The organism is Pseudomonas sp. TWRC1-2 (genome assembly GCF_049896685.1).
Taxonomy (GTDB): Bacteria; Pseudomonadota; Gammaproteobacteria; order Pseudomonadales; family Pseudomonadaceae; genus Aquipseudomonas.
In genome coordinates, this window is record NZ_JAFCUU010000003.1 from 111,851 (window position 1) to 226,480 (window position 114,630).

Annotated in this window: 97 protein-coding genes (1 of these 97 running past the window's edge); 52 read left to right on the forward strand and 45 right to left on the reverse strand. The window is 60.9% G+C overall.

Annotation, left to right across the window (positions count from 1 at the left end):
- The first annotated feature begins 3 nt into the window (after positions 1 to 3).
- Positions 4 to 729, forward strand: coding sequence for a response regulator transcription factor (locus ACP7B3_RS09400; protein ID WP_242200576.1), 726 nt, complete (start codon positions 4 to 6; stop codon positions 727 to 729).
- A gap of 102 nt (positions 730 to 831) precedes the next feature.
- On the opposite strand, the gene gyrB is transcribed toward ACP7B3_RS09400, so the two are convergent.
- Genes gyrB through dnaA form a run of 4 tightly spaced genes read right to left on the reverse strand, consistent with a single transcriptional unit; the run spans position 832 to position 7,040 of the window.
- Positions 832 to 3,249 carry a DNA topoisomerase (ATP-hydrolyzing) subunit B gene (gene gyrB / locus ACP7B3_RS09405; protein WP_145158421.1) on the reverse strand — a complete coding sequence of 806 codons (2,418 nt, stop codon included), beginning with the start codon at positions 3,247 to 3,249 and terminating at the stop codon, positions 832 to 834.
- Between the two features lie 4 nt (positions 3,250 to 3,253).
- Complete coding sequence (gene recF, locus ACP7B3_RS09410) at positions 3,254 to 4,357, reverse strand: DNA replication/repair protein RecF (protein WP_426178692.1); 1,104 nt, start codon at positions 4,355 to 4,357, stop codon at positions 3,254 to 3,256.
- A 20-nt stretch (positions 4,358 to 4,377) separates the two neighbouring features.
- Positions 4,378 to 5,481, reverse strand: a complete 1,104-nt coding sequence (gene dnaN, locus ACP7B3_RS09415) for a DNA polymerase III subunit beta (protein ID WP_083355987.1) — start codon at positions 5,479 to 5,481, stop codon at positions 4,378 to 4,380.
- Positions 5,482 to 5,519: 38 nt separating this feature from the next.
- Positions 5,520 to 7,040, reverse strand: coding sequence for a chromosomal replication initiator protein DnaA (dnaA, locus tag ACP7B3_RS09420; protein ID WP_416364676.1), 1,521 nt, complete (start codon positions 7,038 to 7,040; stop codon positions 5,520 to 5,522).
- A gap of 585 nt (positions 7,041 to 7,625) precedes the next feature.
- On the opposite strand from dnaA, the gene rpmH reads away from it, so the two are divergent.
- From rpmH to mnmE, 5 genes are all read left to right on the forward strand, one after another.
- The gene (gene rpmH, locus ACP7B3_RS09425; protein WP_003213577.1) at positions 7,626 to 7,760 is read left to right on the forward strand and encodes a 50S ribosomal protein L34; all 135 of its coding nucleotides are present in this window, start codon (positions 7,626 to 7,628) and stop codon (positions 7,758 to 7,760) included.
- A gap of 16 nt (positions 7,761 to 7,776) precedes the next feature.
- Positions 7,777 to 8,181 (forward strand): ribonuclease P protein component, encoded by a 405-nt coding sequence (gene rnpA, locus ACP7B3_RS09430; protein ID WP_218570655.1) that lies wholly within the window; start codon positions 7,777 to 7,779, stop codon positions 8,179 to 8,181.
- A complete protein-coding gene (gene yidD / locus ACP7B3_RS09435) occupies positions 8,174 to 8,419 on the forward strand; it encodes a membrane protein insertion efficiency factor YidD (protein ID WP_073636650.1) in 246 nt (81 codons plus the stop codon). Before rnpA ends, yidD begins: the two co-directional genes overlap by 8 nt.
- Positions 8,420 to 8,421: 2 nt before the next feature.
- Positions 8,422 to 10,104, forward strand: coding sequence for a membrane protein insertase YidC (yidC, locus tag ACP7B3_RS09440; protein ID WP_242200580.1), 1,683 nt, complete (start codon positions 8,422 to 8,424; stop codon positions 10,102 to 10,104).
- A gap of 79 nt (positions 10,105 to 10,183) precedes the next feature.
- On the forward strand, positions 10,184 to 11,554 hold the full coding sequence (gene mnmE / locus ACP7B3_RS09445; RefSeq protein ID WP_106575971.1) for a tRNA uridine-5-carboxymethylaminomethyl(34) synthesis GTPase MnmE: 1,371 nt from the start codon (positions 10,184 to 10,186) through the stop codon (positions 11,552 to 11,554).
- Positions 11,555 to 11,642: 88 nt separating this feature from the next.
- Here the strand turns inward: mnmE and ACP7B3_RS09450 are convergent, their stop codons facing one another.
- From ACP7B3_RS09450 to ACP7B3_RS09460, 3 genes are all read right to left on the reverse strand, one after another.
- Complete coding sequence (locus ACP7B3_RS09450) at positions 11,643 to 14,081, reverse strand: TonB-dependent siderophore receptor (RefSeq protein ID WP_426178693.1); 2,439 nt, start codon at positions 14,079 to 14,081, stop codon at positions 11,643 to 11,645.
- 91 nt (positions 14,082 to 14,172) lie between these two features.
- On the reverse strand, positions 14,173 to 15,117 hold the full coding sequence (locus ACP7B3_RS09455; RefSeq protein ID WP_426178694.1) for a FecR domain-containing protein: 945 nt from the start codon (positions 15,115 to 15,117) through the stop codon (positions 14,173 to 14,175).
- Positions 15,117 to 15,620, reverse strand: a complete 504-nt coding sequence (locus tag ACP7B3_RS09460) for a sigma-70 family RNA polymerase sigma factor (RefSeq protein ID WP_426178695.1) — start codon at positions 15,618 to 15,620, stop codon at positions 15,117 to 15,119. The genes ACP7B3_RS09455 and ACP7B3_RS09460 overlap by 1 nt, the downstream gene beginning before the upstream one ends.
- A 553-nt stretch (positions 15,621 to 16,173) precedes the next feature.
- Between ACP7B3_RS09460 and mnmG the strand changes: the two genes are divergently transcribed.
- The 18 genes from mnmG to ACP7B3_RS09550 all read left to right on the forward strand — a co-directional run bounded on the left by mnmG (position 16,174) and on the right by ACP7B3_RS09550 (position 33,909).
- Positions 16,174 to 18,066: a tRNA uridine-5-carboxymethylaminomethyl(34) synthesis enzyme MnmG gene (mnmG, locus tag ACP7B3_RS09465; RefSeq protein WP_426178696.1), complete on the forward strand. Its 1,893-nt coding sequence runs from the start codon at positions 16,174 to 16,176 to the stop codon at positions 18,064 to 18,066.
- The gene (gene rsmG, locus ACP7B3_RS09470) at positions 18,063 to 18,707 is read left to right on the forward strand and encodes a 16S rRNA (guanine(527)-N(7))-methyltransferase RsmG (RefSeq protein ID WP_145158405.1); all 645 of its coding nucleotides are present in this window, start codon (positions 18,063 to 18,065) and stop codon (positions 18,705 to 18,707) included. Before mnmG ends, rsmG begins: the two co-directional genes overlap by 4 nt.
- Positions 18,708 to 18,725: 18 nt before the next feature.
- Positions 18,726 to 19,523: a ParA family protein gene (locus ACP7B3_RS09475; RefSeq protein WP_017477894.1), complete on the forward strand. Its 798-nt coding sequence runs from the start codon at positions 18,726 to 18,728 to the stop codon at positions 19,521 to 19,523.
- Between the two features lie 9 nt (positions 19,524 to 19,532).
- Positions 19,533 to 20,405 carry a ParB/RepB/Spo0J family partition protein gene (locus tag ACP7B3_RS09480; RefSeq protein ID WP_145158403.1) on the forward strand — a complete coding sequence of 291 codons (873 nt, stop codon included), beginning with the start codon at positions 19,533 to 19,535 and terminating at the stop codon, positions 20,403 to 20,405.
- Between the two features lie 148 nt (positions 20,406 to 20,553).
- Entirely contained in the window at positions 20,554 to 20,961 is a 408-nt protein-coding gene (locus ACP7B3_RS09485; protein WP_010565865.1) for a F0F1 ATP synthase subunit I, read from the forward strand.
- 16 nt (positions 20,962 to 20,977) lie between these two features.
- Entirely contained in the window at positions 20,978 to 21,847 is an 870-nt protein-coding gene (atpB, locus tag ACP7B3_RS09490) for a F0F1 ATP synthase subunit A (RefSeq protein WP_017848936.1), read from the forward strand.
- A gap of 134 nt (positions 21,848 to 21,981) precedes the next feature.
- Positions 21,982 to 22,239, forward strand: a complete 258-nt coding sequence (gene atpE / locus ACP7B3_RS09495) for a F0F1 ATP synthase subunit C (protein ID WP_002555987.1) — start codon at positions 21,982 to 21,984, stop codon at positions 22,237 to 22,239.
- A gap of 58 nt (positions 22,240 to 22,297) precedes the next feature.
- Positions 22,298 to 22,768, forward strand: a complete 471-nt coding sequence (locus ACP7B3_RS09500; protein WP_016970692.1) for a F0F1 ATP synthase subunit B — start codon at positions 22,298 to 22,300, stop codon at positions 22,766 to 22,768.
- 12 nt (positions 22,769 to 22,780) lie between these two features.
- Entirely contained in the window at positions 22,781 to 23,317 is a 537-nt protein-coding gene (locus ACP7B3_RS09505) for a F0F1 ATP synthase subunit delta (protein WP_145158401.1), read from the forward strand.
- Positions 23,318 to 23,338: 21 nt separating this feature from the next.
- Positions 23,339 to 24,883: a F0F1 ATP synthase subunit alpha gene (gene atpA, locus ACP7B3_RS09510; protein ID WP_017135120.1), complete on the forward strand. Its 1,545-nt coding sequence runs from the start codon at positions 23,339 to 23,341 to the stop codon at positions 24,881 to 24,883.
- A 50-nt stretch (positions 24,884 to 24,933) separates the two neighbouring features.
- On the forward strand, positions 24,934 to 25,794 hold the full coding sequence (atpG, locus tag ACP7B3_RS09515; protein ID WP_003233565.1) for a F0F1 ATP synthase subunit gamma: 861 nt from the start codon (positions 24,934 to 24,936) through the stop codon (positions 25,792 to 25,794).
- 27 nt (positions 25,795 to 25,821) lie between these two features.
- Positions 25,822 to 27,198, forward strand: a complete 1,377-nt coding sequence (gene atpD / locus ACP7B3_RS09520; RefSeq protein WP_017135118.1) for a F0F1 ATP synthase subunit beta — start codon at positions 25,822 to 25,824, stop codon at positions 27,196 to 27,198.
- Between the two features lie 44 nt (positions 27,199 to 27,242).
- Positions 27,243 to 27,659 (forward strand): F0F1 ATP synthase subunit epsilon, encoded by a 417-nt coding sequence (locus tag ACP7B3_RS09525; RefSeq protein ID WP_003177061.1) that lies wholly within the window; start codon positions 27,243 to 27,245, stop codon positions 27,657 to 27,659.
- Positions 27,660 to 27,782: 123 nt separating this feature from the next.
- Positions 27,783 to 29,150 (forward strand): bifunctional UDP-N-acetylglucosamine diphosphorylase/glucosamine-1-phosphate N-acetyltransferase GlmU, encoded by a 1,368-nt coding sequence (glmU, locus tag ACP7B3_RS09530; protein WP_426178697.1) that lies wholly within the window; start codon positions 27,783 to 27,785, stop codon positions 29,148 to 29,150.
- Between the two features lie 211 nt (positions 29,151 to 29,361).
- A complete protein-coding gene (locus ACP7B3_RS09535; RefSeq protein WP_145158397.1) occupies positions 29,362 to 30,129 on the forward strand; it encodes a DeoR/GlpR family DNA-binding transcription regulator in 768 nt (255 codons plus the stop codon).
- A gap of 9 nt (positions 30,130 to 30,138) precedes the next feature.
- Positions 30,139 to 31,971, forward strand: a complete 1,833-nt coding sequence (gene glmS, locus ACP7B3_RS09540) for a glutamine--fructose-6-phosphate transaminase (isomerizing) (protein ID WP_369302785.1) — start codon at positions 30,139 to 30,141, stop codon at positions 31,969 to 31,971.
- A 193-nt stretch (positions 31,972 to 32,164) separates the two neighbouring features.
- Positions 32,165 to 32,746: a LemA family protein gene (locus ACP7B3_RS09545; protein WP_262206813.1), complete on the forward strand. Its 582-nt coding sequence runs from the start codon at positions 32,165 to 32,167 to the stop codon at positions 32,744 to 32,746.
- Positions 32,743 to 33,909 (forward strand): hypothetical protein, encoded by a 1,167-nt coding sequence (locus tag ACP7B3_RS09550; RefSeq protein ID WP_426178698.1) that lies wholly within the window; start codon positions 32,743 to 32,745, stop codon positions 33,907 to 33,909. Before ACP7B3_RS09545 ends, ACP7B3_RS09550 begins: the two co-directional genes overlap by 4 nt.
- A 152-nt stretch (positions 33,910 to 34,061) precedes the next feature.
- Here ACP7B3_RS09550 and pbpC read toward each other — a convergent pair whose 3' ends face one another.
- The 3 genes from pbpC to ACP7B3_RS09565 form a co-directional block, all read right to left on the reverse strand.
- On the reverse strand, positions 34,062 to 36,359 hold the full coding sequence (pbpC, locus tag ACP7B3_RS09555) for a penicillin-binding protein 1C (RefSeq protein WP_426178699.1): 2,298 nt from the start codon (positions 36,357 to 36,359) through the stop codon (positions 34,062 to 34,064).
- Positions 36,340 to 42,147 (reverse strand): MG2 domain-containing protein, encoded by a 5,808-nt coding sequence (locus ACP7B3_RS09560; protein ID WP_426178700.1) that lies wholly within the window; start codon positions 42,145 to 42,147, stop codon positions 36,340 to 36,342. The genes pbpC and ACP7B3_RS09560 overlap by 20 nt, the downstream gene beginning before the upstream one ends.
- A gap of 79 nt (positions 42,148 to 42,226) precedes the next feature.
- Positions 42,227 to 42,856, reverse strand: coding sequence for a LysE family translocator (locus tag ACP7B3_RS09565; protein WP_426178701.1), 630 nt, complete (start codon positions 42,854 to 42,856; stop codon positions 42,227 to 42,229).
- A 136-nt stretch (positions 42,857 to 42,992) separates the two neighbouring features.
- Here ACP7B3_RS09565 and ACP7B3_RS09570 point away from each other — a divergent pair, with 136 nt between their 5' ends.
- A complete protein-coding gene (locus ACP7B3_RS09570; RefSeq protein WP_025854407.1) occupies positions 42,993 to 43,466 on the forward strand; it encodes an Lrp/AsnC family transcriptional regulator in 474 nt (157 codons plus the stop codon).
- Positions 43,467 to 43,551: 85 nt separating this feature from the next.
- Here ACP7B3_RS09570 and ACP7B3_RS09575 read toward each other — a convergent pair whose 3' ends face one another.
- Genes ACP7B3_RS09575 through ACP7B3_RS09600 form a run of 6 tightly spaced genes read right to left on the reverse strand, consistent with a single transcriptional unit; the run spans position 43,552 to position 49,232 of the window.
- Positions 43,552 to 44,484 (reverse strand): phosphatidate cytidylyltransferase, encoded by a 933-nt coding sequence (locus tag ACP7B3_RS09575; protein WP_106575956.1) that lies wholly within the window; start codon positions 44,482 to 44,484, stop codon positions 43,552 to 43,554.
- 1 nt (position 44,485) lies between these two features.
- The gene (locus ACP7B3_RS09580; RefSeq protein WP_145158377.1) at positions 44,486 to 45,106 is read right to left on the reverse strand and encodes a lysophospholipid acyltransferase family protein; all 621 of its coding nucleotides are present in this window, start codon (positions 45,104 to 45,106) and stop codon (positions 44,486 to 44,488) included.
- 9 nt (positions 45,107 to 45,115) lie between these two features.
- Entirely contained in the window at positions 45,116 to 45,559 is a 444-nt protein-coding gene (locus ACP7B3_RS09585) for a hypothetical protein (protein ID WP_242201278.1), read from the reverse strand.
- Complete coding sequence (locus tag ACP7B3_RS09590) at positions 45,549 to 46,847, reverse strand: phosphatase PAP2/dual specificity phosphatase family protein (RefSeq protein WP_426178702.1); 1,299 nt, start codon at positions 46,845 to 46,847, stop codon at positions 45,549 to 45,551. The genes ACP7B3_RS09585 and ACP7B3_RS09590 overlap by 11 nt, the downstream gene beginning before the upstream one ends.
- Before the next feature lie 2 nt (positions 46,848 to 46,849).
- Positions 46,850 to 48,604: a bifunctional alpha/beta hydrolase/class I SAM-dependent methyltransferase gene (locus ACP7B3_RS09595; RefSeq protein ID WP_426178703.1), complete on the reverse strand. Its 1,755-nt coding sequence runs from the start codon at positions 48,602 to 48,604 to the stop codon at positions 46,850 to 46,852.
- 10 nt (positions 48,605 to 48,614) lie between these two features.
- Positions 48,615 to 49,232, reverse strand: a complete 618-nt coding sequence (locus tag ACP7B3_RS09600) for a CDP-alcohol phosphatidyltransferase family protein (protein ID WP_145158369.1) — start codon at positions 49,230 to 49,232, stop codon at positions 48,615 to 48,617.
- 318 nt (positions 49,233 to 49,550) lie between these two features.
- Here ACP7B3_RS09600 and hflK (ACP7B3_RS09605) point away from each other — a divergent pair, with 318 nt between their 5' ends.
- The 8 genes from hflK (ACP7B3_RS09605) to cfaB all read left to right on the forward strand — a co-directional run bounded on the left by hflK (ACP7B3_RS09605) (position 49,551) and on the right by cfaB (position 58,723).
- Positions 49,551 to 51,476 carry a protease modulator HflK gene (hflK, locus tag ACP7B3_RS09605; protein ID WP_426178704.1) on the forward strand — a complete coding sequence of 642 codons (1,926 nt, stop codon included), beginning with the start codon at positions 49,551 to 49,553 and terminating at the stop codon, positions 51,474 to 51,476.
- Positions 51,477 to 51,485: 9 nt separating this feature from the next.
- Complete coding sequence (gene hflC / locus ACP7B3_RS09610) at positions 51,486 to 52,475, forward strand: protease modulator HflC (RefSeq protein WP_242201298.1); 990 nt, start codon at positions 51,486 to 51,488, stop codon at positions 52,473 to 52,475.
- Positions 52,472 to 53,506 carry a protease modulator HflK gene (gene hflK / locus ACP7B3_RS09615; protein ID WP_169367886.1) on the forward strand — a complete coding sequence of 345 codons (1,035 nt, stop codon included), beginning with the start codon at positions 52,472 to 52,474 and terminating at the stop codon, positions 53,504 to 53,506. The genes hflC and hflK (ACP7B3_RS09615) overlap by 4 nt, the downstream gene beginning before the upstream one ends.
- On the forward strand, positions 53,503 to 55,389 hold the full coding sequence (locus ACP7B3_RS09620) for a cation-translocating P-type ATPase (protein ID WP_404486064.1): 1,887 nt from the start codon (positions 53,503 to 53,505) through the stop codon (positions 55,387 to 55,389). Before hflK (ACP7B3_RS09615) ends, ACP7B3_RS09620 begins: the two co-directional genes overlap by 4 nt.
- A 116-nt stretch (positions 55,390 to 55,505) precedes the next feature.
- Positions 55,506 to 55,760, forward strand: a complete 255-nt coding sequence (locus ACP7B3_RS09625) for a hypothetical protein (RefSeq protein WP_426178705.1) — start codon at positions 55,506 to 55,508, stop codon at positions 55,758 to 55,760.
- A 66-nt stretch (positions 55,761 to 55,826) separates the two neighbouring features.
- Positions 55,827 to 56,672 (forward strand): DUF692 domain-containing protein, encoded by an 846-nt coding sequence (locus ACP7B3_RS09630; protein WP_242201265.1) that lies wholly within the window; start codon positions 55,827 to 55,829, stop codon positions 56,670 to 56,672.
- Positions 56,663 to 57,451 (forward strand): HvfC/BufC family peptide modification chaperone, encoded by a 789-nt coding sequence (locus ACP7B3_RS09635; RefSeq protein WP_416364707.1) that lies wholly within the window; start codon positions 56,663 to 56,665, stop codon positions 57,449 to 57,451. Before ACP7B3_RS09630 ends, ACP7B3_RS09635 begins: the two co-directional genes overlap by 10 nt.
- An 87-nt stretch (positions 57,452 to 57,538) precedes the next feature.
- Positions 57,539 to 58,723 (forward strand): C17 cyclopropane fatty acid synthase CfaB, encoded by a 1,185-nt coding sequence (gene cfaB / locus ACP7B3_RS09640; RefSeq protein WP_145158346.1) that lies wholly within the window; start codon positions 57,539 to 57,541, stop codon positions 58,721 to 58,723.
- 135 nt (positions 58,724 to 58,858) lie between these two features.
- Here cfaB and cls read toward each other — a convergent pair whose 3' ends face one another.
- Positions 58,859 to 60,298 carry a cardiolipin synthase gene (gene cls / locus ACP7B3_RS09645; protein WP_145158343.1) on the reverse strand — a complete coding sequence of 480 codons (1,440 nt, stop codon included), beginning with the start codon at positions 60,296 to 60,298 and terminating at the stop codon, positions 58,859 to 58,861.
- 131 nt (positions 60,299 to 60,429) lie between these two features.
- Here cls and ACP7B3_RS09650 point away from each other — a divergent pair, with 131 nt between their 5' ends.
- Positions 60,430 to 60,951 (forward strand): DUF3617 domain-containing protein, encoded by a 522-nt coding sequence (locus tag ACP7B3_RS09650; RefSeq protein WP_119741192.1) that lies wholly within the window; start codon positions 60,430 to 60,432, stop codon positions 60,949 to 60,951.
- Here the strand turns inward: ACP7B3_RS09650 and ACP7B3_RS09655 are convergent.
- From ACP7B3_RS09655 to folE2, 7 genes are read right to left on the reverse strand one after another with little or no spacing between them, the layout of a single operon-like run.
- Entirely contained in the window at positions 60,948 to 62,285 is a 1,338-nt protein-coding gene (locus tag ACP7B3_RS09655; RefSeq protein ID WP_426178706.1) for a dihydroorotase, read from the reverse strand. The two genes, ACP7B3_RS09650 and ACP7B3_RS09655, sit on opposite strands and share 4 nt — an antisense overlap.
- A gap of 3 nt (positions 62,286 to 62,288) precedes the next feature.
- Positions 62,289 to 62,849, reverse strand: a complete 561-nt coding sequence (locus ACP7B3_RS09660; RefSeq protein WP_242201254.1) for a DapH/DapD/GlmU-related protein — start codon at positions 62,847 to 62,849, stop codon at positions 62,289 to 62,291.
- Positions 62,846 to 63,274, reverse strand: coding sequence for a phosphoribosyl-AMP cyclohydrolase (hisI, locus tag ACP7B3_RS09665; protein WP_242201252.1), 429 nt, complete (start codon positions 63,272 to 63,274; stop codon positions 62,846 to 62,848). Before hisI ends, ACP7B3_RS09660 begins: the two co-directional genes overlap by 4 nt.
- Entirely contained in the window at positions 63,271 to 64,149 is an 879-nt protein-coding gene (locus tag ACP7B3_RS09670) for a metal ABC transporter substrate-binding protein (RefSeq protein WP_242201250.1), read from the reverse strand. The genes hisI and ACP7B3_RS09670 overlap by 4 nt, the downstream gene beginning before the upstream one ends.
- A gap of 11 nt (positions 64,150 to 64,160) precedes the next feature.
- On the reverse strand, positions 64,161 to 65,027 hold the full coding sequence (locus ACP7B3_RS09675) for a metal ABC transporter permease (protein WP_145158332.1): 867 nt from the start codon (positions 65,025 to 65,027) through the stop codon (positions 64,161 to 64,163).
- Positions 65,027 to 65,695, reverse strand: coding sequence for a metal ABC transporter ATP-binding protein (locus tag ACP7B3_RS09680; protein WP_145158329.1), 669 nt, complete (start codon positions 65,693 to 65,695; stop codon positions 65,027 to 65,029). Before ACP7B3_RS09680 ends, ACP7B3_RS09675 begins: the two co-directional genes overlap by 1 nt.
- Complete coding sequence (gene folE2, locus ACP7B3_RS09685; protein WP_369302804.1) at positions 65,692 to 66,588, reverse strand: GTP cyclohydrolase FolE2; 897 nt, start codon at positions 66,586 to 66,588, stop codon at positions 65,692 to 65,694. Before folE2 ends, ACP7B3_RS09680 begins: the two co-directional genes overlap by 4 nt.
- A 128-nt stretch (positions 66,589 to 66,716) precedes the next feature.
- On the opposite strand from folE2, the gene ACP7B3_RS09690 reads away from it, so the two are divergent.
- On the forward strand, positions 66,717 to 67,928 hold the full coding sequence (locus tag ACP7B3_RS09690; protein ID WP_426178707.1) for an N-acetylmuramoyl-L-alanine amidase: 1,212 nt from the start codon (positions 66,717 to 66,719) through the stop codon (positions 67,926 to 67,928).
- Here ACP7B3_RS09690 and ACP7B3_RS09695 read toward each other — a convergent pair.
- The gene (locus ACP7B3_RS09695) at positions 67,925 to 68,293 is read right to left on the reverse strand and encodes a glutamine synthetase (protein WP_242201239.1); all 369 of its coding nucleotides are present in this window, start codon (positions 68,291 to 68,293) and stop codon (positions 67,925 to 67,927) included. The two genes, ACP7B3_RS09690 and ACP7B3_RS09695, sit on opposite strands and share 4 nt — an antisense overlap.
- A 126-nt stretch (positions 68,294 to 68,419) precedes the next feature.
- Here ACP7B3_RS09695 and dksA point away from each other — a divergent pair, with 126 nt between their 5' ends.
- From dksA to ACP7B3_RS09715, 4 genes are read left to right on the forward strand one after another with little or no spacing between them, the layout of a single operon-like run.
- Complete coding sequence (gene dksA, locus ACP7B3_RS09700; protein ID WP_145158317.1) at positions 68,420 to 68,824, forward strand: RNA polymerase-binding protein DksA; 405 nt, start codon at positions 68,420 to 68,422, stop codon at positions 68,822 to 68,824.
- A gap of 27 nt (positions 68,825 to 68,851) precedes the next feature.
- On the forward strand, positions 68,852 to 70,057 hold the full coding sequence (zigA, locus tag ACP7B3_RS09705; RefSeq protein WP_426178708.1) for a zinc metallochaperone GTPase ZigA: 1,206 nt from the start codon (positions 68,852 to 68,854) through the stop codon (positions 70,055 to 70,057).
- The gene (locus tag ACP7B3_RS09710; RefSeq protein ID WP_426178709.1) at positions 70,057 to 70,701 is read left to right on the forward strand and encodes a DUF1826 domain-containing protein; all 645 of its coding nucleotides are present in this window, start codon (positions 70,057 to 70,059) and stop codon (positions 70,699 to 70,701) included. Before zigA ends, ACP7B3_RS09710 begins: the two co-directional genes overlap by 1 nt.
- Before the next feature lie 44 nt (positions 70,702 to 70,745).
- A complete protein-coding gene (locus tag ACP7B3_RS09715; RefSeq protein ID WP_426178710.1) occupies positions 70,746 to 71,708 on the forward strand; it encodes a CobW family GTP-binding protein in 963 nt (320 codons plus the stop codon).
- On the opposite strand, the gene ACP7B3_RS09720 is transcribed toward ACP7B3_RS09715, so the two are convergent.
- The gene (locus ACP7B3_RS09720) at positions 71,702 to 72,097 is read right to left on the reverse strand and encodes a DUF3301 domain-containing protein (protein WP_145158305.1); all 396 of its coding nucleotides are present in this window, start codon (positions 72,095 to 72,097) and stop codon (positions 71,702 to 71,704) included. The genes ACP7B3_RS09715 and ACP7B3_RS09720 overlap by 7 nt on opposite strands.
- Positions 72,098 to 72,214: 117 nt before the next feature.
- On the opposite strand from ACP7B3_RS09720, the gene pdxY reads away from it, so the two are divergent.
- Positions 72,215 to 73,087: a pyridoxal kinase PdxY gene (gene pdxY, locus ACP7B3_RS09725; RefSeq protein WP_106575928.1), complete on the forward strand. Its 873-nt coding sequence runs from the start codon at positions 72,215 to 72,217 to the stop codon at positions 73,085 to 73,087.
- 69 nt (positions 73,088 to 73,156) lie between these two features.
- On the opposite strand, the gene ACP7B3_RS09730 is transcribed toward pdxY, so the two are convergent.
- Positions 73,157 to 73,642 (reverse strand): acyl-CoA thioesterase, encoded by a 486-nt coding sequence (locus tag ACP7B3_RS09730; RefSeq protein ID WP_076013223.1) that lies wholly within the window; start codon positions 73,640 to 73,642, stop codon positions 73,157 to 73,159.
- Positions 73,643 to 73,934: 292 nt separating this feature from the next.
- On the opposite strand from ACP7B3_RS09730, the gene ACP7B3_RS09735 reads away from it, so the two are divergent.
- Entirely contained in the window at positions 73,935 to 75,698 is a 1,764-nt protein-coding gene (locus tag ACP7B3_RS09735; RefSeq protein ID WP_369302811.1) for a cation:proton antiporter, read from the forward strand.
- Positions 75,699 to 75,860: 162 nt separating this feature from the next.
- Here the strand turns inward: ACP7B3_RS09735 and ACP7B3_RS09740 are convergent, their stop codons facing one another.
- From ACP7B3_RS09740 to uvrD, 3 genes are all read right to left on the reverse strand, one after another.
- Positions 75,861 to 76,268, reverse strand: coding sequence for an SMI1/KNR4 family protein (locus ACP7B3_RS09740; RefSeq protein WP_017135771.1), 408 nt, complete (start codon positions 76,266 to 76,268; stop codon positions 75,861 to 75,863).
- A gap of 135 nt (positions 76,269 to 76,403) precedes the next feature.
- A complete protein-coding gene (locus tag ACP7B3_RS09745) occupies positions 76,404 to 77,273 on the reverse strand; it encodes a Tim44 domain-containing protein (RefSeq protein ID WP_242201229.1) in 870 nt (289 codons plus the stop codon).
- A gap of 225 nt (positions 77,274 to 77,498) precedes the next feature.
- Entirely contained in the window at positions 77,499 to 79,682 is a 2,184-nt protein-coding gene (uvrD, locus tag ACP7B3_RS09750) for a DNA helicase II (RefSeq protein ID WP_242201227.1), read from the reverse strand.
- 279 nt (positions 79,683 to 79,961) lie between these two features.
- Here uvrD and ACP7B3_RS09755 point away from each other — a divergent pair, with 279 nt between their 5' ends.
- The 3 genes from ACP7B3_RS09755 (at position 79,962) to ACP7B3_RS09765 (ending at position 84,280) form a co-directional block, all read left to right on the forward strand.
- On the forward strand, positions 79,962 to 82,835 hold the full coding sequence (locus tag ACP7B3_RS09755; protein WP_242201224.1) for a GGDEF domain-containing phosphodiesterase: 2,874 nt from the start codon (positions 79,962 to 79,964) through the stop codon (positions 82,833 to 82,835).
- Between the two features lie 162 nt (positions 82,836 to 82,997).
- Positions 82,998 to 83,864: a transcriptional regulator HexR gene (gene hexR, locus ACP7B3_RS09760; protein ID WP_010168370.1), complete on the forward strand. Its 867-nt coding sequence runs from the start codon at positions 82,998 to 83,000 to the stop codon at positions 83,862 to 83,864.
- A 221-nt stretch (positions 83,865 to 84,085) separates the two neighbouring features.
- Positions 84,086 to 84,280 (forward strand): PA3496 family putative envelope integrity protein, encoded by a 195-nt coding sequence (locus ACP7B3_RS09765; RefSeq protein ID WP_145158291.1) that lies wholly within the window; start codon positions 84,086 to 84,088, stop codon positions 84,278 to 84,280.
- Here ACP7B3_RS09765 and ACP7B3_RS09770 read toward each other — a convergent pair.
- Positions 84,210 to 85,184 carry a LysR family transcriptional regulator gene (locus tag ACP7B3_RS09770; RefSeq protein ID WP_426178711.1) on the reverse strand — a complete coding sequence of 325 codons (975 nt, stop codon included), beginning with the start codon at positions 85,182 to 85,184 and terminating at the stop codon, positions 84,210 to 84,212. The two genes, ACP7B3_RS09765 and ACP7B3_RS09770, sit on opposite strands and share 71 nt — an antisense overlap.
- 195 nt (positions 85,185 to 85,379) lie before the next feature.
- Here ACP7B3_RS09770 and ACP7B3_RS09775 point away from each other — a divergent pair, with 195 nt between their 5' ends.
- Both ACP7B3_RS09775 and oadA read left to right on the forward strand, forming a co-directional pair.
- A complete protein-coding gene (locus tag ACP7B3_RS09775) occupies positions 85,380 to 86,795 on the forward strand; it encodes an acetyl-CoA carboxylase biotin carboxylase subunit (RefSeq protein ID WP_003213442.1) in 1,416 nt (471 codons plus the stop codon).
- An 11-nt stretch (positions 86,796 to 86,806) separates the two neighbouring features.
- A complete protein-coding gene (oadA, locus tag ACP7B3_RS09780) occupies positions 86,807 to 88,615 on the forward strand; it encodes a sodium-extruding oxaloacetate decarboxylase subunit alpha (RefSeq protein ID WP_369302813.1) in 1,809 nt (602 codons plus the stop codon).
- Between the two features lie 79 nt (positions 88,616 to 88,694).
- Here the strand turns inward: oadA and ACP7B3_RS09785 are convergent, their stop codons facing one another.
- The 5 genes from ACP7B3_RS09785 to ACP7B3_RS09805 form a co-directional block, all read right to left on the reverse strand.
- Complete coding sequence (locus tag ACP7B3_RS09785) at positions 88,695 to 90,008, reverse strand: autotransporter outer membrane beta-barrel domain-containing protein (RefSeq protein ID WP_426178712.1); 1,314 nt, start codon at positions 90,006 to 90,008, stop codon at positions 88,695 to 88,697.
- A gap of 110 nt (positions 90,009 to 90,118) precedes the next feature.
- Positions 90,119 to 93,088, reverse strand: a complete 2,970-nt coding sequence (locus ACP7B3_RS09790; RefSeq protein WP_426178713.1) for an autotransporter outer membrane beta-barrel domain-containing protein — start codon at positions 93,086 to 93,088, stop codon at positions 90,119 to 90,121.
- 153 nt (positions 93,089 to 93,241) lie between these two features.
- Positions 93,242 to 93,913, reverse strand: a complete 672-nt coding sequence (locus ACP7B3_RS09795) for a GNAT family N-acetyltransferase (protein WP_426178714.1) — start codon at positions 93,911 to 93,913, stop codon at positions 93,242 to 93,244.
- Positions 93,914 to 93,923: 10 nt separating this feature from the next.
- Positions 93,924 to 94,370: a GNAT family N-acetyltransferase gene (locus tag ACP7B3_RS09800; RefSeq protein ID WP_426178715.1), complete on the reverse strand. Its 447-nt coding sequence runs from the start codon at positions 94,368 to 94,370 to the stop codon at positions 93,924 to 93,926.
- Positions 94,367 to 95,005, reverse strand: a complete 639-nt coding sequence (locus ACP7B3_RS09805) for an FMN-binding negative transcriptional regulator (RefSeq protein ID WP_145158274.1) — start codon at positions 95,003 to 95,005, stop codon at positions 94,367 to 94,369. Before ACP7B3_RS09805 ends, ACP7B3_RS09800 begins: the two co-directional genes overlap by 4 nt.
- 87 nt (positions 95,006 to 95,092) lie before the next feature.
- On the opposite strand from ACP7B3_RS09805, the gene ACP7B3_RS09810 reads away from it, so the two are divergent.
- Entirely contained in the window at positions 95,093 to 96,685 is a 1,593-nt protein-coding gene (locus ACP7B3_RS09810; RefSeq protein ID WP_426178716.1) for a PLP-dependent aminotransferase family protein, read from the forward strand.
- Here ACP7B3_RS09810 and ACP7B3_RS09815 read toward each other — a convergent pair.
- The 7 genes from ACP7B3_RS09815 to aspA all read right to left on the reverse strand — a co-directional run bounded on the left by ACP7B3_RS09815 (position 96,641) and on the right by aspA (position 109,160).
- Positions 96,641 to 101,233, reverse strand: a complete 4,593-nt coding sequence (locus ACP7B3_RS09815; RefSeq protein ID WP_426178717.1) for a dermonecrotic toxin domain-containing protein — start codon at positions 101,231 to 101,233, stop codon at positions 96,641 to 96,643. The two genes, ACP7B3_RS09810 and ACP7B3_RS09815, sit on opposite strands and share 45 nt — an antisense overlap.
- Before the next feature lie 295 nt (positions 101,234 to 101,528).
- A complete protein-coding gene (locus ACP7B3_RS09820) occupies positions 101,529 to 102,620 on the reverse strand; it encodes a polyamine ABC transporter substrate-binding protein (RefSeq protein WP_262206783.1) in 1,092 nt (363 codons plus the stop codon).
- Complete coding sequence (locus ACP7B3_RS09825) at positions 102,617 to 103,651, reverse strand: histone deacetylase family protein (protein ID WP_404486018.1); 1,035 nt, start codon at positions 103,649 to 103,651, stop codon at positions 102,617 to 102,619. The genes ACP7B3_RS09820 and ACP7B3_RS09825 overlap by 4 nt, the downstream gene beginning before the upstream one ends.
- A gap of 132 nt (positions 103,652 to 103,783) precedes the next feature.
- Positions 103,784 to 104,776, reverse strand: coding sequence for an AraC family transcriptional regulator (locus ACP7B3_RS09830; RefSeq protein WP_426178718.1), 993 nt, complete (start codon positions 104,774 to 104,776; stop codon positions 103,784 to 103,786).
- 50 nt (positions 104,777 to 104,826) lie between these two features.
- A complete protein-coding gene (locus ACP7B3_RS09835) occupies positions 104,827 to 105,804 on the reverse strand; it encodes an asparaginase (RefSeq protein ID WP_242201203.1) in 978 nt (325 codons plus the stop codon).
- Positions 105,805 to 105,890: 86 nt separating this feature from the next.
- A complete protein-coding gene (locus tag ACP7B3_RS09840) occupies positions 105,891 to 107,342 on the reverse strand; it encodes an alanine/glycine:cation symporter family protein (RefSeq protein ID WP_416364726.1) in 1,452 nt (483 codons plus the stop codon).
- Positions 107,343 to 107,735: 393 nt separating this feature from the next.
- Positions 107,736 to 109,160: an aspartate ammonia-lyase gene (aspA, locus tag ACP7B3_RS09845; protein WP_025854459.1), complete on the reverse strand. Its 1,425-nt coding sequence runs from the start codon at positions 109,158 to 109,160 to the stop codon at positions 107,736 to 107,738.
- Between the two features lie 182 nt (positions 109,161 to 109,342).
- Here aspA and ACP7B3_RS09850 point away from each other — a divergent pair, with 182 nt between their 5' ends.
- The 5 genes from ACP7B3_RS09850 (at position 109,343) to ACP7B3_RS09870 (ending at position 113,168) form a co-directional block, all read left to right on the forward strand.
- A complete protein-coding gene (locus tag ACP7B3_RS09850; RefSeq protein WP_106575908.1) occupies positions 109,343 to 110,266 on the forward strand; it encodes a LysR substrate-binding domain-containing protein in 924 nt (307 codons plus the stop codon).
- Between the two features lie 346 nt (positions 110,267 to 110,612).
- Positions 110,613 to 111,104: a 5-(carboxyamino)imidazole ribonucleotide mutase gene (purE, locus tag ACP7B3_RS09855; RefSeq protein ID WP_003195648.1), complete on the forward strand. Its 492-nt coding sequence runs from the start codon at positions 110,613 to 110,615 to the stop codon at positions 111,102 to 111,104.
- Positions 111,105 to 111,116: 12 nt separating this feature from the next.
- Positions 111,117 to 112,202 (forward strand): 5-(carboxyamino)imidazole ribonucleotide synthase, encoded by a 1,086-nt coding sequence (locus ACP7B3_RS09860; protein WP_404486013.1) that lies wholly within the window; start codon positions 111,117 to 111,119, stop codon positions 112,200 to 112,202.
- Positions 112,203 to 112,308: 106 nt separating this feature from the next.
- Complete coding sequence (locus ACP7B3_RS09865) at positions 112,309 to 112,554, forward strand: GlsB/YeaQ/YmgE family stress response membrane protein (RefSeq protein WP_010168336.1); 246 nt, start codon at positions 112,309 to 112,311, stop codon at positions 112,552 to 112,554.
- 77 nt (positions 112,555 to 112,631) lie between these two features.
- Positions 112,632 to 113,168, forward strand: a complete 537-nt coding sequence (locus tag ACP7B3_RS09870; protein ID WP_106575906.1) for a DUF3299 domain-containing protein — start codon at positions 112,632 to 112,634, stop codon at positions 113,166 to 113,168.
- A gap of 117 nt (positions 113,169 to 113,285) precedes the next feature.
- Here ACP7B3_RS09870 and ACP7B3_RS09875 read toward each other — a convergent pair whose 3' ends face one another.
- Entirely contained in the window at positions 113,286 to 114,185 is a 900-nt protein-coding gene (locus tag ACP7B3_RS09875; RefSeq protein WP_262206777.1) for a D-hexose-6-phosphate mutarotase, read from the reverse strand.
- Between the two features lie 57 nt (positions 114,186 to 114,242).
- On the reverse strand, positions 114,243 to 114,630 hold the 3' portion of the coding sequence (locus ACP7B3_RS09880; protein ID WP_003176975.1) for an acyl-CoA thioesterase. Its footprint extends 17 nt past the window's final position; 388 of the gene's 405 nt are visible here — the last part of the coding sequence; the start codon falls outside the window, past its right edge — the gene reads right to left on this strand; it ends in the stop codon at positions 114,243 to 114,245.

Below are 114,630 nucleotides of genomic sequence, written 5' to 3' on the forward strand. Positions count from 1 at the left end.
CCCATGCGTGTCGCAATACTGGATGACGAGCCCGCTGAGTTGCGCCGGGTTGAGCAGACACTGCGACAGATTCCCAGCACCGCGGAACAGCCGTGGTCCGTGCATTGCTTCGAGCGTGGTGAAGACCTGCTACGCCAGCTGCGCCGGGAAACCTTTGACTTGCTGATACTCGACTGGCAACTGCCCGACATCACGGGTATCGCGCTGCTGCGCTGGACCCGCGAGCACATGGAGTCACCGCCCGCCGTGATCATGCTCACCAGTCGGGACGCCGAGAGCGACATCGTCACGGCCCTGAACAGTGGGGCGGATGATTACGTCAGCAAACCCTTCCGGCCCAATGAACTGAAAGCCCGCATCACGGCCGTCCTGCGTCGCCATGGTCTGCAAAAATCGACGGCCCATGAAGTGCAGAGCTTCAACGATCTGACCTTTGACGATGCTGAACTGACCGTCACTCGTGCGGGCAAACCTATCAACCTGACTGAGCGTGAATACCGCTTGGCCAGTTGCTTGTTCGCCAATCTGGCGCGTCCGTTGTCTCGTGAATATCTGTATGAACGGTTCTGGTCTCATGAGGAGATGGTCTCCTCGCGGCCGCTGGATACTCATATCTATCGCCTGCGCAACAAGCTGGGGCTGACCGCCGACCGTGGCTGGCAACTGCTGACAATCTACGGATACGGTTATCGGCTGGAGAGTGTGGCGGCGGTAAACCCGGGCCAATAAGCTCGATGTTCCACGTGGAGCATTATAAAAACTGCTTTTTCAGACCCAATAAAAAAGGCCAACGCTGAGCGTTGGCCTTTTTGTTTTAGCAGGCTGACCTGATCAGAAGTCCAGGTTGGACACTGCCAAGGCATTGCTTTCGATGAAGTCACGGCGAGGTTCGACCGCATCACCCATCAGGGTGTTGAAGATCTGGTCTGCGCCAATGGCGTCTTCGATGGTCACGCGCAACATACGACGCTGAGCTGGGTCCATGGTGGTTTCCCACAGCTGATCCGGGTTCATTTCGCCCAGACCTTTGTATCGCTGAATGGTGTGACGCTTGGTGCTTTCTGCCATCAGCCAATCAAGGGCTTCTTTGAATTCCTTGACCTGCTTCTTGCGTTCGCCGCGCTGAATGTAAGCACCGTCGTCCAGCAGGGTGCTCAATTGCGCGCCGAGGGTAACGACGGTTTTGTAGTCGTTACTGCCGAAGAAGTCGCGGTTGAAGGTGACGTAGTTCGACAGGCCGTGGGAGATCAGTTCGACCTCTGGCAGCCACACGTTACGTTCACGGTCTTCACGCAGGCTGGCTTTGTACACCAGGCCAGACTTCTCGACGGTACGCAGGCGCACTTCGTACTGGGCCAGCCAATCCTGCATCGCTGCATGATCGCCCAACTGCTCCAGGCTGACGGCCGGCAGGTAGATGAAGTGCTCGGTCAGCTCCTGAGGGTACAGGCGCGACAGACGCTTGAGAGTCTTCATGACCATGCGGAAATCGTTAACCAGACGCTCCAGCGACTCACCAGAGATACCCGGAGCTTCGTCGTTCAAGTGCAGGCTGGCATCTTCCAGGGCCGACTGCGTCATGTACTCTTCCATGGCGTCGTCGTCTTTGATGTATTGCTCTTGCTTGCCTTTTTTCACTTTGTACAACGGTGGCTGAGCGATGTAGATATAGCCACGCTCAATCAGCTCCGGCAACTGACGGAAGAAGAAGGTCAGCAGCAGGGTACGGATGTGCGAACCGTCGACGTCAGCATCGGTCATGATGATGATGTTGTGGTAGCGCAGCTTGTCGATGTTGTACTCGTCGCGGCCGATACCGCAGCCCAGGGCTGTGATCAACGTGCCGACTTCCTGAGAGGAAATCATCTTGTCGAAGCGGGCTTTCTCAACGTTGAGGATCTTCCCCTTCAACGGCAGGATCGCCTGGGTGCGACGGTTACGACCCTGCTTGGCGGAACCGCCAGCAGAGTCACCTTCCACCAGGTACAGCTCGGAGAGGGCAGGGTCCTTCTCCTGGCAGTCTGCCAATTTGCCCGGCAGGCCGGCGATATCCAGCGCGCCTTTACGACGGGTCATCTCACGGGCTTTACGCGCCGCTTCACGCGCACGTGCAGCGTCGATCATCTTGCCGACAACCAGCTTGGCTTCGTTCGGGTTCTCCAGCAGGAAGTCGGAGAAGTATTTGCCCATCTCCTGTTCCACAGCGGTCTTCACTTCGGAAGACACCAGCTTGTCTTTGGTCTGGGAGCTGAACTTGGGATCTGGCACTTTCACCGAGATAATCGCAGTCAGGCCTTCACGTGCGTCGTCACCGGTGGTGGCGACTTTGTGCTTCTTGGCCAAGCCTTCGGCTTCGATGTAGGTGTTCAGGTTACGCGTCAACGCCGAACGGAAACCCACCAAGTGAGTGCCGCCATCGCGCTGAGGAATGTTGTTGGTGAAACACAACAGGTTCTCGTTGAAGCTGTCGTTCCACTGCAGGGCGATTTCTACGCCGATGCCATCTTCACGCTGGATGTTGAAGTGGAACACCTGGTTGACCGCAGTCTTGTTGGTGTTCAGGTATTCAACAAACGCACGCAGACCGCCTTCGTACTTGAACAGCTCTTCCTTGCCGCTGCGCTCGTCCTTGAGAACGATGCCCACACCGGAGTTGAGGAAGGAAAGTTCACGAATACGCTTGGCCAGGATGTCCCAGCTGAAGTGGATATTCTTGAAGGTTTCAGCCGATGGCTTGAAGTGGATCTGCGTACCAGTGGATTCGCTGTCACCGACGATTTTCATCGGCTCTTGTGGCACGCCGTGCACGTAAGTCTGTTCCCAGATCTTGCCGCTACGGCGAACGGTCAGAATCAGTTCTTCCGACAAAGCGTTCACTACCGACACACCTACACCGTGCAAACCGCCGGAGACTTTATAGGAGTTGTCGTCGAACTTACCGCCGGCGTGGAGCACGGTCATGATGACCTCTGCCGCCGAAACGCCTTCCTCTTTGTGCACGTCTACCGGAATGCCGCGACCGTTGTCGCGCACGGTGATGGACTCATCCGGGTGGATGATGATGCTGATGTCGTCGCAGTGACCGGCCAACGCTTCGTCGATGGAGTTGTCGACCACCTCGAAGACCATGTGGTGCAGACCGCTACCATCATCGGTGTCGCCAATGTACATACCGGGACGTTTGCGTACGGCATCCAAACCTTTCAGCACTTTAATGCTGGTCGAGTCGTACGTGTTTTCTTCGCTCATGCCTTCACTCCCGATGGTCGTGGGTCTGGGTGATACGGCCTTGTTCCACGTGGAACAAAGCGACTGGCGTTTCCGTCTGCCAGCCTTCCCTCAATAATTCGTGGTCTACACAGGTAATGAATACCTGGCAGCGTAAGTCTTCCAACAAGCGGCATAACGCGCGGCGGTGTTGCTCGTCGAGTTCGGACGGCAAGTCATCCACCAGATAAATACACTGACCGCGTCGGGCTTGGCTAACCAAATGCCCCTGGGCGATACGCAGTGCGCACACCACCAACTTCTGCTGACCGCGGGACAAGATATCCGCGGCATTATGTGCGCCTAATCTAAGACGCAGATCAGCCCGTTGGGGGCCTGCCTGGGTATGGCCAATTTGCTGATCCCGTTGCAAGGACGTGGCGAGCACTGCGCTCAGCTCACGCTCTTTATCCCAACCACGGTAGTAGCTCAGCGTCAGCCCCTCGAGATCCAACAACTCACTCAAGGTCTGCTCAAAGACTGGTTTCAAGGCTTTGATATAGGCGCGGCGGTATTCATCTATTTCGTCGCTGGCCAGGCACAGTTCCCGGTCCCAGGCTGCTTGCGAAGCGGCGTCAAGTGTACCATGCCGCAGCCATGAGTTCCGCTGCCGCAGGGCCTTCTGCAGGCGCTGCCAAGTGGCCATGAAACGCGGTTCCACGTGGAACACTCCCCAATCGAGAAATTGCCTGCGGATCTTCGGTGCACCTTCCAACAGGCGGAAGCTGTCGGGGTTGATCAACTGCAGAGGCAGAATTTCCGCCAACTGGGCAGCGCTGCGAGCATTTTGCCCGTCAATGCGAATTTGAAATTCCCCGCCGCGCTCACGAGATATTCCCAGGCTGCTGTGTCCGCCTTCAGCCAATTCAACTTGGCCAAATACAGTGCATGCCAACTGCTCGTATTGAATCACCGGCAAAAGACGTGCACTGCGAAAAGAACGGGCGAGCCCCAGCAAATGAATGGCTTCCAGCACGCTGGTTTTGCCACTGCCGTTGGCGCCGTGGAGGATATTGATGCGGGGGGAGGGGGAGAAGGTCACCGGGTGCAGATTGCGCACCGCGGTGACCGAGACGCGACTGAGGGACATCTAGCTTCTGCTGAGCATGATTACAGGCGCATCGGCATAACTACGTAAGCCGAGTCGTCGTTATCAGATTCTTGCACCAGGGCGCTGCTGTTGGAGTCCGACAGAATCAGGCGAACCTGTTCGGTGGTCATTACGCCCAGCACGTCCAACAAATAGCTGACGTTGAAGCCGATCTCCAGCGAGCCTCCGTTGTAGTCAACGCCTACTTCTTCTTCCGCTTCTTCCTGCTCAGGGTTATTCGCCTGAATTTTCAACTGACCATTGGCCAGTTGCAGACGGATACCGCGGTACTTCTCGTTCGACAGAATCGCGGTACGGCTGAACGCTTCGCGCAAGGCCTGACGATCGCCGATCACCAGCTTGTCGCCGCCTTTAGGCAGCACGCGCTCGTAATCCGGGAATTTGCCGTCGACCAACTTGGACGTGAAGGTGAATTCACTGGTAGTGGCGCGAATGTGGTGCTGGCCCAGAACGATGCTGACGTTGCCGTCCGGCTCGGTGAGCAGACGCGCCAACTCGAGGATACCTTTACGCGGGACAATCACTTGGTGGCGATCTGGCTGACCAATATCGGCACGCATGGAGCACATCGCCAACCGGTGACCGTCGGTGGCCACGGCGCGGATGATGCCTTCAGAGACTTCCAGCAACATACCGTTGAGGTAGTAGCGAACATCCTGCTGGGCCATGGCGAAGCTGGTGCGCTCGATCAAACGGCGCAGTTTGCTTTGTTCCAGGCTGCAGGTCAGCGAGCCAGGGCCTTCTTCGACGGTCGGGAAGTCATTGGCTGGCAAGGTGGACAGCGTAAAACGACTGCGGCCGGCCTTGACCACCAACTTCTGCTCATCGACTTTAATGTCGATCAGCGCTTCGTTTGGCAAGCTTTTGCAGATATCCATCAGCTTGCGCGCAGGTACGGTGATCTCGCCCGGCTCAGCAGGCTCTTCCAGCTGCACGCGGCCAACCAGCTCGACCTCAAGGTCGGTACCGGTCAAGGACAATTGCTGGCCTTCGACAACCAGCAATACGTTTGAGAGCACCGGCAAGGTCTGTCGGCGCTCGACGACGCCTGCGACCAGTTGCAGGGGTTTCAACAGGGCTTCGCGTTGAATGGTGAAATGCATGGTCTAGTCCCTTGCCTTAATAAGCTGCGCTGGTGTCATCACGTAGTCAGTGTACGCAGCAGGTTCTTGTAGTCCTCGCGAATATCCGCGTCGGATTCCTTAAGTTCGTTGATCTTGCGGCACGCGTGCAAGACCGTGGTGTGGTCGCGACCGCCAAACACATCACCGATTTCCGGCAGGCTGTGGTTGGTCAGCTCTTTGGAGAGCGCCATCGCCACCTGACGCGGACGTGCCACCGAGCGCGAACGGCGCTTGGACAACAGGTCGGAAATCTTGATTTTGTAGTACTCAGCCACCGTGCGCTGGATGTTATCCACACTCACCAGCTTGTCTTGCAGGGCCAGCAAATCTTTCAGGGATTCACGGATCAACTCGATGGTGATATCGCGGCCCATGAAGTGCGAGTGAGCAATGACCCGCTTGAGCGCGCCTTCGAGCTCACGCACGTTGGAGCGAATGCGTTGAGCAATAAAGAAGGCCGCATCGTGTGGCAGATCGACTTTCGCCTGGTCGGCCTTTTTCATCAGGATCGCGACGCGGGTTTCCAGCTCCGGCGGTTCTACCGCAACGGTCAGGCCCCAACCGAAGCGCGACTTCAAACGTTCTTCCAAGCCTTCGATTTCCTTCGGGTAACGGTCGCTGGTCAAGATGACCTGCTGGCCGCCCTCGAGCAGGGCGTTGAAGGTGTGAAAAAACTCTTCCTGAGAACGTTCCTTGCGGGCAAAAAATTGAATGTCATCGATCAGCAACGCATCAACCGAGCGGTAGAACCGCTTGAACTCGTTGATCGCATTGAGCTGCAAGGCCTTGACCATGTCAGCGACGAAGCGCTCCGAGTGCAGGTACACAACCTTGGCATTCGGGTTCTTCTTTAATAGATGGTTACCCACAGCGTGCATCAAATGCGTCTTACCCAAGCCGACGCCACCATAAAGGAAGAGCGGGTTGTAACCATGCTTGGGGTTGTCGGCTACCTGCCAGGCGGCCGCGCGGGCCAGCTGGTTGGATTTACCTTCGACGAAGTTTTCAAAGGTGAACGTACGGTTCAGGTAGCTGGTGTGCTTGAGCGCACCTTCTACCTGCACGGTGCGCTGTTCGGCGCGTACCGGTGCTTGCTGCGAGCTGGCACCGGCCATTGGGTCGAAGCTGTCACGGGACGGCTCTTCATTTATAGGCGCGTTTTTCTGCGCCGATGATTGCGAAGGCGTCTGGGCAACGGGTGCTGGCGAGTTATTAACAGGCGCGGCTGCGGCCTGAGCCTGCGAGGCGCTCGCTGCCAACGGTGCATTCGGCGCGGCACGCGGTGCAGAGCTACGTTTGCTGCCTATTAATAGGGAGAGTACGGGCGCCAGGCCATTGCCGTGCTCATCGAGCAATTCGAGAACGCGGCTCAGGTACTTCTCATTAACCCAATCGAGAACAAAACGATTCGGCGCGTAGACACGCAACTCGTCGCCTTCGGCTTCGACCTGTAGCGGACGGATCCAGGTGTTGAATTGCTGGGCAGGCAGCTCTTCGCGCAAAAGCTCCACGCACTGCTGCCAAAGTTCCACTGACACGGATATCCCCTAAGTTGAAAGCCGGTGAGGCAAAAACAGCCGCCATTGTAGCGGCCAGACGCCCACTTATCCACATGTAGGTTGCTCACAGGGCACCCAAAATCAATGCGTTAAGCGCAGAAAAGCCGACCAATGGTCTGTGTATAAGCTCTGTGGATAAGCGCCCCTAAGCTCGTTGTACAAGTGGGGTCGAAAGTCTGTGGGTAACTGGCCTGTGGATAACAACCCATTCCACGCACAGGTTATCCGACAGCGCAGCACAGGCAGAGCACCGTTTCTCCCCCTAGTTGTCATTCTCTGTACATCAGGTGGAATATGGGCTCAGAGCAGTTATCCACAGAGGATCGCCTCCCTAGCTTTTATAAGCTTTACAGAAAAGCTTTAAATAACTTCCTTCTTTATTTTTATATCTATGGCATTGCTCGTGAAAGCCGGGCGAGCCGAAAAGGCCCAATTGCCTGCAGAGATCTAATTAAAGGAAAAGCTGGTTGGAAATTGACCTAGAGGCTTGCTTTCTCTAGAATCGCCGGTCTCTTAAAACGGGGGCCATTCCGGCCCGTTGTGGACGAACCAGGTAACAACGCCATGAAACGTACTTTCCAACCAAGCACCATCAAACGCGCCCGTACTCACGGCTTCCGTGCTCGCATGGCCACCAAGAACGGCCGTGCTGTTCTGTCGCGTCGCCGCGCCAAAGGTCGTGCGCGTCTGGCAGTTTGATAATCCGGTACTGGTGGTGAGTCAGGACTTCAGTCGGGAAAAGCGTCTGCTAACCCCCCGGCATTTCAAGGCAGTCTTTGACTCCCCCACCGGCAAGGTTCCGGGGAAAAATCTCCTGCTCCTTGCGCGTAACAACGATCTGGATCACCCCCGCCTCGGGTTGGTGATCGGCAAGAAGAGCGTAAAGCTCTCCGTTGAGCGCAATCGCCTCAAGCGTCTGATGCGCGAATCGTTTCGCCTCCACCAGGAAACTCTGGTTGGTTGGGATATTGTTATCGTCGCGCGCAAAGGCTTGGGGGACGTAGAAAACCCCGAATTGATTCAGCATTTCGGCAAGCTCTGGAAACGTTTGGCGCGTACCCACAAGCCAGCACCAGCAGTCAGCACCGAAACTGTAGGGGTAGACAGCACCAATGCGTAAACTGGCCCTCGTTCCGATCCAGTTTTACCGTTATGCCATTAGTCCTCTGATGGCCGACCACTGTCGTTTCTACCCCAGTTGTTCCTGCTACGCGTTAGAGGCCATAGAAAATCATGGTCTTCTGCGCGGTGGCTGGCTGGCCTTTCGTCGTTTAGGCCGCTGTCATCCGTGGAATCCCGGTGGTTTTGACCCGGTTCCACCTATCCCTACCTCCCGTTCTTCTTCGATGGCCGAGTAATCATGGATATTAAACGCACGATCCTGATCGTCGCCCTGGCAATCGTGTCCTACGTCATGGTTCTTAAGTGGAACCAGGACTACGGCCAGGCTGCCCTGCCGACTCAGAATGTTGCTACCAATCAGGCTGCGCCGGCTATTCCGGACACCCCGTTGGGTAACAATGCGTCCGCGAGTGCCGATGTTCCCAGCGCGAATGGCGAGACAAGCGCCCCTCTAGAAACGCCAGTGGTCACCAACAAAGACCTCATCCACGTGAAAACGGATGTGCTCGACCTGGCTATCGACCCACAAGGTGGTGATATCGCGCAGTTGAAACTGCCGCTGTATCCACGTCGCCAAGACCATCCGGATGTGCCGTTCCAACTGTTCGATAACGGTGGTGAACGCACTTATCTGGCGCAAAGTGGCCTGACCGGCACTGACGGTCCGGATGCTCGTGCTACCGGTCGTCCGGTTTATTCGACCGAACAGAAGACTTATCAACTGGCTGATGGCCAGAACCAGCTGAACGTTGACCTGAAATTCAGTCAGGACGGCGTCAACTACATCAAGCGTTTCAGCTTTACCCGCGGTTTGTACGATCTGAAAGTCACCTATCTGATCGACAACGAAAGCGCCAAGCCATGGAGCGGCAACCTGTTTGCCCAGCTCAAGCGTGACAACAGCGCCGATCCTTCTTCCAGCACTGCCACCGGCACCGCGACTTACCTGGGCGCTGCCCTGTGGACAAGTAGCGAGCCGTACAAAAAAGTGTCGATGAAAGATATCGACAAGGGCGCGCTGAAAGAAACCGTACAAGGCGGCTGGGTTGCCTGGTTGCAACACTACTTCGTGACCGCATGGATCCCGAACAAGGGTGAAGCCAACCTGGTTCAAACCCGCAAAGACAGCCAAGGCAACTACATCATTGGTTTTACTGGCCCGGCGTTGACCGTCGCACCAGGCGCCAAGGCTGAAACCAGCGCCACGCTGTACGCCGGCCCGAAAAGCCAGGCCGTGCTGAAAGAGTTGTCCCCAGGTCTGGAACTGACTGTGGATTACGGCATTCTGTGGTTCATTGCCCAGCCAATCTTCTGGCTGCTGCAACATATCCACAGCATTGTAGGTAACTGGGGCTTCTCGATCATCTTGCTGACCATGCTGATCAAGGGGATCTTCTTCCCTCTGTCGGCCGCCAGCTACAAATCGATGGCACGTATGCGTGCCGTGGCCCCGAAACTGGCCGCGCTGAAAGAGCAACATGGCGATGACCGGCAGAAAATGTCGCAAGCCATGATGGAGCTGTACAAGAAAGAGAAGATCAACCCGCTGGGTGGATGCTTGCCGATTCTGGTGCAGATGCCGGTCTTCCTGTCGCTTTACTGGGTACTCCTGGAAAGCGTGGAAATGCGCCAGGCTCCGTTCATGCTGTGGATAACTGACCTGTCGATCAAAGACCCGTTCTTTATCTTGCCGATCATCATGGGCGCGACCATGTTCATCCAGCAGCGCTTGAACCCGACTCCGCCGGATCCGATGCAGGCCAAAGTGATGAAAATGATGCCAATCATCTTCACCTTCTTCTTCCTGTGGTTCCCTGCTGGTCTGGTGCTGTACTGGGTCGTCAACAACTGCCTGTCGATCTCTCAACAGTGGTACATCACACGTAAAATCGAAGCGGCTACCAAAAAAGCTGCGGCGTAATTTACTCTGTGGATAACCACTCAAGACGCCCCCTAGTGGGGCGTTTTGCTTTCCGTCACTTTTGTTCTGGAACCTGCTGATGAGCGCTCCTCGTGAAACCATCGCTGCTGTCGCTACCGCTCAAGGTCGCGGCGGCGTCGGTATCGTTCGAATTTCCGGGCCGCTCGCCGGTTATGCGGCCCAGGCCATCAGCGGCCGCGAGTTGAAACCGCGCTACGCCCACTACGGCCCCTTTCTGGACGCCGATGCGACCGTGCTGGATGAAGGCCTGGCGCTGTATTTTCCCGGGCCCAACTCGTTCACCGGCGAAGACGTGCTTGAATTGCAAGGGCACGGCGGTCCAGTCGTGCTGGATATGCTGCTGCAGCGCTGCCTGCAATTGGGTTGCCGCCTGGCGCGTCCGGGGGAGTTCAGCGAGCGGGCTTTTCTCAATGACAAACTCGATCTGGCCCAGGCTGAAGCCATTGCCGACTTGATCGAGGCGAGTTCTGCACAGGCCGCGCGCAATGCATTGCGTTCGTTGCAGGGTGCATTTTCGTTGCGTGTGCATAACCTGACCGAGCAATTGATCAGCTTGCGCATCTACGTCGAGGCAGCGATTGATTTTCCGGAGGAGGAAATCGACTTCCTCGCCGATGGGCACGTCCTGGCCATGCTCGACAAAGTCCGCGATGAGTTATCCACAGTGCTGCGCGAAGCCGGGCAGGGGGCTCTACTGCGCGATGGCATGACCGTGGTGATCGCGGGACGGCCAAATGCCGGCAAGTCGAGTCTGCTCAATGCCCTGGCAGGTCGCGAGGCGGCCATCGTTACCGAGATCGCCGGCACCACCCGGGATATCTTGCGCGAACATATCCACATCGACGGTATGCCGCTGCACGTGGTCGACACTGCAGGTCTGCGCGATACCGACGACCAGGTCGAAAAGATTGGCGTAGAGCGCGCACTCAAGGCCATCGGCGAAGCGGACCGGGTGTTGTTGGTGGTGGACGCCACCGCGCCAGAGGCTGTGGATCCTTTTGCCTTGTGGCCGGAATTTCTCGAGCAACGGCCGGACCCGGCCAAGGTCACCTTGATTCGCAACAAGGCCGACCTGACCGGCGAAGCTATTGCCATGGAAACCAGCGAGGATGGCCATGTCACCATCAGCCTGAGTGCGAAGTCGGCCGGCGATGGCCTGGAACTGCTGCGCGACCACCTCAAAGCCTGCATGGGCTATGAGCAAACCTCGGAAAGCAGCTTCAGTGCACGTCGCAGGCACCTGGAGGCGCTGCGCCACGCCAGCGCGGCGCTGGAGCACGGTCGGGCGCAACTGACCTTGGCGGGGGCAGGGGAGCTGCTGGCTGAGGATTTACGTCAGGCACAGCAGCTGCTGGGCGAGATCACCGGTGCATTCAGTTCGGATGATTTGCTGGGACGGATTTTTTCAAGCTTCTGCATCGGCAAATAGCCCAGTTATCCACATATCCTGTGGGAGCCGGCTTGCCGGCAAAAACGCCCTGAAGAACGCCTGAGTTCTTCAGGGCTACTGTGCGCCTTTACCAGTTATAGGAAACCGTCCCAAGCAGCGTCCGACTGTCGCCCCAGTAGCAGCGACCTGCATCGTTGCAACCGGATACATATTCCTTGTCGAACAGATTCTTCGCGTTCAGATCCACCGACCAGTGTTTGTCGAGCTGATAACCGATCGCCGCATCCACCAACGTCACGCTTCCGGCATCCAATTTCCCATACAGCGTCGGCGCGGTGTAGGAGAAAGTGCTATCGAAGTAGCGCACTCCGCCACCCAGGGACAAGCCCTTGAGCTGGCCATCCAGAAAGCGGTACTTGCCCCACACCGACGCCTGGTTACGTGGCACCCCGGTCATCTGATGCCCTTCGACCAGTGAAGTGGCGGAATCCTTGGTAATTCTTGCATCGGTATAGGTGTAGGCCGCGGTGACATTCAAGTTCGGCGTAAGGTTGCTGTTGATTTCCACCTCCGCCCCTTTGGCGCGGCTTTCGCCCACTTGGCGATAGCTGTTGGTGGTGGCATCGAGGTAGGTGTCATCCTGCTTGCGCAGGTCATACACCGACAGCGTCATGGCGGTGTCCCAGCCAATCGGCTCGTACTTCACACCCACTTCGTACTGGCTGCTGGTGATCGGCTTTAACGGTGAACCCGCGTTGGAAATCTGCTGCACCGGGACGAAGGCGGTGGAGTAGCTGACATACGGCGTCACGCCGTTGTCGAACTGGTACATCACTCCGCCCTGGTACGTAAACTTCTTGTCGTCAGAACCTGTGTTGCTGGCCTTGTTCACCTTGTCGCGAAAATCACTCTCGACCCAATCCTGGCGATCGCCGAGCAGGAACAGCCAGTGGTCGTATTTGCTTTGGACCTGTGCATAAACGCCTTTCATCTGCTGTTCGAGCAGGGTGTTCTGTACCGCGATCGGGGTGAGCGGGTCGCGCAGGTACACCGGGTTATACACATTGATGGTGCCGGCGAAGCCCGCATCCCAGTCCTGATTGAACGAGGTGCGGTCGTAGCTGGCGCCAACCAGCAGGGTGTTTTCCAGGTCACCGACCTGGAATTTGCCTTCGAGCTGGTTATCCAGGGAATACACCATCGACTTGTTGTAGCGGTCGTAGGCGGTCATGTTCAACTGGGTGCCGAAGCCGCGATTGTTCAGCGCGCCGGGCCAGGTTTCATGGCGGTTGATGCGCGACTGCATGTAGCGCGAGTTCTGGCGGAACTGCCAATCGTCATTGAAGCTGTGGCTGAACTCGTACCCGGCGCTCCAGGCTTCGCGCTCGAACGTGTTCCAGTCCGGGTCGCCGAGCATGGTGTGTTTGGACAGCTTGCCGTTCGGGTTTTTCAGTAAAGTGCCGGCCGCGGGTAGGCCCAGTTCCAGATTGGTGTGGTCCTTCTGGTAGTTGGTCAGCAGAGTGAGGGTGTTGTAGTCATCAATGTTCAGGGTCAGGGAGGGCGCGATGTACAGGCGATCATCGGGCACGTGGTCGGTCTGGGTGTCGGATTTTCGACCGAGCATGACCACGCGGCCCAGGACGTTGCCACTGTCATTGAGTGGCCCCGAGATATCCACACCCAGCTGGCGCCGATTGTTGGAGCCGTAACCCAATTGCACTTCGCCTTGGGGCGTGGCGGTGGGGTGTTTGCTGACCAGGTTGACCAACCCGCCCGGCGCGTTTTCCCCATAGAGCAGAGAAGAAGGGCCGCGGAAAATCTCTACGCGCTCCAGGCCGTAGGGTTCACTGGTGGTGTCATACCGATTGCCCTGCACACGAAGGCCATCGCGCAGCAGGCCGTAGCCATAATCCGTGGCATTGAAACCACGAATGAAAAACAGGTCGCCCGCGAGGCTATCACCGGCAGCAAACGGTGGCGCGAAGATCCCCGGTACATACCCCAGCACCTCCGTCAGCGTCTGCGACTTCTGGTCCTTGATGCGTTGGCCTGTGACCACCGATACCGAGCGCGGGGTTTCCGACAGCGCAGTGCTGGTTTTGGTACCGACGCGGCTGTTTTGCGCCTTGTAGCCAACATCACCGGCAATGTCCTGATTGAAACCGGCCTGTTGATAAGTGCTGACGGTGGTGGGGGCGAGCGTCAATGGCCCATCTTGCGAGGCCTGGAGTACATAGCTCCCGGGCGCCTGGGTTACGGCTTGCAACCCCGAGTTTTGCAGCAATAACGCAAAGCCTTGATCCACCGAATAGTCACCTTCCAGCCCCGGCGTATTCAAGCGCGCGGTCTGCTGGGGTGAGAAGGACAGAATCACGTTAGCCTTGGCGGCAAATTGGCTCAACGCTGCGTCAAGGGGCCCGGCGGCAATGGTGTAATGCTGCGCAGCACTGGCTGCCAGGGCGCTTGTGGACAAAAAGACACCGGCGGTGGCGGCCGTGGACAGCAGTAAACCGTAGGTCATGCCGTGGTAAGAGAGTTGCTGGCGGAGTTTGGCGGGAAGGCGCATAGGTGGATAAGCCCTGAAGGTAGCGTCGTGATTACCCGTAGGGCCGGGCCAGGTAAAAAAAAGATAACCCCTCTGTGGATTATTTTTTCGCTCAACCCACGCGCGTCACCGAAACCCAATAGCGAGTGAAATATTTCACCTGGATCGGCAGAGTAGCTTGCAGGTTAGCCAGTACTGCATCGGTGGAGTCGAGGCGGAACGTGCCGGAAACCCGCAGAGGCGCCGAGGCCGGATCGCACTGCAGAACACCTGAGCGATAGCGTGCCAGGTCGTCGATCAGATCCCCAAGTCGCGCATCCAGGACGATCACTTGGCCATCGACCCAAGCCGCCTGGGTCCGGCGATAGGCGTGGTTGGGGCCGACATTTTCCCTGTCGAAGTCAGCGCTTTCACCGGCAGCCAGCAGCCGAGTGCGATCGGGTTGGTCTGCAGGCGAGATGCTCACTCGGTCTTCCAGCACCCCCACTCGCGTCGAATCCGCCAGTTGGCGCACGGTAAACCTCGTTCCCAATGCCTGAACTCGGCCCTGGCGGGTTTCAACATAAAAGGGCGCCTGCCCACCCAGTTTTCCGGTGTGGATAAGCACTTCACCTTCGCGCAAGCGGATCAAACGCTGGCGCCCATCAAACACCACATCAATGGCGGTACTGGTGTTGAGGTCTATTCGAGTGCCATCGGCCAGTTCGATCCTTCGCCGTTCGCCGACGCGTGTGCGGTAGTCCGCCCACACATTGCCCAGGGAAGGCGCGTGTTGAACATTCCAGCCCAGGTAGCCGGTGCCGCCCAGCACCAGCATCCACTTGAGCACCTGCCGCCGTTGCTGCGTGGCCGATAAGGCGCGACGGGTGAAATCCTGAGGCAGGGCACCCAGGCTGCGTTGCAGCTGCTCCATCTGGTTCCACGCTGCCAGGTGTGCCGGGTCGCCATTGAGCCATTGTTGCCAGGCATAGTGCTCAGCCGGCGTTGGAGGTTGCGACTGAAACTGCACATACCAAGTGGCAGCGGCTTCGAAGACCTTTCGATCCGGGGCAACCATTACAGGCTGGCCATGATCAGTGAACACTCGGTAAGCGCGCGGATCATGTGTTTCTTCACGGTGGTCAGGGACACCTGCAACTGATCGGCGATCTGTTGATAAGTCAGGCCTTCGATCTGCGACAGCATGAAAATTCGCCGGGCCCGATCGCCCAGGTCAGCCAGGGCCTTATCCACAGCTACCAGCGTTTCAATGATGATGGCCTTGTCTTCTTCACTGATGGCGACAGCTTCAGGGCGCTCAGCCAACGACTGTTGATACGCGCGTTCAATCGCATGCCGGCGATAACGATCAATGACCAAGCCCCTGGCAATGGTTGCCAGGTAGTCCCTGGGTTCAAGGATCTGCGCCGCATCGCGCCCGCCCAAGATACGCACGAAAGTATCGTGTGCCACATCGGCTGCATCGCAAGCGTTATGCAATTTACCTTTGAGCCATCCCTGCAGCCACGAATGGTGATGCTCATAGATGTGCTGGACTGCAGCCGTGTGTGAAGGAGGCATAGGGCGCGTTAAGGCAGGTTAATGATAATCGCTATTATTAACTGCGCCGTCGACTTCTCACAATAGCTCTCTTTTTGCAGCATTCCTCACTGAGTTCAAAAAACGCGGTGGCTTCGTCATGGGTGAAATACACGATATCTGTGGATTAAGCCCTGTGAATAACCGCCCCTGTGCCCAGTTGATAACAGGGCTTGAAACCTGAGTAAAAACCCCTCTGTGGATAACCACCTGTTTAATCCACAGGCTTAAAGCACTTATCCAAGGGCCTCATTGGCACATGACCACAGACTTTTGAATCGCTGTACACAAAGTAAATAAAGGCCTGTAGAGATCTATCCACAGAAAGTAGGCTCAGTAGAAATAAACATAAAAACAAAGATCTTATAAACTTCTCTCTTTTAATTTCTATTGTCTGTGATTCATCCACAGCTGGTTAAATTTTGTGCAAAGGGTTCTTTAGGAAGGGCTAAGTCCCTATACTTGCCGCCAAAGCTCTAAAACTCTTTCAACAATCAATTCCTGATTACCTACATAAGAAGGCACGAGGTGCGTGGTGGATTTCCCTTCCCGTTTTGAAGTGATCGTCATCGGCGGCGGTCATGCCGGTACCGAGGCAGCACTGGCCTCAGCACGCATGGGCGTAAAAACCCTGTTGCTGACGCACAACGTGGAAACCCTCGGTGCCATGAGTTGCAACCCCGCCATTGGTGGGATCGGCAAAAGCCATCTGGTCAAGGAAATCGATGCCCTTGGCGGTGTGATGGCCATGGCTACCGACAAAGGTGGCATTCAATTTCGCGTGCTCAACAGCCGCAAAGGCCCAGCCGTTAGGGCTACCCGGGCTCAAGCTGACCGCATTCTCTACAAGGCCGCGGTACGTGAAACCCTGGAAAACCAGCCGAACCTGTGGATATTTCAGCAAGCAGCGGATGACCTGATCGTCGAACAAGACCAGGTACGCGGTGTTGTCACCCAAATGGGCCTGCGTTTCTTCGCAGAATCCGTGGTGCTGACCACCGGTACCTTCCTCGGCGGACTTATCCACATTGGCATGCAGAATTATTCGGGCGGCCGCGCCGGTGATCCGCCGTCGATTGCCCTGGCAAAACGCCTGCGTGAATTGCCGTTGCGTGTCGGCCGCTTGAAAACCGGGACCCCGCCGCGTATCGACGGGCGTTCTGTGGATTTCTCGGTGATGACCGAACAAGCCGGCGATACGCCAATCCCAGTGATGTCGTTCATGGGCTCCAAAGAACAGCACCCGAAACAGGTCAGCTGCTGGATTACCCACACCAACGCCCGCACCCACGAAATCATTGCCGCGAATCTCGACCGTTCGCCGATGTATTCCGGTGTGATCGAAGGCATTGGCCCGCGTTATTGCCCATCTATTGAAGACAAGATTCACCGCTTTGCCGACAAGGAAAGCCACCAGGTCTTCATCGAGCCCGAAGGCTTGACCACCCACGAGCTGTACCCGAACGGGATTTCCACATCTTTGCCGTTCGACGTGCAAATCCAGATCGTGCAATCGATTCGCGGCATGGAAAACGCGCACATCGTGCGTCCGGGCTACGCCATCGAGTACGACTACTTCGACCCGCGTGACCTGAAATACAGCCTCGAAACCAAAGTGATCGGCGGCCTGTTCTTCGCCGGGCAAATCAACGGCACCACCGGTTACGAAGAGGCCGGCGCCCAAGGTTTGCTGGCCGGAACCAACGCGGCACTGCGCGCGCAAGGCAAAGACAGCTGGTGCCCGCGCCGCGATGAGGCGTACATCGGTGTGTTGGTCGATGACCTGATTACTCTCGGGACTCAGGAACCGTACCGGATGTTTACGTCCCGGGCCGAATACCGCCTGATCCTGCGCGAAGACAACGCCGACCTGCGCCTGACCGAAAAAGGCCGCGAGCTGGGCTTGGTCGATGACGCACGCTGGGCCACCTTCTGCAAAAAACGCGAAAGCATCACGTTGGAAGAGCAGCGCCTGAAAAGTACCTGGGTTCGCCCCGGCACCGAGCAAGGCGACGCGATTGCCGAAAAATTCGGCACGCCGCTGACCCACGAATACAACTTGCTGAACCTGCTGTCCCGTCCGGAAATCGACTACGCTGGTCTGGTCGAAGTGACAGGCCACGGTGCAGAAGACCCACAGGTTGCCGAACAGGTTGAAATCAAGACCAAATACGCCGGTTACATTGATCGCCAACAGGACGAGATCGCTCGCCTGCGCGCCAGTGAAGACACCAAACTGCCTGTGGACATCGACTACACCGGGATTTCCGGGTTGTCGAAAGAAATCCAAAGCAAGCTGGGGATAACTCGGCCGGAGACACTGGGCCAGGCTTCACGTATCCCTGGTGTTACCCCGGCAGCCATTTCGCTGTTGATGATTCATTTGAAAAAACGCGGCGCGGGCCGTCAGTTGGAGCAAAGCGCTTGAGTTCGTTGGTTACCTCGCAACACGCCGAAGAGTTATCCACAGGTGCACGCCAGTTGGGCGTGGACCTGACCGATGCACAGCACGACTTGCTGCTGGGCTATCTGGCCCTGTTGATCAAATGGAACAAGGCTTACAACCTCACAGCGGTGCGCGACCCGGACGAAATGGTCTCGCGCCACCTGCTCGACAGCCTGAGCGTGATGCCCTTTATCGAAAACGGCCGTTGGTTGGACGTTGGCAGCGGCGGCGGCATGCCTGGCATTCCGCTGGCCATCCTGTTTCCAGAGTCGCAAGTGACGTGCCTGGACAGCAACGGCAAGAAAACCCGCTTCCTGACCCAGGTCAAACTCGAACTCAAGCTGGATAACCTGAATGTTATCCACAGTCGCGTCGAAGCCTTCGTGCCTGAACAGCCTTTCAACGGGATTGTTTCCCGGGCATTCAGCAGCATGGAGAACTTCAGCAACTGGACCCGCCATTTAGGCGACCGCGACACCCGTTGGCTGGCAATGAAGGGCGTTCATCCAAGCGACGAGCTGTTAGCATTGCCGGCAGACTTCCACCTCGATAGCGAACACGCCTTGGCCGTACCCGGTTGCCAAGGCCAACGCCATCTGCTGATACTGCGCCGCACGGCATGATTGGGAACACAAGCAAGAATGGCTAAGGTATTCGCGATAGCGAACCAGAAAGGTGGCGTGGGCAAAACCACCACCTGCATCAACCTCGCAGCATCCCTGGTCGCTACCAAGCGCCGGGTGCTGTTGATCGATCTCGATCCACAGGGCAACGCCACCATGGGTAGCGGTGTGGATAAACACGGCCTGGAGAACTCGGTCTACGACTTGCTGATTGGCGAGTGCGACCTGGCCCAGGCCATGCACTATTCCGAGCACGGCGGTTATCAACTGCTGCCGGCCAACCGCGATTTGACCGCGGCCGAAGTGGTGCTGCTGGAAATGCAGATGAAAGAAAGCCGTCTGCGCAGCGCCCTGGCGCCGATCCGCGAGAATTACGACTACATTTTGATCGACTGCCCGCCGTCGCTGTCGATGCTGACGTTGAACGCGCTGGTGGCTGCCGATGGGGTGATTATCCCCATGCAGTGCGAGTACTTCGCGCTCGAAGGCTTGAGTGACCTTGTGGATAACATCAAGCGTATCGCAGAGTTGCTTAACCCGAACCTGCAAATCGAAGGCCTGTTGCGGACCATGTACGATCCGCGCCTGAGCTTGATGAATGATGTGTCGGCCCAGCTCAAGGAACACTTTGGCGATCAGCTTTACGACACGGTGATCCCACGTAACATCCGTTTGGCCGAAGCGCCAAGCTATGGCATGCCCGCGCTGGCGTACGACAAGTCATCTCGCGGCGCCATTGCCTACCTGGCACTGGCCGGCGAGATGGTTCGCCGTCAACGCCGCAACTCACGCACCGCTGCAGCCCAGCCAACTTAAGGAATCCCCATGGCCGTCAAGAAACGAGGTCTCGGACGTGGACTGGATGCACTGCTGAGTGGTCCGACTGTCACTTCGCTTGAAGAACAAGCCGTGCAGGCCGACGAGCGCGAGCTGCAGCACCTGCCGCTGGACCTGATCCAGCGCGGCAAATACCAGCCGCGCCGGGACATGGATCCCCAGGCACTGGAAGAACTGGCCAATTCGATCAAGGCCCAAGGCGTGATGCAGCCGATCGTGGTGCGCCCGATTGGCGGCGGTCGCTTTGAAATCATCGCGGGTGAACGCCGCTGGCGCGCGAGCCAACAGGCGGGCAAGGAGACCATCCCGGCGATGGTGCGCGATGTGCCGGACGAAACTGCGATCGCCATGGCGTTGATCGAGAACATCCAGCGTGAAGACCTCAATCCCATCGAGGAAGCAATCGCCCTGCAGCGCTTGCAGCAGGAATTCAAACTGACGCAGCAGGAAGTCGCGGATGCGGTGGGCAAGTCCCGCGTGACCGTGTCCAACCTGTTGCGCCTGATTGCGCTGCCGGAAGTCATCAAGACCATGCTGTCCCACGGCGACCTGGAAATGGGTCATGCCCGTGCTTTGCTCGGTTTACCGGAAAATCAACAGGTTGAAGGGGCGCGACACGTTGTCGCACGCGGCCTCACCGTTCGTCAGACTGAGGCGTTGGTTCGCCAGTGGCTCAGCGGCAAACCTGCACCGGTCGAAACGGCCAAACCTGATCCGGATATTGCGCGCCTCGAGCAGCGCCTGGCCGAGCGGCTGGGCTCTGCGGTGCAAATCCGCCACGGCAAGAAAGGCAAAGGACAATTGGTCATCGGGTATAACTCACTCGATGAGCTTCAGGGCGTCCTTGCCCACATCCGCTGAAACATTTGCTTATGTAGCGCGCGATCGGAAAACACTACCCGACAGTTGAATAGGGGCTGAACCGCCCCTATACTCTGCGCGCATTTTGTCGGCACAAATTATGCCAAGTTATTGATTCTCGGCAGCCGACCATTGAGGAGCAAGAGTGATGGAAACCCGCACGCCAAACACGTTGCCGTTCCATCGCTTGGCCGTTTTCCCGGTTTTATTGGCTCAATTTGTCATTTTGCTGATCGCCGCATTGGCGCTTTGGTATTGGCATGGAGTCGTAGCCGGATATTCAGGACTCTGCGGAGGCCTGATAGCCTTGCTGCCCAATATGTATTTTGCTCACAGGGCCTTTCGGTTTTCCGGCGCCCGAGCAGCCCAGGCTATCGTCCGGTCTTTTTATGCCGGCGAAGCAGGGAAACTGATTTTGACGGCAGTGCTGTTTGCACTGACCTTTGCAGGTGTGAAGCCATTGGCGCCGCTGGCTGTATTCGGCGTCTTCGTGTTGACCCAACTGGTCAGCTGGTTCGCTCCCCTGCTAATGAAAACAAGACTTTCGAAACCTTAGGGCGTTTGAGGCAACCATGGCAGAAACAACCGCTTCGGGCTATATCCAGCACCACTTGCAGAACCTGACCTTCGGTCAGCTTCCCAACGGCGGCTGGGGCTTCGCCCACACCGCAGCAGAAGCCAAAGAAATGGGCTTCTGGGCATTCCACCTGGATACTCTGGGTTGGTCTGTCGCATTGGGTCTGATCTTCGTCCTGATTTTCCGCATGGCGGCAAAGAAGGCGACTTCCGGTCAGCCGGGTGCTTTGCAGAACTTCGTTGAAGTATTGGTCGAATTCGTCGATGGCAGCGTGAAAGACAGCTTCCATGGCCGTAGCCCGGTGATTGCACCGCTGGCACTGACCATCTTCGTCTGGGTGTTCCTGATGAACGCCGTCGACCTGATTCCGGTCGACTGGATTCCTCAGCTGGCCATCCTGATCACCGGCGATCACCACATTCCATTCCGTGCGGTTTCCACCACGGACCCTAACGCCACCCTGGGCATGGCCCTGTCGGTGTTTGCGTTGATCATTTTCTACAGCATCAAAGTCAAGGGCATCGGCGGCTTCATCGGCGAACTGACCCTGCACCCGTTCGGCAGCAAGAACATCTTTGTTCAAGCCCTGCTGATCCCGGTGAACTTCCTGCTGGAGTTCGTAACGCTGGTCGCCAAGCCGATTTCCCTGGCTCTGCGACTGTTCGGCAACATGTATGCCGGCGAGCTGGTGTTCATTCTGATCGCTGTGATGTTCGGCAGTGGTCTGCTCTGGCTTAGCGGCCTGGGCGTAGTTCTGCAGTGGGCGTGGGCTGTGTTCCACATCCTGATCATTACCCTGCAGGCCTTCATCTTCATGATGCTGACCATCGTCTACCTGTCGATGGCGCACGAAGAGAACCATTAAGACCAGTCTCGACTAGTCTGATGTCCTTCCCGGTAACACGGGAAGGTGGGCCCTACCGGGCTATGAAACGATTTGTTTTACCGCTTTAAAATCTAAAAAACCTAAACCATACGACGTAAAAGTCGGGAGGAAAGATGGAAACTGTAGTTGGTCTAACCGCTATCGCTGTTGCACTGTTGATCGGCCTGGGCGCCCTGGGTACTGCCATTGGTTTCGGCCTGCTGGGCGGCAAATTCCTGGAAGGCGCAGCGCGTCAGCCAGAAATGGTACCAATGCTGCAAGTTAAAATGTTCATCGTCGCCGGCCTGCTCGACGCCGTGACCATGATCGGCGTTGGTATCGCTCTGTTCTTCACCTTCGCGAACCCTTTCGTTGGTCAACTCGCTGGCTAATCACTCGAATTTTTCGAGTTGATTGGGGTGATGGACAACGAATGAGCGAGGTGTTGGCGTGAACATTAATGCAACCCTGATTGGCCAATCCGTTGCGTTCTTCATTTTTGTAGTGTTTTGCATGAAGTTCGTGTGGCCTCCGGTCATCGCGGCTTTGCACGAACGTCAGAAGAAGATCGCAGACGGCTTGGACGCTGCCACCCGTGCAGCTCGCGACCTGGAGTTGGCCCAAGAGAAAGCGGGTCATCAACTGCGCGAAGCTAAAGCACAGGCAGCTGAAATCATTGAGCAAGCCAAGAAGCGCGGTAACCAGATCGTCGAAGAGGCTGTTGATAAAGCCCGCGTCGAAGCTGACCGTGTGAAGGCTTCGGCTCATGCCGAGATCGAACAGGAACTGAACGGCGTCAAAGACGCGCTGCGTGCCCAACTGGGTGCTCTGGCGGTCGGCGGTGCTGAGAAGATCCTCGGTGCCACAATCGATCAAAACGCGCACGCGGAGCTGGTTAACAAACTGGCTGCTGAAATTTAAGCGAGGGCGATCATGGCAGAACTGACCACGTTGGCCCGACCTTACGCTAAGGCAGCCTTCGAGCACGCCCAGGCCCACCAGCAGCTGGCCTCTTGGTCAGCCATGCTCGGCCTGGCTGCAGCAGTGTCGCAAGACGACACCATGCAGCGCGTGCTCAAGGCCCCGCGCCTGACGAGCGCAGACAAGGCCGCCACTTTTATTGAAGTGTGCGGCGACAAGTTTGATGTGAAAGTGCAGAACTTCATTCACGTCGTTGCCGAAAACGACCGTCTCTCGCTATTGCCGGAGATCGCCGCTCTGTTCGACCTGTACAAGGCCGAAGAAGAGAAGTCGGTAGACGTTGAAGTGACCAGTGCTTTTGCATTGAACCAAGAACAGCAAGACAAACTCGCCAAGGTTCTCAGTGCACGACTCAATCGGGAAGTGCGCCTGCAAGCTTCGGAGGACGCATCCCTGATCGGGGGTGTTGTTATCCGTGCCGGCGACCTGGTTATCGATGGCTCGATTCGCGGCAAAATCGCGAAACTTGCCGAAGCATTGAAATCTTGAGTTTGAAGGGGCAGCAGAGCAATGCAGCAACTCAATCCTTCCGAAATAAGTGAAATTATCAAGGGCCGCATCGACAAGCTCGATGTGACCTCCCAAGCCCGTAACGAAGGCACTGTCGTCAGCGTATCTGACGGCATCGTGCGGATTCACGGTCTGGCCGACGTAATGTACGGCGAGATGATCGAGTTTCCGGGCGGCGTCTACGGTATGGCCCTCAACCTGGAGCAAGACTCCGTAGGTGCCGTTGTATTGGGCGCGTACACCAGTCTGGCTGAAGGCATGAGCGCCAAGTGCACAGGCCGCATCCTGGAAGTTCCGGTTGGTAAGGAACTGCTGGGTCGCGTAGTCGACGCACTGGGTAACCCTGTTGACGGTAAAGGTCCACTGGGCAACACCGAGACCGACGCGGTCGAGAAAGTTGCTCCAGGCGTGATCTGGCGTAAGTCGGTAGACCAGCCTGTACAGACTGGCTACAAGGCTGTCGATGCCATGATTCCGGTCGGCCGTGGCCAGCGTGAGCTGATCATCGGTGACCGTCAGATCGGTAAAACCGCTCTGGCGATCGACGCGATCATCAACCAGAAAGACAGCGGCATTTTCTGCGTCTACGTAGCCATTGGTCAGAAGCAATCGACCATCGCCAACGTGGTTCGCAAGCTGGAAGAAAACGGCGCCCTGGCCAACACGATCATCGTGGCTGCCAGTGCTTCGGAATCTCCTGCGCTGCAATTCCTGGCACCGTACTCCGGTTGCACCATGGGTGAATTCTTCCGCGACCGCGGTGAAGACGCGCTGATCGTTTATGACGATCTGTCCAAGCAAGCAGTGGCTTACCGCCAGATTTCCCTGCTGCTGCGCCGTCCACCAGGCCGTGAAGCTTACCCAGGCGACGTGTTCTATCTCCACTCCCGTCTGCTGGAGCGCGCATCCCGCGTATCCGAAGAGTACGTAGAGAAGTTCACCAACGGCGCAGTGACCGGCAAAACCGGTTCCCTGACCGCACTGCCGATCATCGAAACCCAGGCTGGCGACGTTTCCGCGTTCGTTCCGACCAACGTGATTTCCATCACCGACGGTCAGATCTTCCTGGAATCGGCCATGTTCAACTCCGGGATCCGTCCTGCTGTGAACGCCGGTGTTTCGGTATCCCGTGTGGGTGGTGCCGCTCAGACCAAGATCATCAAGAAGCTCTCCGGTGGTATCCGTACCGCTCTGGCTCAGTACCGTGAACTGGCGGCATTCGCCCAGTTCGCTTCTGACCTGGACGAAGCCACCCGTAAGCAACTTGAGCATGGTCAGCGCGTTACCGAGCTGATGAAGCAGAAGCAATACGCCCCAATGTCGATCGCTGACATGGCGTTGTCGCTGTATGCCGCTGAGCGTGGGTTCCTGACTGACGTCGAAATCACCAAGGTCGGCAGCTTTGAACAAGCGCTGATTGCTTACTTCAACCGCGATCACGCCGACTTGTTGGCCAAGATCAACGTGAAGGGTGACTTCAATGACGAAATCGACGCTGGCATGAAAGCCGGTATCGAGAAGTTCAAGGCCACCCAAACCTGGTAAGCCGCAGCGGGAGCCGCAAGGCTCCCGCTTGCTAACCTGATAGGTGTTACATGGCAGGCGCAAAAGAGATTCGCAGTAAGATTGCGAGCATCAAAAGCACGCAAAAGATTACCAGCGCCATGGAAAAAGTGGCGGTCAGCAAAATGCGCAAGGCACAAATGCGCATGGCTGCTAGCCGTCCTTATGCGGAACGTATCCGCCAGGTAATTGGGCATTTGGCCAACGCCAACCCGGAATACCGCCACCCGTTCATGATCGACCGCGCCGTTAAGCGTGTGGGTTATGTGGTAGTGAGCAGTGACCGTGGTTTGTGCGGTGGTCTGAATACCAACCTGTTCAAGGCCCTGGTCAAGGACATGGCGGTAAACCGCGAAAACGGCGTCGAGATTGATCTGTGTGTTGTTGGTAGCAAGGGTGCGGCCTTTTTCCGTAACTTCGGCGGTAACGTCGTTGCAGCTATCAGCCACCTGGGTGAAGAGCCGTCGATCAATGATTTGATCGGCAGTGTGAAGGTGATGTTGGATGCGTACCTGGAAGGCCGGATTGACCGCCTGTCCGTGGTATCCAACAAGTTCATCAACACCATGACCCAGCAGCCAACCGTGGAGCAATTGATTCCACTGGTGGCGACTCCGGATCAGGAACTCAAGCACCACTGGGACTACCTCTACGAACCAGACGCCAAAGAGCTGCTTGACGGCTTGATGGTGCGCTACGTGGAGTCGCAGGTGTACCAGGCGGTGGTCGAGAACAACGCAGCTGAACAAGCGGCGCGGATGATCGCGATGAAAAACGCTACCGATAACGCCGGTGATCTGATCAGCGATTTGCAGCTGATCTACAACAAGGCGCGTCAGGCTGCGATCACCCAAGAGATCTCGGAAATCGTCGGCGGCGCTGCCGCGGTTTAACGGTTCAAATATTCAGAGGATCCAGCTATGAGTAGCGGACGTATCGTTCAAATCATCGGCGCCGTTATCGACGTGGAATTTCCACGCGACAGCGTACCGAGCATCTACAACGCGCTGAAAGTACAAGGCGCGGAAACTACTCTGGAAGTTCAGCAGCAGCTGGGCGACGGCGTAGTTCGTACCATTGCGATGGGTTCCACCGAAGGCTTGAAGCGCGGTCTGGACGTTGTCGACACTGGCGCAGCCATCTCCGTACCGGTCGGTAAAGCGACCCTGGGCCGGATCATGGACGTACTGGGCAACCCGATTGACGAAGCTGGCCCGATCGACACCGAAGAGCGCTGGGGCATTCACCGTCCAGCACCTTCGTTCGCCGAACAAGCTGGCGGCAACGATCTGCTGGAAACCGGCATCAAGGTTATCGACCTGGTTTGCCCGTTCGCCAAAGGCGGTAAAGTCGGTCTGTTCGGTGGTGCCGGTGTAGGCAAAACCGTAAACATGATGGAACTGATCCGTAACATCGCCATCGAGCACAGCGGTTATTCCGTGTTCGCCGGTGTGGGTGAGCGTACTCGTGAGGGTAACGACTTCTACCACGAGATGAAGGACTCCAACGTTCTGGACAAAGTGGCACTGGTTTACGGTCAGATGAACGAGCCGCCGGGAAACCGTCTGCGCGTAGCACTGACTGGCCTGACCATGGCCGAGAAGTTCCGTGACGAAGGTAACGACGTTCTGCTGTTCGTCGACAACATCTACCGTTACACCTTGGCCGGTACTGAAGTATCCGCACTGCTGGGCCGTATGCCTTCGGCAGTAGGCTACCAGCCGACCCTGGCTGAAGAGATGGGCGTTCTGCAAGAACGTATCACTTCGACCAAAGAAGGTTCGATCACCTCGATCCAAGCGGTATACGTACCTGCGGATGACTTGACTGACCCGTCGCCTGCGACCACCTTCGCCCACTTGGACGCCACCGTCGTTCTGTCCCGTGACATCGCTTCCCTGGGTATCTACCCAGCGGTCGATCCACTCGACTCGACTTCGCGCCAGCTGGACCCGAACGTGATCGGCCAGGAGCACTACGACACCGCTCGCGGCGTTCAGTACGTGCTGCAGCGTTACAAAGAACTGAAGGACATCATTGCGATCCTGGGTATGGACGAGCTGTCGGAAGCCGACAAGCAGTTGGTAAACCGTGCTCGTAAGATCCAGCGCTTCTTGTCGCAGCCGTTCTTCGTGGCTGAAGTCTTCACCGGTGCTTCGGGTAAATACGTTTCCCTGAAAGACACCATTGCTGGCTTCAAAGGCATCCTCAACGGTGACTACGACCACCTGCCAGAACAAGCGTTCTACATGGTCGGCGGCATCGAAGAAGCGATCGAGAAAGCCAAGAAACTGTAATCCCGGCGCCCGGCAACGGGCGCTCATCAGGTTGAGGCAATCAGATGGCTATGACAGTCCATTGCGATATCGTCAGCGCGGAAGGGGAAATCTTCTCCGGTCTGGTAGAAATGGTGATTGCACACGGCGAACTCGGTGACCTGGGTATTGCCATGGGCCACGCGCCGTTGATCACCAGCTTGAAGCCAGGTCCGATCACGCTGACCAAGCAAGGCGGGGAAAAGGAGGTGTTTTACATCTCTGGTGGTTTCCTCGAGGTTCAGCCGAACATGGTCAAGGTACTTGCCGACACCGTGCAACGTGCTGGCGACCTGGATGAAGCCTCCGCTCAGGAAGCCGTCAAGGCTGCCGAGAAGGCCCTGAACGAAAAGGGCGCGGACTTCGACTACAGCGCTGCTGCTGTACGTCTGGCCGAGGCTGCAGCCCAGCTGCGCACGCTCCAGCAGATCCGCAAGAAGTAAGCGGCCCAGCCGTCATGCTTCATGTGCGATTGATTAAAAAGGGTAGCCTCGGCTACCCTTTTTCTTTTTTTGCAAAACACTTCTCTGGTCTGAAGCCGGACCGCCCAGGATTGGTAGCCATTCATGTCTCTTGAAATCGTCATCCTCGCCGCAGGCCAAGGCACTCGCATGCGTTCGGCTCTGCCCAAGGTGCTGCACCCGGTCGCGGGTAATTCCATGCTCGGCCATGTTATCCACAGCGCCCGGCAACTGGACCCCCAGCGGATTCACGTAGTGATCGGCCACGGCGCCGACGTGGTGCGTGAACGCCTGGCGGCGGATGACCTGAATTTTGTGTTGCAGGACAAACAACTGGGCACCGGCCACGCCACCGCGCAGGCCGTGCCGTTCATCAGCGCCGACACAGTGCTGATCCTCTACGGCGACGTGCCGTTGATCGAAGTGGAAACCCTGCAACGCCTGCTCAAGCACGTCGTGCCTGGCCAAATGGGTCTGCTCACCGTCGAACTGGATGACCCCACCGGTTATGGCCGCATCGTGCGCGATGCGGGCGGCAAGGTGGCCGCTATCGTCGAGCACAAAGACGCCAGCGAAGCCCAGCGCGCCATCACTGAAGGCAACACTGGGATTCTCGCGGTGCCGGCCAATAAGCTTGCTGACTGGATGAGCCGCCTGTCCAACAACAACGCCCAGGGCGAGTACTACCTCACTGACGTGATCGAAATGGCCGTGAGTGATGGCCTGCTGGTCGCCACCGAGCAGCCCCACGACCCCATGGAAGTGCAGGGCGCCAACGACCGCAAGCAGCTTGCTGAGCTGGAGCGTCATTACCAGCTGCGCGAAGGCCGCCGTCTCATGGCCCAGGGCGTGACCCTGCGCGATCCGGCGCGCTTCGACGTACGCGGTGAAGTCAGCGTCGGCCGCGACGTGCTGATCGACATCAACGTGATCCTTGAAGGCCGCGTGATCATTGAAGACGACGTAGTGATCGGCCCGAACTGCGTGATCAAGGACAGCACCCTGCGCAAAGGCGTGGTGATCAAAGCCAACAGCCATATCGACGGTGCCGTGATGGGCGAGGGCAGCGATGCTGGCCCGTTCGCGCGTTTGCGTCCGGGCAGCGTATTGGGGGCCAGGGCGCATGTGGGTAACTTTGTCGAACTGAAGAACGCGCGCATGGGCGACGACGCGAAGGCCGGCCACCTGGCTTATCTGGGCGATGCGGTGATTGGTGCTCGCAGCAACATCGGTGCGGGTGCGATCACGTGCAACTACGACGGTGCGAACAAGTATCAGACGACGATTGGCGAGGACGTATTCATCGGCTCGAATAACTCGCTGATTGCTCCCGTCACTATCGGCGACGGATCCAACACTGCTGCGGGCTCAACCATCAACCAGGATGTGGATAAGTCGCAACTGGCCGTAGCCCGCGCCCGCCAGCGCAACATCGACGGCTGGAAACGCCCGGTCAAAATCAAAAAGACCTGAGTTATCCACAATCAATGTGGGAGGGGGCTTGCCCCCGATGGCGGTAGATCAGTCAGCTTATGAATCGACTGACACTCTGCTATCGGGGGCAAGCCCCCTCCCACATTTGCGGTGTGGTGTGCTTAAAAATTTTGTTCGCGCTGCTTGACGATCTTTCGCCAATAGGTTTTGATTGCCTTCGTTATCTTTCGAAACGAAACTTGTCATCACCATGTCGAAACGAAATACTCCCCAACGACGCCACAACATCCTGACCTTGCTCAATGAACAGGGCGAGGTCAGCGTGGACGAATTGGCCAAGCGTTTCGAAACGTCGGAAGTCACCATCCGCAAGGACTTGGCCGCGCTGGAAAGCAATGGCCTGTTGCTGCGCCGCTACGGTGGCGCCATCACCATGCCTCAGGAGCTGGTGGGCGACGCCGCCCAACCCATCTCGGCTTACAAGCGCGCCATCGCACGTGCGGCCGTGATGCGCTTGCGTGAACACGCGCGCATCATCATCGACAGCGGCAGCACCACCGCCGCCATGATCCCCGAGCTGGGCCATCAGCCCGGCCTGGTGGTGATGACCAATTCCCTGCACGTGGCCAGCGCCTTGAGCGAGCTTGAACACGAACCGGTGCTGCTCATGACCGGCGGCACCTGGGACCCGCATTCGGACTCGTTCCAGGGCCAGGTCGCCGAGCAAGTGCTGCGCTCCTACGACTTTGATCAACTGTTCATCGGCGCCGACGGCATCGATCTGCAGCGCGGTACCACCACCTTCAACGAACTGCTGGGCCTGAGCCGCGTGATGGCCGAGGTCGCCCGTGAAGTGGTGGTGATGGTCGAGTCCGACAAGATTGGCCGCAAGATTCCCAACCTGGAACTGCCCTGGAGCAGCGTCCATACCCTTATTACCGATGATCGCCTGCCGCTTGAGGCCCGCGACCAGATCCAAGACCGCGGCATTACGCTGATATGCGCGGCAATCATCTAGGAGAAAACCATGTGTGGAATTGTAGGCGCAGTCGCTGAACGCAACGTCACCGCCATCCTGCTTGAAGGCCTCAAGCGTCTGGAATACCGCGGCTACGACAGCGCCGGTGTGGCGGTCTTTACCAACGCCGGCAAGCTTGAGCGTATGCGTCGCCCGGGCAAGGTCAGTGAACTGGAGCAAGCCCTGCTCGGCGAGCCGTTGGTTGGCCGTCTGGGCATTGCCCACACCCGTTGGGCCACCCACGGTGCGCCGTGCGAACGCAATGCCCACCCGCACTTCTCCGGTGACCTGGCGGTGGTGCACAACGGCATCATCGAAAACCACGAAGTGCTGCGCGAGCAGCTCAAAGGCCTGGGCTACGTGTTCACCTCGGACACCGACACCGAAGTCATCGCCCACCTGCTGAACCACAAGCTCAAGGACCTCGGCGACCTGACCGTCGCCCTCAAGGCCACTGTTAAAGAGCTGCACGGCGCCTACGGCCTGGCCGTGGTCAGCGCCAGCCAGCCAGACCGCGTGGTCGCCGCGCGCAGTGGCAGCCCGTTGGTGATCGGCCTGGGCCTGGGCGAAAACTTCCTTGCCTCCGACCAACTGGCGCTGCGCCAGGTGACTGACCGTTTCATGTACCTGGAAGAAGGCGATATCGCCGACATCCGTCGCGAAAGCGTGGCGATCTGGGACGTCAACGGCAACTCCGTCGAACGCGAAGCCGTGCAATACCGCGACGGCGCCGAAGCCGCTGACAAAGGCGAATTCCGCCATTTCATGCTCAAGGAAATCCACGAGCAACCGTCTGTGGTGCAACGCACCCTGGAAGGCCGCCTGAGCCAGAGCCAAGTGTTGGTCAACGCCTTCGGCCCACAAGCCGCCGAGCTGTTCGCCAAAGTGCGCAATGTGCAGATCGTCGCCTGCGGCACCAGCTACCACGCCGGCATGGTTGCGCGTTACTGGCTTGAGGAACTGGCCGGCATCCCGTGCCAGGTCGAAGTCGCCAGCGAGTTCCGCTACCGCAAGGTGGTGGTGCAACCCGACACCCTGTTCGTGACCATCTCCCAGTCCGGCGAAACCGCCGACACCCTGGCGGCCCTGCGCAACGCTAAAGAGCTGGGCTTCCTCGCCAGCCTGGCGATCTGCAACGTCAGCATCAGCTCCCTGGTGCGCGAATCCGACCTGACCCTGCTGACCCAGGCCGGTCGCGAAATCGGCGTGGCTTCCACCAAAGCCTTCACCACCCAGCTGGTTGGCTTGTTGCTGCTCACCCTGTCCCTGGGCCAAGTCCGCGGCACCCTCGCCGAAGGCGTCGAAGCCACGCTGGTCGAAGAACTGCGCCGCCTGCCAACCCGCCTCGGCGAAGCCCTGGCCATGGACAGCACCGTGGAAAAAGTCGCTGAACTGTTCGCCGACAAAAACCATACCCTGTTCCTCGGCCGTGGCGCGCAGTACCCGGTGGCGATGGAGGGCTCGCTCAAGCTCAAGGAAATCTCCTACATCCACGCCGAAGCCTACCCAGCCGGTGAGCTGAAACACGGCCCACTGGCCCTGGTGGATGACGACATGCCGGTGGTCACCGTCGCGCCGAACAACGAACTGCTGGAGAAGCTCAAATCCAACCTGCAGGAAGTGCGTGCCCGCGGCGGCCAATTGATCGTGTTCGCCGACGAAAAAGCCGGCATGACCAACGCCGAAGGCACCCACGTCATCAACATGCCGCACATCCACGACACCCTGTCGCCGATCCTTTACACCATCCCGCTGCAGTTGCTGTCCTACTACGTTGCCGTGCTCAAGGGCACCGACGTGGACCAGCCGCGTAACCTGGCGAAGTCGGTGACGGTGGAGTAATACGTTGGACTCGTAAGGCATCACTTAAAAAACCCTCGGCAATCGAGGGTTTTTTATGGGCGAAGAACGTGTAGAAAACCGCCGAAGCAACCGGTCATCGGCGTTTATCGTTTTTGTGCGCCAATACCGCATACGCCTGTCAGGTTCCCCCTAGAATGCCTCCCTGTGGATAACTCAGCCAGGGATGCCTTCCATGAACATAGAACTGCTAATCGCCGGCATCGTCGTGCTGATCATTGTCGTGGGCGTGATCGGCTGGATGGTCGGGGTCTACAACGGCCTGGTCATGCGGCGTAACGATGTGGATAAGGCGTTCGCCAACATTGACGTGCTGCTCAAGCAACGGGCCGACCAGATCCCCGATCTGATGCGCGTGGTGCAGACCGCCATGAACCACGAGAACGCGCTGTTTACCCGCCTCAGCGACGCGCGCACTCAATACTTGAATGCCAGCAGCCTCAACGACAAGGTCGATGCGTCCAACCAGCTCAATGCCGCGCTCAAGTCGGTGATTGCGGTGGCAGAGAGTTATCCGGCGTTGATCTCCGGGCCGAACATGGTCGAGTTGCAGCAGGCGATCTCGGCGGTGGAAGAGCGCATTGCCGACCGGCGTGAGTTCTTCAACGAGTCGGTCAACCTCTACAACATCGCCATCGCGGTGTTCCCCGACCTGTTCTTTGCGCGAATGCTCAGCTATCAGCGTATTCCGTTGCTGGCGATCAGCGCCGAAGAAACCCGCTACGAAGGCGTAAAGCTTGAGGTGCCGGGGGCATGAAAACCACCCAGGCAGGCGTCGTCGCGAAGAAACCCAAGTGGAAAACCGCGTTGGCGCTGGTGTTGCTCGCAGGCTTCATCAGCTTGATTGCTTACGCACCGCACATTTTTATCGCGCTGTTTTTCCCGGTAGGCATTCTGGTCGGCCTGCTGCTCAGCTTCGGGCCCAACTTCTATAAAACCGAACAGCGGCTGGCCACCAGCCAGATTCGCTCGCTGGCGATGGGCTTGGTGGAAGTGCGCGGCAAAGTGATTGCCGACAAAACCCAGCTGTCGCCGGTGAATGGCAAGCCGTGCGTGGGCTATGTCTGGGTTGTCGAGGACGGCAAGAAAGACGACGACGGGCACTGGAGCTGGAGCCGGGTATCCGGCGAGGCGCGCTGCAATGACTTCCGCCTGCAGGATGCAACGGGTGAGATCCGCGTGATCGCCGAAGGCATTGATCTGTTCGGCAACAAGGCCCCCGACGACTACGAACTCGTCGGCAGTTCCCGACGCCAAGGCGAGATCCTGCTGGTCCAGGACCTGGACGTGATGCTGATTGGCGATGCCTGTGAGCGCGACGGCAAACCTGCGATTGCCCAAGGCAAACAGCGCAACGCGGTGTTCGGTCTGGCGCTGACCCAGGATGTAGAAAACACTCGCGTGCTGGCACCGCTGTGGCGTGCCGGTGGTTTCTATGCCGCCGTGGTCGGGATGATCGGCGTGGGCATCATGGCCATGACGCCCGCGCATTTCGCCCAACTGCATTTACCCGGTCCCGACACGTATCAGCAAATGGAGCCACTGGGCCCCGTGTATCGGCTGCTGGCCTGGCTGTACCGCGAGGGCGGTTTCCCGATTCCGTTCATGGCGGCGTTTGGTTTTTTCCTGACGATCATCGTGGTGATGATGGCGACCCGGCTGGTCCTGCCCAAGGGCATGCGCCTGGCGGTGGGTCGTGTGCTGGGCGCGTGGATGGGATTGGGCATGGTCATCGGCGGCGTGGTCACGCTGCTGCTGTTCGTGGCTCAGGTGGATACCTTGAAGCTGTTTCTGGTGTGGATGCTGATCCTGCTCGGCACGTTGGTGTTTTCGATCTTCGAGCAACGCAAGCTGGGTGCGGCCTTCAAGCATTTTTCCAAGGATGCCGGCAAAGCCAGCTTCGGCGATGAAGACGCCTGATCAGGGCGTCGCGCAGGAGATCAAATGTGGGAGCGGGCTTGCCCGCGAAAGCGGTGGGTCAGTCAACATCACTGTTTGCTGGGCCACCGTCTTCGCGGGCAAGCCCGCTCCCACAGGGGGGATCTGCGCTTATCCAGCCAAGTACCCTGTGATCACGGCACAAACTCCACCTTCAACCCCCGGCTCGCACTGCGGCCCTGATCATCGCTGACCCGCAACCGGTATTCGCCCGACTTGCCCGGCCGCCAGTTCAACGTGGTTTGCGGCGGGCCTTGGCCGATCAGCGTCTGGTCGGCAAACCAGTACAGCGTGGTTGCGTCGCTGGCCGCGTTGGCATTGAGCGGGATACTTTCCTGCGGCTGGGACAGTCGCAACTGGTAGCTCACCTGGGTCAGCGGCGAGCGAATCTGCGGCGCTTCGCTTTGGTCGCTGATGCGGTTGGGCTGGCAATTTTTCATTACATTAGGCGGCGTGCGCCGAGGCAAGCCGGCAGCGCGATACAGGCGCTGCACATCGCTTGGCCAGAATTCGAAGACTTCTTCATGGGTGTATTGCGCATCGAACGGCGGGCACGCGGCCTTGCCAGTGCGGGTGTCGATCAACACCGGGCGGTGCAGGTTCGACACACGAATCGGCGACACACCGGGGATGTACCAGGTCTTGCGGGTTTGCGGGCACCAGCGGTTGGGCAACTCACCGGAAGCGGCGCACACGTCGATGCGCACCAACCCGGCGGGTGGTTTGTCAGGTTTTATCACCACGTTGGGCAGCGCCAGCGGCAGGGCGTCAGCGATGCGAAAGAACAACGGCGCAGCGGTCTTGGCGCCGATAAACGCAGGGTTCGGTCGACCATCGAAATTACCCACCCACACCACCAGCACGTACGGCCCGACCAGACCCGCGCTCCACGCATCGTGAAAACCCCACGAGGTGCCGGTTTTCCACGCGGTGCGCCAATGGCGGCCCGGCAAGCCATCCGGCCGTGGGTTGCGGCGCAACATGTCGCGCACCATAAACGCGGCCTGCGGCGTGAGCAGTTGCGGTCCAGTGGATGGCGGCTGTTCCTGCAAATACCGTAACGGCCGCAGATGCCCGTCACCGGCCAGCATCACATACAGCCGCGCCAGCTCCTCGGGCGTCATCTCACCACCGCCGAGGGCCAATGCCAGGCCGTAATGGCTTTCGCCGCGCAGGCCCTGGATGCCGGCGCGTTGTAGCAAACCATACAGCGAGGGTGATTTGACTTGGCTGGCCAGCCACACCGCCGGGATATTGCGACTACGGATCAAAGCATCCCGCGCTGTCAGCGGCCCGCTAAAACTGCCGTCGAAATTTTCCGGCTGGAAGTAGCCGAAGTTGCTCGGCAAATCCTTGAGGATGCTCATGGGGTGGATCACACCCTGATCCAGCGCCAGCCCATACAGAAACGGCTTGAGGGTCGACCCCGGCGAGCGCCGTGCCAACACGCCGTTGACCTGCCCGTGAATGCTTGTGGATAAGTAATCCGCCGAGCCCACCAGCGCTTTTACGCTCTGGTCGCGGCTGTCGATCAGGATCGCTGTGGCGTTCTCCACGCCTGTGCTACGCCGCTCGGCGATAAAGCCGGTAATCAGGCGCTCAAGCAGTTGCTGAAGCGGCAGGTTGAGCGTGGTGTTCAACTCGTTGCCAGCCTGTGAAGCCAACAACTGTTCGCTCAGGTGCGGCGCCAGAAACGGGATTTGCTGACGGTTGCGTGCTTCCAGCGGCAAGTCCAGCAAGCTGTCGTTTCGTGGGTCGTGTGGATAAGTCTCGCGCCAGTCGGCCATCAAGCGCAGCCGCGCGTTTTGCAGCGAGGGCCCGAAGCGCGCGCGTCGCCCCGGTTGCTGGGGAATCACCGCCAGCGCCAGTGCTTCGGACAACGACAACTGTGCTGCCGATTTGCCAAAGTAAATGCGACTGGCCGCCTCGGCGCCTTCGATATTGCCGCCCATGGGCGCCAGGTTCAGGTAGGCCTCGAGGATGTCGTGCTTGCTGTAGCGCGCCTCCAGCCACAACGCCAAGGCCATCTGCTGCAACTTGCCCGGCACTTGGCGGGTGTTCAAATCCCACAAGCGCCGCGCCAGTTGCATGCTCAAGGTCGAACCGCCTTGGCGCTGGCCGCCGCTGTAGGTGGCCATGGCCGCGCGCAGCAACGCCGGGGGATTGATGCCCGGGTGCCAATAGAAATTGCGGTCTTCCTTGAGCAGCAACGCCTCGACCAGTGACGGCGACATGCGCGCAAGCGGCAGCCACAACCGGTATTGGCCGTCATCCGCCAACGTCATGCGCAGCAGCGCGCCGTCGTCGGCCAACACCACCCGCGACGAGGTAACGGCCTGTTCCAGCGGGGCGTGCGGCCACAACCGCAAGCCCACCAGTACTACCGCCGCTGCCAGCAGCGGCGTCAGGCGTTTAAGGCTTGGTAATTTCAAGCTGGCCTACTTTGCCGCGCCCTTGCAGGGTGGTTTCGTACATCCCTTCGGCGTAGGCCGGTGGCGTGTTGAAGGTGCCGGCGTTGGTAGCGCGCACGCGGTAGACGAAAGTGCCCACATCGCGTAGCGCGGTGCCGTACAACACCACCCGATCATCACGCACGTCCACGTAGTCCGGCTGCCAGTTGCTCAGTTCGGTTTCGCCGATAGGCGCCTGCCAGGCATCCGCTTCATCCCCGTCGGCGGTTTCCACGTACTCCGAATCGTCGCCTTCACTTTCATCGGCGCTGGCGGTTTCCGGCTCCGGCGGCAAGTTATACACAGGCTCGACGCCGCCGGGCAGCAGGTCGACCACGGCCACTTGCTGCACTTGGTCGCGGTCGGTCGCACGCAGGCGCAGACGCACCAGGAACTCATCGCCCACCGCCACTTTGCTCACCGGCTCGCCTTTGAGGTCGAGGTATTCGTGGATGATTTCCAGGCCATTGTTGATCGGCTTGAGCTTGGCGCCCTTGTCGAAACCGGCCTCGCTGAGCATGTAGAACGCGGCCGGGCCCTCGGTTTTTTCCATCACCAGTTTTTGCGTGGCACCCGGTACGGCGGCGCGCGGCGGCTGACCGGCCATTTCCAGCAGTTGCTGCTGCTTGTCGCCCAGCCAGGCGGTGGATTTGAGGGTCATGTCGCTTTGCGCGCGCTGGCCATAGTTGTCCAGGGCTCGCAGCAGCAGGGCGGCCGACAGCGAATTGTAACGTTGCTCGTTGAGACGCTTGCCGAGCTTATCCAGCAAGGCTGCTGGTACATCGTCCAGCAACTCAGGGAAGTGGCGTGCCAGCAGGTGCAGGTGTTCGGCGTCGTGCACCAGCGGGTCGTAATACAGGCCGTCGCTGTCCCACTTATCCACAAGGGAGCGCCATGGGATTTTGCGGAACAGCGTATCGGCCTGGCGGTCCTGCTTGAGCAGCTTGTAGCTGGCGGCCAGGTACGCGGCGCCCAGGTCGTTCTGCCAGGTGTCTTTGAAGTAACTCTCGTAGCGCTCGCGGATATCGCTCAAGGCGCCGCTCACCAGAATCCCCTGACGGCTCAGCAGGTAACTGGCGTAGGCACGGTTGCGCAATTCCGACAGGCCTTCGCTCGGGCCGTTGGCCAGGTCTGTCAGATAAGCATTGGCGCGCACCAGCAAATCTTCCGGCACCGGCAGCCCGCGTTCCTTGGCTTCGATCAGGAAGTCGGTGGCGTACAGGCTGGCATAAGGCGCCACATCCGGGTTGGCGGCCCACAAACCGAAACCACCGGCCTGGTTCTGGCGTTGGCGCAACATACGCACTGCGCTGGTGAAGGCTTGCTCGGCTTCTGGCGCCGTGCCGCCCCAGATCAACGCCGGCATGGCCTTGGACACCAATTGCTCGGTGCAGGCATAGCCGTAGTCGTCCAGGTAATGCTTGAGGCCGTTGGCCCACACCAGCGGCGAGGCCGCCACGCCCAGTTGCACGTCGCGCAGCTGGCTGAACAGCTCGCGCGTTGGCTTGAGCTCTTTGCTGGCGCTGTCGAAACGACCCAGGCTCAGGGCCACGCGGTGTTCGCTCAGTGGGCGGATCGAGGTGGTTTCTGCTACCTGGATGCGTTTGCCGTCTGGCAGCACGGCGATAAAGCGCAGGTCCGCCGAACCGAGGGTTTCGCCGACCTTGATCTTGAACTCGGCGGTGCCTTCCTTGCGCGGTTGCAATGACAAGGTGCTGCCTTTGTCGCCCTGCACGGTGAGGCCGTCGCTGGTCTGCACTTCAAACTTCACGTCGGCCGCCGCATCGAGGTTGCTGAACACGCCAGCGCTCACGTTGAACACATCCCCCGGGGCGACAAAAGCCGGTACGTTCGGTGTGATCACGATCGGCCCACGCACCTCGGTGTTGGCCTCGCTGACACCCACGCTGTCGGCATCCACCGCCACCGCAAACAGGTGCAGCTTGCCGTTGAAGCTGTCCGGCACCTGGTAATGCAACATCGTTTCACCGGCCGGCAGGTCCACCAGCCCGGACCACCAGGCCACGGGCGGCTGATGTTTACGCTTGAACGGGTTGAGGTGGTTGGCCAGGGCGCCTTCCGTATCGCCACCGGGCGCCGCCCCACTGAGCAAGCGGCTGAATTCCGGCAGGATCAGGTCAAGAATCTGACTGGTACCGACCTCCAGTGCGCGCTTCTGGAAGAAGAAACCCAACGGGTCCGGCGTCTGGTAGCGCGCGACTTGCAGGATGCCTTCGTCCACCGCGTAGACCACCGCGCGGCCTGGGCGGTCGGCGGTGACCTTGATGGCCAGGGTTTGCCCCGGCTCGATCTTCGCCGGGCCTTCCACCTTCAGCGCCATGCGCCGCGCATCGAGGTTGATGCTGAACGGCACCACGCCGTAGGACAGCGGGCTCATATAAACCTCGGACGAGCCAATGTCGCGCACAAACTGCACGTTGACGTAGGCATTGCCCTCAAGGCCTGCAGGCACGCGGATATGTTGCACGCTGTTGGTGCTGTCGGCCTTGAACCATTGCTGGGTGTAAACCTTGTCGCGCTCGATGGTGATCAAACCCGCGCCGGTGTACGGCGCGCGGATGCTGATCGCAATCTCATCGCCGGTGGCGTAGCTGCGTTTATCCAGGCGCAGCTGCAACTCGGCATTACGCTCCAGGGAGCGCGACGTGTTGCCACGTCCGGCCACGCTGTAGTCGATCTGGTTGAGCAGGTTGCCGTTGGCATCCTTGAGTTGCAGGGTGAAATCGCCCGGCGTACCGGTGTTCAGGGTCTGCTTGGCGCCGTCCTTGGTCATCGTCAATGGCGAGGCGGGCTGGCTGATGTTCTTGATGCGCGACTCGTATTTGTAGGTGCCATTGGACTGTTTCACCAGCACCGACACATAACGGTGCTCGACCACTTCACTGGTCAGGCCGTCCACCGCCACTGGCGTGAGGTCCGGCGCGACGGCCAGCCACTGCACCTGACGCGGGGCGTCCTTGGCGACGTACGACAGCGAATCCTGACTTTTCACACCGACCAGATACGGCGCGGACGACACCAGCAGCGCACTTTGCGCCGCCACATTACGCCCACCTTCAGCCTCGAACACCTGGGTCATAACCTGCAGGCGATAGGTGCTGTTGGCGAAGCGTTGCAGGTTAAGGTCGAGCACGGCCTGGCCGTTGTCGTCGACGGTGGTTTCGGCGAGGTCTTCGGTGCTGGCGTCTTCCAATGAGTTGTTGAGGCGGAAGCGGTAATCGGGATAACGGTCGAAGGCCGCAAGCGTCGGGCTCAAGGACATCTTCGCCGTCACCCTGCGGCCGGCGGCCGGAGCGCCGAACAAGTGCATTGCAGTGACTTTGGCCACCACCTGGTCCGGTGGAATCCAGCCCAATACGGGCGTGTCGTGCAGGCTCAGGCTGACCTTCATGCGGTCCGGCTCGAAATCGCGGACCTTGAAGCTGACACTGCCCAGGTCGGTGCGGGTGTTTTTCTCGCCAATCAACTGCAAGGTCGCGGTGTAATCGCCTGCGGGGGCGACGTCGCTGCTGGGGAAATCAAAGGTTTCAAAACCGCTGGTGGATAACTTCAGGGGTTGGCGAATCACTTCCAGGCCACGCGGGTCGGTGATTTGCAGCTCCACCGGCAGGCCTTGCAGGGCGCCTTTCCAGTTGCCGCTGCGCACGATCATGCCCAAGTGCGCGGTCTCGCCAGGGCGATACAGGCCGCGGTCGGTAAACAGGTAGGCGCTGAGGCGATCAATTGCGCCGTCTTCTTCCAAACCGCCTACGTCAAAGCGCGATAAATCCAGCTGCTGAGACTGGCGGACAATCGGCAGGAAGGACTGGTCATTGCCGCGAGTGACTACATACATCAGCGGCGTTTTCTCACGGCGCAGTTCATCCAGCTTGGCGAAATGCGCATGGCCTTCGGTGTCGGTGCGGCCACTGCTGACCGGCAGGCCGTTGCGACCAATGATGTCGACCTGTGCGTCGGCCACCGGCGAACCATTGCCGATCGACTGCACGTACACATCATGGCTGCCGTCGCTGGAACGCTTTGCGATGATGCCCAGGTCAGTCACCACGATAAAGCGCAGGTCGCTGGTGCTGCTGCGGTCGTATTCGAACGTGCGTTCTGCAGGGTCATCCTGAGGGCTGAGCTTGAGCACGAAAATGCCACGACGCCCGCCGTTGGCGGTGAGGTAGTGGCTCAGGTCGACGTTGTCGTAGACGGTTTTTGCCGGGTCATTGGACGACAGCGCAATATCCAGCGACTGACGCTCCACCATGCGGTCGAAGTATTCATTGCCGAAGTTCGGCCGGGCAAAGCTGCCGCTGCTCTGGTCCACCAGGTGTTGCAACTGGTTGGGTAACAGGCGGGCGATTTCCACGTGGGCGCCGGGCACGCCACGGGCCATGAAGCCCAGGCGTTTTTCGCCGTTGAGGCTCAGCAGCGCGCCGTTGGACAGGAACTGCAGCGTGCGCGGATACGCCGGCATGCTGATCAACGAGGCCGTAGGGTTTTTCGCCAGATAGCCGCCGATGGCTTCCAGGTTGGCGGGCACGCGCACATACAGCGCGCGACCGGCCGGGGCCTTGAACTTGAACGCGTGCAGGGTATTCAACGGCTCGACGCTGGGCACGTGGGTCAGGGCGACCTTGGTGCTGCGGGCCAGCAGGGCGTCGTCGATGTCGTTGCTGGTATAGGGGCGGGTGTCGTCCTGGGCTTTTTCCGGCAGCAGCCACGCCTGGACCTTACCGGCAATGGTGTCATCGGCCACGGCGCTGGAGCTGCTGAACATCAGCACCGGTTCCGGTTCACCGCGTTCATTGTCGACAAAGCTGACTTCGGCGCCGGTGAAGGTCAGGCGATAACGGCCGGGCACGGTGACTTCCGACACCAGCGGCGCGGTGCTGGCGTTGCCACCTTCGCGGGCCTTGATGCCTTCGTCGAGCCTGGCGCTGACCGGCGTGCTTTCCAGCGGCGTGGCGAGGGCGGCGGAGCGTACGTAGGCGTTGAGCTTGTTGTCGTCGAAGGTGATTTCCGGGCGGTTGGGCAACTGCGCGTCGCGGTAGGCCAGGCCTTTGCCGAGGCTCACAGACACGCGCTTGCGCAGGTTGTCTTCATCCACCGGGTGGGAAAAGTGGAAGGTCGCGACCAGCTGTTTCAGCGTCGGGTTGGACGGGTCTTGATACAGCTCGTTTTGTGCCAGGGTGGCGCGGAATGGCTGGGTGGAAAACTGGCTGCTGTACTGGCTGAGCAACACGCCGTCGGCCAGGAGGTTTTTCTTCGCCAGGTCCAGCGTGTAGTGGGCGTCTACTGGCCAGTCTTTTTCTGGCACGAACAGTAAAGTGTGGTCATCGGACCAGCGCCAGGCGCCTGCCACGGTGGGTTTGAGGGTGATGCCCTCAGTCACCGGTTTGCCAATCGCCGCCAAGGGGGCCACGGACTCGGCGAAACGCACCTGCAAGTTATCCACCACCGGCGGTTGCTGGGTGTAATCCGTCAGGTTTGGCTTGTGCAACGAATAACCAACGGTGTGCGGCTGCGGCAGGTTTGAATACCAGTGCCAGCCGTAGAATCCTGCGCCAGCCAGTAACACCAGGCCCAACACGCCGGCGCCGGCCTGGCGCGGATAGGCGCGAGCGTTGCGGCCAAGGTTCGCAAGGCCTCGGCCGATGGCGCGCAGCCAGAAAGGCGGCTGCCATTGGCCGAACAGGGCACTCACCACCGTGGTTAACAGGCCGAGAAAACGGCGACTGATCGCTTTCAACGCATCGAACATGGTGAGCATCCCTGGCTAAGTGCGGCGTATCTTACACGCGTCTTTGATACAAAAGATGACGTGAATAGGCCGCAAACGCTCAGGCGTGTTGCACAAAAGTGAGACGCACCGCAAAACCGATCAAAAGGCTGCCGAATAACCACTGCTGCAGGCGCTGCGCCGAGCGATTGCTGGCCAGCCAGCGGCTGATGCGCGCGCCGGCCAGGGCGTAGCAGCAGTCAAATGCGAAGCCCACCGTCACCAGCATCACCCCCAGCCATGCAAACTGCGCCGCCACCGGGCCGGCTTGCGGGTTGATGAATTGCGGCAGCAGCACCGAGCAGAACAGCAGGGCCTTTGGGTTGAGCAGGTTCGTCAGCAGTCCGCGTTGAAAGGCCATGCGCCAGGCATGGGCGGGTGGTGCGCCGTGAGAGGCGTCGAGCGATGGCAGCCCGTTGGCACGCAGGCATTGCACGCCCAGCCATAACAGGTAGGCCGCACCGCCCAGGCGCACCACGTCGAAGGTCCAGGGCGCCACCTTGAACAAGGTCGCCAGCCCCATGCCCGCCAACACCACATGGCAGGCCCGGGCGAGGCCCAGGCCGATGGCCGTGGTCAGCGCCAGCGCTTTGCCCTGGCGTGCGCCGGTTTGCAGCAACAGGATCATGTCCGGCCCCGGCAGCAGAAACGCCACCGAAAGTGCCATCAGAAATAGCCACAGCTCTGTCATGTTCCACCCCCTTGATGTATCGGCTGATTCTAGGAGGGAAGGCCGGGGCAGGTGCTTGCGTATTCAGCTTAAAAGGCGTCTATTCTTGGCACTGTCTGCCATTGATTAAGCGTGTGGCCATTCATTTATGCCAAATCTGAAACTTGATGCCTTTGACCGCAAGATTCTTGAAGCCCTGCAACGCGATGGGCGCCTGAGTAACGTGCAACTGGCGGATGAGATCGGCCTGTCTGCCTCACCCTGTTTGCGCCGTGTGAGGCTGCTGGAAGAAGCCGGCGTGATTCGCGGCTATCAAGCCACCCTGGACCGCGATGAAGTGGGCCTGGGCATGATGGTGTTCGTCGGCGTGAAGGTGGAGCGGCATAACGACACCGAGGCCAATGCCTTTCGCGAGGCGGTGACCGCATTGCCCGAGGTGATCTCGGCATTTCTGGTGTCGGGGGAGTCGGATTTTCTGTTGCAGGTGGTGGTGCCGGATTTGCGTGGGTACGAGCGGTTCGTCACCGGCAGCCTGTTGAAGCTGCCCGGCGTGCGGGATATCCGCAGCAACTTTGCGATCCAGACCGTGAAAACCCCAGGCGCCTTGCCGCTGGGGCATTTGCCAGGCTGAGCACTTGAAAACACCGCAAAACCACTGTGGGAGCTGGCTTGCCAGCTCCCACAGTTGATCCGCGTTGAGCTTGAGGTGGTATTTCTCAGGTCCACCAGTAGCGAACAAGGTGGAAGAAAATCGGCGCGGCAAAACACACCGAATCCAGCCGGTCCAGCATCCCGCCGTGCCCTTCGATCATATGGCCCCAATCTTTCACGCCTCGGTCGCGCTTGATCGCCGACATCACAATGCCGCCGGCAAAGCCGAGCAGGTTGATCAGCAGCGCGATCAAGAACGACTGCCACGGGTTGAACGGCGTGGTCCACCACAGCGCCGCGCCGATCAGGGATGACAGCAGAATCCCGCCGACGAAACCTTCGACGGTTTTGGACGGCGACAGGTTGGGCGCGATCTTGTGTTTGCCGAACAGCTTGCCACACACGTACTGCAGCACGTCCGACAGCTGCACCACAATCACCAGGTAGGCGATCAGCAACAGGTTGCGACCTTCGTAGCCAGGAATGTCGAGGGTCAGTAGGGCGGGGACGAAGGACACGCAGAACACTGCAATCATCAGGCCCCATTGCACCTTCGACGCGCGCTCCAGGAAGTGCGTGCTGTCGCCCCCCAGCGAAGCGAGGATCGGCAGCAGCAGGAACACGTACACCGGGATGAAGATCGAGAACAGCCCGTACCAATCGGAATAGATCAGCAGGTATTGCAGCGGCAAGGCCAGGTAGAACGCGGCCACCAGCGCCGGGTAGTCACTGCGCCGGGTCGGGGTGAGGGTGAGAAATTCGCGCAGGGCGTAGAACGACACCGCGTAGAACAGCAGGATCACCGCACCGGTGCCGAGCCAGAAGGCGATGCCGATCACCACGACCATCACCCACCAGGCATTGATACGGGCGTTGAGGTTGTCGACGACCGCATTTGGCGTACCGCGGGTGCGCAACTTGAGGATCAGGCCGATCAGCGAGGCGAGCACCAGGATGGCGCCGATCCCGCCGAACAACATCAGGGTTTGGCTATCCATGTCAGACATGCTCCGGGGCAAGGGCAAGCAGGGCGTCGCGGGTGCGGGCGAGGAAGGCGGCTTTGTCTTCGTTATCCTCCAATTGCAGGGGAGCACCAAAGCTGGTGGTGCACAGCAATGGCAGCGGCAGCACGCGCCCCTTGGGCATGACCCGGTTGAGGTTGGCGATCCACACGGGGATCAATTCGGCCTGTGGGTAACTTTTTGCCAGGTGGTACAGGCCGCTCTTGAAGGGCAGCAAGCCGTCTTCGAGATTGCGCGTGCCTTCGGGGAAGATAATCAGCGAGTCGCCACCTTCCAGGGCGGCAAGCATAGGCTGCAGTGGGTTATCCACAGGGTCTTTGCGCTCGCGGTCGATCAGCACGCCGTTGAACACGCGGTTGATGATGTAACGGCGCAGGGCGCTTTTGTTCCAGTAGTCGCTGCCGGCCACCGGACGCGTGAACGTGCGCAGGTTTTGCGGCAAGGATGCCCACACCAGCACGAAGTCGCCGTGGCTGCTGTGGTTGGCGAAATAGATGCGCTGCACCGGCACCGGCGCGCACCCCAGCCACAGGCTGCGGGCGCCGGTTACGGTGCGGGCCATTGAGGTAATCAGGGTGGCAACCACAGGTTCGAACATGGGGATTCCTTATCCGGCGAAAGGTAGCCAAGGGCTGGCGAGGATCACGGCCAGGGTCAGCAGCATTTGTGCGCCCAGCAGCCAGGCCTGCTTGCGCAGCAGTTTGAGGGCGCCGCGACGGCGTTCGGTCCAGGGCCGGCCGGCCCGCTTGGCCGATTGCAGGCCAAGGGTTTGCAGGGCCTGGTCGAGGTCGGGGGTGCGCTCGGTGTCGCGAGCGAGCAGCGCGAACAGGTCGGCATCGAAGGCGACGCGCAGCGCCCAGTACTTTTGCAGCAGCCCGAGGACAATCATCCACAGGCTGAGCAGCAGGCAGATTGGCGCGACACTCGCCATCAGCAGTTGGGCCAGGCCGAAAAGCACGCCGAGCAGCGTCAGGCCTGTGGATAACTGATCCAGCGAGCGACCACGGCGCAGCAGGCTTGCGACCACCTGGAGTTCCATATCAGCGGGCATGGGCTAAACCCTCCAAAGCTTCGCGGTGAGCGGGGTGCAGGACCACATGGGCCCGCGCTGTACGAATAATAGCCAGTGCCTCGTCCACGGTTGTGGCACGCCCACTGTGCAGCAGCCAGGCAGCAACGGCCGTGGCGCTGCGTGAGTAACCGAGGGCGCAGCACACCAGTAATGGCCCGCTTGCGCGCAGGCGTTCAATGGCTTGGGCGGCTTGCAGGCATTCGGCGGGTGTCGGCGCAATCAAGTCCAGCACGGGGACGCACGCATAAGCGCGGCCCTGTGGATTAATCGGCAATTCGGCGCACAAATCGACGATCGCCTTGAATGAACCTTGCTCGCGTGCGGCGGGTATTCGACCGAGCCAGACGTTATCCACAATCAGGTCAGGCTGTGGATGCTTGCGTGTCCACAGGCGTGAGTTGAGCCACGCGGTCGCAAGGTAGGGCGCATACAGCCAGCGCGCGGCAGGCGTCAGCGTGCCGTCGAGCCGTTTTTGAAAGCCCGGCGCGCCGAGTACCAAGTAATTGGCCTTGATCAAACCCAGAGAAACCGCCGGCCACAGCAGCCATAGCCACCAACCGCCGAGTGTTAACGCGACAATCACCAATGCCAGCGCGCCCAGGCCGTAGCGCACGCCCAGCCGCCAGCGTTTTCGATCCCGCGTAAGCCGCGCATTCAACAGCGGGCTCGGGTGCTCCAGCGGCCACAGCCACACGCATAGCCAGCCGGCGAGGGCGCCTGTGGGTAAGTCGATAAAGTGATGTTGATAAGTGGTCAGCACCGAAATACCGATCAACGCGAACCACCCGTGCACCACACAGCGCCAGAAGCCCTGGCTGTGGCGCTGGTACATGATCCACAGAATCACCAGCAGCGCGATATGCAGCGACGGTGCCTGATTAAACGGTTTGTCGAAGCCTGCCAGCACGGCAAACAGCCAGCCGAATACGCCATCCAGCGCCGGCCGTTCAAAGGTGAACCGCAGCGGCCAGATCAGGAAGCAGCTCACGGCAATCACCTGGGCGGTCAGCAGGCGCAGCGCGTGTTGTTTGAGTTCATGGCGGCTAGTGGGCAGCAGCAGCGAGAAGCCGTAGAGCAGGTCGATGGACCAGTAGGGCACGATGGTCCAGGCCCAGAACGGCATATGGGTTTCCCAGCCGAACACCAGCGTGCCGACGTCGCTGCGCTGGCTGGTGACCCAGGTGGCAAAGCCGTAGGTGCTGAAAAACAGCGGCGCCAACAGCAGCAACCACAGGACCGCAGGTTTCAATAAACCGGGTTCGCGCATGCTCAGATCTTCTGTGCCAGAGACACCGTGAAAATGCCCCATTCGTCCACACGCTGAGTGATCTTGCGAAAACCTGCGGCCTCGACCAGTTGATCCATTTCTGCCTGGCTGCGACGGCGCATCACCCAGGCCTGGCCCTGACGATGGCTGGTCAGCGCGCGGGCGATCAGTTCCAGCTGCGGGTGCCACGGCTGCCCGGTGTACACCAGGTAACCGCCGGGCTCCACGGCTTCGGCAAGGCCGGCCAGCGAACCGCCGACCATGGCGTTATCGGCAAACAATTCATACAGCCCGGACACCACCGCCAAGGTCGGCTTGGGGTCGAGCGCCGCCAGGTCCGCGCGATCAAACGCATCGCCTTTGACGAACTGCGCGATATCCCCCAGGCCTTTTTCGCGAATCAGCGCGCCACCGTCGCGCACGTTGATGTCGCAGTAGTCGCGCAGCAGGATCGACTCCGGCAGCGGCGATACGCCCTGTAAGGCTTCGAGAATGTAGCGGCCATGGCCCGCAGCGATGTCGACAATGCGCACCTGGCGATCATCGCTGCGCAATTTGGTCATGGCCAGGCGCAACAGCTCTTCGACATTCAGCTTGCGCTGGCGAATGCCACGCCAGCCGATGGAGTTGAGGTAGTTGGTGTCGATCATCCGCCCCAGCCCGCCTTTGCCGGTGGGCTTGTTGCGGTACACATAATCCAGTGTGCTGCCGGAATCGAAGCCGGTGTCAAAGCCCAGTTTCACACCGTCCGAGAGGTTCTTGCCCAGGTCCATGCTGGCGCGGGTCATGCGCCAGTAGAGGTCGCGCAAAGAGTTGCGCGGCAGCGGCGCGGCCAGGGATTCGGACTCGGCGCAGGTGGCGCCCAGCTTGTCGGCGTCGAGCAATGAGGCGCGGTCCAGCGGGTGCGCAAAGTTCTGCAGGATAAAGCGCCTGGCGCTGCTCACGGCCACGGCACGGTCGCGTTCACCGAGGGTGTCGTGGAAGAAGCCGGGCAGGATGTGCAGTTCTTTTTTCACGCTGCCCAGGCGGTCGAAAAATTGCTGCTGGGGTTTGCGGTGCACCACAAAGTCCGAGCCGGAGATCAGCAGCTGGGTCGGCACCTGGATCGCCTGGGCATCGGCGACAACGCGGTCGGCAGCTTCGTACAGGCCGAGCAGCACATTCACCGAGATCGCCTTGGTGATCAGCGGGTCGCTGTCGTAGGACGCGACACGCTCGGGGTCATGGCTGAGGAACTTGGCCTTGACGTAGCTGTTAACGAAAAAGTTGCCGCGAAATGTGCGCATCAGCGCCAGGCCTGGCCGCGCGAATGGCACGTAGAGCTTGACCTTGAACGCCGGGGAGGCGAGCACCAGTGCGCGGATTTTCGGCGCGTAATCGTGCACCCACGTGGCTGCGATCACCGCGCCGACGCTCTGGGCGATCACCGCGCAATTGTCTTCTTCGACGCCGTAAGTGGCACCGATGTGGTCTCGAAAGGTTTGCACGTCGCGGGCACTGGTGGCGAAGCTTGGGCTGTCGCCGCGCGCGCCGGGCGACTGGCCGTGGCCACGGGCGTCCCAGGCAAAGAAGTCGAAGTGCGGCAGGTCCAGTTCATCGACCAGGTGGGCAATGCGCCCCGAATGCTCGTGGCCGCGATGGAACAGCAGGATCGCCTTGCGCGGCTCGTCGCCAAGCGGCGCAGTGGCCGGCCAGTGCCGGTAGAAAAGCTCGACGCCATCGTGGGTACTGAAGCTGTGCTCTTGCTGTTCACGCATCGCAAATTCCTTATGCAGAAGGGGACGTCGTTTCTTTGAGACCCTGGCGCACGCGGTTGACTAAGGTGTAGGCGAGCAGCGCCGCCACCAGCCACATCACCGCGTTGACCCAACCCGCGCCAAGCCAGCCCAGCGCCACGCCGGTGGCCAATACGCCGAGTACAAACGCGCGATCACTCTTGCCCATCGGCCCGTCGTAGCGCCGCGACGCCCCGACCATTGGGCCGAGCACCCCGGCGTATTCGCTGAACACCGCCAGCAACGTGACCAGCAGCACTGGCGCCAGGCTCACGCCGGGAATCAGCGCAAAGGGCAGGATCAACGCGCTGTCGGCGATCACGTCGCACAATTCATTGAGGTAGGCGCCCAACCGCGACTGCTGGCCGAATTCCCGGGCGAGCATGCCGTCGATGGCGTTAAGAGCCATGCGCAGGATCATCCACAACGGGATCAGGGCAAACAGCCAGAGGTGTTGGGCAAAGCCTGCGATGAGCAGGCCGACCAGCAAGGACACCACGCCGGCCAGCACGGTGATCTGGTTGGCCGTGGTGCCGTTGTCGTAGAGGCGCTGCACGAGTGGGCGCAATAAGTTTTGAAAACGCGGTTTGAGCTGATAGATCGAAATCATGGGAGGTGACGCTTCCTTGTCCGTTTACCCGCGAAAAACTGTTTTGGAGTGTGCCGATTAATCGGCGGCTGCACCAGTGATGGCTCGTGTTTATGGGGGGTTAGTCACGGTCTCGAAGGTAATGACGTACGAATGTGACAGGGGGCTTGCTCCCGATAGTGGTGGGGCCGTCAGCTGATCTGTTGCTGATACACCGTCATCGGGGGCAAGCCCCCTCCCACAGGGATTCTCGGTAGGGTTCAACCAGGGTGTTTTCGAACGAAAATTTCACGCCGCGTGTTATATCGTAACGAATTGTGTACAAACGGGCGTGAGTGGATGCAAGTGGATCTAGAAGCTGACGGCGCTTCGGTTGAAGGCTTGCCGCGTTTTCAGCAGGGGCTGTTTCATGCGCGTCGATTGCGCCAGGCCGGCATCAGCCTGACGGCGCTGGCCGTTTGCGCTTGGGTGCTGGCATTGTTTGTCGCCCTGTTTGCGCCGCTGTCGATCTGGCCGGTGGTGCTGATCAACTGCGCGTCGGCCTTGCTGGTGTTGGTGGCCGGCTTGCAATCGGCGTGGTGGGTCGCCGATTGGCGGGCGCAGGCGCTGGAAGAGCCGACGGTGGAATTGATCGAGCCGCGGCTTGAAGACACGGGCGGGTACGCGCGGTTTGCCGGACGTTTCGGCAGCAGCCTGCTGGCGCAGATTGGCGCGCCGGTGCTGTGGTTGAGTGGCTGGTCGTTGCTGGCATTGCTGAGCATTGTCGAATTCTGGAACCTGGCACTGCCCGCTGCAGCCGTGGGGCAATCGGCAAGCATTGGCGCCGCGCTGGGGCTGGCATTGGCCTTTGGTTTGCTGGTGTTCGAGCGCCGCCTGGCGCAGGAAACGGCTGCGCAATGGCCGGAAGCCTCACAGCTGGCGCAATTAAGCCGGGTGGCGATTGCGTGCCTGGTGGTCAGCGCGATCTGCCTGCTGTTTGCTGGCGCGCAATCTGTATGGCCCCTGCGCCTGGCCGTGTTGATCGGCCTGCTGCCGGGGCTGGTTGCCGTGGAGTTTTTGCTCAGGGCCGTACTGTCGCTGTTCAGCCCAAGCCAGCCGCGCCTCGAACCACGCTTGATGGCGCAAAGCTTTATTGCCGGTTTGCTGCGTTGGCCGCCACAACCCTTGCAGGCGCTGCAGCATGAGTTGCACAACCGCTTCGGTATCGATTTGCGCCAGATCTGGGCGTTTACCTACATGCGCCGGGCATTCCTGCCGGTGCTGCTGGTGGTATTGGCCGTAGGCTGGGCGCTGACCGGCGTGCACGAAGTGCCCCTGCAAGGCCGTGGGATTTATGAACGCTTCGGCAAACCAGTGGCGGTGTTCGGCCCTGGCCTGCATGCCGGATTGCCGTGGCCGTTGGGCCGCGTCATCGCTATCGAAAATGGCGTGGTGCATGAACTCGCTACCAGCGTCAGCGAGGCGGCCACACCGGAGCTGGCCGCCGCCGAAGGCCCGGCGCCGACGATCGCCAACCGGTTGTGGGACGCCAGCCATGTGAATGACAAATCCCAAGTGATCGCCAGCAGCAGCGGCGACAAGCAGAGCTTCCAGATCGTCAATATGGACGTGCGGTTCGTCTACCGCATTGGCCTGACCGATCAGGCGGCGCTGGCCGCCACCTATAACAGCGCGGATGTGCCGACGCTGATTCGCAGCACCGCCAGCCGCATCCTGGTGCACGACTTTGCCTCGCGCACGCTCGACGAATTGCTCGGTGAGCAACGCACCCAACTGGCCGACGAAATCGGCCGCTCGGTGCAGGCGGACTTGCAGAAACTCAACAGCGGCGTGGAGATTCTGGCCACGGTGGTCGAAGCGATTCACCCACCGGCTGGCGCTGCCAATGCCTACCACGCCGTGCAGGCTGCGCAGATCGGCGCCCAGGCGCTGATCTCCCGCGAACGCGGCGCTGCCAGCGAACAGACCAACCAGGCCTTGCTGCAGGCCAGCACTGCTCGCGATCAGGCCTTGGCCACCGCGCGCGAAGTGAATGCTGGCGCGCAAGCGGCCGACCTGCGGTTCAGCGCCGAACAAAAGGCCTACGCCACCGCCGGCCAGGCATTCGTGCTGGAACAGTACCTCGGCCAACTCAGCCAAGGCCTGGCCCACGCCAAGCTGCTTATTCTGGATCACCGCCTGGGCGCCGACGGCGCACCGACGATTGATCTGCGTTCTTTTACCTTGCCGGCCGACCCTAGGGCGCCGCGTAAAGCCGTTCAATAAGGAGTCTGTCTGTTGAGCGCTCATTCTCACGATCATGGTCATCATCACGGCCACCACCATCACCACCACGGTGATGAACAAGCCGCTGGCCCGTTTCCTTGGCGGCGCATGGCCTGGGCGGTGTTGCTGGTGCTGTTTGCGGTGGCGGCCGCCAGCCTGGTGCAGGTGCGTTCCGGCGAAGCCACGGTGATTACGCGGTTCGGCAACCCGTCGCGGGTGCTGCTGGAGCCAGGCCTGGGCTGGCGCTGGCCGGCGCCGTTCGAAGCGGCGATCCCGGTGGACCTGCGCCTGCGCACCACCTCCAGCGGTTTGCAGGACGTGGGCACCCGCGACGGCTTGCGGATTATCGTGCAGGCCTACGTGGCGTGGCAGGTGCAGGGCGATGCCGACAATGTGCAGCGTTTTATGCGCGCGGTGCAGAACCAGCCGGATGAAGCGGCGCGGCAGATTCGCACCTTCGTCGGCTCGGCGCTGGAGACCACTGCGGCCAGCTTTGACCTGTCCAGCCTGGTCAACACCGACGCCAGCCAAGTGCGCATCGCTGAGTTTGAGGCACAGTTGCGCCAGCAGATTGATCAACAATTGCTCACCACTTATGGCGTGCGCGTGGCGCAAGTCGGCGTTGAACGCCTGACCCTGCCGTCGGTCACCCTCACCGCCACCGTTGACCGCATGCGCGCCGAGCGCGAGACCATCGCCACCGAACGCACCGCCGTGGGCAAACGTGAAGCGGCGCAGATTCGCTCCGCCGCCGAACGTGATGCGCGCATCGTGCAGGCCGATGCCACGGTGAAGGCCGCCGATATCGAGGCGCAGTCGCGGGTCGAAGCGGCGCAGATCTATGGCCGTGCCTACGCCGGCAATCCGCAGCTGTACAACCTGCTGCGCTCGCTGGACACCTTGGGCACGGTGGTGACGCCGGGCACCAAAATCATCCTGCGCACTGACGCCGCGCCGTTCCGCGCACTGGTGGACGGGCCGAAGGATGTTCAGCCATGAGTGAGCGTGACAGCCCGGACAGCCCATGGATCCAGGCCGGGCGCCTGACCTTCCTGGCGCTGTACGCGGTGACGGTGTTGGCGGCGTTGGCCTGGGCGTTTTCCAATGTGCGCCAGATCGACCCGCAGAACCGCGCCGTGGTGTTGCACTTCGGCGCGCTGGACCGTATTCAAAACGCCGGCCTTTTATTGGCGTGGCCGCAGCCGTTCGAGCAGGTGGTATTGCTGCCGGCAGCCGACCGTGTGATTGAGCGTCGGGTGGAGAACCTGCTGCGCTCCGACGCGGCGACCCAGGCCGACCGCGTGGCCACCTTTGCCGCGCCGTTGAGCGACGCGCTGGCAGGCTCCGGTTACTTGCTGACCGGCGACGCCGGTGTGGTGCAGCTGGATGTGCGGGTGTTCTACAAGGTCACCGAACCCTACGCGTTCGTGCTGCAGGGCGAGCACGTGCTGCCGGCGCTGGATCGCCTGGTGACGCGCAGCGCTGTGGCGCTGGCGGCGGCGCGCGACCTGGACACCATTCTGGTGGCGCGCCCGGAATTGATCGGCAGCGATAACGGCGCCGCCGAACGCCGTGAGCGACTGCGCGGCGATCTGGTGCAAGGCATCAATAAACGCTTGGCAGACTTGGCCTCCACCGGTTTGGGGTTGGGCATCGAAGTGACGCGTGTCGATGTGCAATCAAGCCTGCCGGGCCCGGCGGTGAATGCCTTCAACGCAGTGCTGACGGCCAGCCAACAAGCCGATAAAGCCGTGGCCAATGCGCGCACCGACGCGGAAAAACTCACCCAAGCCGCCAATCAGGAGGCTGACCGAGTCGTACAAGTGGCCCACGCCCAAGCCAGCGAACGCCTGGCCAATGCCCAAGCGCAAACGGCCACCGTCGCCAGCCTGGCCCAGGTCAAAGACCCAGGCCTCATGCTGCGTCTGTATCGCGAACGCTTGCCGAAGATTCTCGGCCAGGCCGGTTCGGTGACCACGGTCGATCCCAAAGACGACTCCCGCTTGATCATCCAGGGAGCCGAACAATGAGCGCGCCTATGTTGACGTCCGCCGAGCAGCGCAGTGCTGCCCGGCAATTGACCCTGGCCATGTTGGCCTTGGGCTTGCTGGTATTGGGTTTGGTGTGGCGCTGGCTGGCGCCGGACCAGAACGGTGTCAGCCAACTGCTGCTCGGCGTCGCTTCCTTGCTGGTGGCCGTGCCGGTGATGCGTTCGGCCTGGTACAGCCTGCGTTACCCGAGCCTGCATGGCATCACCGACCAATTGATCGCCCTGGCGATGATCGGCGCGTGGGCCACGGGCGATCTGCTGACGGCTGCATTGCTGCCGATCATCATGATTTTCGGCCACGTGCTGGAAGAGCGCAGCGTGATTGGCTCCCAGGAAGCGATTCATGCCCTGGGCAAACTGACCCGCAGCCATGCGCGGTTGGTGCAGGCCGACGGCAGCATTGTGGAAGTGGATAACGGCACGCTGAACAGTGGCGATATCGTCGAAGTGCGTGCCGGTGATCGCGTGCCGGCCGATGGTGTGGTGCTGTCGGGCCAGGCGAGCCTGGACACGGCGCCGATCACCGGTGAGTCGGTGCCGCTGGAGGCCAGCGTGGGCGTGCAGGTGTTTGGTGGCGCGATCAACCTCGACGGCTTGCTGCGCCTGGAAGTGACGCGCACCGGTAACGAATCGACCCTGGGCAAAGTCATTGCGCTGATGCAGAACGCCGAACGTTCCAAGCCGCCGATCACGCGGCTGCTGGAGCGTTACGCCGGCAGTTATATGGTGCTGGTGTTGCTGCTGGCGGCGGTGACCTGGTTTGTGACCAATGACGCCCAGGCGATGTTGGCCGTGCTGGTAGCGGCGTGCCCGTGCGCCTTGGTGCTGTCCGCCCCGGCCACGGCGATTGCCGGGATTGCAGTGGCGGCGCGGCACGGAATTTTGATTCGCAGCTCGGCATTTCTCGAGGAGTTGGCGGACCTGACCTCGCTGGTTGTGGATAAGACCGGCACGCTGACGTTTGGCACCCTGCGTTTGCAATCCATCGACACCACGGCGCCGGATCGGCAGGTGTTGTTGAATCTTGCCGCCAGCCTGGGTTCGGCCAGCAGCCACCCGGTCAGCCGTGCGTTGGCGGGGCTGGCAACGCAGGAACAAATGCTGGGGCTGACGGATATTCGCGAACGCCAGGGCCTGGGCGTGGTGGCGCAGACCGAGCAGGGCGAAGCGGCCTTGGGGCGCCCGGAATTGTTCGAGCAATTGGGCATCGTGACCACCCGCGTCCCTGATCATGACGGCCCGATTGCCGGTCTGGCGCTGAACGGCCAGTTCCTCGCCTGGCTGCTGCTCGCCGACAGCGTCAAGCCGGAAGCGCGCCAGGCCCTGCAGGAGCTACGCGACTTGGGCCTGGGCCGCCAACTGCTGCTGACCGGTGACCGTCAAAGCGTGGCCGACAGCCTGGCGCTGGATGTCGGTATCAGCGACGTCGAAGCCCAGGCACTGCCGGAAGACAAGCTCAACCGCGTGCTCGGGGAAATCGGCAGTGGCTTTCGGCCAATGGTCGTCGGCGATGGCATCAATGACTCGCTGGCGCTCAAGGCGGGCGTGGTCGGTGTGGCAATGGGCGCGGGCGGTGCGGACATCGCGCTGGCGTCGGCGGATGTGGTGTTGATCGGCAGCGACCTGCGGCGCCTGGGCACGTGTGTGCGCTTGAGTCGCCAGTGCCGCCACACGTTGCAGGTCAACGTGATCATCGGGTTGGGCTGGACGCTGGCTATTGTGGTGTTTGCCGCGTTTGGCTGGCTGGGTGCGGCCGGCGCCATGATTGCGGCGGTGTTGCATAACTTGAGCACCCTGCTGGTACTGGGCAATGCCGGGCGTTTGCTGCGCTTTCAGGAGCCACTTTTGAAGCTTGAAGAATAATTTCAGAAATATCTGCATACAGCTGTAACGCCGATAAGGGTCCTCACTCTAGTGGTATGTCGAGACTGAACACTCCGTTCAGACCGGCACCCCTACCGATCATGAGGACTCTAAAAATGAACTTCAAATCCGCTGCTGCTGGTGCCGCCCTTGCGATGGCCGCCGCTACCCTGTTTGCTGGTGTTGTGACCCAGGCTCAAGCCGCTGACACGGCTGTGCACTGCTACGGTATCAACGCGTGCAAAGGCCAGAACGACTGCAAAACCAAGGACCATGCTTGCAAAGGTCAGGGTTCTTGCAAAGGCCAGGGCTTCATCGCCAAGCCCTCCGCTGCTGCCTGCATGAAGGCTGGCGGCACCGTCGGCGAGTAACCGGCACCGAGTGCACCCGCAGCGGACGCCCCCCACCGCTGCGGACACTTTGCCCTGGAGTGAGTCATGTCCGCGTCCCTTCCAAGTCTGGGTTACGGCCTGGGTTTACGCAGTGAGTACTACCAGCAGATCCTTGAACAATCGCCGGCCGTGGATTGGTTTGAAGTGATCTCCGAGAATTATCTGGTCCAGGGCGGTAAAGCCTTGTACTACCTGGATGCGATTGCCGAGCGCTATCCCCTGGTGATGCACGGTGTGTCCCTGTCCATCGGCGGGCCGCATGCCCTCGATATCGATTACCTGAAACACATCAAGCAGCTCGCCGAGCGCATCCAGCCGGCGTGGGTTTCCGATCACCTGTGCTGGAGCCGCGGCAACGCCCATCAGCTGCATGACCTGCTGCCGCTGCCCTACACCGAAGAAAGTCTCTACCACGTGGCCGGCCGCGTGCGCCAAGTGCAAGACGTATTGCAGCGTCCGCTGGTGCTGGAAAACGTTTCCAGCTATGTGCGTTCCAAGGCCGACGAATTCACCGAGTGGGAATTCCTCAGGGCCCTGGCCCACCTGACCGGCTGCCAGCTGTTGTTGGACGTGAACAATGTGTATGTCAGCTCGCGTAACCACGGCTTCGACGCCTGGACGTTTATCCGCAGCCTGCCGCCTGAAAGCATCCGCCAACTGCACTTGGCCGGGCATAGGGATTACGGCGACTACGTGGTCGATACCCATGATCACCCGGTGTGCGATCCGGTGTGGGCGCTGTATCAACAGACGCTGGAGCTGTTGGGGCCGGTCTCGACATTGCTGGAGCGCGATGACCATTTCCCGCCGTTCGAAGAGCTGCTCGCCGAGTTGAGCAAGGCCCGTGAACTGGGCGCCAGTGCGTTGGCCAGGAGGGCGTTATGCGCCTGATCGACTGGCAGTTGGCGTTTGAGCAGCATCTATTGTCCGAAAGCTCGGTGGCCAACAGTGGGTTTGCCGCGACCTTGCTGGGCGGGCCGACTCTGGATGTGGACACGGGCCTAGCGATTTACCACAACGCCTATGTGTCGCGGCTTCAGGAAGTGTTGCGGCATGACTTCGGCGCCATCCGCTATTGGCTGGGTGACGACGAGTTTGCATTACTGACGGACGCCTATGTGCGCCGCTATCCGTCGGCCCATTACAGCCTGCGTTGGCTGGGCGAGCGGTTCCCGGCGTTTCTCGTCGAGCATCTGGTGCAAGAGCACAGCGCGCCGCTGGCCGAGTTGGCGCGGTTGGAGTGGGCGTTTACCTTGGCGTTCGATGCGCCGCAGGGTGAGCCGCTGGGTGTGAATGACATGGCGCAGCTGGCCCCCGAAAACTGGCCGGGTTTGCAGGTAGGCCTGGCGCCTTCGGTGCAACAGGTGCTGTGTCAGTTCAATAGCGTGGCGATTTGGCGGGCCAGCAAGGATGAGTCGGATTTCCCTGACAGCCAGGCGCTGGAGCTGGCGCAGATGTGCCTGGTGTGGCGTCACCAGAATGTGTGCCATTACCGCAGCCTTGAGCCGGCTGAAGCTTGTGCGCTGGCGGGCATGGTGACCACCGGCTGGAATTTTTCAGAACTGTGCACAGGGTTGGCAGTCACTTATGGAGAGGGGGCGCCACTGCAAGCGGTGACCTGGCTGAAACAGTGGATCCAGGACGGTTTGCTCGAGCATCGAGCCTCATAGTTAAGTGCTATCAAATCGATAGCCTCCTACTTTGTCTTCGGATGGTCTACCCTCACTCCAGACGTCTGAAACAAGGGGGGACTACTCATGCTCGCGCAACTTCCACCGGCCTTACAGAATCTCAAGCTACCGCTGCGTCTTCGACTCTGGGACGGCCATGAATTTAACCTGGGTCCCGAGCCCAGTGTGACGATCGTGGTAAAGGACCCCACGGTCGTTTCCAGCCTGACTCATCCAACGCTGGACTCATTGGGCGAAGCCTTCGTCGAGGGCAGACTGGAGCTGGAAGGCTCCATCAGCGAAGTAATCCGAGTATGCGACGAGCTGAGTCACGCCCTGATTGAAGACGACGAGGAGAGTCGTCCGGTACGCTCGATCCACGACAAGGCCACTGATGCCGCGGCCATTTCCTACCATTACGACCTGTCCAACGAGTTCTACCAGCTGTGGCTGGATCAGGACATGGCGTACTCCTGCGGTTATTTCGAAACCGGCAGCGAATCCATCGATCAAGCCCAACAAGACAAATTTCGCCACCTGTGCCGCAAGTTGCGGCTGCAGCCAGGCGAGTATTTGCTCGACGTCGGCTGTGGGTGGGGTGGGTTGGCGCGTTTTGCGGCGCGCGAGTTCGGCGTCAAAGTGTTTGGGATCACGCTGAGCAAAGAACAGTTGGCGCTGGCCCGTGAACGGGTCAAGGCCGAGGGGCTGGAAGACCAGGTAGACCTGCAACTGCTCGACTACCGCGATCTGCCGCAGGACGGTCGTTTCGACAAGGTGGTGAGCGTGGGCATGTTTGAGCACGTCGGCCACGCCAACCTGGCGGAGTACTGCAAGGTGCTGTTTGGCGCCGTGCGCGAAGGCGGCCTGGTGATGAACCACGGCATCACCGCCAAGCACACCGACGGTCGCCCCGTAGGCCGTGGCGCCGGCGATTTTATCGAGCGATATGTGTTCCCCAACGGCGAGCTGCCGCACCTGGCGATGATGACGGCGGAAATCAGTGAGGTCGGGCTGGAAGTGGTCGACGTCGAAAGCCTGCGCCTGCATTACGCGCGTACCCTGGACCATTGGAGTGAACGCCTGGAAGACAACCTCGAAGCGGCCGCCAAGATGGTGCCGGAGCAAGCGTTGCGGATCTGGCGGCTGTACCTGGCCGGGTGCGCGTATGCGTTTGCGCGGGGCTGGATCAACTTGCACCAGATATTGGCAGTGAAGCCTCACGCTGATGGCAGCCATGAACTGCCGTGGACGCGGGAAGATATTTACCGCTGATCTTCAGCACACTGCAGATCAAAAAACTGTGGGAGCTGGCTTGCCTGCGATGGCGGTGTATCAGGACCAGATGGGTCGACTGATACACCGCTTTCGCAGGCAAGCCAGCTCCCACATTTGTTTGTGTGTTGGTTGTTAGAGAATGGGTGAAATAAGCCTGGCCACCCGCATGCCCAGCTGTTGCAGGCGGCGGGTCTCGCGGCTTTCTTCGTGGCTGACTTCATGCGCTTGTGCGAAGTCATCCAGCAGCATCTGCTCCACCTGGCTGGCAAACGCTTCATCGACCGTCAGCAACATCACTTCAAAATTCAGCCGGAACGAACGGTTGTCCATGTTCGCACTGCCGATTGCGCTGATTTCGCTGTCCACCAGCACCACTTTCTGATGCAGGAAGCCCGGCTTGTAGCGGAACACGCGCACGCCAGCGCGTACGGCTTCGATGGCGTAGAGGCTGGAGGCGGCGTAGACGATACGGTGATCAGGCCGCGACGGCAGCAGCAGGCGCACATCGACCCCGCGCAAAACCGCCAGGCGCAGGGCGGCGAACACTGCTTCATCGGGTACGAAATACGGGCTGGTGATCCACACGCGCTCGGTCGCGGCATGGATAGCCTCGACGAAAAACAGCGAGCAGGTTTCATACGGATCGGCCGGGCCGCTGGCGAGCAATTGGCAGAGCACGCCGTCTTCGGGATAAGCGTCAGGCAGGATCAGCGGCGGCAGCTCGCGCGCGGCCCAGAACCAGTCTTCGGCAAACGACTCCTGCAGGCACGCCACCACCGGGCCGGTAACCTGCACGTGGGTGTCGCGCCACGGCGCCAGTGGCGGTTTTTTGCCCAAGTATTCATCGCCGACGTTATGCCCGCCGACAAAGCCGGTGAGGCCGTCGACCACCACGATTTTTCGGTGGTTACGAAAGTTGACCTGGAACCGATTGAGCCAGCCGCTGCGGGTGGCGAACGCTTTGACTTTGACCCCGGCGTCGCGCAGCGACTGCACATAGCTGTGGGGCAGGGCGTGGCTACCGATGCGGTCGTAGAGCACGTGAATATCTACACCTTCGGCAGCTTTTTCCTTCAGCAGGGCGTGCAACTGCCTGCCAAGATCGTCGTCATGAATGATAAAAAACTGGAACAGCACCGCCGTCTTAGCCTGGCGAATCGCCGCGAAAATCGCGCTGAACGTGGCATCGCCATTAATCAGCAAGCGCACGTCATTGTTGGCCAGGCACGGCATGCGGCCCAATTTGGGCATGGCGCGCAAGGACGCATAGGCGTGGGAGTTGCGCGCTGTCAGGGCTTCTTCGACCCACGGGCGCCAGTTCAGCGCGGTGATGGCGGTGTGCATTTCCTGGTTGGCCTGGCGACGCGCCTGGATGTACGCGTCAAAGGTGCTGCGGCCGAAGATGAGGTAGGGAATCAGCGTCAGGTAAGGCATGAACATCAGCGACAAGGCCCAGGCGATCGAGCCTTGGGCGGTCCTGACGGTCAGCACCGCGTGGATCGCGGCGAGCGTCCCGAGAAAATGCAGCGTGGCAATGAAGTAGGCGAGCAGGTGCGGGCCAAAAAAATCCATGAACGACATCACTCCAGGCAATCCAGTGCCCTAACAGACCATGTTCGACGACGAATGTCGCTATTTTATTTGCCGTGCAACACTGGCGCCTTTGCAGCGTCTAACGCCCACAATTACCCAGGAGTTACCCGATGAATGCTCGTCTGCTTGGTTTGGCCATGGTTGTTGGATTGACGCTGCCCGTGGCGGCTCAGGCGCAGATGCTGGCGCCGGGCTTGTGGGAATTGACCACCAGCAATATGAAAGTCGATAACCAGGACTTGCCCGACCTGTCGCTGATCCTCGGTCAGCTCAAGCAACAGATGACGCCCGAACAGCGCGCCATGCTCGAAAAACAGGGCATCACCATGGCCGGCAAAGGCGTGCAGGTTTGCCTGACGCCTGCCCAGGTCGCGTCTGATTCCATTCCCTTGACCGACCCGCAATCGGGCTGCAAACAGCAAGTGACCGACAAAACCGGCAACCAGTGGAAATTCCGTTTCAGCTGCCCGAAAGCCCAAGGCACTGGCGTTGCGACCTTCCAGAGCCAGCAGGAATTCACCACCACCGTCAACGGTACCTTCAATGCCACCGGCGTTCAGCAGAAGGGCAGCCTGGACACTCACGCCCAATGGCTGGGCAACGATTGCGGTACGGTCAAACCCCGCGCTTAACGCAGAAAGTGCAGGGGCAGCCCCTGGCAACTGTCGATCACCTGGCCGTTGTGCCACGCCAGGTGGCCGGACACCAGGGTGGTACTGACGCTGTGGCGAAAGCTGCGCTCGGCGAAGGGCGTCCAGCCGCAGCGTGCAAGAATCGGCTGGCTGCTGACGGGTTTGCCTTCGGGCTCAGGTTTGATCAACACCAGATCGGCCCAATAGCCCTCACGTAGATAGCCTCGATCCGGGATCGCGAACAGGTCGGCCACACGGTGACTGGTCTTCGCCACCAGTGTGGTCAGCGGCACATGCCCGTCAATCACCAGCTCCAACAACGCCGGCAGCGCGTGCTGCACCAATGGCAGGCCTGACGGCGCTTCGCGATAGCCCAACTGTTTTTGCGCCCAGGTATGCGGCGCATGATCACTGCCGATCACATCCAGACGATTACTCAGCAAGGCCAGGCGCAGCGCGTCGCGGTCGGCGCGGGTCTTGATCGCCGGGTTGCATTTGATCTGGTGGCCAAGGCGGTGATAGTCGCGGTCATCGAACAGCAGATGGTGCAGGCAAACCTCGGCAGTGATGCGTTTCTCGGCCAAAGGCTTGTCTTCGAACAGGGCCAACTCGCGAGCGCTGGTCAGGTGCAGCACGTGTAGGCGCGTGCCGTGCCGCTGGGCCAGTTCCACCGCAAAAGACGATGAGCGAAAACAGGCTTCGGCATCCCGGATCAGCGGGTGGGCGACGGCGGGAATGTGCTCGCCGAAGCGCTCACGCAGGCGCTGCTCATTCGCCAGGATGCTCGGCGTGTGTTCGCAGTGGGCGAGAAGGATGGTCGGTACTTCGGCAAACAGTCGCTCGAGAATTCGCGGGTCGTCCACCAGCATGTTGCCGGTGGAGGCGCCCATGAACACTTTCACCCCGGCCACTTCACGCGGATCGAGGGCAGCGACGATGTCCAGGTTGTCGTTGCTCACGCCAAAGTGAAAGCCGTAGTTGGCCACCGAGTGCAGCGCGGCGCGGCGCTTCTTATCGGCCAGGGCTTCCAGGTTCAGGGTGGCAGGGTGGGTGTTGGGCATGTCCATGAAACTGGTGATGCCACCGGCCACCGCCGCGCGGGATTCACTGTAAAAACTGCCCTTGTCGGGCGCGCCAGGTTCGCGAAAGTGCACCTGGTCGTCGATCATGCCTGGCAGCAGCCATTGACCCCGGGCGTCAATTTCCAGCGGCTCGTTGTAGCCTTCGAGGCTGGCGGCAATCTTCTCGATGCGGCCATTGGCGACCAGTACATCGGCATCGAACTCCCAGCCTTCATTCACCAGGCGGGCATTGCGAATCAGCAGGCGGCTCATGATTCAGAACTCGTTTTGCAGGGCTTTGTAACCACGCACCAGGTCGACATTGGTGCGCGCCACGTCTTCAGAAAACTCTGAGGCGCTGACACTCACCGGCGGAAATTGCGACAGGTTGGTGTTCGGGCCAATGCGGGTGGTGGAGGGCACGTAGAACGCGGCGGGCAAGTCGCGGCCGTCGACCACCGAGTTGTGGCGCACCACGCAGCCATCGCCGACGGCGCAGTTGAACAGCACGCTGTTGAAGCCGATGAACACGCGGTCGCCGACGGTGCAGGGGCCGTGGACGATAGAGCGATGCGCGATGGAGGTAAATTCTCCAATGGTCACCGCCGCGCCGGATTTGGAGTGGATGACCACGCCGTCCTGAATGTTTGAATTGGCGCCAATGGTGATCGGGTCCATGTCGCCGGTGGCGTCGACTTCGTCAGCGCGGATCACGGCGTAAGGGCCGACGAAGACGTTCTCGCCGATGATGACCTTGCCGCAGATGATCGCGGTTTTATCCACGTAGGCCGATTCGGCAATCACCGGCAGATCGCCGGAAGGGTTCTTGCGGATCATGCAGCGGGCTCCTTTTTTAGGGGCGAAGTGATGATGTGAACGAAGGCGCCGTCGATGGCGTTGTAGAAGCAGGTGGGCCGGCCGGTGTGGCAGGCCGGGCCTTGTTGGTCGACGATCAGCAGCACGGCGTCGCCGTCGCAATCCAGCCGGGCTTCGACCAACTGTTGCCAGTGGCCGGAGCTTTCACCTTTGCGCCACAGCTGCCTGCGCGAGCGCGACCAATAGCAGACTTGCCCGGTGGCCAGGGTTTCGGTGAGGGCCTGGCGGTTCATCCAGGCCAGCATCAACACCTCACCGCTGCCGTGTTGCTGGGCGACGGCGGCAATCAGACCGTCGCTGTTCCACGCCACGGCGTCGAGCACGGTGTGGAGTGGAAAGCGGCGGCCCATGGCAGCCTCTTCCAGGTCGAGCATGCTCAGGGTCATGGCTTGCTCAGGGCCGCGCACAGGGTGTTGAGGTTGTATTCGAACAGCCCGGTAAAGGTGCTGGCCGGGCCTTGGGCGGCGAGGGCGTCGGAGTACAAGGTGCCGCCGATTTGCGCGCCGCTTTCGTCAGCAATTTGCTTGAGCAGGCGCGAGTCTTTGATGTTCTCCATGAACACGGCTTTGACCTTGTCTTTGCGGATCTGGGTGATCAGCGCCGCGACTTCGGCGGCAGACGGTTCGCGTTCAGTCGACAGACCCTGGGGCGCGAGGAACTGAATGCCATAGGCCTGGCCCAGGTAACCGAAGGCGTCATGCGAGGTGACGATGCGACGGTTGCCCGGTGGCAGCGCGCCGAACCGGGTCTTGGCCTCGGCCAGCAGGCGGTAGATTTCTTTCAGGTAGGTTTGGCTGTTGCGCTGGTAATCGGCTTTGTTGGCCGGGTCGGCGGCAATCAACGCCTTGGTGATGTTGTTCACATAGATTTCGGCGTTGGCCAGGTTATGCCAGGCGTGCGGGTCGGGGATGGTTTCGCCGTCTTCTTCCATGGTGTGAGAGATCACGCCTTTGCTGGCGGTCACGACCGTGGCTTTGGTTTCGGTGCTGGTCACCAGGCGGTCCAGCCAGGGCTCGAAGCCAAGGCCGTTCTTGATGATGACCCGGGCCTTGAGCAGCGCCTTGGCGTCGTCCGGCGTGGGTTCGTAGGTATGGGCATCGGCGTCCGGGCCGACCATGTTGCTGATCTGGATGTGATCGCCACCGATCTGGTGGGTGATGTCATCCAGAATACTGAAGCTGGTCACCACTTGAAGTTTGTCGGCGGCCTGAGCCATCGACAAGGGCAGCAAAAGGCTGAACATCACGAGTAGAGCGCGCATCGGGAAACACCTCATTGGGATGTAAGAGAGGGCGGGCGGCGCAGCAAGCCGTGCACCGGACCGAAGACCACGGACAGCAAATACCCGCCGCCCGCCACCAGCACGATGGCCGGGCCGCTGGGCAGTGAGTAGTAGAACGACAGCAACAAACCGAACCACACCGACAGGCATCCCAGCACCGCCGATACTGCAATCAACACCGGCAGGCGCCGGCTCCAGAAGCGTGAAGCAATCGCCGGCAACATCATCAAACCCACCACCATCAACGCGCCGATGGCCTGGAAACCGATCACCAGGTTCAGCACCACCAAGGTCAGAAATAACCCATGAGCGAGTGGGCCGAGGCGGCTGACGGTTTGCAGGAACAATGGGTCGAGGGTGTCGAGCAGTAACGGTTTGTAGATCAGCGCCATGGCGATCAGGCTGAAACCGGAGACCCAGAGCATGCCGGTAAGGGTGGTTTCATCCACGGCCAACGCGGAGCCGAACAGCAGGTGCAGCAGGTCCAGGCGCTTGCCTGCGATGCCGAGGATCAGCACGCCGGCGGCGAGGGAGATCGGGTAGATGGCGGCAAGGCTGGCGTCTTCACGCAGGCCGGTGCGGCGAGTGATCCACGCGGATAAACCGGCCATGCTCAGGCCGGCACCGAGGCCGCCGATGGTCAGCGCGGGCAGGCTGAGCCCGGCAAACCAGAAGCCAAGCGCGGCGCCTGGCAGGATGCCGTGAGCCACCGCGTCGCCGATCAGGCTCATGCGCCGCAGGATCAGAAACACACCCAGCGGCGCGGTGCTGCAGGCGAGTACAAGCCCGCCGATGAGTGCGCGGCGCATGAACACGAAGTCGAAAAAGGGCATCCACAGGTGGGCGGCAAAGTGCATCAGGCCACCTGCATTTGGGGTTGGGGGCGGATCAGCTCTTTGCTGGGGCCGAACACGCACCCGGTGCTTTTGATCTGCACCAGGTGCTGGGTGTGGTGGCGCACGGAGGCCAGGTCGTGACAGACGACTATGATTGTGCGGCCCTGGTCGTGCCAGGCGTGAATGTGTTTCCAGCACAGCGCCTGTCCGTCTTCATCGAGGGCGGCGTGGGGTTCGTCGAGTAACAACACGGGCGTTTCGGCCAGGCTCATGCGGGCGAGCAGGGCGCGTTGCAGTTCGCCGCCGGACAAGGCCATCAGCGGGCGATGTTCCAGCCCACTGAGGCACCAGTCCTCCAGCACCGCCTGCAGACGTTCGTTGCGTTGGGCTGGCGTGAGCTGGGTGCCCCAGAAGCCGGCGGCGACCAGCTCTTGCAGGTTGATGGGGAACTGGCGATCCAAGTGCTGCTGCTGCGGCAGGAACGACAGGCCACCCCGGCGCGGAACCTCCACGCTGACCTTGCCCGCCAGCGGTTTTTGCAAACCGGCGATCACTTTGAGCAGGCTGCTTTTGCCGGTGCCGTTGGCGCCAATGATGCCGGTGAGGCTGCCTTTTTCCAGGGTCAAATCCAGTGCCGGGGTGAGCGGTTGCCCAGGTGCACCCCAGCGCAAAGCGTTACAGGTGATCATGCAGAGTCTCTCGTCCAGCGGCTTTCAGCCACGGCATCGTGCGCGTGCAGGCTTTCGGCGTGGATCACTTTCAGGTGGAAGGCTTTGACGGCATCCGAGCGTTTCAAGGCGAGGTTGAGGCGGCGTGCGGCGTCTTCACAGAACATCAGGTTCTGCCCGTTGGCCAGGGCGAAGGCTTGTTCGTCCGCACGTTTCACCGCGGTTTGCACGGCGGTACCGAGCGCGGCTTCGACGTCATCGATCAGGTCGGTGAGCGGCAAGGTGGACTGATTGGCGTCCAGCTCGATAGAGAGTTGTGCGCTGCTGCGTTGGCTGTGGGGCGTGGCGACGATGCCGTTGGCGCTGCCGAGCCAGGTCAGTACGTCTTCGTGTTGCAGCGGCGTGTTGGCGAAATCTTCAAGAAATTGCTGCTGAATCAATTGCCTGGCGAGCGCAGCGGAGCAGGGGCAGGTTGAGGAATAGGTAACGTCAATTTTTAGTTCCACGTGGAACATCTGGTTTTCCAGACGTGCCTCGATGCACACCGGGTAGCCTTTCCAACCAGCCAATGGGCTGACCAATGCCGGGCGTTTGAGCAGCAAATCCGTGTGAATTCGTAGGTAGGCGTTCTTAGATAATCCTTCATGACTCTCAAGAAAGCGCTGCAGTACATTACGCAGAAGTGCAGGCGTAAGAAGCTGCTGGTCGAGCATTTCCAGGGCCAGGTACAGGCGCGACATATGAATGCCGCGGGCCTCGCCGTCGTCCAGGCTGACGCCAGCATCGGCGGTGGCAGTCAGGCGTTGGCCGTCGATGAGAATGGGCAAGGCGATGCCGCACATGCCTACCCAGTCGAGCGGCAAGGCTTGGCGTGAAGCCTGCGCGGCGATATCCGGCAGAGTCAGCGCATTCATGAGCAGGTCCATCGTTGGAAATAAAAAGACATGTTATATTATAACTATTGAGTCGACGATGATTTTTCTGCTCCAGCCTTTCTTCAGTCATGTCGAGCAGGGACGCTCCTCTATTCGCGGTATATGTCATGCACAGACGTCAGCTCCTCAACCTGCTGCTGGTCAGCCCTCTGTTCACCTTTCCATTGGGGGCTTTTGCCACGCAGATTCGCAATGCGCGCCTGTGGCGCTCCGACGACAAACTGCGGCTGGTGTTCGACCTCAGCGGCCCGGTGCAATACAAGACCTTTTCCCTGACCTCACCGGAGCGCTTGATCATCGACCTGAGCGGCGCCGGGCTCAGCGGCGATTTCTCGCAGTTGGCCTTGAAGAACAGCGGAATCACTTCGATCCGCTCCGGGCATTTTGGTAAAGGCGATACGCGCATCGTGCTGGACCTGGCCGCACCGATGCAGGTCAACAGTTTCTTGTTGCCGCCGCAGGATGGCCAAGGTCATCGCCTGGTACTCGACCTGAGCAGCGCCACCCACGCGCCGCGCCAGATCGCCGCGCAGCCGCAACCTCTGGTGGCGCCGGTGGACAAGGTGCATCCCAAGCGCGACATCATCGTAGTGGTCGATCCCGGCCACGGTGGCAAAGACCCAGGCGCAATCGGTTCCAAGGGCCAGCGCGAAAAGGACGTGGTGTTGTCCATCGCCCAATTGCTGGCCAAACGCTTGAAGCGTGAAAAAGGCTTTGACGTGAAACTGGTGCGCAACGACGACTTCTTCGTACCGCTGCGCAAGCGCGTGGACATCGCCCGTCAGCACAAGGCGGATATGTTTATCTCGGTGCACGCCGATGCCGCGCCACGGCTCACGGCCTCCGGGGCGTCGGTGTATGCGTTATCTGAAGGCGGCGCCACCTCCGCCACGGCGCGCTTCATGGCGCAGCGTGAAAATGGCGCGGACCTGCTGGGTGCCACCACCTTGCTCAATCTCAAGGACAAGGACCCGATGCTGGCCGGGGTGATTCTCGACATGTCGATGAACGCCACCATCGCCTCCAGCCTGCAGTTGGGCAGCTCCGTGTTGGGCAGCCTGCAAAACATCACCACGCTGCACCAGAAGCGCGTGGAGCAGGCAGGGTTTGCGGTGCTCAAGTCACCGGATGTGCCGTCGATCCTGGTCGAGACCGGGTTCATTTCCAACACCCAGGACGCTCAGCGGTTGGTCACTGCGCGCCATCAACAGGCGGTGGCGGATGGGCTTTTCGAAGGCCTGAAAAAGTACTTCGAGAAGAACCCACCGATGAACAGCTACATGGCGTGGGTTCAGGAGCAGAAGAACGGCCAGGTCTAGCAGCCGGTAATACGGCTGCACGTGAACTTCGCACGGGTGCCACCTGAGCTGGAAAACCGGTTGATGGTGGTCCAGCCCACGCGGCGCGTATAGCCGACCCACGCCTCACCATCGGACGCCAACCCGGTAAAGAACGTCAGCTGCCCATAGCGGCTGTTGGTCTGTGCCCAGTAGCGTTTGCCGATCACCTCGAAACCGCGCAAATAGGTGGTGCTGCCGGCAGCCGCCACGCTGTAGGCATTCCCCAGCGGATCCACGCAAGCCAGCAGGTTGGCGCTGCGTACGCAGTTAGCCGCCAGGCTCGGCGTTTGTGCGCAGGCAGGTCCTGCCACTGCCAATAACAGGGCGCACAGCAGATATTTCATAAGGTTTCTCGGGGGCTGGAACGGGCTCAAGCATTGCGCCCTTCGTCGTGACGAGCAAGGGGATTGGCTTATTTGTGTTGTTATACTATAACATAAAAACCCAGCCTGACCCGTGAACTGCTTTCCATGACTGAACAAGACCTCCTTGCCCAATCGCCCAACGATTACATGAATGAAGCCCAGCAAGGTTTCTTCCGCGAGCTGCTGCTGGGCCAGCGTTTTGAACTGCAAGCGCGCATCGAAGCCGAGTTCCTGGTGCTGCGCGAGCAGGAAACCAACAGCGACCCCGCCGATGTGGGCAGCGCCGAGGAACAGCGCCAATGGCAACTGCGCCTGCTGGAGCGCGAAAAAAAGCTGCTGGACAAGATCGACGACGCGCTTGAACTGCTGGCCCGTGGCGAATACGGCTGGTGCCGTGAAACCGGCGACCCCATTGGCCTGAAACGCCTGCTGCTGCGCCCCACAGCGACCCTGAGTATCGAAGCCAAAGAACGTGAAGAGCTGCGCGAACGCCATCAACGGGCGATTTGACCGGCCAACCCTGATGAGGAACACCTGATGCCCAATCGTCTCCCCGTTACCGTGTTGTCCGGCTTTCTCGGCGCAGGCAAAAGCACGCTGCTCAACTACGTCCTGCGCAATCGCGACAATTTGCGAGTGGCGGTGATCGTCAACGACATGAGCGAAATCAACATCGACGGCAGCGAGGTGCAGCGCGACGTCACCCTCAACCGCTCCGAAGAAAAACTGGTAGAGATGAGCAACGGCTGCATCTGCTGCACCTTGCGTGAAGACTTGCTGGAAGAAGTCGGAAAACTCGCCAAAGAAGGTCGGTTCGATTACCTGTTGATCGAGTCCACCGGCATTTCCGAGCCGTTACCCGTGGCCGAAACCTTCACCTTCCGCGACGAAAACGAGCAAAGCCTGGCCGATATCGCGCGCCTGGACACCATGGTCACCGTGGTCGACGGCATGAACTTCCTGCTCGACTACCAGGCCGCCGAAAGCCTGGCCTCACGCGGTGAGACCTTGGGAGAGGAGGACGAACGCTCAATCACTGACCTGCTGATTGAGCAGATCGAATTTGCTGACGTAATCCTGATCAGCAAGATCGACCTGATCAGCAGCCGTGAGCGCGAGGAACTGATGGCGATTCTCGAACGCCTCAACGCTCAGGCCGAAATTATCCCGATGGTCATGGGCGAAGTGCCGCTGAACAAAATCCTCAACACTGGCCGCTTCGACTTCGAGCGCGCCGCCCAGGCGCCGGGCTGGTTACAGGAACTGCGCGGTGAACATGTGCCGGAAACCGAAGAATACGGCATTGCCTCCACGGCTTATCGCGCGCGCCGGCCGTTTCATCCTCAGCGTTTTTTCGACTTTATCGACCGCCCGTGGGTGAACGGCAAACTGCTGCGCTCCAAGGGCTTTTTCTGGCTGGCCAGCAAGCATCAGGATGCAGGCAGTTGGTCCCAGGCTGGCGGGCTGATGCGCCATGGTTTTGCCGGGCGTTGGTGGCGTTTTGTGCCGAAAAGCCAATGGCCGCAGGATCAAGAAAGCGTGGCGGCGATCATGGCCAACTGGCAGCTGAGTACCGGTGATTGCCGCCAGGAATTGGTGTTCATCGGGCAAAACATCGACTTCAACCACATGCGTACCGAACTGGACGCCTGCTTGCTCACCGATGAAGAAATGGCCGTTGGCGTTGAAGGTTGGCGCCTGCTGGCTGACCCCTTTGGCCCCTGGTTCGAGCAGGTCGCCTGATGCTGGCCCCGGTTATCCCATTGCGTCCCGTGATCCGCCAAACGCGCGGTGAAACCCCGCTGGCGCTGGCTGACATTCTGGAAGACGGGGTGAACCTGGCGGTTTGGCAGCGTCAACTGCCGCTGCACATCGCCGAATTCGGTGCCCTGCTGGTGGCGCTCAATGAGCCGCTGGCCGATTCCAGGGTAATTGAGCTCAACAACGAAGACGCTGTACCGAACTTGCAGGGTTTGGCGTCCAGTTGCCGTGATCTTGAAGGCTACGAAGGCTTTATTGCCGATGTGTCCTGGTTGGTCAGCGCGTTCGCCTGTTTGCTCGGCGCCAAACGCATTGGCGTGCGCTTGCGGCTGCTGGACAAGGCCATGTGCCCGCGTTTTCACGTTGACCACGTGCCGGTGCGACTGATCACCACCTACGCCGGCATTGGCAGCCAGTGGCTGCGCGAAGGTGTGATGGACCGCCGTAAGCTGGCCCAGTCGGACGCGCAACCCACCGAGTGCATCGAGCAGATCCTCTGCGGCGAAGTCGCCATGCTCAAGGGCACCCAATGGCATGGCAACGAAGCTCACGGCTTGATTCATCGCTCGCCTGCACTCAAGGCTGATGAGCGACGGTTGATCCTGACGCTGGATTGGCTCGCATAACCGGGTAGGATCAAGCTCTCTACACGGTCTGAATGATGCCACTGATGCTGCAGAACATTCCCACCCACGTGATTGCCGGACCGTTGGGCGCCGGCAAGACCAGCCTGATCAAACACCTTCTGGCCCAACGCCCGGCCAACGAGCGCTGGGCCGTGTTGATCAACGAGTTCGGGCAGATCGGTCTGGACGCTGCCTTGCTCACTCAGGATGACGACGGCATTGCCTTGGGCGAGGTGGCAGGCGGCTGCCTGTGTTGTGTGAATGGTGCACCGTTCCAGGTAGGCCTGGGCCGCCTGCTGCGTAAGGCCAAGCCTGATCGGCTGTTTATCGAGCCCTCTGGCCTGGGCCACCCGGCGCAGTTGCTCAGGCAACTGCGGCAGGCGCCGTGGCAGGACGTGCTGGCGGTTCAGCCGTGCGTACTGGTGCTGGATGCCCAGGCGCTGGCGGCGGGTAAACCCTTGCCTGATGCGCAACGCGAGACGCTGGCCAGTGCCGGGCTGTTGGTGTTGAACAAGGATGAGACGCTGGATGCCGCGCAGCGCCAGGCCATTGAACAGCAATTACCCGACTGCCCGCTTTACTGGACGCGCCAGGCGCACGTGCCGCTCGACCTGTTGCCCGGCTTGGACGCGCAAGGCCGCACTGCTGTGGATAACTTCGATGCGCCCAAAGGCTTAGCGCAGATGCCAGCCATCTGGACCGATCCGACGCTGCCAATCTGCCTCAGCCAGGCTCAAGAGGGCGGCTGGAGCATCGGCTGGCGTTGGCACCCTAGTCAGCAATTCGACACCGTGCGCCTGCATCGCTGGCTGACAAGTCTGGTGTGGCGCCGCGCCAAACTGGTTATCCACAGCCCTGAAGGTTGGCTCAGCGCCAACGCTGTGGATAACGGCGCACTCCTCTGGCAACCGAGTGAATGGCGCCGTGACTCACGTATTGAATTGATCTTCAGTCAGCCACAGGACGTGGCTGCATTGCAGGACGCCTTGACCGCCTGCCGTCAGTGACGGTTCTTGCTGGCGTGGTCCTGGCGCCATTGGCTCAGCTCGATCACTTCAGCGCTGGGCAGCGGCGTTTTGATCTCGAACGGGTAGGGCGCCAGTTCGATCTGCGCGCTGTGAGCACCAAACTGAGTGATCGTCCCGGGATGGCGTGCTTCGCCGGTCACGGTGAACTCAAAATTGTAGATGCGCGCCAGACGGCGCCGACCCTTGGCGTCCCTCACAAAACCGATGCGTTTCAACGCCACCGCGCCATCGAGCAGCTCGATATCGAGCTTGGCGCAATGCTGCTTGACCCGCTCCAGCGCCCGCTCGCGCAGGCCGTGGTTGTGCCAGACCCAGGCGGCGCCGGTCGCCAGCAGCATCAACACAAAGATGTTTCCCAGGGTCAGCATGCGATGAACTCCAACAAAGTGAGAGCAGCTTAACTGTGTCTCTGGTCTGTCGTATAGGCCGTGTTTAGTCGCATACTGCGCGGCCAGAATTTCAATGGCTTTACGGAAATCTCCCGCATGAAACGCACACCTCATCTGCTTGCGATCCAGTCTCATGTGGTTTTTGGCCACGCCGGAAACAGCGCCGCCGTGTTCCCCATGCAGCGGGTCGGGGTGAATGTCTGGCCGCTCAACACGGTGCAGTTCTCCAATCACACTCAGTATGGTCAGTGGGCGGGCGAAGTGTTGGCGCCGCAGCAGATTCCGGCGCTGGTGGAAGGGATTGCCGCAATCGGCGAGCTGGGTAACTGCGATGCAGTGCTGTCCGGCTACCTCGGCAGCGCAGCCCAAGGCCGTGCGATTTTGACCGGCGTGGCGCGCATCAAGGCCATCAACCCCAAGGCCTTGTACTTGTGCGACCCGGTGATGGGCCACCCGGAAAAGGGTTGCATCGTGCCCCAGGAAGTCAGCGATTTCCTGTTGGACGAAGCGGCAGCGATGGCGGATTTCCTTTGCCCCAACCAGTTGGAGCTGGACAGTTTTGCCGGGCGCAAGCCGCAATCGCTGTTCGATTGCCTGGGCATGGCCAAGGCGCTGCTGGCACGCGGGCCCAAGGCCGTGCTGGTCAAGCACCTGGATTATCCGGGCAAGCTGCCGGACGGTTTTGAGATGCTGTTGGTGACTGCCGATGGCAGCTGGCACTTGCGTCGGCCACTGCTGGCGTTCCCGCGTCAGCCGGTGGGCGTGGGCGACCTGACGTCGGGGCTGTTCCTGGCGCGGGTGCTGCTGGGTGACAGCCTGCTGGCAGCCTTCGAATTCACCGCCGCCGCGGTGCATGAAGTGCTGCTGGAAACCCAGGCCTGCGCCAGCTACGAGCTAGAACTGGTCCGCGCCCAGGACCGCATCGCCCATCCTCGCGTGCGCTTCGAAGCCACACCGATCGGTCTGTAAACCCACAAAACCCAATGTGGGAGCGGGCAAGCCCGCTCCCACATTTTGGTCTGGTTTGCAGCTTGGGGCTTACGGCCCGTCTGCCTTGATTTCCTGATAGCGCTTTTCCAGCTCCTGGCGAATCTGCCGGCGCTGCTGCGCCTGCACGAACCGGCGCTTGTCTTCGCTGTTGTGCGGCTGCAGTGGCGGCACGGCGGCGGGTTTGCGCTGGTCGTCCACGGCCACCATGGTGAAGAAGCAGCTATTGGTATGGCGCACCGAGCGCTCGCGGATGTTCTCGGTCACCACCTTGATGCCCACTTCCATCGACGTGTTGCCGGTGTAGTTGACCGAGGCGAGGAAGGTCACCAGCTCGCCGACATGGATCGGTTCGCGAAAAATCACCTGGTCCACCGACAAGGTCACTACATAGCGACCGGCATAACGGCTCGCACAGGCGTAGGCCACTTCGTCGAGGTACTTGAGCAGGGTGCCGCCGTGAACATTGCCTGAGAAGTTGGCCATGTCAGGGGTCATCAGTACCGTCATCGACAGCTGGGCGTTTCCGGGTTCCATAGCACACTCACGGGTTGTAGGCATCGGTTGGGGTGGCACCTCTGCGGGTGCTGAAATCTTTGCAGCGCCATCCCTAACGGGACGCCGGTGGGCGGCTTGCCGTCACGCCTGCACCGATCTGTTTCCATATATTGCACCGGCTTTCTGCCGGAAGTCGCGGTGTTAACCTTCAAAAGCCCGTCTCAGGGCATTTCTTACGATTAAGGCCGACTTTTCCTTCCGCTTATTGCGACCGTTCATAGGCGCCGGTGGAAGTGGGAAAAGCGCCAGTACCCTCAAGGAGCCCCTCGCCATGCACGCCATCAGCTTTATCCAGGACTTGGCCGTGATCATGCTGGTGGCAGGGGTTGTCACCATCCTGTTTCACCGCCTCAAGCAACCGGTGGTGTTGGGGTATATCGTCGCCGGGTTCATCATCGGCCCTCACACGCCACCGTTCGGCCTGATCCACGACGAAGACACCATCAAGACCCTCGCCGAACTGGGGGTGATCTTCCTGATGTTTTGCCTGGGCCTGGAGTTCAGCCTGCGCAAACTGTTCAAGGTCGGGGCCACGGCGTTTATCGCCGCATTCCTCGAGATCATCCTGATGATCTGGATCGGCTACGAAATCGGCCGCTGGTTCGATTGGAACACCATGGACTCGCTGTTCCTCGGCGCCATCCTGGCGATCTCCTCAACCACCATCATCGTCAAGGCGCTCAACGACCTGAAGATGAAAAACCAGCGCTTTGCCCAGCTGATTTTCGGCGTGCTGATCGTAGAAGACATCCTCGGTATCGGCATCATCGCCTTGCTGTCGAGCATCGCCGTCAGCGGCACGGTCAGTTCCGGCGAGGTGTTTTCCACCGTCGGCAAACTCTCGCTGTTCATGATCGTCGCGCTGGTCATCGGCATTCTGCTGGTGCCGCGCCTGCTGGCCTATGTGGCCAAGTTCGACAGTAACGAGATGCTGCTGATCACTGTGCTCGGCCTGTGTTTCGGCTTCTGCCTGCTGGTGGTGAAGCTCGAATACAGCATGGTGCTGGGGGCATTCCTGATCGGCGCGATCATGGCCGAGTCCCGTCAGTTGATTAAGATCGAACGCCTTATAGAGCCGGTTCGCGACATGTTCAGCGCGATCTTCTTTGTCGCGATTGGCTTGATGATCGACCCACAGATCCTGCTGCAATACGCCTGGCCTATCGCGGTCATCACCGTGGCGGTGGTGCTGGGCAAAATGTTGTCTTGTGGCCTGGGGGCGTTTATCGCCGGCAACGACGGCCGCACCTCGCTGCGCGTAGGCATGGGGCTGTCACAGATTGGGGAGTTTTCCTTCATCATCGCCGCATTGGGGATGACCTTGCAGGTGACCAGCGACTTCCTCTACCCGGTGGCCGTGGCGGTGTCGGCGATCACCACGCTGCTCACGCCGTACCTGATTCGCGGCGCCGACCCGTTATCGTTGAAGATTGCGGCGGTGATGCCCAAGCGCATGAGCCGGGTGTTCGGTATGTATGGCGAATGGTTGCGCAGCATCCAGCCTCAGGGCGAGGGCGCAATGCTGGCGTCGATGATTCGCAAGATCATCCTGCAAGTGGGGGTAAACCTGGCGTTGGTGGTGGCGATCTTTTTTGCCGGCAGCTTTTTTGCGGCGCGCATCGGTGGGTATCTGGAGGGCTGGATCAGCGAACCAAGCTGGCAGAAGGCGTTGATCTGGGGCGGGGCGTTGCTGTTGTCGCTGCCGTTTTTGATTGCGGCGTATCGCAAGCTCAAGGCGCTGTCGATGTTGCTGGCAGAGATGAGCGTCAAGCCGGAAATGGCCGGAAGGCATACCCAGCGCGTACGACGAGTGATCGCCGAACTGATCCCCATCCTGTCGCTGCTGGTGATTTTCCTGCTGCTGGCAGCCTTGTCGGCCAGTATCTTGCCAACCAACAAGTTGCTGGTGCTGATCGCCGTGGTGGCGGCAGCGGTGGCGGCGGTGCTCTGGCGGTGGTTCATCCGCGTGCATACGCGGATGCAGGTTGCCTTGCTGGAGACCCTGGATAACCACAAGGACACGCCGGAGCACTAAGCCGAGTGGCGCATTCTTGTGGCGAGCGAGCTTGCTCGCGTTGGGCTGCGCAGCAGCCCTAAAACCGCCACATTGCAACATCTGAAAGAACGCGTCGCCCTGGTTGGGGCCGCTTCGCAGCCCAGCGCGAGCAAGCGCCCTTGCCACAGAAGCTTTGCGGAATCAGCTTTCCAGCCAGACGTCCCGCGCCCAGTGCCACACCGATTCCCAGGTTTCTTCGGTAACCAGTTCTTCTTCGCCGGACCACAGCACCACGGTGCCGTCTTCTTCGACGCAGTAGTAGTCGTCACCGTCCTGGCAGATCGGGATCATGCTGCGGTCAACACCGGCATCCCAGGCGTTGGCGGCCACGTCCGGCAGGTAGGTGTGGGACTGCGGGTCGGTAACCGTCACCGGCTCCAGGCTGCCATACACCACGTCGCTGACGGTGAGCAGGAATTCGCGGAAGACAAACGGGATGTCGATGAACAGTTGTTCTTCGATTTCCACAATTTGGTCTTCGTCAGGCAGTTCCAGAGGAACCGGGACCGGTTCGTTGGCTTCACGCAATTGTTCGATGATTTCTTCCACGGCCGGGATCCTCTTGCTAGTTGGCGCGGTTAATAGGGCGTTTTATACAGTAGCTCGCTATAAGTGCAACCGCGAAATAGAAAACCCCGGAACATGTCCGGGGTTTTTATTACCAGGTGCTCAAGCGTGCGGTTATCAGCCGTTCTGGCGGATACCGGCGACCAGCCAAGGCTGGTTGTCGCCCTGGGCGCGTTCCATGTTCCAGCTTTCGCTGAACACTTCGCCCTGGTCGAAACGCGAAGTCTTCGACACGCCGCTGAAGGTCAAGGTGGCGATGGTCTTGTCGGCGCGATCATCCACACCTTCCAGTTGTACGCGCAGGTCGTCGATGTAGGTCGACTGGAAACCGTCGCCCAGGTCGGCACGTTCGCGCTTGAGGAACTCAAGCAGTTGTGGGGTCACGAACTCGGAGATCTTGTCCATTTCGTTGGCGTCCCAGTGCTGTTGCAGGGACTGGAAGTGGCTGCGGGCCGCTTCGACGAAACGCTCTTCGTTGAACCAGGCCGGTGCATTGATTACCGGACGGGCGGCAGCAGGTGCACCCGAACCACCGAAGATCGAACCCATGGCTGGTTTTTGCTCGAATACTTCACGCTGCATCGGCGCGCCGGCTGGAGCCATGTGCTCCTGCTGCTTGCGGCGACGGGCGGCGATGAAGCGGAAGATCAGGAAGGCGATGACCGCCATGATCAGGATGTCGAAGATCTGCATGCCCTGGAAGCCGCCGCCCATGAACATGGACGCAAGCAGACCACCGGCGGCGATACCGGCCAGAGGGCCTAACCAGCGCGAAGCACCGCCGGCCTTGGCAGCCGCGCCAGCAGCACCGGCTGCACCTGCAGTTGCCGCAGCACCGCCGGCACCGGCGGAAGGAGCCATTTGGCTGGTCTGGTGAGTCGGTGCCGAGCCCATGCTTTTGCCGCCACCGAAGCGCTTGGCGTTGGCGTCGAGGCTCATCGTCAGGCCGATGCACAACGCCATGGCGATGCTAAGAAAACGTTTCATAAAGGGAATTCCCATTTGTGGATTGCACGCGCGCCATGTTGCACAGGTGTCGTGACAGTGGCTAGCGGCATAATGTTTCGGGCTTTTACGTAAGACCAATTCCGAAGGGTCTGTAGGACTAGTTACAGATATTGGCCCGAGCGGGCGAAAAACAAGGGAGGGGCACGATTCTTCACATTGCAGGCGCCCGGCTAGCCGGGCGCCTGACAGTGAGCATGCAGTGTTTTAGATTGCTTCGAGCTTGGCGTAGCCCATCATCAGCCACTTGCTGCCTTCGGCGAAATTCACCTGCACCCGCGCCTGGGCACCCGCGCCTTCGAAGTTGAGAATCACGCCTTCGCCGAACACCGAATGCCTGACCTGCTGGCCAAGGCTGAACTGGGTTTCCGGAATCTCGGAGCCGGCAAACAGGGTGCTGGAATTCTGCTGCTGGCCGCCGCCGAACGGGCGGCTGACGCTGTTGGACAGGCGCACTTCCTGGATCAGTCCCTTCGGCACTTCACGTACGAAGCGCGACACCTTGTTGTAGGTCTCGCTGCCGTACAGGCGTCGGGTTTCGGCGTAGGTCATCACCAGATTCTGCATGGCACGGGTGATGCCCACGTAAGCCAGGCGACGTTCTTCCTCAAGGCGGCCGGGCTCTTCCAGGCTCATCTTGTGCGGGAACAGGCCTTCTTCCATGCCCACCAGGAACACATACGGGAACTCCAGGCCCTTGGCACTGTGCAAGGTCATCAGCTGGATGCTGTCTTCATGCTCATCGGCCTGGGTATCACCGGCTTCCAGCGACGCATGCCCGAGGAAGGCAGCAAGCGGCGTCAGCTCTTCATCGTCATCGGTGTTTTCGAACGCGCGGGCGGCGCTGACCAGTTCTTCAAGGTTTTCTACCCGCGCCTGGCCTTTCTCGCCTTTTTCCGCTTCGTGATAGGCGATCAGGCCCGATTGCTCAATCACGGTTTGGGTCATCAAATGCAGCGGCATTTCCGCGCATTTGGCGGCCAGGTTCTCGATCAGCTCGACGAACACACCCAAGGCACCGGCAGCGCGGCCGGTCAGGCCTTTATTGGCGATCAGCAAGCGCATGGCTTCCCACATCGACACATCGGCGTGGCGTGCGTGGTCGCGGATGGCCTCGACGGTTTTCTCGCCGATGCCACGTGCCGGAACATTGATCACCCGCTCCAGTGCCGCATCGTTGCCACGGCCTTCCAGCAAGCGCAGGTACGCCATGGCGTTCTTGATTTCCGCACGCTCGAAGAAGCGTTGGCCGCCATAGATGCGGTACGGAATACGTTCGCGCAGCAGGGCTTCTTCCAATACCCGCGATTGGGCGTTGGAGCGGTACAAGATGGCGATATCGTTACGCGCCAGCCCGGTTTTCAGCGCGCTTTCGATGGTTTCCACCACATAACGCGCTTCATCGTGCTCGTTGAACGCGGCGTACAGGTTGATCGCTTCGCCTTCGCCGCCGTCGGTCCACAGCTCTTTGCCCATGCGCCCGGTGTTATTGGCGATCAGTGCGTTGGCAGCCTTGAGGATGCCGGCGGTGGAGCGGTAATTCTGCTCCAGACGGATAGTGATCGCGTCCGGAAAGTCGTCGGAATACTGGTAGATGTTCTCGATTTTCGCGCCACGCCAGCCGTAGATCGACTGGTCGTCATCGCCCACCACCATCAGGCTGTCGCCACCTTTGGCCAGCAAGCGCAACCAGGCGTACTGCACGGCGTTGGTGTCCTGGAATTCGTCCACCAGGATATGCCGGAAGCGCTTCTGGTAATGCGCCAGCAAGCCTGGGTTGTCGCGCCACAGGTCGAGGGCGCGCAGCAGCAGCTCGGAGAAGTCGATCACGCCGGCACGCACGCAGGCGGCCTCGTAGGCTTCATAAATGCTGCGCATGGTGGCCAGGAATAAATCGCCACTGGCCTGGATATGTTGCGGGCGCAGGCCTTCGTCTTTCTGGCCGTTGATAAACCATTGCGCCTGACGCGCGGGCCAGCGCTGTTCATCCAGGCCCAGCTCGCGGATCACGCGCTTGACCAGGCGCTGCTGGTCATCGCTGTCGAGGATCTGGAAGGTCTGGCTCAGCCCCGCTTCCTGCCAATGCGCCCGCAACAAGCGGTGCGCCAGGCCGTGGAAGGTGCCCACCCACATGCCGGCCGGGCTGATACCCATCAACTGCTCGATGCGGTGGCGCATCTCGGCAGCCGCCTTGTTGGTGAAGGTCACCGACAGGATGGAATGCGGGGACGCGTTTTCAACCTGGATCAACCAGGCGATACGGTGCACCAGCACTCGGGTTTTACCGGAGCCAGCACCGGCCAGGACCAACTGACGGCCAACGGGGGCTGCTACGGCCTGGCGTTGGGCATCGTTGAGGGAGTTCAGCAAAAGGGAGAGATCATCGCGCATCGGCGCATTCTAGGGTGCCCGGGGGAGTGGGGCAAATCCCAATGCCGGGTGGTCACTCGAAAACGTCGGGCGTGTTTGGAGCCGGACAAACATTCTGGCGGGGCTGATGACCGGTCGGTCATAGGCCACAGCCCGCGCAGCACCTCGCTCAAGCTGTCTGGCTCCGAGTTTTGCGGCGGATTATCGTGCGGTTTTTATGACTTGGAGCAGTTTGGCCCAAGCGTTTGCTTGTGTATGCTCCGTGCACGTTTCGGGCTCACCATTATAAGAACACTGCCTATGACTCTCAGTCCTGACCTGTTCGGCCCCTCGGCGGCGCCTGCGCAGATCATTCGTAAACGTTACGCAACCGAGATGGCGGTCGAACGAACTCGCCTGCTGTACCAGGGCTCATTGCTGCCGACTTTATTGATGTTGGTGAACGGCCTGGTCTGCGCCTGGTTGCTGTGGAACCCCAAGCAATATCTGTTGGACAGCGTGTGGCTGGTTTGGCTGCTCGCCCTGGTGGCCCTGCGCGTTATCCAGGTGGCCGCGTTTGATTCGGCCATGCCCAGCCGCCAGGCCCAACCGATCTGGCGGCGCATGTTCATGCTCGGCTCGGCGGTCAGTGGCCTGACGTTAGCCACCGCTGCCATCGCGCTGGTGCCCGCGGACAGCTTCATGCAGCAGGCCTGGGTGTTCGGCCTGATCGGAGCCGCGACGCTGTCGGCCAGCGTCGCCTACGCGGTGAGCCTGCCCGCGTTCCTGTCCTTTGCCGTGCCGTGTCTGGTGCCGGCCATCCTCTATCTGTTTTGGAACGGCACGGCGCAGCAGCAAGGTTGGGGCGTGCTTGGCCTGATCCTGCTGGGCTCTTTGAGCCTGGTGGCGTGGCAGGTCAACCGCCTGATCCAGCGTGGCCTGCTGCGACGCTTTCAGAACCAGGCGCTGATCGAGCATTTACAGCAGGCGCAGCAGCGCAGCGAGCAGTTGAATCAGGAGCTGGTGCGCGAAGTCGAGCAGCGCCGCCAGGTCGAACAGGACCTGCGCGAGGCCCAGATCGGTCTGCAAGACCGCGTGGCGCAACGCAACCAGGAACTGGACGCCGCCAGCCTGGCCCTGAACAAAAGTGAAGCGCGCCTGGCCATGGCGCTGCAGGCCAGCGAACTGGGGCTGTGGGACTGGAACCTGCAAACCGACGAAGTCCATCACACTCAGCTCAAAGAGTTGTTCGGCCTTGAACCTGAATACGTCACGGCAATGCTCAGCCACCTCAAGCCGCGCCTGCACCCCGACGACTTGCCGCTGCTCAAGCGCGCACTGGTGGAGCATCTCAAAGGCCGTACCGAGGACTATCAGGTTGAATACCGCGTGCGCCACGGCGACGGTCACTGGGTCTGGATCGAAGACCGCGGCCGCGCCGTGGAGCGTTCGCCCAGTGGGCGGGTAACGCGCATGCTTGGCACCCGCCGCGACATCAGCGCCGGCAAGGCCCTGGAAGAACAGCAGCGGCTGGCCTCGACCGTGTTCGAGGCGGCCAGCGAAGGCATCGTGATTCTTGACCCGAACTATGCGCTGATCGCCGTCAACCAGGCTTTCAGCCGTGTCACCGGTTTTGAAATCGACGACATGCTCGGCCGCAACGTCGTGGAACTGCCCAGCAGCCGCGACGCCCGTCGTCACTTTCCGGTGATTCGCCAGGCCCTGCTCAGCCACGGTACCTGGCAGGGCGAGTTGGTCGAAACACGCAAGAATGGCGAACTGTATCCCCAATGGCTGCAACTGAACGTGGTGCGCGATGTTCGCGGAAATGTCAGCCATATCGTGGGCTTCTTCGCCGATCTGTCGGCGCGGCGTGAGTCCGAGGAGCGCATGCGCTACCTCACGCACTATGACGAGTTGACGGGCCTGGCCAACCGTTCACTGTTCCGCGAGCGACTGCGCGAAGCCCATGCGCGTGTGCGTCAGGGCGGGCGTAGCCTGGCGTTGCTGCATATCAACCTGGACCGCTTCAAGTTGCTGAACGACAGCCTGGGCCATGAAGTCGCCGACCAGCTGTTACAGAAAATGGCGCGTCGCCTGATCAACGCGTTGCCCGAGGCTGACACCATTGCGCGCCTGTCCGGCGATGAGTTCGCCGTGCTGTTCGACGCCTACGGCAACCTGTCGAGCCTGGCGCGAGTGGCCACGCGGCTGCTGGCAAAGCTGCGGGTGCCAGTGACGGTAGACGGGCATGAGTTGGTGGTCAGCGCCTCAATGGGTGTCAGCCTGCTGCCGGACAATGCGCGGGAAATTTCCGCGTTGGTCAGTCAGTCGAACATGGCCATGCAACATGCCAAGCACTTGGGCGGCAATAACTTCCAGTTCTACACCGACAGCCTGCAAGCCAGCACGCTTGAGCGTTTGCAGCTGGAGAACCACTTGCGCAAGGCCATCGACGAACGCCAGCTCACGGTGTTCTATCAGCCGAAACTGTGCCTGGCCACGGGCAAGCTGAACGCCGCCGAGGCGCTGATTCGCTGGGAGCATCCGCAGTGGGGCATGGTGCCGCCGGGGGACTTTATTGGCCTGGCCGAAGAAACAGGCCTGATCGTGCCGCTGGGCGAATTTGTCTTGCGCCAAGCCTGTTGGCAGGCGTGTGAATGGCAGCGCCAGGGGTTGGCGCCGATTCGGGTGTCGGTGAACCTTTCCGTGCATCAGTTGCGCCAGGGCAAGTTGGTCAGCCTGGTGCGCCAGGTGCTCGAAGAAACCGGCCTTGACCCGCAATACCTCGAATTGGAGCTGACCGAGAGCCAGTTGCTCGACAGCGTCGAGCACATCATTGCCACCTTCCAGCAACTGCGCGACCTGGGCGTGAAGCTGGCCATTGACGACTTTGGCACCGGCTACTCGTCCCTCAGCTACCTCAAGCGTATTCCCGTGGATTACGTGAAGATCGATCAGACGTTTATTCGCGGCCTGGGCCAGGGCCGTGAGGACGCTGCGATTACGCGCGCAATCATCGCCATGGCCCATGGGCTGGCGCTCAAGGTGGTGGCCGAAGGCGTGGAAGATCAGCAGCAGCTGGATTTCCTGCGAGGGGAGCGCTGTGACGAGGTGCAGGGCTATCTGATCAGTCGGCCGGTGGAGGCCGAGGGGCTGGCAGATTTGTTACGCAAAAATGCAGACTTTCCTTAAAGACGGCCAGCCCGCCTGTGTGGCTACACGGCGGCTGCCCGCTGATTCAAAGGGCATCAGGGCGATTTAGTGATGCATCGGACGGGCAAAACGGCAATTCTTGTAGTATAACTACAAGCTTGCTACATCCCTGGCGCCTGCCAATAACAAGAGTCCTGCCCTTTGAACCTGTTGCAACATATCGCCCAGTCGCGCCACCTGTTACGCAAATCGGAACTCAAGGTTGCCGATCACGTGCTGCTTGACCCTGCGGCCGTGATGCACAGTTCCATGGCCGACCTGGCCCACAGCGTGGGTATCAGTGAGCCGACCATCGTGCGTTTTTGCCGCGCCATCGGTTGCTCCGGGTTCCAGGACTTGAAACTCAAGCTGGCCCAGAGCCTGGCGGCGGGTGCGAGCTTTGGGCAATTTGCGATTCACGAAGACGATTCCGTCGCCGACTACAGCCTGAAAATCTTCGACACCACCTTGCACACCCTGATGGAAGTGCGAGAAAAGCTCGACCCGGTGGAGTTGCAGAAGGCCGTGACCGCAATGTCCCAGGCCCAGCGCGTCGAATTTTACGGCTTCGGTGCGTCGGGCGCCGTTGCTGCGGACGCCCAGCACAAATTCTTCCGCCTGCTGCTCACTGCAGCGGCTTACAGCGATCCGCACATGCAGGCGATGTCGGCGGTCACGCTGAAGCCGACGGATGTGGCGATCTGCATCTCCCAGTCCGGTCGCTCCAAAGACTTGCTGATCACCGCCAACCTGGTGCGTGAAAGCGGCGCGACGCTGATCACGCTGTGCCCAAGCCAGACGCCATTGGCAGAGCTGTCGACGGTCAACCTGGCGATCGACGTGCACGAAGACACCGAAATCTACACCCCGCTGACCTCGCGCATCGCCCACCTGGTGGTGATCGACGTGCTGGCGATGGGCGTGGCCATGGCGCGCGGCCCGAGCCTGGTCAACCACCTCAAGAGCGTGAAGCGCAGCTTGCGCAGCCTGCGTCTCTCGCCAAAATCGGTCAAAGCCCTCGACGACTGATTCAGGATCGCACCCGGTCCAAATGTGGGAGCTGGCTTGCCTGCGATAGCGTCATCTCGGTTTAACTGAAAAACCGCGGTGCCTGCATCGCAGGCACGCCAGCTCCCACAGGGAATCTCCTTCAATTTCGGAATATTCATCGTCCTGTAACCCCCACGCCGCCAAACCGTCATCCGCCGCGCCCATCCTGAACTCCCCGTACTCGCATTGGGAGACTCAACATGGCCCGGCAATACGAAGACAGCAGCACCGTCAAAACCCGTCGTCAGCAAGAAGACCAGCGCCGCATGGCGTTTCGTCGCGCAATCGAAGACCGTTGCGAAGAGCGCCAACTGCTCCAGAGCATCACGGACTACCCTGAACTTCACTGGCAGGCACCCGCGGCTGCCCAGCGAAACGCTCAGCCAACGCGCTGATCTGCACCCGCTCGCTGCGGATAAAGCCCAGGAACGCATGGGCCACCGGTGACAGGCGCTTGGCCTTGGCCTGCACCAGGCACCAACTGCGGTACAGCGGCAGTTCTTCCACCGGCAGCTCCTTGAGCCCGCCGGTGGCCAGTTCCAAGTTGATCGCGTGGCGCGTCAGCAGCGCCACGCCCAACCCCGCGCTCACGCATTCACGCTGCGCCTCGGCCGAGGCCACTTCCACCGTTTGGGTGAAATGCACGCGCTTTTCCTTGAAGTACTCCTCGCAGGCCAATCGCGTGCCGGAACCCGGCTCGCGCACCAGCAGCGTGTACGGTTCCAGGTCCTGCAGGCGCAGCGGGCCTTGAAGGCTCAAAGGGTGGTCGAGCGGCGCCACGGCGACAATCGGGTTGTTCAGAAACGGCAGAAATTCCAGGCCCATGTCCTGCGGCACCATGGACATGATCACCAGGTCATCACGGTTGTCTGAAAGCCTTCGAATCACTTGAGCGCGATTGACCACCGTCAGGTGCAACTGCACCTCGGGGTGCTGGCGCTTGAAGGCGGCAAACAGGTGCGGCACGAAGTATTTGGCACTGGATTCGATCGCCAGCTTCAGCTGGCCCTGCAGCGAGCCCTGCATGTCCGACAGCTGCATATCGAGGTTTTCCAGGCGCCCGAAAATATCCCGGCTGGCGCGTTGCAAGGCTTCGGCGGCCTCGGTCATGTAGAGCTTTTTGCCGACGTAATCGAACAGCGGCTGGCCGATCAGCTCTTCCAGCTGACGAATTTGTAGGCTTACGGCCGGTTGTGTGAGGGACATTTCCTCGGCGGCACGGCTGTAGGAGCGCAAATCACAGACTTCGTTGAAAATCTGCAACTGACGTAATGTCATACGCATCAATGACTTACGCATTATTTGAATCCTCTAGCCCCAGGCCGTTCGGCCAACTATAAGTGTTTACTTATACACAACCCAATAATTATTGATTTTTGTTAATCCTCCGTTGCGCCTAGTGTGTGTCTCGCGACTGTCATGAAACATTTGGTCACGCGCCGACCCGCACTCATCGGGTTGAAGACGCAGCAATCGGCTCAAGGGAATTTCCAAGTGATAAAAAAGATCCTGATCGCCAACCGTGGTGAGATTGCCGTACGAATCGTGCGTGCCTGCGCCGAGATGGGCATTCGCTCGGTCGCGGTGTACTCGGACGCCGACCGCCATGCGTTGCACGTCAAACGTGCCGACGAAGCCCACAGCATTGGTGCCGAGCCTCTGGCCGGCTACCTGAACCCGCGCAAGCTGGTGAACCTGGCCGTGGAAACCGGCTGTGATGCGCTGCACCCCGGCTACGGTTTCCTGTCGGAAAACGCCGAACTGGCAGACATCTGCGCCGAACGCGGGATCAAATTCATCGGCCCGTCGGCCGAAGTGATTCGCCGCATGGGCGACAAGACCGAAGCGCGCCGCAGCATGATCAAGGCCGGCGTACCGGTGACGCCCGGCACCGAAGGCAACGTTGCCGACATCGCCGAAGCCCTCACCGAAGGTGACCGCATTGGTTACCCGGTGATGCTCAAGGCCACCTCCGGTGGCGGCGGGCGTGGTATCCGTCGCTGCAACAGCCGCGAAGAACTCGAACAAGCCTTCCCTCGCGTAATTTCCGAAGCCACCAAGGCCTTCGGTTCGGCGGAAGTGTTCCTGGAAAAATGCATCGTCAATCCCAAGCACATCGAAGCGCAGATCCTCGGTGACAGCTTTGGCAACGTGGTGCATCTGTTCGAGCGTGATTGCTCGATCCAGCGCCGCAACCAGAAGCTCATCGAAATCGCTCCAAGCCCGCAGCTGACCCCGGAACAGCGCGCCTACATCGGCGACCTGTCAGTGCGTGCCGCCAAGGCCGTGGGTTACGAGAACGCCGGCACCGTGGAGTTCCTGCTCGCCGAGGGCGAGGTGTACTTCATGGAGATGAACACCCGCGTGCAGGTGGAACACACCATCACCGAGGAAATCACCGGCATCGACATCGTGCGTGAGCAGATCCGCATCGCCTCGGGCCTGCCGCTGTCGGTAAAACAGGAAGACATCCAGCACCGGGGTTTCGCGTTGCAGTTCCGCATCAACGCCGAAGACCCGAAAAACAACTTCCTGCCCAGCTTCGGCAAGATCACCCGTTACTACGCGCCCGGCGGTCCCGGTGTGCGTACCGACACGGCGATCTACACCGGCTACACCATCCCGCCGTTCTACGACTCCATGTGCCTGAAGCTGGTGGTGTGGGCGTTGACCTGGGAAGAAGCCATGGACCGCGGCCTGCGCGCCCTGGACGACATGCGCCTGCAAGGCGTGAAGACCACCGCCGCTTATTACCAGGAAATCCTGCGCAACCCGGAATTCCGCAGCGGGCAGTTCAACACCAGTTTCGTGGAAAGCCACCCTGAGCTGACCAACTACTCGATCAAGCGCAAACCCGAAGAGCTGGCCCTGGCCATCGCCGCCGCCATCGCCGCCCACGCAGGCCTGTGAGGAATATTCCAATGACTAAAAAGATCTTCGTAACCGACACTATCCTGCGCGACGCCCACCAGTCGTTGCTGGCGACCCGCATGCGCACCGACGACATGCTGCCGATCTGCGACAAGCTCGACAAAGTCGGCTACTGGTCGCTGGAAGTCTGGGGCGGCGCGACCTTCGACGCCTGCGTACGTTTCCTCAAAGAAGACCCATGGGAGCGCCTGCGCAAACTGCGCGCCGCATTGCCCAACACCCGCCTGCAAATGCTGTTGCGCGGCCAGAACCTGCTGGGCTACCGCCACTACAGCGACGACGTGGTCAAAGCCTTCGTCGCCAAGGCGGCCGTGAATGGCATCGACGTGTTCCGCATCTTCGACGCCATGAACGACGTGCGTAACCTGCGCGTGGCCATCGAAGCGGTGAAAGCCGCCGGCAAGCATGCCCAAGGCACCATCGCCTACACCACCAGCCCGGTGCACACCATCGACGCGTTTGTGGCCCAGGCCAAGCAAATGGAAGCCATGGGCTGCGACTCGGTCGCCATCAAAGACATGGCCGGCCTGCTGACGCCGTACGCCACGGGCGAGTTGGTCAAGGCGCTCAAAGCCGAGCAGAGCCTGCCGATCTTTATCCACTCTCACGACACGGCGGGTTTGGCCGCGATGTGCCAACTCAAGGCCATCGAAAACGGTGCCGACCACATCGACACCGCCATCTCCAGCTTCGCCTGGGGCACCAGCCACCCAGGTACCGAGTCGATGGTTGCCGCCCTCAAAGGCAGCGAATTCGACACCGGCCTCGACCTGGAGCTGCTGCAGGAAATCGGTCTGTATTTCTACGCCGTGCGTAAGAAATACCACCAGTTCGAAAGCGAATTCACGGCGGTCGACACCCGCGTGCAAGTCAACCAGGTGCCGGGCGGGATGATTTCCAACCTGGCCAACCAGTTGAAAGAGCAGGGCGCGCTCAACCGCATGAGCGAAGTGCTGGCCGAAATCCCGCGTGTGCGTGAAGACCTCGGTTTCCCGCCGCTGGTTACCCCGACCTCGCAGATCGTTGGCACCCAGGCGTTCTTCAACGTGCTGGCCGGCGAGCGCTATAAAACCATCACCAATGAAGTGAAGCTCTACCTGCAAGGCGGCTACGGCAAAGCGCCGGGCACGGTGAATGAAAAACTGCGCCGCCAGGCCATCGGCAGCGAAGAGGTGATCGACCACCGCCCGGCTGACCTGCTCAAACCGGAAATGACCAAGCTGCGCGGCGAAATCGGCACGTTGGCCAAGTCCGAAGAAGACGTGCTGACCTATGCGATGTTCCCGGACATCGGGCGCAAGTTCCTTGAGGAGCGTGACGCCGGCACCTTGAGCCCGGAAGTGCTGTTGCCGATTCCTGAGGCCGGCGGCGTAGCGCGCGCCGGTGGCGAAGGCGTGCCGACCGAGTTCGTGATCGACGTGCACGGTGAAAGCTACCGCGTGGATATCACCGGGGTTGGCGTCAAGGCCGAAGGCAAGCGCCACTTCTACCTGTCCATCGACGGCATGCCCGAAGAAGTGGTGTTCGAACCGCTCAACGAGTTCGTCAGCAGCGGCGGCAGCAAGCGCAAGCACGCGACCGAGCCGGGCCATGTCAGCACGGCAATGCCGGGCAATATCGTCGACGTGCTGGTCAAGGAAGGCGACGTGGTCAAGGCCGGCCAAGCCGTACTGATTACCGAAGCCATGAAGATGGAAACCGAAGTGCAGGCCGCGATTGCCGGCAAAGTTTGCGCCGTTCATGTGGCCAAGGGCGACCGGGTCAACCCTGGCGAAATCCTGATTGAAATCGAAGGCTGAATAACAGCCTTCAAGACGACCGCTTAATCCTCGGGGGGGCAGGTGCCCCCCTTTTTTTTCGCCTGAAATAAAGCGTGGGTCAAAAGCCCATGGCCCATTGGCCCATCAACCCCTGATTGCGGCTATTGCTGCCAACGTCAGCGGTGTAGGTCAGGCCCAACGTGTGTTGGGCCGACAGTGCAAGGTCGAGACCGGCGCGCAGGCCCAGGCTGTTGCGATCCAGGGCGGTGCCTTTGAGGGTGAAGCCGCTGTCGAAATCATCGCGTTTATCCCATGCCGAAGATTGGCGAACCGTGCTGCTGACGTCGCCATAGAGGTGCTGCCAGCGTGTACTCAAGTGGGGCGTGAGGCTCATCTGATTGCCCAGGGCATACAGGCTCGACAGGCGCAGGCCGAAGGTGCTGCCCAGGTTCTGTTGGGTTTGTTCGCCGACGTTCAGGGCTGTCACGCCACCTTTTTCCGTGAAGCTGTCGCGGTGATAGCGCTGCCAACCGAGACCGGCAAAGGGTTCGATGCTGATTGCGGCACCGCCCAGCTGATAACCCAACTCGACGAATGCGTTCTGGCTCTGAGCGCTGTACTTGCCCTTGAGTTGGTTGCGCAAGTTGAGGAAATCGACGTCGACGCTGCGTTTATTTCGCCCGTCGTGGTGGCTGTAAATCGCCCCCAGGCGCAGTGCCAGCGGGCCGTCCTGGCGCAGGGCATAGGCGCCCAGGTGCCAGCTTTCCAGTTCGGCCTTGAAACGTTTGGCGTTCAGGTTGCTGCCTGACTTGGCACCCATTACGCCGACGCGCCAGGCGGGGTTCACCGACCAGTCGGCGCCGACCATCAGGCCTTGTGTGCGCTGTTGTAAACCGGCGCTGCCGCGCTGGTCGTCGAGCTTGCCGCTGTTGCCCAGGCCGTTGAGCCACACCCGAGCGCCTTCGCGTGTCTGGCCGCTCAGCTCGCGGATCGCCGACAGCAGGTTGGCGTTCAGCTGTTTCAGGCTGTCTTGGGTGGCGGTGCCCAGGTTGGCATGCTGGCTGCCCGCCAATTGCTCAAGCACCGCGCCGACGTTGCCTGGCGCCAGGCTGCCCAGGTAACTGCCCAGGTGCTCAAGTGCATCCTGTTCCCGCTTGCCCAGCGCGCCAGACTCCAACAGTTGATCAATGGCGTAATCGAGCATGATCGCCGCCTGTTTACCGTTATGGGTGGTGGCATGCTCGACGAAGTAGAACTCATCGCCAGGCGCGGGATGCGCGCGGTCGTGCACGGCGGGCAGGTCGCCCAGAGGGATCTCGTTAAGCCAGTCGCTGTCGTGCTCCAGATTCCTCTGCGCCTGTGCAAACGGAGCAGCAGTGACCACCAGCATGAGGGTAAGGGCTATAGCGAACTGTTTTTGTGCAAGTGACATGTAAATCCAGCCTCATGGAATAAGAGGCCGGGAATTTAGCGAGATGACGGGGCGATAACTGTCAGGCTACCGACCCCTGATTCGCGGGAGTTGTCTTTAGTGCTGAGCGATTAAAAACTCATCTGCCATTGGCCGACCAACGCGTGATTGCGGCTGTTGCTGCCCATCTCGCCGGTGTAGCCCAGGCCCAGGCTGTGGCGCGCCGACAAGCCGACGTCCAGCCCGGCTTCGAGTAGCAGGCTGTTGCGGTCCAGGGCGCTGCCTTGGACATTGAACGCCGTGCCGCCGGCCAGGAAAGCCTGACGCGTGCTGCTGTCGACATCGCCGTAGGTGTGCTTCCAGCCGGCGCTGACACGGGGCGTGAGGCTGATGCCGTTGTCCAGTTGGCTCAGGTGCGCCAGGCGCAAACCGAATGTGCTGCTGAAATTGTCCTGGGTCTGACCATCGACATGCAGTGCGGCGGCGCCGCCTTTTTCGTTGTAGCTGTCACGCTGGTAGCGCTGGTAGCCGACGTTGGCGAATGGCTCGGCACTCAGGTGGCCGCTGCCCATGGCGTAACCGAGTTCGGCAAAGGCCTGCTGGCTGTTGGCGTCATAGTCGCCTTTGGGGCGGTCGTTGAAACCGTTGAAGGCCACCGTGCGTTTGCTGTCGCCCTGGTGCCCGCTGTAAGCCGCGCCCAGGCGCAAGGCCAGAGGCCCACTCTGGCGCATGGCGTAGACGCCCGCGTGCCAGCTGTCGACGCTGCCGTCCACGCCGGTGGTGTCCAGGTCGGTCTTCGAATAACCGCCCAGCAAACCCACGCGCCAGTCGCTGTCGAGGGCCCAATCGGCCCCCAGCACCGTGCCTTTGGTGCGTTGGGTCAGGCCGTTGCTGCCGTGCTCGCCGTCGAGCTTGCCGTAGCTGCCGATGCCCTGCAGCCACAGGCGACCGCGCGCGTTCGGGTCATTGAGGTTGCGCGCCTCGCTGGGTACGCCGCTGGCGGCGAGCACTGGGGTGTCGCGCTGATCAAGCCCGACCATCAAGCCTGCGCCGCCGCCCAATTGATGCATCGCCGCAAGCATGCTGTTGCCTACTTGGGCGCTGGCGCCGAGGGTGGCGCCCGTGAGGTTGGCAGTGCTGCTGCCGGCCAATTGCTCGATGGCTGCACCTGCCGTGGCGGTGGTGGTGGAGAGCAAGGCGTTATACAGCGGATTGTGGGTGCCCAGGCCTGCCAGGCTGTTGGCCGCGCTGGCGCCGTTGCCGGTACTGGCGAACTGATTGAAGGCAATGTCGTTACGGGTGTACGTCAGGCCGACTTGAGTCGGGCTGTAATCCAGGCTCGGCGTGAGGAATGCATAGTCGCTGGTGACGGTACCGAATTGACCCGTGATGCTGCCGGCTTGCAGCACCGTGTAATGGCTCTGCCATGGATACGTGCCGCTGGCAGGGTTGATTACCAGCGCCGCGCCATTGAGGTTGGCCGTGCCGCCGACCTTGAGCGGCGCGCTGCTGCCATCGGCATTCACGCCATAGGCCAGGGTCGCACCACTGCCCATGGTCAAGTCGCGGGCGATGGTGGCGGTGCCCAGCGCCGTACTGGTTTGCAGCGTGCCGTTGACCACCAGGCTGCCCACCGAGCCACCCCCGGCGTAAATACCGCCGGCATCGACTGTCACGTTACCGGCAATGCCACCCTGGTTGATCAGTTTGGCACCGCTGTAAATCTCGCCCCCTTCGCTGAAATCGCCGCTGCCGGTGAGGGTCCAGGTGCCTTGTTTCACGGCCAGCCATTCGACGTTGCGGCTGTCACCGAAACTGCCGCCTGCAGCGTCATCCAGGCTCAGTCGGTCGTAGCCGGCGCCGCCATCCACCAGGCCGACAAAGCGGCTGCCATTGAGCAACACCAGCGTGTCATCGCCGCCGCCCAGATCCAGAGCCACGCCATTGCTGCCGCTGATGGTGCCGCCGTTGATCACGGTGTCGGCAAAGTTGCCGACAAACTTCACGCCAAAGCCATTCAGACCCTCAATGACGCCGTGGTTTTCCAGGGTGGTCGCGGCAACGCCCGGGCCGTCGCTACCGTCGTCCACCAGGATCGCGTTGTTGGCGCCGCTGACCCGCGCACCCTTGGCGTTGTACACATAGCCGCCGCCCAGGGCGATGCCTTCGCTGCCGTTGGCAAAACCATTTTTGTCGACACCGCCGGCACCGATGCCCTGGATGATGCCGTAGTTTTCGATATGCGCGATTTTGTCGATGTCCACGCCATCGCCGTCGCCATCCGGCTGCAACCCGGAGAACGCGCCGGTGATGGTGCCGTGGTTGATCACCGTGCCGTCGCCGTCGGAGCCAAAGCCCGAGCCGTTGCGGCCAATCACCGTGCCGTAGTTGGTCAGCGACGCACCCAGGTCGGTGGTGATGCCATGGCGACCGCCGGAAATCAGGCCGTAGTTGGTCACCGTCACACCGGTGGCGGAGTCGATATCGACGCCGTCGAATTTGTCATCGCGCGAGAACGTGTCGCCGGTCGAGATCTCGCCATAGTTGGTAATGTTCGCGTTGGCGCCGGTCTTCATGCCGTCACTGGCATCGCCACGAATCAACCCACCGGCGCGGTTGATGATCGTGGTCGTCACGTTGGCGCTGCGGATCGCATCCAGGTCCAGCCCTTGACCGGTGGCCGAGCGAATGGTGCCGCTGTTGTCGATCAACAAACTGCCGCTGGCGAAGTTGCTGTTGATGCGCAGCGCGTCATTGGCGCCCTGGATCACACCGCCCGCGAGGTTGTAGACGCTGTAGTTGCGCGCCCCGGTGAGCGTGCCCGAACTGTCGATAGCGCGCCCGCCGCTGGAGACCAACTTGCCCGCGTTGGTGATCACCACGCCCGCACCGCTGGTGCCGTCCTTGAGCGTGACGGCCACGCCGGAGGTGGTAAGGCTGCCCGCCGCCGTGGTGGTCAACGAATCACTGCCGGTCAGGGTTTGCCCCGTGGTGGTGGGCGTGTCGATCTGCACGGTTTTGGTCGGCGCAGGCGCCGCTTCAGCAAGGCCGCTGGCCAATAACGTGATGGCGAGTGCGAGGCGGTGGGGCGACGGGGGCATGGCGGACGACCTTGTTATGGAAACGAGTCGACCTGTATAGCGAAGGGTGGTTGCAGGAATGTGTCGGGGAGATGACAGCGGCGGGCCCGCTGCAGATCAACTGTGGGAGCGAGCAAGCTCGCTCCCACAGTGGTTTTGTGTTGTGGCTGAGAATCAGGCCCGGCACTCGGCCAGTGTTTTCAGTTGGCCAGAACCATGCTGGTTCGCCTCGGACAGCCACGCTTCAAACCCCGCTCCAAGGGTTGGCCATTCCGAATCCAGGATCGAATACCACGCCGTATCGCGGTTCTGTCCCTTGACCACCATGTGCTGGCGGAACACGCCTTCAAAGCTGAAGCCCAAGCGCTGCGCCGCGTATTTGGAACGGGCATTGGCGTTGTTGCACTTCCATTCCAGGCGACGGTAGCCCTGCTCGAAAGCGTGTTTGGCCAGCAGGTACACCGCCTCGGTGCTTTTGGGCGAGCGTTGCATCGACGCGCCGAAGGTCACGTGGCCGATTTCGATGCGGCCCTGGGCCGGGACGATGGACATCAGGCTGAGGATGCCTTGCACCTCGCCGCTCTGGCGGTCGATCACGCTGAAGAAATACGGGTCGCTGTGCTGGGCATGGTTGGTGAGCCAGGCATCAAACGCGGCGCGCTCGGGGAAGGGGCCGTAAGGCAAGTAGTCCCAGAGCTTCGGATCGGCGCCCGGGCCTTCAAGGGCCCGGAACAGGCCATCGCCATGGCGCGCGGGGTCGAGTTTTTCCAGGCGGATGAAACGCCCTTCGAGCACTTGAACGGTGGGCGCGGGAACGCCTTTCCAGTCGGCGGGTGAGATAGGCATGCGGGGCTCCTTAAAGACCTTTGCGAAATTGGATAAAGCCAGGACGTTCGGCAATGCGTTCGTAGAGTTGAATCGCGGTGGCGTTGGTCTCGTGGGTCAACCAGTGGACCTTGCAGCAACCGTCAGCCTTGGCGGTGGCGTAGACAAACTCGATCAGCTTGCGACCCACGCCGCTGCCGCGTTGGGCCGGCTCCACCAGCAGGTCCTGCAGGTAGCAGGAGTTTTCGATGTTCCAGTTGGAGCGGTGGTAGATGAAGTTGACCATGCCCACCGCCTTGCCGTCCTGCCAGGCCAGGGCGGAATGGGTCGGCTCACTGGCATCGATCAGGCGCTGCCAGGTGCTTTGGCTGACGGCGTCGGGCAATTGGGTTTCGTAGAACCTCAAGTACGCCTGCCACAGTGGCAGCCAGGCGGCATGGTCGGCTGCGGTGACGGGGCGGATATCGATCTGGCTCATTCTGTGCCTCCTTGAGGGATAAAGCGCGCGAGCGTCTGATCGCGCACGTCAATGCTGGCGGCCAAGCCCTCGCGTACGCCGTTGATATCGGCCTGGCTGCGGTTCTGGCTGAGTTTGCGTTTGCCGATCAGGCGCTCGATGGGCAGGGCGAAGCCGACGATGGCCTTGAGCATGCCGTCAATGTAGTCGGCGGGGGCATCGCTGACGCTCCAGGGCTGGGCGCGGTTGCCTTCGTGGCGGTCGGTCAGCGCCGTGACCACCGCCAGCAAGCGCTCGGCATCGGCAAATACCTCGGCCTTGCCGTACGCATGCACGGCGATGTAATTCCAGGTGGGCACCACTTTGCCGTGCTCGGCCTTGGCCGGGTAAAACGCCGGGCTGATGTAGGCGTCGGCGCCGGCAAAGATCACCAGGGCTTCGCTGCCATTTTGCAGGTCGCGCCATTGGGGGTTGGCCTTGGCCATGTGCCCGTAAAGCGTACCGTTCGGGCCTTGATCGGGGTTGAGCAGCAGCGGCAGGTGACTGGCTTGCAGGCCCTGCTCGCCAAAAGTCACCAACTGCGCCAGGCGAGTGTGCTGGATCAGTTGCTGCAGTTCGGGCAAATCGTCGAGGGCAAAGGCGCGGGGTGTGTACATGGAAATAATCCTTGGCGAATGCCTGCATCCTAGGCAGGCTATTGGTCTGTTGTAAGAGCCAACTGGCGCCAATTTCATAGGTCCAATATGTCGTGCATCACGCCGCCGCTGTCATTCAACCCCGCTGGGATTGAGCTGGATCGCCGCCTGGGTTTAACGCGCCAGCTGTATGACGCCCTGCGCCAGCGCGTGTTGGACGGGCGGCTGGTCAGCGGCACGCGGTTGCCCGCCACCCGTGACCTGGCGGCGGCGTTGTCGATTTCTCGCAACAGTGTGGTACGTGCCTATGACCAGCTGTATGCAGAGGGATTTATCGAGAGCCGCGTTGGCGACGGCACCTACGTTGCCCAGTTGCCCACGCCGAAAAAACTATCCACAAAAGTATCCACAGGGTTTTCAACAGGCTTATCCCCAGCCTTATCCACAAAATGCCCGGATTTGCCGGAAGATCTGGACCATGAAGTTATCCACAGCACGAGCCTGGCGCGGGTAAAAACCAACCATCTGTCCCAGCCTCCGTCGGGGCCGCCACGGGCATTTCGCGTGGGTGTGCCTGCCTTTGATCTGTTTCCGTTTGAGGTCTGGGCCAAGCTGAATGGGGCTTTTTGGCGCAAACCGGACCTTGAGCAGCTGTGCTACGGCGACCCGGCGGGTGACGCGCGCCTGCGCGGTCTGATTGCCGCTTATTTGCGCAGCTCCAGGGGCATGCAATGTGCGGCTGAGCAAATTGTGATCACCTGCGGCGCGCAACAGGCAATCAGCCTTTGTGCACAGTTGCTGGTAGAGCCGGGCGATGGCGTGGCGGTAGAAAATCCGGGCTACCGCGCCGCCGGTCACGCGTTTGCCCTGGCCGGTGGGCGCCTGCACGGCGTACCCGTGGACGGCGAGGGCATTGACTGCCAAGTGCTCAATACCCTGAGCGATTGTCGCGTGGCGTATGTCACCCCCTCCCACCAGTACCCGTTGGGCGTGGTCATGAGCCTGGCCCGCCGCCTTGAACTGCTGGCCTGGGCCGAGCGCACGGGCGGTTGGATCATTGAGGATGACTACGACGGCGAGTACCGTTACAGCGGCGCACCTTTGTCGCCCTTGGCCGCGCTGGATCGCAAGGGGCGGGTGCTGTACGTGGGCACATTCGGCAAAGTGGCGTTTCCCGCGTTGCGTCTGGGTTACCTGGTGTTGCCGCCGGCCCTGGTGGATGCGTTTGCGCGGCGCCGTGCGGTCGACATGCGCCACTCGGAGGTCAGTACCCAGGCGGTGATGGCGGAGTTCATGGCGGCGGGGCACTTTCAGCGGCATATCCGGCGTATGCGACGCGCTGCGCTGAGCCGGCGTGACGCGCTGTTGAGCGGCTGGCCCGATGAGCTGCCGGGCGTGAGCAGCCTGCCCACTGTCGCGGCAGGCTTGCACCTCACGGTGCGAGTGGACAGCCTCGCCCGCGAACAGCAATTGGTAGCGCAGGCCCACGCCGTGGGGGTCGAGGTCAATGGCTTGAGCGCCTATTGGCTGCCGGACTCCAGCACACCTCCCGACCAGCGCGCCGGGCTGGTCTTGGGGTTTGCCGCCGTGCCGCCGGCGAGCATCGCGCAGGCGCTTGGACGGTTGTACCGCGCCTGGGGTTGTCAGCCACCACCTTCAGCGCCGGGGCACCGGCAAGGCGGCAGTCTTGAAGAACAGTGATCGCGCCAGCAACGGCCCGATCTCACTGCGGTACACCGCGATATTGTCGCGGTCATCGGCCTTGGCCGGCGCTTCATACTTGCCGCCCAGACGCCGCTGCGATTGGGTCTTGAGGTGCGCGGCGGTGTAGGCCTCCTCGGGACTGACCAGGTCCTTGTAGTGAAAGTGGGCGTACCACAGCGCATTCGAGTGTTTGGCGTCGAGGATTTCGTACTCTTTCAAATAGCCCTTGTGGCGGCCGGAAAGCTTGCTGCGTGGGCCTGGCAGCGGTTTGATGATGATCTCGTTTTCACGGTACAGCAGTTCGACATGCGCGGCCGTCGGTGGGCGCTGCTTGAGCATGTCGAGCCGGGTGCGCAGGCCCTCGGCGTAGAGGCGTTTGATCGCGGCATCGAGGCTGCGGTTGATCAAGGCGGCCGACGGTGAGCCGCTTTCGGTCATATTGCTGACGGTCAATGCCTCCTCAATGTCCGCGCCAGCCTGGGCCAACTGCGCGGCGCGGCGGTGGAAACGCTCTTCAATCTCCACGGGCAGGCGTCTTGCCTCGCCGGCCAGGCGCTGGGTGCGCGTGATGAACTGTTCGACGTCGTCGAGCAGCACCTGAGCACTGGCGATACCGGCGGCCACGCTTCGCGACTGCGCCCGCGCAGTGGGCCGCGCGCCCGTACGCTCACGCTCAACCCATACCCCGTCCTTTTTATGAAACAGGGCAATCACCTTGCCGGTCAGTGCTTGCTTGACCTCCACCAATGGGGTCGGTTCTCCCCGTTGTGGCGGGCGTTCTTCGCCGACCACGATGCCCTGGAAGCGGGTCTTGATCACCTTTTTCTGCGGTCTGGGCACAGGCGTCGAGGGACCGGCAATCGCCGACTCCAAGGCCTTGCGCTCGCGCAGCAGCGTGGTCATTTGCTTGACCGCCCGTTGGGCGAACTCTTCGGTGAGCTGCTGCAAGGTCTCCAGGGCCGGGCGATGCACGTCCAGTGGAAAATCGGCCGGCAAATCGGCCAGGCTTTGATCCAGGCCAGTGAACTGGTCTACCAGGCTGTCGAGGACCTCGATCTGTTCATCCAGCGTGGCCAGATTGTCTGGCTGCAAGGCTTCGCACAGGCTCTGTACCGCCAGTTCCGCCCGGTCGACCATCTGGGCGATCACCGAACGGGCAGTGTCTTTGCTGGCCGAGGCGGCTTCATTCACGCAGAGGAAGCGTGACAGGGTGATCCGGAACGCCTTGAGGTCATCCAGCGTTATCTTGGGCAGCACCTGTTCGTGGCGCAGCACCAGTTCCACGCCTTTGACCCCCAGGGCGCGGGCCTCCTTGAACCGTGATTGCAGGTAACTGATGCGCTCGACCATGGCCTGGGTCGACGCGTCGACGGCACGGCAGTCTTCCAGGGCCATCGGGGTGTCTGGCAAGTCCTCGTTGTCCAGGTATTCAGACACGGTGTGCAGCCCGTCTCGAAAGCGGATCATCTGTTCGGCGGTGGCACTTCGCGCCAGGATCATCTGGTCATGCAGGTAGCCCAGCATGGCTTCCTGATACGTCGGCACGGTATCGAGAATGTTCAGCGATTTGAGCTGGGCAATCGGTACGTCCAATTCTTCAAGGCGCCTGCTGACGTGCGTCAGGTAGGTGGTGCGGGCCTCTGCGCGATCGGCCGGTGGCGCGTGATCGATGGCCTGCTGCAAACCCATCATGTCCTGGCGCCGTTGTTCGACCTGTGTGTCGAAGGCTGCCAGTTGCTCACGCAGTTCGCGGATTTTCGGCGGCCTCAGGCGCTGGCCTTTCTGTCGCCGGCTGCGCATTCCGCCGCCGCGCAGGCGCAACCGGGTGTCGACAAACCATTGGCCGAGACGGTTGCCAATCAAGGCCGGGCCTTCGCGTTTCGGGTCCTTGGGGTCGATGATCAGCACGGTGTCGTTTTCATCGAGCGTCACTTCGAACCAGCGCTGCGCCACCGGGACGTACCACGCCTGGCCCTTGGGGTAGAGGTGCAGATGAGGGCCGGGCTGGGTGATTATGTCGCCCAGCCCTGCAGGTTTGGCCAGGCTGAAACTGTCCAGTGTCGCGTCCAGGCTGTTGCGGTTACGCGTGAGGGCGCCGCGGGTGTGGAGGTTGATGTCATGGTCAGTCGGCAGGTGCGCGGTGTCGAGCGTGGGGTGCTGGATGATCGACGGTTTGGCCGGTAACGACGCTGCCGGCGGCGGGCGTTTTTCAGGCGCACGCACCGGCGCGCGCTGCAGGCTGATGTGCAGCGCCAGGGCCATGCCCAGGGTCAGAAAAAAGTCCACGGCAGCACTCACGCCCGCCGTTTGATCGCCGCTTTCTCGGGCCTCGATAACCTGCTGCAGGTCATCCATGAGTTGCCAGATCCAGGCTGCGGCGCCCGCTGTGCGGCCCATGAACGGCAGCGCCGCATTCAGAACAATCCAGCCTGCATGCTTGAAGCTTTCCCAGCGAGCCTCGGCATTGGACACCGATTGACGGTCGGCCAGTGTCACCAGGGCGCGGGCGTTGGCGTTGTACAGCACCGCGAGGCAGTCCGCGCCCAGCGCCTGGGTGCCGAACTCAATCGGGCCGCTCATCACCATCGAACTCATCGGCTCGCTGAGCAGCGTCGGCAGGACCCAGGGTGAAAGCACGCTGCCGGGGAAGACAAACTGGGCGTAATCCTGGCGCACAGCGTCGGGCAACCAGGCCAGTACCGACTGGCGTAACGGCGTGTCCTGCTTGATGGCGTAAAGCAGGTTGGCCTGTGAGGGAAACTGCACCAAGGGTTCGTTGGACAATGGTCGATACAACAGGCAAGGGCCACTCGCAGGGTCCTGTGGCCCAATGAGAAACATGTTATCGACGCTGTCGGTGGCGCCGCTCACGCGCCACCGGGGGCGCAGTGTCAGCGGCCGGATTACCACGGTGACGCCATCCACTCGGCGGTGTTGCGCGCTGCTGGCCATGACCGCGTGCACGTAGCGATAACCCTGTTCGTCAACGTCGAACAGACCTCGAATCTTGTACTGCAGCGCCAGCAAGGGCAGTTGCAGGCTCAGTTGTCCGGCGTACAACTGTTGGCGCCGCAAGGCTTGCTCGGGATTGGCCAGCAGCAGTGTGTTGACCCGCTCGGGGTAGTGCTTGCCGATGTCTGCCTGGGTGACCAGTTGCTCCAGGTAGTCTGCGGTCATCCACGCGGGTGTCGGGCTGCCGTCCTGGTAACTCACAGTCTTGTTGCCCAGCGGCAGCGCGACGAGGTTTTGCAAGGCCAGCTCGACCAGGCTCAAGGTCAGGGTTTGCGTCTGGCCAGGCAGCGCGACGGTCCCCCACACGACTTGGCTGGTGATCGTTATTGTCACGCGGTCCAGATCCAGTGATGAGGCCTGCGGATGGTCCTTGATGAGCGCCGTGCGCAAGGCCGTACGGGTGAAGTCGGTGAGGGTTGGCAGTTCGTCCATGAAGGTCTTGCCGTTGCTTTGAAGGCTCAGCGCGGCCAGGTCCATCATGTAGCGCCCGTAGGCCGACTGATCGGTTTCCGAGGCCTGCAGCAGCCAGGCCGGCAATGCCCGTCGCGTGGTGCCAATACGCGACTGATCGAGAAGCGCCAGCTCGGCCCCTTGCATGCCGATAGCGCGGGCGGGCAACAGCGATTTGGGGGCCGCATCGGCCAGGTCGAGATCGCCCATGGCTTCGATTTGCAAGCCGATCAGGCTGCAGGCCTGGTGTTCGAAAAAGTTGCCGTCCGGTTCCAGCAAGCGCCAGTTCAGGGTTTTGCCGGGCAGGTCGGCGATATAGGGCAGCAGTGCCTGGCCGAAGGCCTCCAGGCTGGCAAATTTTGCATAGCCGGTATCGATCGAGTAGCTGAGGATGATGGTCTGTTCACCGTGATGCGCGATCAGCACGGCCATGGCCGTAACGCTGATGTGCTGGGCGCCGCTGGCGTCCTGCGCATCGATGTCCACCAGGTAGGCGCGTGTCGCGTACGGGTCGTGGGGCTGGCGCTTGACGAACTCGGGACAGTGGAACACCGCCCGCGCCACGGCGCAGTCGTCGGCGTTCCAGCCATGAACCTCCTGCACGTTCCACACATCGCGCAGCGACTGGGCAAATAGCTGCCAGCGTGGGCCGGTGGTGCCTGCGCTCTGGTTCCAGAAATCTATCTGTTGCTCCTGGAAGGCCACGAACAGCAGCGGCGCCAGCTCATTGATCAGTCGGCCTATCGCGTCGATCCTGACGGGCAGGTGCACGTCAGGGCCATTGCCTGAGGGGTACGCCAAGTAGTGTTCGCGATCAAGGTAAGTCACGGGCATGCGGGAGATTGCACTGCGTGTCAGGGCGCCGGTGAGGGTGTCCGTTGCAGGCTTGGCGGGGATGATGTCGCCGCCCAGTTCAAGCCATTGCGGGGCGTTGACGATGGCCAGGTCCGGGTTGATATCGAGCTCCGGATACAGCTCGCGCAGCGCCGCACGCAAGGTGGTGCAAGCCACTTCACGCAGGGACGGGCCGGTGGCCAGCTGCGCTAGTAATCCGCTGTTTTCGGTTGGAACGAGGTCTTTCATGGGCACTCCTTGGCCTTGAGAAATACGCGAGGTCGCCCGTGGGCCTCAGCGCGCAGACCCTGGCTGTAGCGGTTCCTGGCTGATCTTGCGGCGACAATCGCGCTCACGTTAGGCGCGATGAGGAGGGGGCGGGCATTACTTAGTTAGCGGCGGCGGTGAGTGTGCGTTGCCTGTGGCCGACGGGCCCAGCGACCAGGGAGGTTGCAGCGCTGCTCGGGTGGCAGGTTCTTTTGTGAGCCGCTGGGTGGCGGACAGTCAGTCTCAGGGTCACTGACTGTCCGTTGGCGGTGGGGTGTCAGGTGCCCGACTTGATTTTGGTCCAGGCCCGCGTGCGAGCGCGCTCGGCATCGCGCCCCAGTGGTTTCAAGGTGTAGAGCGTGGCCATGGCCGCCTCGGTCGGGTACAGGTTGGGGTTGTTGCGAATCGACGCATCCACCTGCTCGGTCGCGTCTTTGTTGGGGTTGGGGTAGCCGACAAAATCGCTGATCGGCGCGATCACCTGCGGTTGCAGCAGGTAGTTGATAAAGGTGTAGGCGTCCTGCGGGTTCTTGGCGCCTTTGGGGATGGCGAGCATGTCGAACCAGATCGGCGCACCTTCCTTGGGCAGGCGCATGTCCACGGTCACGCCGTTCTTCGCCTCTTTGGCGCGGTTGGCGGCCTGGGAGAAGCTGCCGGAATAGCCGACGGCCACACAGATGTCACCGTTGGCGATATCGGCCATGTATTTGGAGGAGTGAAAGTACGTGATGTAGGGGCGGATTTTCATCAGCAGCGCTTCGGCTTTTTCATAGTCCTTGGGGTTGCTGCTGTTGGGGTCAAGGCCCAGGTGTTGCAGGGCCAGCGGCAGAATCTCCGAAGGCGAGTCCAGCAGCGCGACGCCGCACTGCTTGAGCTTGCTGATGTTTTCTTCCTTGAAGATCAGGTCCCAGCTGTCCACCGGTGCGTTGTCGCCCAGCGCGGCCTTGACCTTGGCCGGGTTGAAGCCGATGAGGATGGTGCCGTACATATAGGGCACGGCGAATTTATTGCCCGGGTCGTTGGCTTCGATGAGCTTCATCAGCTTGGGATCGAGGTGGTTCCAGTTCGGCAGCTGGCTGCGGTCCAGCGGCTGGAACACGCCGGCTTCGATCTGTTTGGCCAGGAATACGTTGGACGGCACCACCACGTCATAGCCGGAGTTGCCGGTCAGCAGCTTGGCTTCCAGCGCCTCGTTGGTGTCGAAAATGTCGTACACCAGCTTGATGTCGGAGTGCTGTGCCTTGAAGTCATCCAGCGCTTTGGGCGTGATGTAGTCGAACCAGTTGTAGACCCGCAGGGTTTTCTCTTCGGCATGCGCCGCGCCACTGATAACGGCGGCGCAGAGCACGAGTGACTTGAGCATGTTCATTGGGCTGCCCCTTCAAAACCTTCGAGAACGTTGACGGCGTTGATGCCGATTTCTTCCACCGCATAGCCGCCTTCCATCACGAACAGCGTGGGCTTGCCCAGCCGGGCGATACGCGCGCCCATGGCCAGGTAATCCGGGCTGTCGAGCTTGAACTGCGAGATCGGGTCGTCCTTGAAGGTGTCCACACCCAGGGACACGACGATGATGTCGGCGCCGTAGCGCGTAATTTCCTGGCAGGCCTGCTCCAGCGCGGCGCTCCAGGTGTCCCAGCCGGAGCCGGCGGGCAGCGGATAGTTGAAGTTGAAACCTTCACCCGCACCGTCGCCCAGCTCATCGGCATAACCCAGAAAAAACGGAAATTCCGCTTCCGGGTGGCCGTGGATCGAGGTGAACAGCACATCGCTGCGCTCATAGAAAATCGACTGGGTGCCGTTGCCGTGGTGGTAATCCACATCGAGAATCGCGACTTTTTTGTGGCCCTGATCGAGAAAGGCCTGGGCGGCGATGGCGGCGTTATTGAGGTAGCAATAACCGCCCATCAAGTCGCTGGCGGCGTGATGCCCCGGCGGGCGGCACAGGGCGAAGGCGCTGTGGGCGCCCTGTTGGATGGCGGCCTGGGCGGTGAGGGCGACTTGCGCCGCGCTGTAGGCCGCTTGCCAGGTGCCGGCGGTAATCGGCGCGCCGCCGTCGAAGCTGTAGTAACCGAGCTGCCCGTGCAGGCTGGTGGGCAACACGCGGCGCAAGGTGCGGGCGGGCCAGGTGTAGGGCAGCAGGTCGCCGTCCTGGCCAAATTCGGTCCAGCGCTCCCAGGCACCTTTGAAGAAATCCAGGTAGTCACGGCTGTGAATGCGTTGCAGCGGTGCCAGGCCAAAGTCCTGTGGCGCGTTGACCGGCCCCAGTTCACGGTCCTTGACCCGTTGCAGCACGTGGTCGGCACGCGAGGGCATCTCAAAGCACGGCATCAATTGCCCGTCCATCAGTTCGCATCGGCCGTGGTGCAGGTGGTGATCGTCCGAGTAGATCGTCAGCATTTGTTGTTCTCCGCAGGCTGTATCGGTGGATGCAGTCTTGCGGCGGACGCGGTTTATGAGAATGGCAGGAGCGGCCAAAAGGGGATGAATATGGCCAAATTGTCTGTCCGAAATTCGCCCTTCAATGGGGCGTTATGGTCGAAATTGGCTCGGCGCCACGCCACTCCAGCGGACAAACGCATGCCTGAAACTCGCGGTTTCGCTGAAGCCCAACGCCTCGGCAATCCGATAGATCGGCCATTGGTCTTCGGCCAGCAATTGCTTGGCGCGCTCAAAGCGCAGCTCGTCGAGCAGTTCCTGATAGCTGCAGCCCAAGTCGTGCAGATGCCGACGCAGGGTGCGCGCCGAACAGTTCATCTGCTCGGCCAGGCCTTCCAGGCCAGGTGCTGCGTTGAGTTGGGCGGTGAGCAACTGGCGAATCCTGCCCAGCCAGGCCTGGCGCCCGGTGAACTCCAGGTTCTGTTTGCGGCAGCGCTCGGCCATGGCCTGGTGGGTAATTGCGTCAGCCAGCGGCAGCGGCCGGTCGAGCCAGTGCTTGTCGAAGGCAAAGGCGTTGGCGGTGGCCTGAAACTGCAACGGGCAAGGGAAGCGCTCGGCGTAACGCGTGCGGTAGTCCGGGGCGTCATGTTCAAAGCGCGCGGCGAGCAGCGGCAGGGGCTGGCCGAGCAGGTCGTCGCAGATCACCTTGAGCGAGGCCAGGCACAGTTCGACGTTGAACATTTCCAGCGCAGGGTTTTCGCGGTAGTCGCTGGCGGTGAACCAGATGCGATCGCCGTCCTCTTCAAGGCTCAGCTCGAAAAGTGTTCCCAACAGCGCCGGATAACGCAGGGCCAGGCGCAGAGCGTCACCGAAGGTGGCACTGGTGAGCAGGGCGTAACCGAGCATGCCGTAGGCCGAAACATGCATTTGGCGCCCCAGCTCCAGGCCGACATCCTGGCGCAGGGCCACGGCGTTGGCACACACGCGCATCTCCTGATTGGTGGTGATGCGCGTGTCGGAGCGGCTCAGGTCCGCCGCGCAGATACCACTGCCGGCCAGCAGCGCCTCAAACGGCAAACCTTCGGCCTTGAAAGTGTTGAGCACCAAAGAGACGGCATTGAGGGTGGTGAGGTGGGAGTGCAGCATGGGAACTTCCAGCCAGGGGATGGCTGGAAGGGGAGCAAGTTACATGCCGGTCAGCTCAGTTCGCCGCACAGGTCCAGTTCTACCAGGCGGCGGACCTCGCTGATTTCGAGGCCGGCGCCGAGCAAGGCGTTGAGCTTGCCGAACACCGCTTCGCGGGTCATGCCGCCACCGGAAAGCACGCCCACGCCGCGCAGACGGCTGCCAGCTTCGTACACGTCCAGTTCCACGCCGCCCTCATGGCATTGGGTGATTGCGACGACGACCACACCCAGGTCCTGCGCACGCTTGAGGCTCGCGAGGAAGGCCGGGTTGTCACTCGGCCCGGTGCCGCTGCCGAAGCATTCGAGCACCAGCGCCTGAATGCCGCTGTCGATCAGCGCATCCAGTTGGCCGGCGGCGATACCCGGCACCAGCGGCAGCACGCCGACGTTGGCCAACGCTTTGGGCTGACGGTAATGCAGGGCGGCCGGGATCATTTCGGCCTGGGCGACACCCCCGTTGCGTTGCAGGGCAGCAAACGGGTGACGGCCGAAACTACGGATTTTCGCGCAACGGGTCGGCGCCATCAGCGCGCCATGGAAATACAGCTGAACGCCCGGCGACAGGCCTTCGCCCAACGCGTGCAGGGCGCCACTGACGTTTTCCCAGGCGTCGCTGTCGGGCACGCCGGCGGGCAGCATGGAACCGGTGAACACCACCGGCGCCGGCAGGCCGAGCAACTGGAAGCTCATGGCCGCCGCGCTGTAAGCCAGGGTGTCGGTGCCGTGCAGGATCAGTACTGCGTCGCAGCCCTCGTCCACGGCTTCAATCACCGCGACGCGCAGGCGCTGCCAGTAGGCCGGGGTCATGTTGGCGCTGTCGATCAGGGGCGCCATTTCCCGGAAGCGCCAGGCAGGCAGTGGCAGGGTGGCAAGCTGTTCGCGCATGCGCGCTTCAAAACCGGATGCCGGGGCCAGGCCGTTGGCGCTGGCTTGCATGCCGATGGTGCCGCCGGTGTAGAGCACCATGATGGTGTTAGCTGTGGTCATCGAGACTTCTCCTGAACGAAAAACGCCGCCGGGCCCAGAGCATGCCCAAGGCCGGGCGGCGTGTCATCTATCTAGGCTTGCTGCGCTCAGCGTGGCGCTTGAGCGTTCAGTTCAGCCGAGGCTTGAGCGCCAGGCTCAGGCTTCACCGGGTTCGCAGGCCAGGCCTTGCGGTCCAGGTCCAGGTCAGGGAACTGGCTGGAGTCGAACACCGGCGTCTTGATGCCCGCCGCGCGCTGGCTGTCGTAGTCGTTCAGGATGCGCATGGCGATCTTGAACAGGAACGCCAGGGCGAACAGGTTGACGAACGCCAGCAGGGTCATGGTGATGTCGGCGAAGGCGAATACGGTGCCGAGGTTCTCGATGGAACCCCAGAAAATCAGCACCAGCACCAGCGCGCGGTAGCCCATCAGCACCTTGCGGTTGTCGCCCACGATGAAGCGCAGGTTGCTCTCGCCGAGGTAGTAGTTGTACATGATCGAGGTGAACACGAACAACGCCAGGGCCACCGAGATGAACATCCGGCCCCAGTCGCCGACGACCGCCGCCAGGGAGTTCTGGGTCAGGGCAATGCCGTCGCCTTCAAAGCCCGGGGTGTAGAAACCGGAGAGCAGGATCAGCAACGCGGTGCAGGTGCAGATCACGAAGGTGTCCAGGAACACGCTGAACGCTTGCACCACACCTTGGGCGATCGGGTGTTCTACCGAGGCCACTGCCGCCACGTTAGGCGCACTGCCCAAACCGGCTTCGTTGGCGAACACGCCGCGCTTCACACCCATGATGATCGCGCTGCCCACCAGGCCACCGAAGGCCTGGTCGAGGCCGAAGGCGCTCTTGACGATGGTCGCGAGCATGGCCGGCACATGGTCGAATTGCAGCACGATCACGTACAGGGTCACGGCGATGTAGACCAGCGTCTTGACCGGCACCAGCAGGTCGGCGATCGAGGCGATACGCTTGATCCCGCCAATGAACACCAGGCCCAGCAATACCGCCAGCGCGAGGCCTGTGTAGGTGGTGTCCAGGCCGAACGCGTTGTTCAGCGAGTGGGTCACAGCGTGGGCTTGCAGGCCGTTGAAGGCGAAACCGAAGGTCACCAGCAACAGGAACGCCATGACCATACCCAGCCAGCGCTTCTGCAGGCCGTGCTGAATGTAGTAGGCCGGGCCGCCACGGTAGGTGCCTTCAGCGTCGGTGCGCTTGTACAGCTGGCCGAGGGAGCACTCGATAAAGCTCGAGGACATGCCCACCAGCGCGGTGACCCACATCCAGAACACGGCACCTGGGCCGCCCAGCGTCACGGCGATACCGACGCCTGCGATGTTACCGGCACCCACACGGCCGGCCAGGCTGAGCATCAGCGCCTGGAACGAGCTGAGCTGGCCGGAGCTGCTCTTCAGGCTGTCTTTGAACACCGAGAACATGTGGAAAAAGTGGCGCAACTGAACGAAACGCGAGCGAATCGTGAAATAGCCGCCGAGCCCGACAATGAGCACGATCAGTACTTTCCCTGAGAGGAAGTCGTTGATGACTTCGAGCATGGAGTGTTCCTCGCTGATTTTTCTATTGGCAAAAACGCAGGACGGTGCGACGCATCGCTCGGCACCAGGCAGTGCACGACGCTTCGACCCCAATCCTTTTGCGGGTGTTGTTATTCATGCGGTTTCGCGCTGTCCAGGACCTCGTTACCGACAATCTCTGACGCGAAGAGGGGCGGCACTATACCTAGGAGAGCGTGATCCGTCTGCACGGGGCGATTAAAGGTTTCAGCCAAGCTGTTGCAGGCAAGGAGGGTTTGCAGGGCGATATTGGATTTTTTATGGGCGTCATTTCACAACCTTGAGGCAAAAAAAAGGGCCTGAAGAACGAGCCTTCAGGCCCTCAAAAGGTGAGAGGTGTCTAGTCCCTCAACCTGGTGAGCAGTGCAACAACCGTCAGGCCTTCAGCGGGACCAGACGTGGGGCAATCATGTTTTCGGGGCGCAGGATGTCGTCGAGCATGGCGTCGTCGAGCAAGCCTTCTTCGCGCACCAGTTCCAGCACGCCGCGGCCGCTTTCAAGGGCGATACGCGCAATGCGGGTGGCGTTTTCATAGCCGATGTACGGGTTCAGCGCGGTCACCAGGCCGATGGAGTGCTCCACCAGTTCGCGGCAACGCGCTTCGTTGGCGGTGATGCCGACGATGCAGTGTTCGCGCAGCATGTCCATGGCGCGTTGCAGCAGGCGGATCGAGTCGAAGATCTTGAAGGCGATCAGCGGCTCCATCACGTTCAGCTGCAGTTGGCCGCCTTCGGCTGCCATGGTCAGGGCCAAATCGTTGCCGATTACCTGGAACGCAACCTGGTTCACGGCTTCCGGGATAACCGGGTTGACCTTGCCGGGCATGATCGAGCTGCCTGGCTGGCGTGCCGGCAAGTTGATCTCGTTGATGCCGGTGCGTGGGCCGCTGGACAGCAGGCGCAGGTCGTTGCAGATCTTCGACAGCTTCACCGCGGTACGCTTGAGCATGCCGGAGAACAGCACGAAGGCGCCCATGTCAGAGGTGGCTTCGATCAAGTCGGCAGCCGGGACCACTGGCTGGCCGCTGATAACGGCCAGGCGTTGTACGGCCAGGGCCTGGTAACGCGGGTCGGCGTTGATGCCGGTGCCGATGGCGGTGCCGCCCAGGTTCACTTCGGTCAACAGCTCTGGCGCCAGGGTTTTCAGGCGGGCCAGGTCTTCACCCAGGGTGGTGGCGAAGGCACGGAATTCCTGGCCGAGGGTCATCGGCACGGCGTCTTGCAGTTGGGTGCGGCCCATTTTCAGCACGTGGCTGAATTCGACGCCTTTGGCGGCGAACGCCTGGATCAGGCTGTCGAGGCTGGCCAGCAGTGCGTCGTGGCCCAGCAGCAGGCCCAGGCGGATTGCGGTCGGGTAGGCGTCGTTGGTCGACTGCGCCATGTTCACGTCGTTGTTAGGGTGCAGGTACTGATATTCGCCCTTGTTGTGGCCCATGGCCTCCAACGCGATGTTGGCGATGACTTCGTTGGCATTCATGTTGGTTGAAGTGCCGGCGCCGCCTTGAATCATGTCCACCACGAACTCTTCGTGGAAATCGCCGCGGATCAGACGGGCACAGGCTTCGCTGATGGCAGCGTGCTTGGCTTCGCTGAGCTGGCCCAACTCGCGGTTGGCGTCAGCGGCTGCTTGCTTGACCATTGCCAGGCCGACCACCAATTTCGGGTAATGCGAAATCGGAACGCCCGAGAGGCGGAAGTTGTTCACCGCTCGCAGGGTCTGGATGCCGTAATACGCTTGAGCAGGTACTTCGAGTACGCCAAGCAGGTCTTTTTCTGTGCGGAATGATGCAGCGGAGGACATGACGGAAATCATCTCGATATGGACCCGGAACTGGCCGGAACGCTGCGAATGCTAGGCTTGTGGGAGTTTTTGGGCCAATGCTGTTAAACACTGGCCTATGCACAAACGGCATAATGTCGGTGTGACCCGGTTATCATGGCGGGCGTGTGTGCCAAAATGGTGCGTACCCGTGGGAGGAAGTGATGAACCTTGAGAGCAAATGGCTGGAAGACTTCAGCGCCTTGGCGGCGACCCGCAGCTTTTCTCAGGCGGCGGAACGGCGCTTTGTCACCCAGCCGGCCTTCAGCCGGCGTATTCGCAGCCTGGAAGCCGCGCTGGGCCTGACCCTGGTCAACCGCTCGCGCACGCCCGTCGAACTGACGGCGGCGGGGCAGCTGTTTCTGGTCACCGCGCGCACGGTGGTCGAGCAGCTCGGCGAAGTGTTGCGCCATTTGCATCATCTGGAAGGCGGGCAGGGCGAGGTCATGCAAGTGGCGGCAGCGCATTCCCTGGCGCTGGGCTTCTTCCCGCGCTGGATCGCGCAACTGCGCAATGAAGGCCTGAACATTGCCACGCGGCTGGTTGCCACCAACGTCGGCGACGCGGTGCATGCGCTGCGCGAAGGCGGTTGCGATTTGATGCTGGCGTTCTACGACCCGGACGCGGCCATGCAAATGGACCCGGAAATCTTCCCGTCGCTGCACCTGGGCAACACCGAAATGCTCCCAGTGTGCGCCGCCGATGCCGACGGCAAGCCGCTGTTTGACCTGGAAGGCGAGGGCAGTGTGCCGTTACTGGCCTACAGCGCCGGAGCATTCCTGGGGCGCTCGGTAAACCTGCTGTTGCGCCAGCGCTCCCTGCGCTTTACCACCATCTACGAAACCGCCATGGCCGATAGCCTCAAAAGCATGGCGCTGGAAGGGCTGGGCATTGCCTGGGTGCCGCAACTGAGTGTGCGTGCCGAACTGGCGCGGGGCGAACTGGTGGTGTGCGGCGGGCCGCAATGGCATGTGCCGTTGGAGATTCGTTTGTATCGCTGCGCGTTGGTGCGCAAGGCCAACGTACGGTTGTTGTGGCGCAAGTTGGAAGGTGGGGCGGCGCAGTCCCCTCCAGTTGAACGCGGTTAGTGTGGGAGCTGGCTTGTCGGATCGCCGCACCGCTGCGATGCAGACGCCTCGGTACATCAGGCATATTCAGGTGATGCTGTCGCAGGCAAGCCAGCTCCCACATTGATCCAGTTTCCATGGTTTATCGGTAGTGTTTTCGCTGACCTGAAAGTCAATAAAACCGCTGGTTTGCGCCACTGGACAGATGGTCATTCCAGGGGCTGTTTATCTGGATTATTACGGTATACTGCGCGGCCTTCGGCCGGTCCAACCGGCCAAATTTCGTACAACAAGCCACGCCGGATTTCCTGCGTGGCTTGTTGTTTTTTGACGCGCCTGCGGGCGCCCAGAGAGAAGAGGCACGACGATGAGTGCATTGGTTGGCGTGATCATGGGCTCCAAGTCCGATTGGTCCACCCTTAGCCACACCGCCGATATGCTGGAAAAACTCGGCATTCCGTATGAAGTGAAAGTGGTCTCTGCCCACCGCACGCCGGATTTGCTGTTCCAGTATGCCGATGAAGCAGAATCCCGTGGCATCGAGGTGATCATTGCCGGTGCCGGCGGTGCGGCGCACCTGCCAGGCATGTGTGCGGCCAAGACCCACCTGCCGGTGCTCGGTGTGCCAGTGCAGTCGTCGATGCTCTCGGGCGTGGATTCGCTGTTGTCCATCGTGCAGATGCCCGCCGGTATCCCGGTGGCCACCCTGGCGATCGGCAAGGCCGGCGCGATCAACGCCGCTTTGCTGTCTGCCAGCATCCTGGGCGCCAAGCACCCGCAGTTTCACGCGGTGCTGAAAAAATTCCGTGCTGAGCAGACAGACAGCGTGCTGGACAATCCAGACCCACGCATCGCCTGAGGTTATTGATTGATGAAAATCGGTGTAATCGGTGGCGGCCAACTGGGCCGCATGCTGGCCTTGGCGGGAACCCCGCTGGGGATGAACTTCGCTTTCCTGGACCCGGCGCCGGACGCTTGCGCGGCGGCCCTCGGTGAACACCTGCGGGCTGACTACAGCGACGCGGATCACCTGCGCCAACTGGCCGAAGAAGTCGACCTGGTGACCTTCGAGTTCGAAAGCGTCCCGGCCGAAACCGTGGCCTTCCTGTCGCAGTTCGTACCGGTTTACCCGAGCGCCGAAGCCTTGCGCATCGCTCGCGACCGCTGGTTCGAGAAGAGCATGTTCAAGGACCTGGGCATCCCGACGCCGGCCTTCGCCGACATCCAGTCCCAGGCCGACCTGGACGCTGCAGTCGCCTCCATCGGCCTGCCGGCCGTGCTGAAAACCCGCACCCTGGGTTATGACGGCAAGGGCCAGAAAGTGCTGCGTACCGCCGCCGATGTGGTTGGCACCTTCGCCGAGCTGGGCAGCGTCGCCTGCCTGCTGGAAGGCTTCGTGCCCTTCACCGGCGAAGTCTCGCTGATTGCCGTGCGTGCCCGTGATGGCGAAACCCGCTTCTACCCGTTGGTGCACAACACCCACGACAGCGGCATCCTCAAGCTGTCCGTGGCCAGCACCGATCACCCGTTGCAGGCCCTGGCCGAAGACTATTCCAGCCGTGTGCTCAAGCAGCTGGATTATGTCGGTGTGATGGCATTCGAGTTCTTTGAAGTCGACGGTGGCCTCAAGGCCAACGAAATCGCGCCGCGTGTGCACAACTCCGGGCACTGGACCACCGAAGGCGCCGAGTGCAGCCAGTTCGAAAACCACCTGCGGGCGGTGGCGGGCCTGCCACTGGGCTCCACGGCCAAGGTCGGCGAAAGCGCCATGCTCAACTTCATCGGCGTTGTGCCGCCGGTTGAGCGCGTGATCGCGATCGATGATTGCCATCTGCATCACTACGGCAAGGCCTTCAAGGCCGGACGCAAGGTCGGCCACGCCAACCTGCGCTGCAAGGACCGTGCGACGCTGCAAGCCCAGATCCTCAAGGTCGAAGCGCTGATCGCCGAGCAATAACCTGAGGATCGGCGGGAACCATTGGTCACCGCCGTCTCTCTGATTGCAGGATGGCAAAGCCTGACTAGGCTTTGGCATGACTCACATTCAATCAGAGGGAAATGCCATGGGTATCATCGGAACCATCTTTATCGGCTTGATCGTCGGCCTGCTGGCGCGTTTCCTCAAGCCAGGCGACGACAGCATGGGCTGGATCATGACCATCCTGCTGGGTATCGCAGGTTCTCTGGTCGCCACCTACGGTGGTCAGGCCCTGGGCATCTACCAGGCAGGTCAAGGCGCAGGCTTTATTGGTGCGCTGATCGGCGCCATCGTGCTGCTGGTGATCTACGGTCTGCTGCGTAAAAAGTAATTAAGCGACAAAGCCCTCTGCGCTGCGCAGGCGCAGAGGGCTAGAATGCTCGCCACCTGTACTTGCCGAGCCTCACCATGCGCCGTCTTCTGTTGACTCTCCTCTTGCTGGGCTCCGGCCTGGCGCACGCTGGCGAACTGCCGGAAACCGACTGGCTCGACCTGATGCCGCTGTCGGACCAGAAAGCCCTCGAAGCCATGCCCGAGATCGACCACAACTCCCCCGAAGCCCAAGGCACGTTCACCGACAAAGGTGGCCTCAAGCAAAGCAAAGGCTTGCCGGCGGTGATGTATTCGACCAAGACCGTGGCCGCCATGAATGGCAAGAACATTCGCATCGGCGGCTACCCGGTACCCCTGGAAACCGACGCCAAGGGCCGCAGCACGCTGTTCTTTTTGGTGCCGTACCCAGGCGCCTGCATCCACGTGCCGCCTCCGCCGCCCAACCAGTTGGTGCTGGTGCGTTATCCCAAGGGGTTGAAGCTGGATGACATCTACACGCCGTTGTGGGTTACCGGCACGCTGAAGGTAGAGAAGGTCAATAACGATTTGGCGGATGCGGCGTATGCGCTGGATGCGGGGAAGGTGCGGGCGGTCAAAGAGTCCGATCTCTAAGCCACAACACAAATCAGTGTGGGAGCTGGCTTGCCTGCGATGCAGCCACCTTGGTGTGACTGATACACCGCGGTGATGCTATCGCAGGCAAGCCAGCTCCCACATTTTGCTCGTTATTTACAAGGCGAGACTTGTGATGCTCACGCCCAGTGTGTGGCTTTCACCCGGCGCCAGTGCCACCACATCATCCAGCACATTCGCCGTTTCGATGCACAGCATGCCCTGCCAGCCGTCATCGGCCATGTCGTCGAACGCCTTGGCGCGTTCGGTCCAGGGGTTCCAGATCACGGTCGAGTTCGAGCCTTGGCTGGTGAGCTGGAGGCGACGCTGCCAGTCTTTATCGACAATGCTCAACTGCGCCGGCGTGTCCAGGTAGATGCGGTCGGTCTCGGCGCTGAAGTGCAGCAGGCCCGACTGGGTCTTTTCGCTCCAGCCGTCGGCGGTGTCGATATAGGCCAGCCCGTCCAGGCCTTCGACCTGCACGTTGCGTACGTCGCTCACGGCGAAATAGGTGTGCAGCGCCTGGCTGAGGGTCACGGTGTCGCTGCCACGGTTGTGGCTGGTCAGGCGGATATGCAGTTGATCGTCCAGCAGCAGGCTCAGCTTCAGGCCGACCTGATGCGGCCAGCCGGGGAAGCCGCCCGCCGGCACCGGCAATACCAGGTCGACGCGCAATGCCTGGCCTTCAAGTTCGGTTGCAGCCAGTTCCCACAGTGCCGTGCGCACAAAACCATGGGCACCCGCGGGTTGGTCGCTTTGGCGCATCGCCTTCACGCTTTGCGGGTTACGGTCGAATACGCCAAACCATGGCCAGCACACCGGCACGCCGGTACGGATGCCTTTGCCCTGCTTGAATACCGCCTCAGGGTTCGGCCAGATCACTGGCTGCTCGCCCTGGCGCTGGTAACTGAAGATGTGCGCGCCCTGTTGGGCCACCATCACTTCGGCGCCGTTGTGGCGGACGCGCCAGCAGTCCAGCTCGTCGATTTTCACGGTTTCAACGTGGGGCGTGGGCATAGCAGTGCTCTCTCATGGCAGGCAATGGGGCAATTGACCGTCAAAACCCGGCGATGTTTAACGCGCGCGCGATGGCACCGAGCGGGTACGGCCGCTGCCGTCGATGGCGACAAACACAAATACCGCCTCGGTCACCTTGCGCCATTCGCTGGACAGCGGGTCGTCGCTCCACACCTCGACCATCATCTGGATCGAACTGCGGCCGATTTCCAGGGCCTGGGTATAGAAGGACAATTGCGCGCCGACCGCCACCGGCACCAGGAACGCCATGCGATCGATCGCCACCGTGGCGACACGTCCGCCGGCCACTTTGCTGGCCATGGCGGTGCCGGCCAGGTCCATCTGCGCGACCAGCCAGCCGCCGAAGATATCGCCAAAACCGTTGGTTTCACGCGGGAGTGCGGTGATTTGCAGGGCGAGATCGCCTTGCGGGATAGGATCTTCT

Bases quoted from the DNA above. Each gene is read 5' to 3' on its own strand.
- ACP7B3_RS09400 (WP_242200576.1), top strand. From the start codon at position 4: ATGCGTGTCGCAATACTGGATGACGAGCCCGCTGAGTTGCGCCGGGTT.
- gyrB (WP_145158421.1), bottom strand. From the start codon at position 3,249: ATGAGCGAAGAAAACACGTACGACTCGACCAGCATTAAAGTGCTGAAA.
- recF (WP_426178692.1), bottom strand. From the start codon at position 4,357: ATGTCCCTCAGTCGCGTCTCGGTCACCGCGGTGCGCAATCTGCACCCG.
- dnaN (WP_083355987.1), bottom strand. From the start codon at position 5,481: ATGCATTTCACCATTCAACGCGAAGCCCTGTTGAAACCCCTGCAACTG.
- rpmH (WP_003213577.1), top strand. From the start codon at position 7,626: ATGAAACGTACTTTCCAACCAAGCACCATCAAACGCGCCCGTACTCAC.
- yidD (WP_073636650.1), top strand. From the start codon at position 8,174: ATGCGTAAACTGGCCCTCGTTCCGATCCAGTTTTACCGTTATGCCATT.
- yidC (WP_242200580.1), top strand. From the start codon at position 8,422: ATGGATATTAAACGCACGATCCTGATCGTCGCCCTGGCAATCGTGTCC.
- mnmE (WP_106575971.1), top strand. From the start codon at position 10,184: ATGAGCGCTCCTCGTGAAACCATCGCTGCTGTCGCTACCGCTCAAGGT.
- ACP7B3_RS09450 (WP_426178693.1), bottom strand. From the start codon at position 14,081: ATGCGCCTTCCCGCCAAACTCCGCCAGCAACTCTCTTACCACGGCATG.
- ACP7B3_RS09455 (WP_426178694.1), bottom strand. From the start codon at position 15,117: ATGGTTGCCCCGGATCGAAAGGTCTTCGAAGCCGCTGCCACTTGGTAT.
- ACP7B3_RS09460 (WP_426178695.1), bottom strand. From the start codon at position 15,620: ATGCCTCCTTCACACACGGCTGCAGTCCAGCACATCTATGAGCATCAC.
- ACP7B3_RS09475 (WP_017477894.1), top strand. From the start codon at position 18,726: ATGGCTAAGGTATTCGCGATAGCGAACCAGAAAGGTGGCGTGGGCAAA.
- ACP7B3_RS09480 (WP_145158403.1), top strand. From the start codon at position 19,533: ATGGCCGTCAAGAAACGAGGTCTCGGACGTGGACTGGATGCACTGCTG.
- ACP7B3_RS09485 (WP_010565865.1), top strand. From the start codon at position 20,554: ATGGAAACCCGCACGCCAAACACGTTGCCGTTCCATCGCTTGGCCGTT.
- atpB (WP_017848936.1), top strand. From the start codon at position 20,978: ATGGCAGAAACAACCGCTTCGGGCTATATCCAGCACCACTTGCAGAAC.
- atpE (WP_002555987.1), top strand. From the start codon at position 21,982: ATGGAAACTGTAGTTGGTCTAACCGCTATCGCTGTTGCACTGTTGATC.
- ACP7B3_RS09505 (WP_145158401.1), top strand. From the start codon at position 22,781: ATGGCAGAACTGACCACGTTGGCCCGACCTTACGCTAAGGCAGCCTTC.
- atpA (WP_017135120.1), top strand. From the start codon at position 23,339: ATGCAGCAACTCAATCCTTCCGAAATAAGTGAAATTATCAAGGGCCGC.
- atpG (WP_003233565.1), top strand. From the start codon at position 24,934: ATGGCAGGCGCAAAAGAGATTCGCAGTAAGATTGCGAGCATCAAAAGC.
- atpD (WP_017135118.1), top strand. From the start codon at position 25,822: ATGAGTAGCGGACGTATCGTTCAAATCATCGGCGCCGTTATCGACGTG.
- ACP7B3_RS09525 (WP_003177061.1), top strand. From the start codon at position 27,243: ATGGCTATGACAGTCCATTGCGATATCGTCAGCGCGGAAGGGGAAATC.
- glmU (WP_426178697.1), top strand. From the start codon at position 27,783: ATGTCTCTTGAAATCGTCATCCTCGCCGCAGGCCAAGGCACTCGCATG.
- ACP7B3_RS09535 (WP_145158397.1), top strand. From the start codon at position 29,362: ATGTCGAAACGAAATACTCCCCAACGACGCCACAACATCCTGACCTTG.
- glmS (WP_369302785.1), top strand. From the start codon at position 30,139: ATGTGTGGAATTGTAGGCGCAGTCGCTGAACGCAACGTCACCGCCATC.
- ACP7B3_RS09545 (WP_262206813.1), top strand. From the start codon at position 32,165: ATGAACATAGAACTGCTAATCGCCGGCATCGTCGTGCTGATCATTGTC.
- ACP7B3_RS09550 (WP_426178698.1), top strand. From the start codon at position 32,743: ATGAAAACCACCCAGGCAGGCGTCGTCGCGAAGAAACCCAAGTGGAAA.
- ACP7B3_RS09560 (WP_426178700.1), bottom strand. From the start codon at position 42,147: ATGTTCGATGCGTTGAAAGCGATCAGTCGCCGTTTTCTCGGCCTGTTA.
- ACP7B3_RS09565 (WP_426178701.1), bottom strand. From the start codon at position 42,856: ATGACAGAGCTGTGGCTATTTCTGATGGCACTTTCGGTGGCGTTTCTG.
- ACP7B3_RS09575 (WP_106575956.1), bottom strand. From the start codon at position 44,484: ATGGATAGCCAAACCCTGATGTTGTTCGGCGGGATCGGCGCCATCCTG.
- ACP7B3_RS09580 (WP_145158377.1), bottom strand. From the start codon at position 45,106: ATGTTCGAACCTGTGGTTGCCACCCTGATTACCTCAATGGCCCGCACC.
- ACP7B3_RS09585 (WP_242201278.1), bottom strand. From the start codon at position 45,559: ATGCCCGCTGATATGGAACTCCAGGTGGTCGCAAGCCTGCTGCGCCGT.
- ACP7B3_RS09590 (WP_426178702.1), bottom strand. From the start codon at position 46,847: ATGCGCGAACCCGGTTTATTGAAACCTGCGGTCCTGTGGTTGCTGCTG.
- ACP7B3_RS09595 (WP_426178703.1), bottom strand. From the start codon at position 48,604: ATGCGTGAACAGCAAGAGCACAGCTTCAGTACCCACGATGGCGTCGAG.
- ACP7B3_RS09600 (WP_145158369.1), bottom strand. From the start codon at position 49,232: ATGATTTCGATCTATCAGCTCAAACCGCGTTTTCAAAACTTATTGCGC.
- hflK (WP_426178704.1), top strand. From the start codon at position 49,551: ATGCAAGTGGATCTAGAAGCTGACGGCGCTTCGGTTGAAGGCTTGCCG.
- hflK (WP_169367886.1), top strand. From the start codon at position 52,472: ATGAGTGAGCGTGACAGCCCGGACAGCCCATGGATCCAGGCCGGGCGC.
- ACP7B3_RS09620 (WP_404486064.1), top strand. From the start codon at position 53,503: ATGAGCGCGCCTATGTTGACGTCCGCCGAGCAGCGCAGTGCTGCCCGG.
- ACP7B3_RS09625 (WP_426178705.1), top strand. From the start codon at position 55,506: ATGAACTTCAAATCCGCTGCTGCTGGTGCCGCCCTTGCGATGGCCGCC.
- ACP7B3_RS09630 (WP_242201265.1), top strand. From the start codon at position 55,827: ATGTCCGCGTCCCTTCCAAGTCTGGGTTACGGCCTGGGTTTACGCAGT.
- ACP7B3_RS09635 (WP_416364707.1), top strand. From the start codon at position 56,663: ATGCGCCTGATCGACTGGCAGTTGGCGTTTGAGCAGCATCTATTGTCC.
- cfaB (WP_145158346.1), top strand. From the start codon at position 57,539: ATGCTCGCGCAACTTCCACCGGCCTTACAGAATCTCAAGCTACCGCTG.
- cls (WP_145158343.1), bottom strand. From the start codon at position 60,298: ATGGATTTTTTTGGCCCGCACCTGCTCGCCTACTTCATTGCCACGCTG.
- ACP7B3_RS09650 (WP_119741192.1), top strand. From the start codon at position 60,430: ATGAATGCTCGTCTGCTTGGTTTGGCCATGGTTGTTGGATTGACGCTG.
- ACP7B3_RS09655 (WP_426178706.1), bottom strand. From the start codon at position 62,285: ATGAGCCGCCTGCTGATTCGCAATGCCCGCCTGGTGAATGAAGGCTGG.
- ACP7B3_RS09660 (WP_242201254.1), bottom strand. From the start codon at position 62,849: ATGATCCGCAAGAACCCTTCCGGCGATCTGCCGGTGATTGCCGAATCG.
- hisI (WP_242201252.1), bottom strand. From the start codon at position 63,274: ATGACCCTGAGCATGCTCGACCTGGAAGAGGCTGCCATGGGCCGCCGC.
- ACP7B3_RS09670 (WP_242201250.1), bottom strand. From the start codon at position 64,149: ATGCGCGCTCTACTCGTGATGTTCAGCCTTTTGCTGCCCTTGTCGATG.
- ACP7B3_RS09675 (WP_145158332.1), bottom strand. From the start codon at position 65,027: ATGCACTTTGCCGCCCACCTGTGGATGCCCTTTTTCGACTTCGTGTTC.
- ACP7B3_RS09680 (WP_145158329.1), bottom strand. From the start codon at position 65,695: ATGATCACCTGTAACGCTTTGCGCTGGGGTGCACCTGGGCAACCGCTC.
- folE2 (WP_369302804.1), bottom strand. From the start codon at position 66,588: ATGAATGCGCTGACTCTGCCGGATATCGCCGCGCAGGCTTCACGCCAA.
- ACP7B3_RS09690 (WP_426178707.1), top strand. From the start codon at position 66,717: ATGCACAGACGTCAGCTCCTCAACCTGCTGCTGGTCAGCCCTCTGTTC.
- ACP7B3_RS09695 (WP_242201239.1), bottom strand. From the start codon at position 68,293: ATGAAATATCTGCTGTGCGCCCTGTTATTGGCAGTGGCAGGACCTGCC.
- dksA (WP_145158317.1), top strand. From the start codon at position 68,420: ATGACTGAACAAGACCTCCTTGCCCAATCGCCCAACGATTACATGAAT.
- zigA (WP_426178708.1), top strand. From the start codon at position 68,852: ATGCCCAATCGTCTCCCCGTTACCGTGTTGTCCGGCTTTCTCGGCGCA.
- ACP7B3_RS09710 (WP_426178709.1), top strand. From the start codon at position 70,057: ATGCTGGCCCCGGTTATCCCATTGCGTCCCGTGATCCGCCAAACGCGC.
- ACP7B3_RS09715 (WP_426178710.1), top strand. From the start codon at position 70,746: ATGCTGCAGAACATTCCCACCCACGTGATTGCCGGACCGTTGGGCGCC.
- ACP7B3_RS09720 (WP_145158305.1), bottom strand. From the start codon at position 72,097: ATGCTGACCCTGGGAAACATCTTTGTGTTGATGCTGCTGGCGACCGGC.
- pdxY (WP_106575928.1), top strand. From the start codon at position 72,215: ATGAAACGCACACCTCATCTGCTTGCGATCCAGTCTCATGTGGTTTTT.
- ACP7B3_RS09730 (WP_076013223.1), bottom strand. From the start codon at position 73,642: ATGGAACCCGGAAACGCCCAGCTGTCGATGACGGTACTGATGACCCCT.
- ACP7B3_RS09735 (WP_369302811.1), top strand. From the start codon at position 73,935: ATGCACGCCATCAGCTTTATCCAGGACTTGGCCGTGATCATGCTGGTG.
- ACP7B3_RS09745 (WP_242201229.1), bottom strand. From the start codon at position 77,273: ATGAAACGTTTTCTTAGCATCGCCATGGCGTTGTGCATCGGCCTGACG.
- uvrD (WP_242201227.1), bottom strand. From the start codon at position 79,682: ATGCGCGATGATCTCTCCCTTTTGCTGAACTCCCTCAACGATGCCCAA.
- ACP7B3_RS09755 (WP_242201224.1), top strand. From the start codon at position 79,962: ATGACTCTCAGTCCTGACCTGTTCGGCCCCTCGGCGGCGCCTGCGCAG.
- ACP7B3_RS09765 (WP_145158291.1), top strand. From the start codon at position 84,086: ATGGCCCGGCAATACGAAGACAGCAGCACCGTCAAAACCCGTCGTCAG.
- ACP7B3_RS09770 (WP_426178711.1), bottom strand. From the start codon at position 85,184: ATGCGTAAGTCATTGATGCGTATGACATTACGTCAGTTGCAGATTTTC.
- oadA (WP_369302813.1), top strand. From the start codon at position 86,807: ATGACTAAAAAGATCTTCGTAACCGACACTATCCTGCGCGACGCCCAC.
- ACP7B3_RS09785 (WP_426178712.1), bottom strand. From the start codon at position 90,008: ATGTCACTTGCACAAAAACAGTTCGCTATAGCCCTTACCCTCATGCTG.
- ACP7B3_RS09790 (WP_426178713.1), bottom strand. From the start codon at position 93,088: ATGCCCCCGTCGCCCCACCGCCTCGCACTCGCCATCACGTTATTGGCC.
- ACP7B3_RS09795 (WP_426178714.1), bottom strand. From the start codon at position 93,913: ATGCCTATCTCACCCGCCGACTGGAAAGGCGTTCCCGCGCCCACCGTT.
- ACP7B3_RS09800 (WP_426178715.1), bottom strand. From the start codon at position 94,370: ATGAGCCAGATCGATATCCGCCCCGTCACCGCAGCCGACCATGCCGCC.
- ACP7B3_RS09805 (WP_145158274.1), bottom strand. From the start codon at position 95,005: ATGTACACACCCCGCGCCTTTGCCCTCGACGATTTGCCCGAACTGCAG.
- ACP7B3_RS09810 (WP_426178716.1), top strand. From the start codon at position 95,093: ATGTCGTGCATCACGCCGCCGCTGTCATTCAACCCCGCTGGGATTGAG.
- ACP7B3_RS09815 (WP_426178717.1), bottom strand. From the start codon at position 101,233: ATGAAAGACCTCGTTCCAACCGAAAACAGCGGATTACTAGCGCAGCTG.
- ACP7B3_RS09820 (WP_262206783.1), bottom strand. From the start codon at position 102,620: ATGAACATGCTCAAGTCACTCGTGCTCTGCGCCGCCGTTATCAGTGGC.
- ACP7B3_RS09825 (WP_404486018.1), bottom strand. From the start codon at position 103,651: ATGCTGACGATCTACTCGGACGATCACCACCTGCACCACGGCCGATGC.
- ACP7B3_RS09830 (WP_426178718.1), bottom strand. From the start codon at position 104,776: ATGCTGCACTCCCACCTCACCACCCTCAATGCCGTCTCTTTGGTGCTC.
- ACP7B3_RS09835 (WP_242201203.1), bottom strand. From the start codon at position 105,804: ATGACCACAGCTAACACCATCATGGTGCTCTACACCGGCGGCACCATC.
- ACP7B3_RS09840 (WP_416364726.1), bottom strand. From the start codon at position 107,342: ATGCTCGAAGTCATCAACGACTTCCTCTCAGGGAAAGTACTGATCGTG.
- aspA (WP_025854459.1), bottom strand. From the start codon at position 109,160: ATGTCCTCCGCTGCATCATTCCGCACAGAAAAAGACCTGCTTGGCGTA.
- ACP7B3_RS09850 (WP_106575908.1), top strand. From the start codon at position 109,343: ATGAACCTTGAGAGCAAATGGCTGGAAGACTTCAGCGCCTTGGCGGCG.
- purE (WP_003195648.1), top strand. From the start codon at position 110,613: ATGAGTGCATTGGTTGGCGTGATCATGGGCTCCAAGTCCGATTGGTCC.
- ACP7B3_RS09860 (WP_404486013.1), top strand. From the start codon at position 111,117: ATGAAAATCGGTGTAATCGGTGGCGGCCAACTGGGCCGCATGCTGGCC.
- ACP7B3_RS09865 (WP_010168336.1), top strand. From the start codon at position 112,309: ATGGGTATCATCGGAACCATCTTTATCGGCTTGATCGTCGGCCTGCTG.
- ACP7B3_RS09870 (WP_106575906.1), top strand. From the start codon at position 112,632: ATGCGCCGTCTTCTGTTGACTCTCCTCTTGCTGGGCTCCGGCCTGGCG.
- ACP7B3_RS09875 (WP_262206777.1), bottom strand. From the start codon at position 114,185: ATGCCCACGCCCCACGTTGAAACCGTGAAAATCGACGAGCTGGACTGC.